Source organism: Campylobacter concisus, assembly GCF_002913765.1.
GTDB classification, from domain to species: Bacteria; Campylobacterota; Campylobacteria; order Campylobacterales; family Campylobacteraceae; genus Campylobacter_A; species Campylobacter_A concisus_BB.
Map to the genome: position 1 here is coordinate 57,672 of NZ_PPCH01000026.1, position 100,261 is coordinate 157,932.

The 100,261-nt window shown below is 39.6% G+C and carries 104 protein-coding genes, 1 other RNA gene and 2 pseudogenes (1 of these 107 running past the window's edge); 82 read left to right on the forward strand and 25 right to left on the reverse strand.

Going from position 1 to position 100,261, the window contains the following annotated elements; genetic code table 11:
• The 8 genes in view from CYO89_RS09555 to CYO89_RS09590 are tightly spaced (at most 20 nt apart) and all read left to right on the forward strand, a layout consistent with a single transcriptional unit that may run on beyond the window.
• Positions 1-310 carry the final stretch of a sodium-dependent transporter gene (locus CYO89_RS09555; RefSeq protein WP_103572329.1) on the forward strand. It extends 1,064 nt beyond the left edge of the window, so 310 of the gene's 1,374 nt are visible here — the last part of the coding sequence; its start codon lies off the left edge, out of view; its stop codon occupies positions 308-310.
• Positions 311-313: 3 nt separating this feature from the next.
• Positions 314-1,426, forward strand: a complete 1,113-nt coding sequence (locus tag CYO89_RS09560; RefSeq protein ID WP_103598108.1) for a hypothetical protein — start codon at positions 314-316, stop codon at positions 1,424-1,426.
• A gap of 8 nt (positions 1,427-1,434) precedes the next feature.
• Positions 1,435-2,637 carry a M48 family metallopeptidase gene (locus tag CYO89_RS09565; protein ID WP_103598109.1) on the forward strand — a complete coding sequence of 401 codons (1,203 nt, stop codon included), beginning with the start codon at positions 1,435-1,437 and terminating at the stop codon, positions 2,635-2,637.
• Positions 2,627-3,439, forward strand: a complete 813-nt coding sequence (prmC, locus tag CYO89_RS09570; protein ID WP_103598110.1) for a peptide chain release factor N(5)-glutamine methyltransferase — start codon at positions 2,627-2,629, stop codon at positions 3,437-3,439. The genes CYO89_RS09565 and prmC overlap by 11 nt, the downstream gene beginning before the upstream one ends.
• 10 nt (positions 3,440-3,449) lie before the next feature.
• Positions 3,450-3,929: a DUF4149 domain-containing protein gene (locus CYO89_RS09575; RefSeq protein WP_103598111.1), complete on the forward strand. Its 480-nt coding sequence runs from the start codon at positions 3,450-3,452 to the stop codon at positions 3,927-3,929.
• Positions 3,913-4,695: a threonine/serine exporter family protein gene (locus CYO89_RS09580; RefSeq protein WP_103598112.1), complete on the forward strand. Its 783-nt coding sequence runs from the start codon at positions 3,913-3,915 to the stop codon at positions 4,693-4,695. The genes CYO89_RS09575 and CYO89_RS09580 overlap by 17 nt, the downstream gene beginning before the upstream one ends.
• Positions 4,688-5,203 (forward strand): threonine/serine exporter family protein, encoded by a 516-nt coding sequence (locus tag CYO89_RS09585; RefSeq protein WP_009293668.1) that lies wholly within the window; start codon positions 4,688-4,690, stop codon positions 5,201-5,203. The genes CYO89_RS09580 and CYO89_RS09585 overlap by 8 nt, the downstream gene beginning before the upstream one ends.
• Positions 5,204-5,223: 20 nt before the next feature.
• The gene (locus CYO89_RS09590) at positions 5,224-5,613 is read left to right on the forward strand and encodes a YbgC/FadM family acyl-CoA thioesterase (RefSeq protein WP_103598113.1); all 390 of its coding nucleotides are present in this window, start codon (positions 5,224-5,226) and stop codon (positions 5,611-5,613) included.
• Positions 5,614-5,625: 12 nt separating this feature from the next.
• On the opposite strand, the gene CYO89_RS09595 is transcribed toward CYO89_RS09590, so the two are convergent.
• Together CYO89_RS09595 and CYO89_RS09600 are read right to left on the reverse strand one after the other, a co-directional pair.
• Positions 5,626-6,906, reverse strand: a complete 1,281-nt coding sequence (locus CYO89_RS09595; protein WP_103598114.1) for a hypothetical protein — start codon at positions 6,904-6,906, stop codon at positions 5,626-5,628.
• Entirely contained in the window at positions 6,903-7,394 is a 492-nt protein-coding gene (locus tag CYO89_RS09600) for a uracil-DNA glycosylase family protein (RefSeq protein ID WP_258032565.1), read from the reverse strand. The genes CYO89_RS09595 and CYO89_RS09600 overlap by 4 nt, the downstream gene beginning before the upstream one ends.
• Before the next feature lie 285 nt (positions 7,395-7,679).
• On the opposite strand from CYO89_RS09600, the gene rpmH reads away from it, so the two are divergent.
• The 19 genes from rpmH (at position 7,680) to CYO89_RS09695 (ending at position 24,758) form a co-directional block, all read left to right on the forward strand.
• Positions 7,680-7,814 carry a 50S ribosomal protein L34 gene (rpmH, locus tag CYO89_RS09605; RefSeq protein ID WP_002940373.1) on the forward strand — a complete coding sequence of 45 codons (135 nt, stop codon included), beginning with the start codon at positions 7,680-7,682 and terminating at the stop codon, positions 7,812-7,814.
• Positions 7,802-8,137 (forward strand): ribonuclease P protein component, encoded by a 336-nt coding sequence (gene rnpA / locus CYO89_RS09610; protein WP_035142427.1) that lies wholly within the window; start codon positions 7,802-7,804, stop codon positions 8,135-8,137. Before rpmH ends, rnpA begins: the two co-directional genes overlap by 13 nt.
• Complete coding sequence (yidD, locus tag CYO89_RS09615) at positions 8,134-8,475, forward strand: membrane protein insertion efficiency factor YidD (protein WP_103598116.1); 342 nt, start codon at positions 8,134-8,136, stop codon at positions 8,473-8,475. Before rnpA ends, yidD begins: the two co-directional genes overlap by 4 nt.
• Entirely contained in the window at positions 8,476-10,038 is a 1,563-nt protein-coding gene (gene yidC / locus CYO89_RS09620) for a membrane protein insertase YidC (protein ID WP_103598117.1), read from the forward strand.
• A complete protein-coding gene (locus CYO89_RS09625) occupies positions 10,035-11,132 on the forward strand; it encodes a Jag N-terminal domain-containing protein (RefSeq protein ID WP_103598118.1) in 1,098 nt (365 codons plus the stop codon). The genes yidC and CYO89_RS09625 overlap by 4 nt, the downstream gene beginning before the upstream one ends.
• The gene (gene mnmE, locus CYO89_RS09630) at positions 11,129-12,454 is read left to right on the forward strand and encodes a tRNA uridine-5-carboxymethylaminomethyl(34) synthesis GTPase MnmE (protein ID WP_103598119.1); all 1,326 of its coding nucleotides are present in this window, start codon (positions 11,129-11,131) and stop codon (positions 12,452-12,454) included. Before CYO89_RS09625 ends, mnmE begins: the two co-directional genes overlap by 4 nt.
• A gap of 42 nt (positions 12,455-12,496) precedes the next feature.
• The gene (locus CYO89_RS09635) at positions 12,497-13,078 is read left to right on the forward strand and encodes an NAD(P)H-dependent oxidoreductase (RefSeq protein WP_103598120.1); all 582 of its coding nucleotides are present in this window, start codon (positions 12,497-12,499) and stop codon (positions 13,076-13,078) included.
• Between the two features lie 74 nt (positions 13,079-13,152).
• Positions 13,153-13,872: a hypothetical protein gene (locus tag CYO89_RS09640; protein ID WP_103598121.1), complete on the forward strand. Its 720-nt coding sequence runs from the start codon at positions 13,153-13,155 to the stop codon at positions 13,870-13,872.
• A 56-nt stretch (positions 13,873-13,928) separates the two neighbouring features.
• Positions 13,929-16,118, forward strand: a complete 2,190-nt coding sequence (gene purL / locus CYO89_RS09645) for a phosphoribosylformylglycinamidine synthase subunit PurL (protein WP_103598122.1) — start codon at positions 13,929-13,931, stop codon at positions 16,116-16,118.
• A 3-nt stretch (positions 16,119-16,121) separates the two neighbouring features.
• Positions 16,122-17,171, forward strand: a complete 1,050-nt coding sequence (locus CYO89_RS09650; protein WP_103598123.1) for an SDH family Clp fold serine proteinase — start codon at positions 16,122-16,124, stop codon at positions 17,169-17,171.
• A 1-nt stretch (position 17,172) separates the two neighbouring features.
• The gene (locus CYO89_RS09655; RefSeq protein ID WP_103598124.1) at positions 17,173-17,907 is read left to right on the forward strand and encodes a TerB family tellurite resistance protein; all 735 of its coding nucleotides are present in this window, start codon (positions 17,173-17,175) and stop codon (positions 17,905-17,907) included.
• Complete coding sequence (locus CYO89_RS09660) at positions 17,908-18,471, forward strand: hypothetical protein (RefSeq protein ID WP_103598125.1); 564 nt, start codon at positions 17,908-17,910, stop codon at positions 18,469-18,471.
• 2 nt (positions 18,472-18,473) lie between these two features.
• Complete coding sequence (locus tag CYO89_RS09665) at positions 18,474-19,421, forward strand: hypothetical protein (RefSeq protein ID WP_103598126.1); 948 nt, start codon at positions 18,474-18,476, stop codon at positions 19,419-19,421.
• A gap of 20 nt (positions 19,422-19,441) precedes the next feature.
• On the forward strand, positions 19,442-20,974 hold the full coding sequence (gene purH, locus CYO89_RS09670) for a bifunctional phosphoribosylaminoimidazolecarboxamide formyltransferase/IMP cyclohydrolase (protein ID WP_103598127.1): 1,533 nt from the start codon (positions 19,442-19,444) through the stop codon (positions 20,972-20,974).
• A gap of 160 nt (positions 20,975-21,134) precedes the next feature.
• Positions 21,135-21,644 (forward strand): TIR domain-containing protein, encoded by a 510-nt coding sequence (locus CYO89_RS09675; RefSeq protein WP_103598128.1) that lies wholly within the window; start codon positions 21,135-21,137, stop codon positions 21,642-21,644.
• A gap of 168 nt (positions 21,645-21,812) precedes the next feature.
• The gene (gene msrB, locus CYO89_RS09680; RefSeq protein WP_103598129.1) at positions 21,813-22,853 is read left to right on the forward strand and encodes a peptide-methionine (R)-S-oxide reductase MsrB; all 1,041 of its coding nucleotides are present in this window, start codon (positions 21,813-21,815) and stop codon (positions 22,851-22,853) included.
• A gap of 74 nt (positions 22,854-22,927) precedes the next feature.
• Positions 22,928-23,266: a hypothetical protein gene (locus tag CYO89_RS09685; protein ID WP_103598130.1), complete on the forward strand. Its 339-nt coding sequence runs from the start codon at positions 22,928-22,930 to the stop codon at positions 23,264-23,266.
• Between the two features lies 1 nt (position 23,267).
• Positions 23,268-24,458, forward strand: coding sequence for a peptidase M50 (locus CYO89_RS09690; RefSeq protein WP_103598131.1), 1,191 nt, complete (start codon positions 23,268-23,270; stop codon positions 24,456-24,458).
• Between the two features lie 3 nt (positions 24,459-24,461).
• On the forward strand, positions 24,462-24,758 hold the full coding sequence (locus tag CYO89_RS09695; RefSeq protein WP_103598132.1) for a metal-sulfur cluster assembly factor: 297 nt from the start codon (positions 24,462-24,464) through the stop codon (positions 24,756-24,758).
• 281 nt (positions 24,759-25,039) lie between these two features.
• Here CYO89_RS09695 and ftsZ read toward each other — a convergent pair whose 3' ends face one another.
• The 4 genes from ftsZ to CYO89_RS09715 form a co-directional block, all read right to left on the reverse strand.
• A complete protein-coding gene (ftsZ, locus tag CYO89_RS09700) occupies positions 25,040-26,179 on the reverse strand; it encodes a cell division protein FtsZ (RefSeq protein WP_012001610.1) in 1,140 nt (379 codons plus the stop codon).
• 14 nt (positions 26,180-26,193) lie between these two features.
• The gene (ftsA, locus tag CYO89_RS09705) at positions 26,194-27,612 is read right to left on the reverse strand and encodes a cell division protein FtsA (protein WP_103598133.1); all 1,419 of its coding nucleotides are present in this window, start codon (positions 27,610-27,612) and stop codon (positions 26,194-26,196) included.
• Between the two features lie 5 nt (positions 27,613-27,617).
• Positions 27,618-29,075 (reverse strand): peptidylprolyl isomerase, encoded by a 1,458-nt coding sequence (locus tag CYO89_RS09710; RefSeq protein WP_103598134.1) that lies wholly within the window; start codon positions 29,073-29,075, stop codon positions 27,618-27,620.
• Between the two features lie 139 nt (positions 29,076-29,214).
• Positions 29,215-29,802 carry a class II aldolase and adducin N-terminal domain-containing protein gene (locus CYO89_RS09715; RefSeq protein ID WP_103598135.1) on the reverse strand — a complete coding sequence of 196 codons (588 nt, stop codon included), beginning with the start codon at positions 29,800-29,802 and terminating at the stop codon, positions 29,215-29,217.
• A gap of 126 nt (positions 29,803-29,928) precedes the next feature.
• On the opposite strand from CYO89_RS09715, the gene rsmH reads away from it, so the two are divergent.
• From rsmH to CYO89_RS09730, 3 genes are read left to right on the forward strand one after another with little or no spacing between them, the layout of a single operon-like run.
• On the forward strand, positions 29,929-30,852 hold the full coding sequence (rsmH, locus tag CYO89_RS09720; protein WP_103598136.1) for a 16S rRNA (cytosine(1402)-N(4))-methyltransferase RsmH: 924 nt from the start codon (positions 29,929-29,931) through the stop codon (positions 30,850-30,852).
• A 2-nt stretch (positions 30,853-30,854) separates the two neighbouring features.
• The gene (locus tag CYO89_RS09725; protein ID WP_002940285.1) at positions 30,855-31,148 is read left to right on the forward strand and encodes a hypothetical protein; all 294 of its coding nucleotides are present in this window, start codon (positions 30,855-30,857) and stop codon (positions 31,146-31,148) included.
• Positions 31,139-33,088 carry an FUSC family protein gene (locus CYO89_RS09730; protein ID WP_103598137.1) on the forward strand — a complete coding sequence of 650 codons (1,950 nt, stop codon included), beginning with the start codon at positions 31,139-31,141 and terminating at the stop codon, positions 33,086-33,088. Before CYO89_RS09725 ends, CYO89_RS09730 begins: the two co-directional genes overlap by 10 nt.
• Here the strand turns inward: CYO89_RS09730 and CYO89_RS09735 are convergent.
• Positions 33,067-33,573 carry a hypothetical protein gene (locus tag CYO89_RS09735; RefSeq protein ID WP_002940170.1) on the reverse strand — a complete coding sequence of 169 codons (507 nt, stop codon included), beginning with the start codon at positions 33,571-33,573 and terminating at the stop codon, positions 33,067-33,069. The genes CYO89_RS09730 and CYO89_RS09735 overlap by 22 nt on opposite strands.
• A gap of 103 nt (positions 33,574-33,676) precedes the next feature.
• Here CYO89_RS09735 and CYO89_RS09740 point away from each other — a divergent pair, with 103 nt between their 5' ends.
• From CYO89_RS09740 to CYO89_RS09765, 6 genes are read left to right on the forward strand one after another with little or no spacing between them, the layout of a single operon-like run.
• On the forward strand, positions 33,677-34,543 hold the full coding sequence (locus tag CYO89_RS09740) for a D-amino acid aminotransferase (RefSeq protein ID WP_103598138.1): 867 nt from the start codon (positions 33,677-33,679) through the stop codon (positions 34,541-34,543).
• Positions 34,540-34,983, forward strand: a complete 444-nt coding sequence (locus CYO89_RS09745; protein WP_103598139.1) for a DUF523 domain-containing protein — start codon at positions 34,540-34,542, stop codon at positions 34,981-34,983. Before CYO89_RS09740 ends, CYO89_RS09745 begins: the two co-directional genes overlap by 4 nt.
• Positions 34,976-35,470: a chemotaxis protein gene (locus CYO89_RS09750; protein WP_103598140.1), complete on the forward strand. Its 495-nt coding sequence runs from the start codon at positions 34,976-34,978 to the stop codon at positions 35,468-35,470. The genes CYO89_RS09745 and CYO89_RS09750 overlap by 8 nt, the downstream gene beginning before the upstream one ends.
• Positions 35,467-37,482 carry an SH3 domain-containing protein gene (locus tag CYO89_RS09755; protein ID WP_103598141.1) on the forward strand — a complete coding sequence of 672 codons (2,016 nt, stop codon included), beginning with the start codon at positions 35,467-35,469 and terminating at the stop codon, positions 37,480-37,482. Before CYO89_RS09750 ends, CYO89_RS09755 begins: the two co-directional genes overlap by 4 nt.
• The gene (locus CYO89_RS09760) at positions 37,483-38,802 is read left to right on the forward strand and encodes an ATP-dependent DNA helicase (protein WP_103598142.1); all 1,320 of its coding nucleotides are present in this window, start codon (positions 37,483-37,485) and stop codon (positions 38,800-38,802) included. It begins immediately after the preceding gene.
• Positions 38,799-39,338: a hypothetical protein gene (locus CYO89_RS09765; RefSeq protein WP_103598143.1), complete on the forward strand. Its 540-nt coding sequence runs from the start codon at positions 38,799-38,801 to the stop codon at positions 39,336-39,338. The genes CYO89_RS09760 and CYO89_RS09765 overlap by 4 nt, the downstream gene beginning before the upstream one ends.
• A 27-nt stretch (positions 39,339-39,365) precedes the next feature.
• Here the strand turns inward: CYO89_RS09765 and lolA are convergent, their stop codons facing one another.
• The gene (lolA, locus tag CYO89_RS09770) at positions 39,366-39,878 is read right to left on the reverse strand and encodes a LolA-like outer membrane lipoprotein chaperone (protein ID WP_103598144.1); all 513 of its coding nucleotides are present in this window, start codon (positions 39,876-39,878) and stop codon (positions 39,366-39,368) included.
• A gap of 97 nt (positions 39,879-39,975) precedes the next feature.
• Here lolA and secA point away from each other — a divergent pair.
• From secA to CYO89_RS09780, 3 genes and pseudogenes are all read left to right on the forward strand, one after another.
• Positions 39,976-42,372, forward strand: a pseudogene (gene secA, locus CYO89_RS09775) (preprotein translocase subunit SecA); the annotation flags it as partial.
• Positions 42,373-42,480: 108 nt separating this feature from the next.
• Positions 42,481-42,582: pseudogene (locus CYO89_RS10770) on the forward strand (SEC-C metal-binding domain-containing protein); the annotation flags it as partial.
• Positions 42,583-42,633: 51 nt separating this feature from the next.
• A complete protein-coding gene (locus tag CYO89_RS09780; protein ID WP_103598146.1) occupies positions 42,634-43,833 on the forward strand; it encodes an ABC transporter permease in 1,200 nt (399 codons plus the stop codon).
• A 276-nt stretch (positions 43,834-44,109) separates the two neighbouring features.
• Here CYO89_RS09780 and CYO89_RS09785 read toward each other — a convergent pair whose 3' ends face one another.
• Genes CYO89_RS09785 through CYO89_RS09795 form a run of 3 tightly spaced genes read right to left on the reverse strand, consistent with a single transcriptional unit; the run spans position 44,110 to position 47,013 of the window.
• Positions 44,110-45,735 (reverse strand): cation:proton antiporter, encoded by a 1,626-nt coding sequence (locus tag CYO89_RS09785; protein ID WP_103598147.1) that lies wholly within the window; start codon positions 45,733-45,735, stop codon positions 44,110-44,112.
• A 3-nt stretch (positions 45,736-45,738) separates the two neighbouring features.
• Entirely contained in the window at positions 45,739-46,113 is a 375-nt protein-coding gene (locus CYO89_RS09790) for a heat shock protein transcriptional repressor HspR (protein ID WP_103559065.1), read from the reverse strand.
• 3 nt (positions 46,114-46,116) lie between these two features.
• Positions 46,117-47,013 carry a DnaJ C-terminal domain-containing protein gene (locus CYO89_RS09795; RefSeq protein ID WP_103590658.1) on the reverse strand — a complete coding sequence of 299 codons (897 nt, stop codon included), beginning with the start codon at positions 47,011-47,013 and terminating at the stop codon, positions 46,117-46,119.
• Positions 47,014-47,168: 155 nt separating this feature from the next.
• On the opposite strand from CYO89_RS09795, the gene CYO89_RS09800 reads away from it, so the two are divergent.
• The 5 genes from CYO89_RS09800 (at position 47,169) to CYO89_RS09820 (ending at position 52,520) form a co-directional block, all read left to right on the forward strand.
• Complete coding sequence (locus CYO89_RS09800; RefSeq protein WP_103598148.1) at positions 47,169-48,572, forward strand: Do family serine endopeptidase; 1,404 nt, start codon at positions 47,169-47,171, stop codon at positions 48,570-48,572.
• 97 nt (positions 48,573-48,669) lie between these two features.
• Positions 48,670-49,347 (forward strand): response regulator transcription factor, encoded by a 678-nt coding sequence (locus CYO89_RS09805; protein ID WP_002940190.1) that lies wholly within the window; start codon positions 48,670-48,672, stop codon positions 49,345-49,347.
• The gene (locus tag CYO89_RS09810) at positions 49,347-50,588 is read left to right on the forward strand and encodes an ArsS family sensor histidine kinase (protein ID WP_103598182.1); all 1,242 of its coding nucleotides are present in this window, start codon (positions 49,347-49,349) and stop codon (positions 50,586-50,588) included. The genes CYO89_RS09805 and CYO89_RS09810 overlap by 1 nt, the downstream gene beginning before the upstream one ends.
• 30 nt (positions 50,589-50,618) lie before the next feature.
• Positions 50,619-51,056 (forward strand): pyridoxal-5'-phosphate-dependent protein, encoded by a 438-nt coding sequence (locus CYO89_RS09815; protein WP_002940300.1) that lies wholly within the window; start codon positions 50,619-50,621, stop codon positions 51,054-51,056.
• A 9-nt stretch (positions 51,057-51,065) separates the two neighbouring features.
• Positions 51,066-52,520 (forward strand): potassium/proton antiporter, encoded by a 1,455-nt coding sequence (locus CYO89_RS09820; protein WP_430516212.1) that lies wholly within the window; start codon positions 51,066-51,068, stop codon positions 52,518-52,520.
• A gap of 339 nt (positions 52,521-52,859) precedes the next feature.
• Here the strand turns inward: CYO89_RS09820 and CYO89_RS09825 are convergent, their stop codons facing one another.
• Positions 52,860-53,063, reverse strand: coding sequence for a hypothetical protein (locus CYO89_RS09825; RefSeq protein WP_103598149.1), 204 nt, complete (start codon positions 53,061-53,063; stop codon positions 52,860-52,862).
• A gap of 52 nt (positions 53,064-53,115) precedes the next feature.
• Between CYO89_RS09825 and CYO89_RS09830 the strand changes: the two genes are divergently transcribed.
• Entirely contained in the window at positions 53,116-53,295 is a 180-nt protein-coding gene (locus tag CYO89_RS09830) for a transformation system protein (protein WP_103598150.1), read from the forward strand.
• A 38-nt stretch (positions 53,296-53,333) separates the two neighbouring features.
• Here the strand turns inward: CYO89_RS09830 and CYO89_RS09835 are convergent, their stop codons facing one another.
• Positions 53,334-54,605 carry an O-acetylhomoserine aminocarboxypropyltransferase/cysteine synthase family protein gene (locus tag CYO89_RS09835; RefSeq protein ID WP_103598151.1) on the reverse strand — a complete coding sequence of 424 codons (1,272 nt, stop codon included), beginning with the start codon at positions 54,603-54,605 and terminating at the stop codon, positions 53,334-53,336.
• A 105-nt stretch (positions 54,606-54,710) separates the two neighbouring features.
• Between CYO89_RS09835 and CYO89_RS09840 the strand changes: the two genes are divergently transcribed.
• The 10 genes from CYO89_RS09840 to CYO89_RS09885 are packed head-to-tail and all read left to right on the forward strand — an operon-like array spanning position 54,711 to position 62,001.
• On the forward strand, positions 54,711-55,043 hold the full coding sequence (locus tag CYO89_RS09840) for a hypothetical protein (protein ID WP_087581825.1): 333 nt from the start codon (positions 54,711-54,713) through the stop codon (positions 55,041-55,043).
• Positions 55,040-55,663, forward strand: coding sequence for an HAD family hydrolase (locus tag CYO89_RS09845; RefSeq protein WP_103598152.1), 624 nt, complete (start codon positions 55,040-55,042; stop codon positions 55,661-55,663). The genes CYO89_RS09840 and CYO89_RS09845 overlap by 4 nt, the downstream gene beginning before the upstream one ends.
• 48 nt (positions 55,664-55,711) lie before the next feature.
• On the forward strand, positions 55,712-55,966 hold the full coding sequence (locus CYO89_RS09850; protein WP_103569463.1) for a DUF2018 family protein: 255 nt from the start codon (positions 55,712-55,714) through the stop codon (positions 55,964-55,966).
• Positions 55,959-56,390, forward strand: coding sequence for a hypothetical protein (locus tag CYO89_RS09855; protein ID WP_103598153.1), 432 nt, complete (start codon positions 55,959-55,961; stop codon positions 56,388-56,390). Before CYO89_RS09850 ends, CYO89_RS09855 begins: the two co-directional genes overlap by 8 nt.
• A 10-nt stretch (positions 56,391-56,400) precedes the next feature.
• On the forward strand, positions 56,401-57,294 hold the full coding sequence (locus CYO89_RS09860; protein WP_103598154.1) for a polyprenyl synthetase family protein: 894 nt from the start codon (positions 56,401-56,403) through the stop codon (positions 57,292-57,294).
• Positions 57,294-58,577, forward strand: a complete 1,284-nt coding sequence (gene hemA, locus CYO89_RS09865) for a glutamyl-tRNA reductase (protein ID WP_103572203.1) — start codon at positions 57,294-57,296, stop codon at positions 58,575-58,577. The genes CYO89_RS09860 and hemA overlap by 1 nt, the downstream gene beginning before the upstream one ends.
• Positions 58,567-60,267 (forward strand): proline--tRNA ligase, encoded by a 1,701-nt coding sequence (locus CYO89_RS09870; protein WP_103598155.1) that lies wholly within the window; start codon positions 58,567-58,569, stop codon positions 60,265-60,267. The genes hemA and CYO89_RS09870 overlap by 11 nt, the downstream gene beginning before the upstream one ends.
• Complete coding sequence (locus CYO89_RS09875; protein WP_002940399.1) at positions 60,264-60,695, forward strand: FxsA family protein; 432 nt, start codon at positions 60,264-60,266, stop codon at positions 60,693-60,695. The genes CYO89_RS09870 and CYO89_RS09875 overlap by 4 nt, the downstream gene beginning before the upstream one ends.
• Before the next feature lie 8 nt (positions 60,696-60,703).
• A complete protein-coding gene (gene hemC, locus CYO89_RS09880; protein WP_103598156.1) occupies positions 60,704-61,633 on the forward strand; it encodes a hydroxymethylbilane synthase in 930 nt (309 codons plus the stop codon).
• A gap of 2 nt (positions 61,634-61,635) precedes the next feature.
• Positions 61,636-62,001 (forward strand): Imm10 family immunity protein, encoded by a 366-nt coding sequence (locus CYO89_RS09885; protein ID WP_103569813.1) that lies wholly within the window; start codon positions 61,636-61,638, stop codon positions 61,999-62,001.
• Between the two features lie 180 nt (positions 62,002-62,181).
• On the opposite strand, the gene CYO89_RS09890 is transcribed toward CYO89_RS09885, so the two are convergent.
• Positions 62,182-62,904 (reverse strand): lecithin retinol acyltransferase family protein, encoded by a 723-nt coding sequence (locus CYO89_RS09890; protein ID WP_103569814.1) that lies wholly within the window; start codon positions 62,902-62,904, stop codon positions 62,182-62,184.
• Between the two features lie 116 nt (positions 62,905-63,020).
• Here CYO89_RS09890 and CYO89_RS09895 point away from each other — a divergent pair, with 116 nt between their 5' ends.
• Positions 63,021-64,829, forward strand: coding sequence for a menaquinone biosynthesis decarboxylase (locus tag CYO89_RS09895; protein ID WP_103598157.1), 1,809 nt, complete (start codon positions 63,021-63,023; stop codon positions 64,827-64,829).
• A gap of 843 nt (positions 64,830-65,672) precedes the next feature.
• On the opposite strand, the gene CYO89_RS09900 is transcribed toward CYO89_RS09895, so the two are convergent.
• Positions 65,673-66,692, reverse strand: a complete 1,020-nt coding sequence (locus CYO89_RS09900) for a hypothetical protein (protein ID WP_103598158.1) — start codon at positions 66,690-66,692, stop codon at positions 65,673-65,675.
• Between the two features lie 63 nt (positions 66,693-66,755).
• On the opposite strand from CYO89_RS09900, the gene CYO89_RS09905 reads away from it, so the two are divergent.
• Both CYO89_RS09905 and truD read left to right on the forward strand, forming a co-directional pair.
• Complete coding sequence (locus tag CYO89_RS09905) at positions 66,756-67,577, forward strand: thiamine-phosphate kinase (protein WP_103598159.1); 822 nt, start codon at positions 66,756-66,758, stop codon at positions 67,575-67,577.
• A complete protein-coding gene (gene truD / locus CYO89_RS09910; RefSeq protein ID WP_103598160.1) occupies positions 67,555-68,679 on the forward strand; it encodes a tRNA pseudouridine(13) synthase TruD in 1,125 nt (374 codons plus the stop codon). Before CYO89_RS09905 ends, truD begins: the two co-directional genes overlap by 23 nt.
• A 120-nt stretch (positions 68,680-68,799) precedes the next feature.
• On the opposite strand, the gene CYO89_RS09915 is transcribed toward truD, so the two are convergent.
• Entirely contained in the window at positions 68,800-70,770 is a 1,971-nt protein-coding gene (locus CYO89_RS09915; RefSeq protein WP_103598161.1) for a methyl-accepting chemotaxis protein, read from the reverse strand.
• 507 nt (positions 70,771-71,277) lie between these two features.
• On the opposite strand from CYO89_RS09915, the gene rnpB reads away from it, so the two are divergent.
• Positions 71,278-71,604: RNase P RNA component class A (rnpB, locus tag CYO89_RS09920), an RNA gene on the forward strand.
• Positions 71,605-71,707: 103 nt separating this feature from the next.
• On the opposite strand, the gene CYO89_RS09925 is transcribed toward rnpB, so the two are convergent.
• The 4 genes from CYO89_RS09925 to CYO89_RS09940 are packed head-to-tail and all read right to left on the reverse strand — an operon-like array spanning position 71,708 to position 74,467.
• Complete coding sequence (locus CYO89_RS09925; RefSeq protein ID WP_021085119.1) at positions 71,708-71,935, reverse strand: hypothetical protein; 228 nt, start codon at positions 71,933-71,935, stop codon at positions 71,708-71,710.
• Positions 71,928-72,299 (reverse strand): flagellar export chaperone FliS, encoded by a 372-nt coding sequence (gene fliS / locus CYO89_RS09930; RefSeq protein ID WP_009293744.1) that lies wholly within the window; start codon positions 72,297-72,299, stop codon positions 71,928-71,930. Before fliS ends, CYO89_RS09925 begins: the two co-directional genes overlap by 8 nt.
• Before the next feature lie 9 nt (positions 72,300-72,308).
• A complete protein-coding gene (gene fliD / locus CYO89_RS09935) occupies positions 72,309-74,069 on the reverse strand; it encodes a flagellar filament capping protein FliD (protein WP_103598162.1) in 1,761 nt (586 codons plus the stop codon).
• A gap of 2 nt (positions 74,070-74,071) precedes the next feature.
• Positions 74,072-74,467, reverse strand: a complete 396-nt coding sequence (locus tag CYO89_RS09940) for a FlaG family protein (protein ID WP_103598163.1) — start codon at positions 74,465-74,467, stop codon at positions 74,072-74,074.
• A gap of 119 nt (positions 74,468-74,586) precedes the next feature.
• Here CYO89_RS09940 and CYO89_RS09945 point away from each other — a divergent pair, with 119 nt between their 5' ends.
• The 11 genes from CYO89_RS09945 (at position 74,587) to CYO89_RS09995 (ending at position 82,508) form a co-directional block, all read left to right on the forward strand.
• Positions 74,587-74,931, forward strand: coding sequence for a hypothetical protein (locus tag CYO89_RS09945; RefSeq protein WP_012001654.1), 345 nt, complete (start codon positions 74,587-74,589; stop codon positions 74,929-74,931).
• The gene (gene rsmD, locus CYO89_RS09950) at positions 74,928-75,494 is read left to right on the forward strand and encodes a 16S rRNA (guanine(966)-N(2))-methyltransferase RsmD (RefSeq protein WP_103598164.1); all 567 of its coding nucleotides are present in this window, start codon (positions 74,928-74,930) and stop codon (positions 75,492-75,494) included. The genes CYO89_RS09945 and rsmD overlap by 4 nt, the downstream gene beginning before the upstream one ends.
• Before the next feature lie 57 nt (positions 75,495-75,551).
• Positions 75,552-76,604, forward strand: coding sequence for a flagellar basal body P-ring protein FlgI (locus tag CYO89_RS09955; protein WP_103598165.1), 1,053 nt, complete (start codon positions 75,552-75,554; stop codon positions 76,602-76,604).
• Entirely contained in the window at positions 76,604-76,903 is a 300-nt protein-coding gene (locus CYO89_RS09960) for a rod-binding protein (protein ID WP_002942304.1), read from the forward strand. Before CYO89_RS09955 ends, CYO89_RS09960 begins: the two co-directional genes overlap by 1 nt.
• Positions 76,904-76,961: 58 nt before the next feature.
• Complete coding sequence (locus CYO89_RS09965; RefSeq protein ID WP_035142326.1) at positions 76,962-77,165, forward strand: flagellar biosynthesis anti-sigma factor FlgM; 204 nt, start codon at positions 76,962-76,964, stop codon at positions 77,163-77,165.
• 16 nt (positions 77,166-77,181) lie between these two features.
• The gene (gene flgN / locus CYO89_RS09970; protein WP_103598166.1) at positions 77,182-77,613 is read left to right on the forward strand and encodes a flagellar export chaperone FlgN; all 432 of its coding nucleotides are present in this window, start codon (positions 77,182-77,184) and stop codon (positions 77,611-77,613) included.
• Between the two features lie 3 nt (positions 77,614-77,616).
• Positions 77,617-79,488, forward strand: a complete 1,872-nt coding sequence (flgK, locus tag CYO89_RS09975) for a flagellar hook-associated protein FlgK (RefSeq protein ID WP_012001658.1) — start codon at positions 77,617-77,619, stop codon at positions 79,486-79,488.
• Positions 79,485-80,252 carry a TIGR02757 family protein gene (locus CYO89_RS09980; RefSeq protein WP_103598167.1) on the forward strand — a complete coding sequence of 256 codons (768 nt, stop codon included), beginning with the start codon at positions 79,485-79,487 and terminating at the stop codon, positions 80,250-80,252. The genes flgK and CYO89_RS09980 overlap by 4 nt, the downstream gene beginning before the upstream one ends.
• 66 nt (positions 80,253-80,318) lie before the next feature.
• Positions 80,319-80,855, forward strand: coding sequence for a superoxide dismutase family protein (locus CYO89_RS09985; RefSeq protein WP_103598168.1), 537 nt, complete (start codon positions 80,319-80,321; stop codon positions 80,853-80,855).
• Between the two features lie 142 nt (positions 80,856-80,997).
• Entirely contained in the window at positions 80,998-81,759 is a 762-nt protein-coding gene (locus CYO89_RS09990) for a TSUP family transporter (protein WP_103598169.1), read from the forward strand.
• 65 nt (positions 81,760-81,824) lie between these two features.
• Entirely contained in the window at positions 81,825-82,508 is a 684-nt protein-coding gene (locus CYO89_RS09995; protein ID WP_002942300.1) for a F0F1 ATP synthase subunit A, read from the forward strand.
• A 144-nt stretch (positions 82,509-82,652) separates the two neighbouring features.
• On the opposite strand, the gene CYO89_RS10000 is transcribed toward CYO89_RS09995, so the two are convergent.
• Positions 82,653-83,426, reverse strand: coding sequence for a creatininase family protein (locus CYO89_RS10000; protein ID WP_021089789.1), 774 nt, complete (start codon positions 83,424-83,426; stop codon positions 82,653-82,655).
• On the reverse strand, positions 83,423-84,805 hold the full coding sequence (locus tag CYO89_RS10005) for a purine-cytosine permease family protein (RefSeq protein ID WP_103598170.1): 1,383 nt from the start codon (positions 84,803-84,805) through the stop codon (positions 83,423-83,425). Before CYO89_RS10005 ends, CYO89_RS10000 begins: the two co-directional genes overlap by 4 nt.
• Before the next feature lie 213 nt (positions 84,806-85,018).
• Between CYO89_RS10005 and gatB the strand changes: the two genes are divergently transcribed.
• From gatB to CYO89_RS10020, 3 genes are read left to right on the forward strand one after another with little or no spacing between them, the layout of a single operon-like run.
• Positions 85,019-86,440 (forward strand): Asp-tRNA(Asn)/Glu-tRNA(Gln) amidotransferase subunit GatB, encoded by a 1,422-nt coding sequence (gene gatB / locus CYO89_RS10010; RefSeq protein WP_035160674.1) that lies wholly within the window; start codon positions 85,019-85,021, stop codon positions 86,438-86,440.
• Between the two features lie 11 nt (positions 86,441-86,451).
• Complete coding sequence (locus CYO89_RS10015) at positions 86,452-87,342, forward strand: NAD(P)H-dependent glycerol-3-phosphate dehydrogenase (RefSeq protein ID WP_103598171.1); 891 nt, start codon at positions 86,452-86,454, stop codon at positions 87,340-87,342.
• Entirely contained in the window at positions 87,339-88,394 is a 1,056-nt protein-coding gene (locus tag CYO89_RS10020) for a glycoside hydrolase family 3 N-terminal domain-containing protein (RefSeq protein WP_103598172.1), read from the forward strand. The genes CYO89_RS10015 and CYO89_RS10020 overlap by 4 nt, the downstream gene beginning before the upstream one ends.
• 103 nt (positions 88,395-88,497) lie before the next feature.
• On the opposite strand, the gene CYO89_RS10025 is transcribed toward CYO89_RS10020, so the two are convergent.
• Genes CYO89_RS10025 through rarD (CYO89_RS10035) form a run of 3 tightly spaced genes read right to left on the reverse strand, consistent with a single transcriptional unit; the run spans position 88,498 to position 90,707 of the window.
• Complete coding sequence (locus CYO89_RS10025; protein WP_103598173.1) at positions 88,498-88,956, reverse strand: aryl-sulfate sulfotransferase; 459 nt, start codon at positions 88,954-88,956, stop codon at positions 88,498-88,500.
• On the reverse strand, positions 88,949-89,836 hold the full coding sequence (rarD, locus tag CYO89_RS10030; protein WP_103598174.1) for an EamA family transporter RarD: 888 nt from the start codon (positions 89,834-89,836) through the stop codon (positions 88,949-88,951). The genes CYO89_RS10025 and rarD (CYO89_RS10030) overlap by 8 nt, the downstream gene beginning before the upstream one ends.
• Positions 89,820-90,707, reverse strand: a complete 888-nt coding sequence (rarD, locus tag CYO89_RS10035; RefSeq protein WP_021092375.1) for an EamA family transporter RarD — start codon at positions 90,705-90,707, stop codon at positions 89,820-89,822. The genes rarD (CYO89_RS10030) and rarD (CYO89_RS10035) overlap by 17 nt, the downstream gene beginning before the upstream one ends.
• A gap of 143 nt (positions 90,708-90,850) precedes the next feature.
• On the opposite strand from rarD (CYO89_RS10035), the gene CYO89_RS10040 reads away from it, so the two are divergent.
• Genes CYO89_RS10040 through mnmH form a run of 9 tightly spaced genes read left to right on the forward strand, consistent with a single transcriptional unit; the run spans position 90,851 to position 99,995 of the window.
• A complete protein-coding gene (locus CYO89_RS10040; protein WP_103598175.1) occupies positions 90,851-92,191 on the forward strand; it encodes a class II 3-deoxy-7-phosphoheptulonate synthase in 1,341 nt (446 codons plus the stop codon).
• Between the two features lie 24 nt (positions 92,192-92,215).
• Positions 92,216-93,178, forward strand: coding sequence for an NAD(P)/FAD-dependent oxidoreductase (locus CYO89_RS10045; protein WP_002942343.1), 963 nt, complete (start codon positions 92,216-92,218; stop codon positions 93,176-93,178).
• Positions 93,175-95,427 carry a vesicular transport factor Uso1p gene (locus CYO89_RS10050; RefSeq protein WP_103598176.1) on the forward strand — a complete coding sequence of 751 codons (2,253 nt, stop codon included), beginning with the start codon at positions 93,175-93,177 and terminating at the stop codon, positions 95,425-95,427. The genes CYO89_RS10045 and CYO89_RS10050 overlap by 4 nt, the downstream gene beginning before the upstream one ends.
• Positions 95,424-96,131 carry a tRNA1(Val) (adenine(37)-N6)-methyltransferase gene (locus CYO89_RS10055; RefSeq protein WP_103598177.1) on the forward strand — a complete coding sequence of 236 codons (708 nt, stop codon included), beginning with the start codon at positions 95,424-95,426 and terminating at the stop codon, positions 96,129-96,131. The genes CYO89_RS10050 and CYO89_RS10055 overlap by 4 nt, the downstream gene beginning before the upstream one ends.
• On the forward strand, positions 96,128-96,493 hold the full coding sequence (locus CYO89_RS10060; protein WP_103570479.1) for a YkgJ family cysteine cluster protein: 366 nt from the start codon (positions 96,128-96,130) through the stop codon (positions 96,491-96,493). The genes CYO89_RS10055 and CYO89_RS10060 overlap by 4 nt, the downstream gene beginning before the upstream one ends.
• On the forward strand, positions 96,472-97,734 hold the full coding sequence (locus CYO89_RS10065; protein WP_087582166.1) for a tetratricopeptide repeat protein: 1,263 nt from the start codon (positions 96,472-96,474) through the stop codon (positions 97,732-97,734). The genes CYO89_RS10060 and CYO89_RS10065 overlap by 22 nt, the downstream gene beginning before the upstream one ends.
• Entirely contained in the window at positions 97,731-98,516 is a 786-nt protein-coding gene (trpC, locus tag CYO89_RS10070) for an indole-3-glycerol phosphate synthase TrpC (RefSeq protein WP_103598178.1), read from the forward strand. Before CYO89_RS10065 ends, trpC begins: the two co-directional genes overlap by 4 nt.
• Positions 98,516-99,001, forward strand: a complete 486-nt coding sequence (locus CYO89_RS10075; protein WP_103598184.1) for an HIT family protein — start codon at positions 98,516-98,518, stop codon at positions 98,999-99,001. Before trpC ends, CYO89_RS10075 begins: the two co-directional genes overlap by 1 nt.
• Positions 98,988-99,995 carry a tRNA 2-selenouridine(34) synthase MnmH gene (gene mnmH / locus CYO89_RS10080; protein WP_103598179.1) on the forward strand — a complete coding sequence of 336 codons (1,008 nt, stop codon included), beginning with the start codon at positions 98,988-98,990 and terminating at the stop codon, positions 99,993-99,995. Before CYO89_RS10075 ends, mnmH begins: the two co-directional genes overlap by 14 nt.
• Positions 99,996-100,261 lie beyond the last annotated feature (266 nt).

Below are 100,261 nucleotides of genomic sequence, written 5' to 3' on the forward strand. Positions count from 1 at the left end.
CATCTTCGTGCTTGGGAATTTGCCCTCACTTATGGCTACAAATTTACTAAGTCATGTGAGCATTTTTGGTAAAAATATCTTTGACGCATATGACGCGATAAGTGCGACCATATTTTTCGTGCTGACCTCGCTTGGATGTGCGATATTTGTGGGCTGGGTGCTAAAAGATGAAGCGAAAAAAGAGATCTTGCAAGGTAGCGAAAAGTACGCAAAGCTTATAAATATTTGGTTTTTCTATATCAAATTTATCGTGCCTTTTGTCATTTTGGTGCTATTTATCAGTAGTTTTTACGACAACTTTTTGAAGTAAAATATGCGTGAGCTTGTAAATTTTGATAGTGGTGAGCGCCTAAGACTTAGCGTAGAGTGTAATGCTTTAGTGAGCGTGAGCCAAAAAGGCGGCAAAACAAAGCAGAGCAAAAAAGAATTTGCAAGCGAGACGGAGGCTATAAAAGCCTGCGTCAAAAAAGAGTGGGAGAGCCTAAAAAAGGGCTTTATATTGCAAGATAGCGAGGCAAAAGCTGGTGAAGCGAGTCTGCATGTCTATATCGGTGGTGGATACACTGGAGCGCTTTCGTTTGCAGGCTTAAGAGATGAAATTTACGTTTATAAAAGTGGCGGTCCAAAAGATGGTGACAAGCCTAGTGATATTTTGGTGAGGCTTGATCGAAGTGGCGCTATAAAAGAGCAGATCGTCTTGCCAAAGCCGCTTGCATGGGACGCCGAGCGCGCAGGCGAAAATTTGCTTTTAGATCTTGATCATGAAATTTACATTTTTGAGCCAAAAGAGGCTAAATTTCGTGAAATTTTAGCCGAGCAAAATGTTAAAAAAGGTAGCGAGATAGCTAGCTTTATCTGTGCTTCAAATGATGTAGCCGTCTTTGGTATGTTTGGGCAGATTTTTACTTTTTATGAAGGTAAAATTTTAAAGATCGGCGAGTATAAATGTAGCGAAAAAAGCTACGCACCGATACTTTGTGCGGCGCTAAACGCTGATGCTAGCATGCTTGCACTTTGCACCAAAGAAAATGAGCTGCAAATTTTAAATGTAAAAAATGGCGAAATTTTAAGCGAGCTAAGAGCAGAATTTGGCGTGCTTGATAAAATTTGCTTTTTAGACGAAAACACGCTTTTGCTTAGGCAGTATCCTGAAAACAAGCTATTTTGCCTTGATATCAAGAGCGCAAAAGTGACAAAGCAGCATTGGATAAAGGATGAGTACCTAAGAGTGAGCGAGTTTTGCGTGGAGGCTGGCAAGCTTGTGGTGATAGATCAAAGCAGGGGCTACGCTATCAATCTAAAAAGTGGCAACGCGATGGCGGAATTTACGCTAGATCACGTCGTAAAAAACTGCGAGGCTAAATTTATAGATGGCAAGCTCGCAGTTAGAACGGACTATGGCTGCTTTAGTCTTTATGAAATTTAAGGGAGAATATGTTTTATACACTTTTATTTATCTATATTTTTTATGTGATTTTTAAGCTTTTTTTGGCGAATTTGCAGATCGGCTTTGTAAGAGCTGAGGCTAAAAAAGAGCCAGTGGTGCTTGAAGCGAGCGAATATAAAAACGCCGCAGTTGCCGCCGTGACAAACCTAAAATTTGAAATTTTTAGCCTCATCTATCACGCCATTATTTTCTTTGCGTGGATAAGCTTTGGGCTAAAGATGCTCTCAAGTGTTTGCCTAAAAGATGGCACTATGCTTGAAAATATCATATTTGTGATGAGCTTTTTGCTGATCTCGTCGCTTCTTGATCTACCGCTAAATATCTACGAGAGCTTTGTAAAGGACAAAAAACTAGGCTTTTCAAACATGAGCGCAAAGATATTTTTAGTTGATACTATAAAGTCGCTAGCGCTAATGCTCGTTTTTGGCTCGGCCTTCGTCTGGCTCGTGCTTTTATGTATAAATTTTCTTGGAGAGTTTTGGTGGTTTTGGGCATTTTTGCTAAGTTTTGGCATCGCTTTAATCATAAATTTAATATATCCAACGCTCATCGCGCCTATCTTTAATAAGATGTCACCGCTTGAAGATGGCGAGTTAAAGGGCAAGATAGAGGGCTTACTTGCAAAATGTGGCTTTAAAAGTAGTGGCGTTTATACGATAGATGCTAGTAAGCGCGACAACCGCTTAAATGCCTATTTTGGCGGGCTTGGAGCGACAAAGCGAGTGGTGCTTTTTGACACGCTGATAAAAAAGCTAAGCACCGCAGAGATCGTGGCGGTTTTGGGGCATGAACTTGGGCACTTTAAACATAAAGATATCCTAAAAATGATAGCACTAAGTGCGGTCATGCTATTTTGTCTATTTTTTATCTTTGGAAACGTTAGTGCTGGTGCATATGAGGCGATAGGACTAGGGCAAAATGGCGCTAGTATCATCATCTTTTTGGTGCTTTTCTCGCCTATTTTTAGCTTTCTTTTTTCACCGATCATCTCGCACTTTAGCCGTAAAAATGAATTTGGCGCAGATAGATTTTCAAAAGAAATTTCAAACAAAACCGACATGATAAACGCCCTAACCAAGCTTGGCAGCGAAAACAAAGCATTTCCAAAGTCGCACTGGCTTTACTCATTTGTCTATCACTCGCACCCAAGCCTTTTTGAGCGGATAAATGAGCTAGAAAATGAGAGTTGAAGAGGCTCTAAAAGAAGCAAATTTAAGGCTAAAGCCGCTTTGTGAAAACCCAAGCAGGGTGGCTAAAATTTTGCTCATGAGCTACCTTGATGTGAGCATCGAGTGGATATTTTTAAACCAAAAGAGCGAATTTGACGATGTCGGTTACTTTGCCCTTGTAAAGCGCTTTGAAAACTACGAGCCACTTGAGTACATCACTGGCAAGGCTGGCTTTTATGGGCTGGAGTTTGAGGTAGAAAGTGGCGTTTTGATACCGCGCCCTGAGACTGAAATTTTAGTTGATAAAGTGCTAGAGATAGCAAGTGGCTATAAAGCGCCAAAGATCGCTGAGATCGGCACTGGCAGCGGGATAATAAGCGTCATGCTTGCCCTTAAAACAAACGCTAAAATAGTAGCCACCGATATAAATGAAAAGGCTCTGAAACTAGCTAAAAAAAATGCGCTTAAATTTAATGTAAGTGATAAAATTGAGTTTGTAAAATGCTCATATATCGATGAAATTTCTGGTGGTATCGACATCTTGGTCTCAAACCCACCATATATCGCGCGAGGCTATAAGCTTGATAAATTTGTGATAAACGAGCCGCATGAGGCGCTATTTGGTGGTGAGGTCGGAGATGAAATTTTAAAAAACATCATCCTTATCGCTAGAAATCGCGGCATAAAAAATATTGCCTGCGAGATGGGCTATGATCAAATGGCTAGCATGGAGATGGCGCTAAAATTTAATGGCTTTAAAAGCGCTTTTTACAAGGACTTAGCGGGCTTTGACAGGGGCTTTTGCGCGAGATTAAAACTATAAAGGAGAGAGATTGAGAAGTATCTATTTTTTACTATTAGCTGCGGTGATTGGTACTGAGCTGACGCTTGGAATTTTGGTCGCGCCAGTCATATTTTTCCCACAAAGCATCATAGGCGAGGGGGTGCTCACACATTTTATGAGCGGACAGATGATGACAAAGATATTTTTAAAATTTAACTACGTTTTGCTATTTGTAAGCGCATTTGTGGCGGTTAGCGAGCTCTTTGATCTAAGAAAAAAGCTTGCATTTTCACTAAAATTTAGCACATTTATGCTCTCGTTTTTAAATTTAGCCCTAGCACTAAGCTTTATCTTTATCTTTACGCCTTTTATCGTGCAAGCTCAAAGCCTAGGTGCTGATGCGACGCAGACAGCAGAGTTTGCTAAGATGCATAGCGCAAGCGAATATGTGATGAAAGTGATGCTTGTTTTGCAGCTCATTTTGTTTTTTGTGAAATTTAAGATCAGTCAAGATGAACGCCAAGCCTGATATCCAAATCTTAACAAATTTCCTCGCCGAATACACGACAGCGATGGTGAGCGCTGGCACATACACAGCGCGTGTAGAAAAGTGCGTCGACCGCATAGCTAAGCACTACGGATACGACGTTAGCGTGACCATTTTTGTGAAGTATTTTACCATTAGCGTGATGGACTCGCAGGATAACTCCTTGCGCCGAACTTATGTGAGAAAGATCCCTCTAGGGCAGGTTAGCTTTAACAGAATTTCTGAGCTATCTTCACTTAGCTGGCAAATTTTAGATGAGGGTTTAAGCTTAGACGAAGCTAAAAGGGGCTTTGAGGGTGTGATGAGTGTCAGTGCAAATAAATTTGCTAGCTCGCTTATCTTGATAAGCCTTGCAAATGCGGCATTTTGCAGACTTTTTGGAGGCGATGCTGGCTCAGTTGTTTGCATATTTTTTGCAACGCTTGTTGGCTACACTCTTAAATTTGCCCTTGCGAAAATGGGTGTAAATTTAAAGGTTCAATACGTCCTAACGTCCTTTGTCGTCTCATTTATCGCCTATCTTGGCGTATCTTACGGGCTTACACATACAAGCGACGTGGCGATAGGCTCGTCTGTGCTCTTTATGATGCCTGGCGTTTTTCTCATAAATTCAGTCTTTGATATCCTAAATGACAACACCCTTGTTGGCATCAGTAGAGCCATAAGCACGGGCATCCTCATACTTTGCATGGCTGTTGGCGTCTATATCACGCTAACGCTTAGCAGTGCGGAGATACTAAATGTTTGAGCTTTTGAGTGAAACGCTTGTAGATGCTGGCTTTGCTGCGGTGGCTGGACTTGGCTTTGCCTATGCTAGCTCGCCTCCAAAAAGAACTCTCATCTTTTGTGCCTTGCTCGCTGCATTTGCACATGCTAGTCGCTTTTGGATCATGCAGATGGGATTTTTTAACATCAGTGTCGCAACGCTCATTGTCTCTTTTATGAGCGGAATTTTAGGCATGCTCTTTGCCAAACGGCTAAAGGTGCCAGCTGAGATCATCGCATTTCCAGCGCTTTTGCCGATGGTTCCAGGAGTTTTTGCATATAAAGGGATCTTAGCACTTTTTTCATTTTTAAATGAGACAAGTATCGCTAAGAAAAATGAGTATTTGATCATATTTTTTGATAATGCCATCACGACTACAACGGTCTCGCTAGCGCTTGGTGTGGGCGTTTCTGTGGTGCTTATCTTGTTTTATGATCAATCACTTACGATAACTAGAGGCGCTAAAGGCAAGCCTAGTAAGAGCAAATGAAAATTTAAAGGAGCTTTGCTGTGAAGATAAGAATTTATTATGAAGATACCGATGCAGGCGGCATCGTCTATCATACAAACTATATTAAATATTGCGAGCGAGCCAGAAGTGAAGCTTTTTTTGAGGCTGGGCTAAATTTTACAAAAGAGGGCGGATACTTTGTTGTTTCAGCTCTTGAGGCTAAATTTCTCGCTTCAGCCGTGCTTGGCGACGAGGTTTTTGTGAGAACAAAGCTCGTAGAGCTTAAAAAGGCAAGCCTTGTTTTAGAGCAAGAAATTTATAAATTTGGTGAAAAAGATGCCGAAAAACTGCTCTTTAAAGCGACTATCACGCTAGCTTTTATGAAAGATGGCAGGCTAGCAAAGATAGATGAGAGCATGAAAACTTTTATAAATGAGGTTAAATTTTAGCAAGCAAAACTGCTAAATCTCGCTTGTGCTGTTTTGCTCCTGCGAATTTACCTCATTAAAGTGATCGCTTTTTGTATCATAAATTTTTACATCATATAAAACTTGCGAGCCCTCAACCCTCTCAGCAAAAATTTTGCTGGCATTTTTGTTTATGAAATTTGTATAGATATACTCCACTCCCAAGGCACTTGAGTAGCCGATCTGTGAGTATCTAAAATCAACTCCAAAAAGATCCCCAAGCCCTAAAAAACTCTCATCAAGTAAATTTAGTGAATTTGCCACAAAGAGGTTTTGCCTATCTCTTTGTGTGATGGCGCTAAAGATATTTGGCAAGAAATTTATTTGCGTGCTTAAAAGTGCGTAAGGCTTTATCTCAAAGCCTCTCATCTGCGTTGCTACAAGAGAAGCTTTAACTATAGGGATATTTAAAAAGACGCTTGCATTATCAAATTTAGACTTTTTGCTTAAAGTGTTGTTTAAATTTATATCTTTGCCAGTGATCGAGCTCTCGTAGTAGTCATTGCTTTGCATGCGTACATACTCATTTAGTTTTTGTGCTAGCGCGCTGCCATCGTCAAAGGCGACTATTTTTTCGTTGGCAAAAGCGAGCAGGGCTGAAATTTGCGCTTTATAATCAACCCCACCAAAGATCAAATTTGGCTTTGGAGCTGCCACGAAAGAGCTATGAACACTTGGGATGTAGATGAGTTCGTTTGGCAAGATGAGAGAATTTACTATGTTTGCGCCATTTTGAGTAAGGGCCGCTATGAAGTAGATAAAGCCCTCGTTTCTAGCGTTTTGAAGCGCGTTTTGAAGGCTAGGCAAACTCTCGTCGCTGCTATTTATAAATTTCACTTCTACATTTGCATCTTGCTTTAAGATATAGCTTAGAATCGCGTTTGATACGACATTTGCGTATGATTTTATAACCTTTTGAGGGATGATGACTGCTATCTTATCACTTGTGGCAAGCTTTAAAACCATCTCTCCGCCAAGCGAAGCGTAAAGGTCCAAAAGTGCCTTATCATCTATCTTTGCTGGCTCAAATCTCGCCATAAAGCTAGCTAGCATATCGCTCTTAATAAGCTCATTTAAGCAAGAGCTATCACAAAATTCTGACTCTAAATTTATGTAAGTGATCTTTGCTGGCGGTATGCTTGAGAGGCTTTGATTTTTAGTGATGTTGCTTTCAAATTTTGCCTCATTGAGCTTGTCTTGCATCTCGCTTAAGGCTTCATTTTGCGCTGCAAAAAGGCTTACAAATATAACTAAAAAAAGAAAAATTCTTTTCATATCACTCCCTTGATTTTTTTCAAATCATCTATAAAATTTTCTTCAAAACTTGGATTTTTGCTTATCCACTCTGGTGAAAAAGTTGGCATTATAAACCTATCATAATCTTTTAAAATGCTCCCTCTTATACTTGAAAATCCGCCCTTTGAGAGCAAATTTGGATAAAGATGCATGAAAGCTTCCTCTCCTAAAGTGATGATAATTTTTGGCTTAATAAACCTTATCTCTTCTAAAAGATATGGCCTACAAAGCTCAAACGAGCTCTTTAACGCTGGATTTTTCGCATCACTATTTGAAATTTCACAGCGCAAAAGCAAGCTTATATAAACACTATCTTTTTCTAAATTTAAGCCATTGTTTATAGCATTTTCTAAAATTTTGCCACTTGCGCCTTCAAAATAATCATCTTTTTTGCAAAGTGATACAAACATTATCTTGCTATTTTTATCGCCAAAGCCAGTAAAAACGCACTTTGAGCTATTTCTCAAAAAGCAAAGAGAGCACTTTTTTATCTCACTATTTAGCTCGTCTATGCTGTTATAATCTTGATATTTACTTAAATTAAGAAAATTTTCATCTATAAAATTGTAACCGATCGCTTTTAAAAAAAGTAATTTTTCTAAGAGATCTTTATTCTTATGAAATTTCATTTTTGGATTATAACTTGATTTACTTAAAGTTTAAATTATAGTTTTGTCGGGCTGATTTATTCAAAGGAATTTAAGTATTGCTTTGATAAAATCCCACTTTTTATATTAACTTTAAGGCTAGAAATGAAAAGGACTTATCAACCTCATAAAACCCCTAAAAAACGTACTCATGGCTTTCGTTTAAGAATGAAAACTAAAAATGGCCGCAAGGTTATCAACGCTAGACGTGCTAAAGGTAGAAAAAGATTGGCTGCTTAGCTGGTTTTGAGTCACTAAGTGACTCGAGAGAATTTTCTCAGGTTTATAAAGAAGCCAGCAAATGGCACTGCGACGCTTGCGTAGTTTTTTATAAACCTACAATTGAAAAAAAATTAGCAGTTGTTGCTAGCAAAAAAGTGGGAAAAGCAGTAGTTAGAAATAGAGCAAAGAGGCTTTTAAGAGCTGCTTTTTTTTCTATTTCTAATGAGCTAAAAGATGGCACTTACATTATGGTCGCAAAAAATGGAATTACAGAAATTTCATTTGACAAAATTTGTAAAAATTTGAGCTGGTCTACAAAAAAAATGGGATGTCTAAAATGAAAAAATTTGCGATTAAATTTATCGCTTTTTATCAAAAATATATTTCCATACTTCTGCCAAAAAGCTGTCGCTACTATCCGACTTGCTCACAATACGCCATTTGGGAATTTCAAACAAACAGCTTCTTCTCTGCTTTTTTTGCAACATTCATGCGAATTTTAAGATGCAATCAACTTTTCAAAGGCGGTATCAACTACCCAATCATCCGCAAAAAATTTAACTCATGTTTTATATTTCAAAAAAGCGATACCAAAAATGTAAATTTCTGGTTTATCCCTTGCAAAAATAGTAAATTTTATGTCGTAAAAGTATTAGATAAATTAAAGGAAAAAAATTAAATGGAACAGATGTCTATGCAAAAAAGGTTGCTTCTTGCAGCACTTTTGTCTATCGTATTTTTCATAGTATATGACTTTTTTATGCCAAAAAGAGCTCCACTAGAGCAAAACCAGACAACGATCTCTCAAACAATGGATCAAAGCAAAGCTCCAGCCTCTACTAACGATACTCCAAAATCAAATGAAAATTTAGCTTCAAACGAGATAATCGCTACCATTAAAGGTCAAAGCTACGAAGCAAAGATAGATAAGCTAGGTAGAATTGCGAAATTTTATCTCACCGAAGATAAGTACAAAACAGAAGATGGCAATAAAATCGAGCTTGTTTCACAAAATCCACTGCCGCTTGAGCTTAGATTTAACGATAGCACTTTAAATACTGATGCTTTTAAGGTTGCATATACATATAGTAGTGACGCTAGTGAGGTAGATGCTAGCAGTGAGCCTAAAACTATAAAACTTACTCAAAATTTAGACGGCGTTACAGTCACAAAAAATATCAAATTTTATCCAAATGGTCATTATGAGGTTGAAGTAAATTTAAGTAAAAGTGTTGATTATTTTATCACTCCTGGCTTTAGACCAAATATCGCGATAGATAGCTACACAGTTCATGGTGTCATGCTTAGAAATACAGACGATAGCCTAAATATCATAGAAGATGGCGATGCAAAAGAGGTTAAAAACTATGCAAACACAACTATAGCAGCCGCATCTGATAGATACTACACAGCGCTATTTTACTCATTTGATAAGCCATTTGAAGCCGTTGTGGATAAAGATGCAAATAACAATCCTATCGTCTTTGTAAAGGCAAACGATAGTCTAAAACTAGGCGCTTACATCGGACCAAAAGAGCATAAAATTTTAAGCTCGATGGATGAGAGGCTAAATGACGTTATCGAGTATGGTTGGTTTACATTTATAGCAAAGCCGATGTTTGCATTCTTAAATTTCTTGCATAACTACATTGGCAACTGGGGTTGGGCGATAGTTGTGCTAACGCTTGTTATAAGGATAGTTTTGTTCCCGCTTACTTATAAGGGCATGCTATCGATGAATAAGCTAAAAGAGCTTGCTCCAAAGGTAAAAGAGATCCAAACAAAATATAAAGATGATAAGCAAAAGATGCAAGTCCATATGATGGAGCTATACAAAAAACATGGCGCAAACCCGATGGGTGGCTGCTTGCCGATCTTGCTTCAAATTCCGGTATTTTTTGCGATCTACCGCGTTTTACTAAATGCGATCGAGCTAAAAGGTGCTCCTTGGATACTTTGGATACACGATCTTTCAGTGATGGATCCATACTTTGTGCTACCTATTTTAATGGGTCTAACGATGTTTTTACAACAAAAACTTACACCAACGACATTTACCGATCCTATGCAAGAAAAGGTTATGAAATTCTTGCCTTTGATCTTCACGTTTTTCTTTGTGACATTCCCAGCAGGTCTTACGCTCTACTGGTTTGTAAATAACGTTTGTTCGGTCGTTCAACAAGTCTTTGTAAATAAACTTTTTGAAAAACATAAAAAAGCTGCGGAGGTAAAGGCTCAATGAAAATAGAAGCAAATACTCTCCAAGAGGCATTTCAAAAGGCAGCCGAGCAGCTTAATTGTTCAGTCACTGAGCTTGATATAAAGGTCTTGCAACACCCAAGTGGTGGAATTTTTGGATTTTTTAAAAAGACAGCGATCATTGAGGCAAATTTAGAAAATCAGCCAAAACCACAACATAAACCAAAAAATGATAGAAATTTTGCTAAAAAAGGCGATGAAAACGAGCCTGCAAAAGAAGAGAAAAAACAGAGTAAAAAACACGATCATAATGATCACGATCATAATGATAAAAAGCGAAATCCTAAAAAGCATAAAGATGAGAAAAACGAGGCTAAATCTGAGCAAAAAGAGCATAAAAATGAAAAGCCAAATTTAAGCGAGAAAAACTCAGCTCTTGCAAAAGATGCCTTTGCTGAAAAGGGCGAAAAAGAGGCAGATGAGCCAGGATATGTCATAAAAAGACTTGATGAGCCAAAAGAGCAAAAAGAGACTAAAGGGACAAAAGAGCCACAAGCTAGCAAAAGTGCTCCTAAAAACATCCTAGATACTTCAATCATCGAAAATTTCAACCAAACTGATGAAGAGAGCGCACCTCAAGCTTTACCAAAAGAGAAAAAAGAGAAAGTTGTAATCGACTTTGATAAAATTTTGCCTGAGATAAAAGAGGGCATGACGCGTCTTTTTAAAGCAAGTTGCTTTGAGATAGACAAGGTAGAAGTTAGTAAATTTAACGATGAGACCGTGCTTATCGAGCTAGACGGTGCTGACGCGGCGCTACTTATCGGCAAAGAGGGCTATAGATATAAAGCGATCTCTTATATGCTCTATAACTGGCTAAATTCAAAATACAACCTTGCTATCCGCCTTGAGATCGCACAATTTTTGCAAAATCAAGAAGCGATGATGGATCAATATCTAAATGGCGTGATCGAGCGCGTGCAAAATAGCGGTAGAGCCCAAACAAAGCCACTTGACGGAGTTTTGGTCAAGATCGCACTTGAGAAACTTCGCGAGAAATTCCCAGATAAATATGTCGGCATAAAAAGCGGCAATGACGGCAAATTTGTCGTCGTAAATGACTTTTTTAAAAAATGAGTGAAACTATCGCAGCCCTTGCCACAGCTTATGGCATCGGCTCAGTTTCTATCGTAAGGCTTAGCGGCAAGGACGCCCTGGCCATCTCTTTAAAACTTCTTAAACTTTCAAATTTAGAGCCAAGATACGCAAAACTAGCCAAAATTTACTCCATTGATGATGAAATTTTAGACGAGGGCATCGTTATATATTTTAAGGCTCCAGCAAGCTTTACTGGCGAGGATATCGTCGAGTTTCAAACTCATGGTGGCGTGATGGTGAGTGAGAGAATTTTAAATGAGCTAATAAGAGCTGGCGCAAGGCTTGCAATGCCTGGCGAGTTTAGTAAGCGGGCATTTTTAAATGGCAAGATGGATCTAGCCAAGGCCGAGGCGATGCAAGGGCTCATCACTTCAAAAAGCGAGATCGCTGCTAAAATTTTGACCCGTCAGATGCAAGGCGATCTTAGTAAATTTGTAGGCGAGATCAGGGGCGAAGTGGTCAAAACTCTTGCCTTTGTTGAGACGATGATTGACTATGCCGATGATGATCTGCCTGCAAATTTGCTAGAGCAGACTAAGCAGATGCTTTTAAAAAATAGCGAGAAGCTAGAGCGCATAGCCACTCTTAGCGAGCAAAGAAGGGGGCTAATAGATGGCTTTAAGATCGCCATCGTCGGTAAGCCAAATGTTGGTAAAAGCTCTATTTTAAACTCATTTTTGGCATATGAAAGAGCGATAGTTAGCGACGAAGCGGGCACAACTAGAGATAGGATAGAAGAAAATTTTAAGATTGGCTCGCATCTAGTTCGCATAATAGACACCGCAGGCATCAGAAAAGACGCCGGAAAGATCGAGCAAATCGGCATAAACTACTCAATCTCTGCCATAAACGAGGCCGACATCATCCTAGCTGTCTTTGACGGCTCATCTTTAAGCGACGAGCAAGATAAAGAGATAATAAAGCTCGTTTCAAACTCAAATAAAAAAGCCTTTTTTATCCTAAATAAAAGCGATCTTGCGTTTAAATTTGACATAAATTTGGACGGCGCTATCAAAATTTCTGCAAAAACTGATACGAGCGTAGTTTTAAAAGAGCTTGAGGGCTATCTCAAGACGCAAGACACCGACGAGATCATGCTAAGCTCAAACCGCCAAATTTTAAGCTGCAAAGAGGCGAGCGAGGCTTTAAAAAGAGCGTTTTTAAGGCTAAGTGAAGAGGAGCTAGAAATTTTTGCTTATGAGCTAAATACCGCGATAAAGGCGCTTGCAAGCATCACAAAGCCATTTGAGAGAAGCGAAATTTTAGATGAGATGTTTAGCCATTTTTGTTTAGGAAAATGATACTTTTTTTGGCTAAAATCTACGCTTTTTAAAGGAGAGAATATGAAAATTTTACTTTTAAATGGCGGCAAAAAATTTGGCCATTCAGATGGCAGGCTCAATCAAACACTTCACGATCTTGCATGCGAAAAACTAGCAAAAATGGGTCACGAGGTAAAGCAAACCGTGATAGATCAAGGCTATGATATCGAGGCTGAAGTTGAGAAATTTCTCTGGATGGACGCAGTGGTTTGGCAGATGCCAGCTTGGTGGATGGGCGAGCCTTGGATAGTGAAAAAATATATCGACGAGGTCTTTACCGCAGGTCATGGCAAGCTTTATACGAGTGATGGTAGGCATAGGGTTGATCCTGCGAAAAACTACGGTAAAGGTGGCTTGCTAAATGGCAAACAATTTATGCTAAGTCTTACTTGGAATGCTCCAGCTGAGGCATTTAGTGATCCAAATGAATTTTTTGAGGCGCGCGGCGTTGATGGGGTTTATTTTCATTTTAGAAAGGCAAATGAGTTTTTGGGCTTAAAGTCGCTTCCGCACTTTATCTGCTGCGATGTTATCAAGATGCCAGACGTGCCAAGATACCTAAAAGAGTATGAGGCGCATCTTGAAAAAGTTTTCAAAGCGTAAAAACAAATTTCTGCCGCTCTCTAGTCATTTGCGCTAGAGGGCATTTAAATTTATATCTATCTTGTGTGGGGAAAATGAGGATAAAATTTCTATTTTTAGCTGCTGTTATATTATTTGCAGGGTGTGCGGGCAGGCAAATTTTAGCGCCAAGCGAAAAGTCAAATTTACTCTACCTTGAAAATAACGAAACTTTGCATGAGATGAAATTTAATAAGTTTCAAAATAGCCTAGATGATTTTAATAAATTTGCAAACATTGTCGGCAAGGCTGAGATAAAAGCAGCTAGCGAAAATGGCAAATTTAGCGCTCTTGGCGAGCTAATGCAAAGTGGCGACGCAATCAAAACGATGATCGTTAAAAACCTAGACACCAGCAAGGACGCTGTGCTATCAAATTCTAACGATATAGATGAGCTAATAAATGCAAAAAATATCAAAATTTATGAAATTTCAAATGGCGCTATAAAAAGCGTGGTTTATAGCACAAAGAGCATGCCAGTTTGCGAAGCTTTTGTAAGCGGCAAAGAGGCGATAAAAGTAAAAAGCGTGACAAATCGCCCTTTGAAAAATGGCTTTTTTGCAGTGATCTTAAGCTCAGATATATCTAATGATCAAGGCTTTTTTCTAAGAGAGACGAGGTATTATTTCAACCTTTCAAGCGAAGATGAAGAGAAGATTAAGGCTGAGACGCTAACGCAAAATTTTTACAAAACATTTATCGAAAGTGACCTCGTGAGACAAGGTGAAATTCTCTCAAATGTACTTTGTTTTAGTAAATTTCAAAAGGCTTTTTAGTAACTTTTTATAAGCGAGGTTGTAAAATAGCTTAAAATTCTTAAAAGGTTACATCAATGGATAAAGCTACCATACAAGCACATAAAATCAGCGATGAAGAGTATGAGGAGATCTTAAAAATTTTAGGCCGTGAGCCAAATTTGCTAGAGCTTGGCATATTTTCAGCGATGTGGAGCGAGCACTGCAGCTACAAATCAAGCAAAAAATACCTAAACGGCTTTCCGACAAAAGCACCTTGGGTCATTCAAGGACCTGGCGAAAATGCCGGCGTCATCGACGTTGGCGATGGGGTCGCAGCTGTGTTTAAGATGGAGAGTCACAACCACCCAAGCTTTATCGAGCCGTTTCAGGGCGCTGCAACTGGCGTTGGTGGAATTTTAAGAGACGTCTTTACAATGGGTGCAAGAGTTGTTGCGAACATGAACTCACTTCGTTTTGGCGAGATAAGAGGCGAGGGCGAGCTAGCCAAAAAGCATAGATATCTGCTAAAAGGAAGTGTCGCAGGCATAGGACATTACGGCAACTGCATGGGCATCCCAACGATCGGTGGCGAAACTACCTTTGATCCTAGCTTTAATGGCAATATCCTAATCAACGCCTTCGCGCTTGGCCTTTGCAAAAGTGATGAAATCTTCTACGGCAAGGCTGAAGGTGTGGGCAACCCAGTCATTTACGTGGGCTCAAAGACTGGCAGGGACGGACTTGGCGGCGCTGTGATGGCGAGCGATAGCTTTAATGATGAAAATAAATCACTTCGCCCAACGGTGCAAGTAGGCGACCCATTTGCCGAGAAATTGCTCATGGAGGCGTGCTTAGAGCTCTTTAAAAAAGACTACATCATCGGCATCCAAGATATGGGCGCAGCAGGACTTACAAGCTCTAGCTTTGAGATGGCTGGCAGAAGTGGCAGCGGTATGAAGATGTATTTAGACCGCGTACCGATGCGCGAAGTTGGCATGACGCCTTATGAGCTGATGCTAAGCGAGTCTCAAGAGCGTATGCTAATATGCGCTAAAAAAGGCTATGAGCAAAAGGTGCTTGAAATTTTTAGAAAGTGGGACCTTGACGCTGAGATCATCGGTGAGGTCACAAGTAGCGGTGTGATGCAGCTTTACTGGCACGGCGAGCTTGCAGGTGAAATCCCTATTGGCCCACTTAGCGAGGCAGCTCCGGTGCTTGATCGTCCAGTCGCACGTCCAAAATACCTTGATGAGATAGCAAATTTAAAAATTCAAAACAATGTCGATAACAAAACTGCATTTTTCAAGCTTTTAAAAGAGCCTGAAGTGCTAAATAAAAGCTTCATCTACGATCAATATGACGCAAATATCCAGACAAATACGATAAAACAGCCAGGTCACTTAGGCGCTGCAAGTATCAGAGTAAAAGGCACTAAAAAGGCCGTCTCTATGGCTGCTCAGTGCGATCCTAGAGCAAATTTCGTTGATCCAAAAATCGGCGCTGCAAGAGCTGTCGCTGCAGCTGGTAGAAAGGTAGCGATGAGCGGCGCTGTGCCACTTGCGATAACTGACTGCCTAAACTACGGCAACCCGCAAAATCCAGAGGTTATGTGGCAGTTTAAAGAGGGATGTGAAGGCATAAAAGAGGCTTGCCGTGAGCTAAATACGCCAGTTGTTAGTGGCAATGTGAGCCTTTATAACGACACTGACGGCGTAAGCGTCTATCCAACTCCAGCCATCGTCACGGTTGGTGTAAATGAAGATGCAAATTTAAACCTAAAAAGCACATTTTTAAGCGAGGGCAGGGCGATTTACTTGCTTGGCGAGACAAGCGGTGAATTTGCAGCTTCGCTTTACGCAAAGGCTCTATTTAACGTGGTTGGCGGCAAGCTAAAAGAGGTTGATTATAAAGCTGAGCGAGCCCTTTGGGACCTAGTAATCGAGGCAAATAAAGAGCAAATTTTAGAGTTTGCAAATAGCGTAGGCGTGGGCGGTCTTGCTATCACGCTGGCAAAAATGGCTAGCATCTCAAACATCGGCGTAAAATGTGAAGTTAAATTTAAAGAGCCAAATTTCATCTTTGACGAGAGCTTTTCAAGAGCGGTTGTGGGCGTGAAAGACGAGGCTAAATTTGAAGCGCTTGCGGCTAAATTTGGTGTGAAATTTGAAAAGATCGGTGTTAGTGGCGGCAAGAGATTTAAGCTAAATGAGATAGATGAGAGCTTAGAGGACGTAAGAGAAATTTATCTAAATGAGTTTGCGAAAATCGTAAAAAAGGAGGACTAAGAGATGTTTTCTAAAAAGGAAAAAGCAAGCGGGGAAAAGGAAGTAGAGCAAAACGAGAAAAAGGGCGTGGCAAAGCCACCAGTGCTCTTTAGCCAGACTCAAGACTTGATAAGCGCGATCGAAAAGCGACTAAATGCCCCTTTGATAACCTACTATAACTCAAACGCTGGTAATGTCTGCGGCAACGATGCAAGCGCAATGTATGAAATTTTAAAGGGCAAAAAGATAGACACTGCCTATCTTTTCATAAAAAGTGATGGCGGAAGCGGAATAGCTGCGCTTAGGATCATTAGCACCCTTAGAAACTACTGCAAAAATTTAATAGCGCTGATCCCATCAAACTGCGCCTCAGCCGCTACTATGATGGCGCTTGGCGCAAACGAGATCGTCATGGGGCCACTTGCCTATCTAACTCCAGTTGATACCTCGCTCAAACACGAACTTAGCCCTACAAATAAGGGCAACGAGCTAGTTAGCGTATCGATGGACGAGCTTAGCCGTGTGGTGAAGCTTTGGAAAGAGCAGGACAAAGATAGACCAAACGACACAAACCCCTATAACTCGCTATATGAGTACATCCATCCGCTAGTTTTTGGTGCGGTTGATCGCGCTAGCTCGCTTTCGCTTAAAATTTGCTCTGAACTGCTTAGATATCACATTGAAGATGATAAAAAGATCGTTGAAATTTCTGAGCGTCTAAACGCAGACTACCCAGCGCACGAGTATCCGATACTCTTTCGTGAGGCGCAGGAGATCGGTCTGCATGTCAAAAAGATGGATGATGATCTAAACGAGATGCTTCAGGAGCTAACGCTACTTTACTCAGAGATGGGACAGCGAGCCTTTACCGACTACGATGAGAACAGCTATCACGATAACAACATCGCAAACATCATCGAGACAAACGGCAAGCAAATTTACTATCAGATCGATAAAGACTGGTTTTATCGCCCTGAGGAGCGCCGTTGGAACGTGATGAACGACGAGAGCTCATGGCGCAAAAATGAGCTGGTAAATGGCAAGATAAAAAATACGATCTATCACTTGTGGTAATATGTCTGGAGTCCTGTTTTTACTGATATTAGGCGGTGCGATATTTCTCTTTATGAATGTCCAAATAGGTAGTAACCGCAAGAAACAAGCAAATGTAGATGAGGCTAAATTTCTAGTCTCACTACTTGCAAAAGTCGCTAAAAGTGACGGCAGAGTTAGCGAGCTAGAGGCTAGGCTGATCACTCAAGTACTAGATGACCTAAGCCAGAAAGTTATCGGCGTTAGCGGCGTGCGTGAGTATCTAAAAGAGGTCTATAACAGCCAAAAAGAAAATGTAGATAACGCCTATGAAACCGCTAGAAACTACAAGCGCGCGTTTAATCTAAACTACGATACCTGCGTGGCTAGGCTCACTTTTTTTCTAAATTTAGCCTATATAGACGGAGAATTTAACAAAAGCGAGCAAGATGTTATAAGAAATATCGCTTATGGATTTGGCATCGACAAAGAGACGCTTGATGAGATAATCTTTAAATTTGATAGCTTCTATGGCTCGAGGTTTGGTGCAGATCACGATGAGATGAGCCAAGAAAACGATGCATTTGAGGTTTTAGGACTTAGTAAAAATGCAAGCCTTGATGAGGTAAAGGCTCGCTACAAAGAGCTTGTGAGGCAGTATCACCCTGACATTTTGATGGGCAGAGGCGAGAGCAAAGAGGTGATAGAGCGCTCTACTAAGAAGCTTCAGGAGATAAATGAGGCTTATGGGCGATTAAAAGAGAAATTTGGAGTTTAGATGAAGAAATTTGTGATTTTGCTTTTGGCTGTGGCTGGCTTTTGTAGGGAGCTAAACGTGAGCGATCTTAATGGAAATAAGATTAAATTTGAGCTAAAAGATAGTGCGCTTTATGAAAATGGCAAAAAGATCGGCGAATACAATAAGACAAGCGCTGCTAGCATCATCCTAGCTGGCAGTGATGGCGTAGAGGGTGATTTTAAGGCAGTTAGAGCTAAAAATTTAAATGAGTTTAAAGAGTATATATTTTCAGATGAAGGCGGCATAAAGGTGGTGAAATTTAGCGCTAAAAGTCCGATTTGTGAAGCATTTAGCAAAAAAGAGGCTGTAAATTTAAGCGTGCTAAGTTCAAGCTATTTTAGTGGCAAGCAAATTTCAAACTATGCCTTTAGTGTGGATATCGCAGGTGGCGAGTTTCAAAATTTAGTTAAAAAGAGCCACTTTGCAGTAAATGCTAGCGGCAAAAGTTTAGAAAAACTAGAAAATTTAACAGAAGAAAATATCAAAAAAGACACAGCCATGGGGTTACTTGTGCTTGAAAAAGCGATGTGTTTGTCGGAGTAAATTTGATAAAACAGGAGAATGAAGTATTGAGCGCTCATATAATTTCAGCCTATCAAATTTCTTTGATTGAAAAAATCAATGAAGATAAATTTGAATTTAAAGATATTGAACATAAATTTATATTTGAAAGCGTAAAAAAAGAGTGTAGTATTTGCAAAATAGAAGAGAAAAACTTTAAGATATTTAAAATATTTAGTTTGTTTTTTTTAGTTCTCGAAAGTTCATATTTTGAGTACGATGGTGAAAAGACATTTTGTAGTCAAGACGATGAAAAAAATTATTTTATAAAAAATCTATCTAAATATTTCTCTAATAAAAAAGAATTAGATGAAAATAATTTTGAGCTAGATAAAAATTTTATATACTATATTATTAAGGGTAAAAACAATGGTTTAAATGATGAACAGATATCAATATTGCTTAGAGGGAGTAAGACTTTGAAAATTTTATCAGAAAATAGATATACCTCTAATGATATTGATGTTGTTTTTGCTGAAAGTGGATTTTTAATGTTATCAAATTCTAAGTTTGGTATCGATGATAAAAAAGCTGAGCGATTTATACTTTTGTTTTTAATAGGATTGGCTTACAATATAAACACACAAAAATTTATAGAAAAGACTATAAATACAGTATCAGATCCAGATAAAGCTAAAAAAGTTAAAGAATTGGAAAAAATTAGAGATGATTTTTGTATTTATAGTATAAAAAGTTTTTTCTTAAATCCAGTCAAGCAAGAAAAACATCAATGTTATGAAATTTGGGAGTTTATTGAAAGAAATTATCATGTAAGAAAATTTTACAATGAAGCTAAAAAACAAGTTAGTGAATTAACTCTTTTAATAAGAGGAGATTTAGACAAAAAATTTGAACATAAGATGATAACACTTGGCATTTTTGTGACAGTTATTGTTGCCATATGTTCATTTTTTGCAGGAAAATATCTTTAAAATTTAATAAAGGAGAAAAAATGAGAGCGTTGCTTAGCGTTAGCGATAAAGAGGGCATTGTAGAGTTTGCAAAGGGGCTAGAAGAGCTTGGCTGGCAGATACTTTCAACTGGTGGCACCTACAAACTTTTAAAGGCTGAGGGGGTAAAAGCCACTGAGGTTAGCGAATTTACGGCGTCGCCTGAGATGTTTGAAGGCAGGGTAAAGACCCTTCATCCAAAGATACATGGTGGCATCTTGCACAAACGCGATGACGCTACGCACGTGGCTCAGGCAAAAGAGCATGGCATCGAGGGCATCGACCTAGTTTGCGTAAATTTATATCCTTTTAAAGAGACTACGATTAGGACTGATGACTTTGCCGAGATCATCGAAAATATCGACATCGGCGGCCCAGCTATGGTAAGAAGCGCTGCTAAAAACTTTAAAGACGTGCTTATAGTCACAAACGTGCTTGACTACGATGAAATTTTAAAGCGCCTAAGAGAAAAAAGCGATGATTACGAGTTTAGAAGATCGCTGATGATAAAGGCGTTCGAGCATACAGCAGCCTATGATAGCATGATCGCAAACTATATGAATGATAGATTTAATGGCGGTTTTGGTGATGCTAGATTTATCGTGGGAAGCAAGGTTTTTGACACTAGATACGGCGAAAATCCACACCAAAAAGGCGCGCTTTATGAGTTTGATTATTTCTTCACAAACAACTTTAGAGCCTTAAAAGGCGAGGCAAGTTTCAATAATATGACCGATATAAATGGCGCTTTAATGCTTGCAACTAGCTTTGATGATGCACCAGCAGTGGCTATCATCAAGCACGCTAACCCTTGCGGCTTTGCAGTAAAAGATACGCTGCTTGAGAGCTACGTCGCAGCGCTTAAGTGCGATCCGATCTCAGCATACGGCGGCGTAGTCGCGATAAATGGCACGCTTGATGAGGAGCTGGCTAAAAAGATAAATGAAATTTACGTTGAAGTAATCATCGCTGCAAATGTCGATGATGCCGCGCTTAAGGTATTTGAGAGCAAAAAGCGCATCAAAATTTTCACTCAGGATAATAAATTTTTAGTCCGCGCAAATGATAAATTTGACTTTAAGCATATCGATGGTGGATTTGTATTTCAAGAAAGAGACTTCGTAAAAGATGAAGAGCTTGAAAATATGAAACAAATGAGCAAGAAATTTGCAACTGGTAGCGAGCTAAAAGACGCTCAGATAGCGTGGAAAGTGGCTGCACTAACGAAGAGTAACTGCGTAGTTTATGTAAAAGATGGCGCTATGGTGGCTATTGGCATGGGTATGACTAGCCGTGTGGATGCTGCTCGTGCGGCCGTGGCAAAGGCAAAAGAGCTAAAGATCGATCTAAGTGGCTGCGTGCTTGCAAGCGAGGCATTCTTTCCGTTTAGAGATAGCATCGACATCGCTAGCAAAGTGGGCGTAAAATGCGTCATCGAGCCAGGCGGCAGCATCAGAGATGATGAGGTGATAGAGGCTGCCGATGAACATGGCATGTCGCTATACTTTACTGGCGTTAGACACTTCTTACACTAAAATTTAGGGGTGGTATATTTATGAAGTATGAAGAGATTGTAAAAAAATTCAAGAATTAGAAGATATAAAAATTCAAGAAGAGCGACAAATTCAATGTGGGAAACAGCTTATACTAGATAATGGGTGCATTATAAATTATTTTAACACTGGAAAATTTAATTTGCAGGGAAAAAATCAAGATATAGTAAAAGAAATTTTAGAGTGCTCATTTCAAAAGAAAGTAAAAAAAATTTTTGTTGTTTACGGACACAATGAACATGCAAAAATAGAACTAGAAGCTCTTTTAAGACGTTGGGATTTAGAACCAATAATTTTAGACCAAAAGGCATCTAATGGCAAGACAATTATAGAAAAGTTAGAGGAATATTCTAAGGATGTTGGATATGCTATTGTTTTAGCAACTCCAGATGATGATGGAAAAAGCAAAAACGAGGATGTATGCAAGTCAAGAGTAAGACAAAATGTTGTGTTAGAGCTTGGAATGTTTTTAGCAAGACTCGGTAGAGAAAAAGTTGCTATTTTATTAAAAGAGGTAGATAATTTTGAAAAACCATCAGATATTCAAGGTTTAATATACATACCGTTTAAAAATAAGATTGAAGATGTTACTACAAATTTAATTAGAGAATTAACACGACAGGGGTATGTTATTGATTCTAGTAAAATATAGTAACGAATGGTAATTGCGTTGGTGATAGAGGCTGCCGATGAGCACGGCATGTCGCTATACTTTACTGGCGTTAGACACTTCTTACACTAAAATTTAGGGGCGCTTTGCCCCTTACTTCACACTTTATAACTTTAAATTTTATATAATCCTTCAAAAAAAGGAGCTCGCATGAAAAAGATATTAAATTTTCTCTTGGTTTTGGCGGTACTTTTGGGTGTAAATTTAATGGCAAAAGATGAGTTTTTAAAGGAGCAGACGATGGCAGGGCAAAATTTGAAAGAAATTTATTTAGCAGGTGGCTGCTTTTGGGGCATGCAGGGATATTTTAAAAAGATATTTGGCGTGGTAGATACAAAAGTGGGCTACGCAAATGGTAAGAGCGAGAACACGAGCTACCGTGAGCTACATGAGAGCGATCACGCTGAGACACTTTATGTGAAATTTGACGAAAATAGGGTCGCTTTGGCTGAAATTTTGGCTCATTTTTTTAGAGTGATCGATCCGACCTCGCTAAATAAACAAGGCAATGATGTCGGCAGACAGTATAGAAGCGGGATTTACTATGTTAGCAAGGATGATCTACCAGTTATTGAGAGCTTTATAAAGATAGAGCAAAAGAAATTTAAAGATAAGATCGTGGTTGAGGTAGCACCTCTTAAAAATTTTATCATTGCTGAGGAGTATCATCAAGACTATCTTGACAAAAACCCTTTTGGATACTGCCATATCGATCTAAATTTGGCAAATAAGCCGCTTTATGATGAGGCTAAATTTAAACCACTTAGTAAAGAGGAGCTAAAGAAAAATTTAAGCAGCGAGCAGTATGCCGTGACGCAGGAGGCGGCGACTGAGAGGCCATTTAGCAGCGAGTATGATAAATTTGACAAAAAGGGCATCTATGTCGATATCACCAGTGGCAAACCGCTCTTTTCAAGCGCTGATAAATTTGATGCAGGGTGTGGCTGGCCAAGCTTTACAAAGCCTATCACGACAACGGCGCTTTCATATAGCGAGGACAACTCATTTATGATGAAAAGGGTAGAAGTTAGGTCTCAAAACAGCAACGCGCACCTTGGGCATGTATTTGAAGATGGGCCAAGTGATAGGGGTGGGCTAAGGTACTGCATAAATGGCGCTAGTCTTAAATTTATACCGCTTGAGGATATGGCTAGGCTTGGATACGAGGAGTTTATCCCCTACGTAAAGTAGCCTTTTGTTGAAGCAAATCAATGTTTTGAAAAGTTTAATCAGAGTATAATTCTCCAAAATCAAAAGGAGAAAAAATGAGTGAATTTTTCAAAAATGCAGAGCAGTTTAGCGTCGATGGTGCGACGGTGCCTTTTTATAAATTTAGTGAAAATGGTGTAAGCTTTGTGGGCTTTGACTCACGTCCTTGCGTGCCGCCAGAGCCTATGATAAACGCGCTTTTGGCTATAAAATTTGCTGATAAAAACATAAATATCGTGATGGTAAATCACAAATTTCCAGCTGGGCTCATCCCAAAGATAGAAAAGAGCTTTGACATTAAGCGAGAGGACCTAGAAGGCGGGGCTGTGAAGATGACTTTTAGCCTAAAAGAGGGTGCGAGCATAGAAAACATAGACACCAGCCTTTGCCACTAAGATGCTTTTAAATACCTATGCGCCGCCATTTAAACTAGTTGGCGGCTACTTTATCGCTGGCATTTTTTTCTTAGCACTTAGCATTGGAGCCTTTTTTTACGCTGATTTTGAGGCGATTAGCTCGATAAACACGGCTGGCTTTTTGCATATATTTTTCGTGGGCTTTGTGATGAGCATCATCATCGGAGCGCTCTATCAGCTAACCTCAGTCATCTTAGAAAAGCCATTTTTCACGGTCAAAGGGGCTATTTTAAATTTAGCCATCTTTTGTCTGTCGCTGCTTGCTATGAGCTATGCGATGATATTTGGCGAGGCTAGGATTTTACATATCAGCGGAGCTTTTCTCTTTGGTGCACTTCTCTTTTTTGGCTCGACCTATGCGCTAAGCTTTATGGATAATCAAAAAAGAAGCTTCGCTGCCTTTGCACTCTTTGTCTCGGCGATATTTTTGCTAGTTGGCATAACGCTTGGATTTTGCCTAGTGATGATACTTGGCGGCACGCTTATGCTTGATTTTACTATGACGTTAAAATTTCATGTATATTTCGTGCTTGGCTTTGTATTTTTCGTGATACTTGGGGCTGCAAGCGTGCTTTTACCGATGTTTGCGCTGGCGCATGATCTTAAATTTACACTCAGCAAAGCATCTCTTGCCGTTTATATTTTGGCTGGGGTTTTGCTGGCGGTTGATGAAAATTTAGCCATTTTTGCGGTGGCTGTGGCGGCTTTGCTCTTTATATCTCAGGCGTTTTATATCCTGAAAAAGCGCGTGAGAAAGGCGTATGATTACTGGAACGTGAATATTGCTCTTTCGCTGCTTGCTTTGTTTGTGGCTGCTATATTTATGATTTTTGAAAAGCTAAATTTGGCCGCATTTTTTATGATATATGGCTTTTTGTTTGCCTTTATCGTGGCTCATCTTTATAAGATCGCGCCATTTCTCATCTGGTATCACTATGTGGCTCCATTTGTTGGCAAGGCAAAAGTGCCACTGCTCGATGCGATGATACTAAAAAAGGCGGCTTATTACGCCATAGTTTTTAATGCCATTTCGCTTGTTTGCTACCCTTTGGCAGTTAGCTTTGAGATGAGAAATTTGGTCTATGCAAGTATGATTTTTATGGCTTTAAGCATCATTTTGCTTGCTGTAAATATGATAAATGTTTTTAAATTTACTGGTTTTAAAGGATAAAAAATGAAAGAAAAAATTTATGATGCTCTATCAAATATCGTCGATCCCGAGGTTGGCTTTAATATCGTTTCGCTTGGACTGATATACGACGTAAGCTGCGATGAAAACGGCAAAGCAAAGGTAACGATGACGCTTTCAACCAAGTCTTGTCCGCTTCATGAGATGATACTTGGCTGGGTTGAAACGGCTGTGCTTGGAGTGGAGGGTGTAAAAGAGTGTGAGATCGACCTAGTTTGGGAGCCAGAGTGGAATATCCAAATGGCAAGTGACTTTGTAAAAGCACAACTTGGAGTGAATTAATAAATTTGGCTAGAAATTTAGCTTAGCTAGCAAATTTCTAGCTTTTCTTCTTAAACTTCTACTTCAAATTTTAAAAATATCATAAAAGAGTAGTTAAATTTGCCTGGTCTGCTTAAGCTCTTTAATAAATTTACAAATAAATTTATACAAGTAAAAACTAAAAATGCGAGCTATAGAAGATAATTTTAGGCGTTTGCTAGATAATGGTTAAAATTTGAATATATAAAAAGGTAAATTGCAAGATAAACTTGCAATTTAACAGGAGAATTTTTAGTTAGGACTTAGTCCATTTGGTGGCGAAGATATGATGGGATATCTAGCTGAGAGATATACTCATCGCTGTTATATCCACCACTTACTCTTCTTTTTAAAACGATATTTTTATTTAGAAGATCGTTTTCAGGCTCTTGGGCTATTTTTTTTTCTTCGCTTTCTTTTTCTGCACCTTTAAAACCTGTTGCGATGATAGTAACTTCGACTTTATTGTCTTCTATGTTTTCATCAGTTGTTGTACCAAAGATCACATCAGCATCATCATCAGATGCCTCTTCGATCATTGACATCGCGCTATGAAGATCATCAAGTGAGCAGTTTGGATGCATTTTAAAATGAACTAAAACGCCAAGCGCTCCGTTTATGTTCATGTTGTCAAGTAGTGGTGATTGGATAGCATTTTTGATAGCCTCTTGAGCCGCACCCTCGCCATAAGCCTCGCCAACGCCCATCAAAGCATGACCTCTGTGACTCATAACTGTTTTTACGTCAGCAAAGTCGAGGTTGATATCGCTAACACCAGAGTCAAGCACAATAGAGCACATACCATTTACTGCTCTTGCAAGCACTTCATCAACCATCTTAAAGCTCTCTTTGATGCCTGATTTTTTATCTATCAAAGTTAAAAGTCTGTCGTTTGGTATGATAACGATAGAGTCGCTCTCTTTTCTAAGCTCGCTTAGACCGATATCAGCTAGCTTGCTGCGTTTTTTGCCCTCAAATGAAAAAGGCATAGTCACAACAGCAACTGTTAGCGCACCTATCTCTTTTGCAGCTTGTGCAACAACTGGAGCAGCGCCTGTGCCTGTACCACCGCCAAGGCCTGAAGCGATAAACACAACGTCAGAAGTCTCAAGAGCACTTTTTATCTCTTCGTAGCTCTCTTGTGCAGCTTCTTTGCCGACCTCTGGTCTCATACCAGCGCCAAGACCTTTTGTCTTTTTCTCACCAAGCTGTATCTTTGTGTGTGCAGGAGAATTGTCAAGTGCCTTAGCATCTGTATTTGCTATCATTAGATCAATGTCTAAATTTGGATTCTCTCTTATGATGTGGTTTATCATATTACCACCGCCACCACCTACGCCTACTACCTTTATCTTTGCGCTATATAGGCTCTTGTTCTCTTCGATTGTGAAACTGTTGCTCATTGTAAAAATTCTCCTCAAAATAGTTGTGTCATGCTGTGCCAAAATTTCTTTAAAGCACTTGGTTTTTTTTCTTGCTTACTTATATCAGCGATATTTGCAAGCTCGTTTTTGTTGTTTGTTTGCTCTAAATTTATATCCATATTTACAAGCTCAATGCCCTCTTCAAAATCATCTTTATCCTGTTTTTTTGTTTCAAATTTCTCTTTTTTCTCTTCTTCAAAAATATTGAAATTTGCTTTTGGCTTTGATCTTAACTCACCTTTATACCTCATCTTTTTTTCTGAGTCTATCTCATAAGGTGTAAATTCACCAGCGCCATACATGCAAAGTCCTATGGCACAAGAATTTGCTGGATCTCTTAAAATTTCATATAGGCCGTCCATCTCTTTTGGTCTAGCGATCCTAACTGGCATGTTGTCAAATATCGCAGAAGCTAGGTCTTTTAGCCCATCAAGCTTTGTCATGCCGCCAGTTAGTACTATGCCAGCGCCAACTAGATCTTTGTATCCACTATCTTCAAGCATATTTGCAAGCACCATCACAGTCTCTTCTGCTCTAGCTGAGATGACATTTGATATAACATCAAGTGAAACTTCGTGAGTCTTTTGCTCATCACCAAGTCTTGGAAGCTCGATAAGATCAACTGATTTATTTACCAGTTTGCCATATTCTAGTTTTATCTCTTCAGCTTTTGGCAAAGGAGTATGAAGCGCCATTGAAAGATCTATGGTTATATTTGCAGAGCCAACGTGTAGATATGAGTTATATCTTAGTGAATTTCCAGCATGCACTACCATATTACATGTCTCGCCGCCCATATCTATAAGCGCAACACCAAGTTCTTTTTCGTCTTTTGTTAGTGTTGCTATGGCTGAAGCGTAACCAGAAAGAACTACGTTATCAACCTGCACACCTGCTAAATTTACAGCCTTTCTTAGGTTGCTTAGTTGTGATTTTTGGATACTTATGATATGAGTTTGCACTTCAAGTCTAGTGCCATTCATGCCGATAGGGTCTTCTATAAATTCTTGTCCATCCACCTTAAAGTTGTAAGGCAAGACGTGAAGTTTTTCGTATTCTGGTGAAGTCTCGGCATTGTGATCTGCCATCTGCATAGCACGCTCTATCTCTTTTATGCCTATTTCATGATTTGGTATATTTACTACGCCACTGCTATTTACGCTTTTAGTATATTTTCCAGATATCGAAACTACTACTCTTTCATAGTGTGTTCCCGCAACTTTTTGCGCTTCTATGAGTGCATTTTTTATAGATTTTGCAGCTAATTCAATGTTATTTATAGCACCTTTTTTTATACCTTGTGCTTTTTCTGTGCCTATTCCTATTATTTTTATGCCATCATCATTTTGCTCTGCTATAACGGCGCAAATTTGAAATGATCCGACATCTATGCCTAAAATTCTAGTACTCAAAATTTTTACCTTTTGACATATTCTTTAACTTCATAATATTTTAGAAGCTTGTTTGTTAAATCTTTTATCAACTCGTTGTTTTTAAGCATTGCAACATTTTGTTGTGTTATTTGCTTATAGTTGTTATTTATATTGTTAGTAAGCAATCTTTGTTCCAAAATATCGTACACTACGGCTTTGTCATCTAATATAACATAACCTTTTGTGTTATTGGTGTCAAAAAGTTGAGATACAAAAGCTCTTGTATCGCTCTCATTTAAGCCCGCAATAGAGCCATTTACCTCTCTGCTAACAAAGCCAACATCTGTGCCTTTGAAGTTTTGTAGAGTCTCTTTTGCTTTTGCTGTTAAAATTTCTTTTTCTTTTTTGCTTTTGTAAATTTCAAGCACATTAGCTCTTGCTTGTTCAAAGCTCATAGGTTGTGGAGGAGTTATGCTTTTTACTCTAGCTATCAAATAGCCATCTTTATAGATAAATGGTTTTATCACTTCGCCAACTTTTGCGCCCTTTATCTCATCAAGTGAAAAAGTAGCGTTGTCCTCATTTACGCTTACAAAACCATTAGTTGCAAGTTCAGCTTTTTTAACAGCGACATACTTTTCTAAAGCGTTAGTTTTACTTTGCTCTATGTTATAGTCTTTATTAACCTCAGCTTTTACCTCGCTAAAAGGTTTTATCTTGTCATCAGAACCCTTATATTTATCTTGGTTTTCGTTATAGTAAGATTTTAAAACGCTTTCGTTTGCGTCGCTTTTTTCTGACTCGACAAAGTATGTATCTATACCATAAAGTGTCTTTGTCATATAGTTATTTTTATTTATCTCCCAAAGATCTTTTAGCTCTTTCTCATCTACTTTGATATCGTTTTGATCAGCATTTACTACTTGCACAGCTAATTTATCTTGCATGAAAAAGCTAGCTTCCATCATAGCGATATCTTCTTTGCTAGCAGGTAAATTTAAAATAGTTCTAAGTTTATCTAGCAAGATAGTTAGTTTTAGATTGTCTTCAAAATCAGTTGGGTTTATCCTGGCTCTTCTTAGCACATCGTAGTATAAATTTTTGTCAAAAACACCGTCTTTTTGAAATGTTGGATCGACGATTATATATTTTAAAACATCGTCTTTATTAACGCTAAGACCGATATCGTCTGCAAAATTTAATAATAAATTTTCTTGAATAGCAGCTTGAAGTGCAGCATTTTCTAAGTCTAACTCTTCAGCTTTCTCTTGAGTTAATTTGCCTTCAAATACATTGTTGTAGTACTGATATAACCTATCATATTTTTGTTGCAACTCTTGAACGCTTATATTTCTATGTCCTACTTTAGCTACTGAAGTAGCTCTGTTGCTGTTTAGATCGTATGCGCCCCAGCCGACAAAACCAGCACCGACAAAAGCTATCGTGCTTACCCAAATTGTCACGACTAGGTATTTTTTATGTTTTTGCATCCAAGATAACATTAAGTTCTTCCTTTAAAATACTAACAAAGCTTGTGCGATATTTTATAGAAATTTGGCTTAAATAAGCTTAAAATGGGGCTTTATAAAAACGTTTCTTGCTAAATTTTTACTAACATTTTTTATCTTTGTTAGTAAAAATTTAAATGCTAAAATCGCTGTAATCACCAGTAAAATGAAGCAGTTTGCAGCTATTTTCTAACAAAGCTATATCTTTTGCAAGTAGTTGAGGGCTCCTGCTATACGCATAAACGCCGTATCCTTTGATCACAACGACGTTAGTATTTTTCTCTATCATCGCTCTATAAATCTCTGTCTCAGCACGCTCATACCAGTCGTCAAACTGCTTTGGATCATAGACTAAAATTTCATTAAATCTTATGCATCCAAAATAGTCTTTTGGTGCGATCTTTTCATGTTTCATTGCATAAGCTGTCACGTATGGAGGCATGGCGTAGCAGACAAATTTTGCTTCATTTATGTTTTTGTAGATATTTAAGTGTATATCAGCATCTAAGCTTGCATCATTCCAGCGGTAGTCTTTTTTTGATGAAAGAAGCGTTAGATCACTATCTTGCAAGTCGTCAAAAATGGCACTTTGCTTGTTGATGATAAATTGATTTTTTTCTACCCTTGCTGAGATAGAACCATGAAAAACACCAAAAAAATTCTTTCTAAACATCGAAAGAGATATCTTTTTTATCTCATTTGTTGAGTGCAATAAGTCCATTTTTTCTCCTATGTTTTGGTGATTATATTTAAGCTATCTTAAAATTTGTGTAAAATTTTATGTAATGATAGCTTTTTAAGTAAAATTTCGATAAATTTTCACACTAATTTCATTAAAGAGGCAGTGTTGCAAAGTCCGCATATTAGCGTTTTACTTGACGAAGTTTTATCTTTTTTTAAAGGCCTGCGTGGAAATTTTATAGATTGCACGCTTGGATATGCTGGACATTCTAGTGCTATTTTGTCTCAAAATGAAAATCTAAATTTGATCGCCTGCGACAAAGACAGCGAAGCTATAAATTTCTCGCTCAAAAAACTTGAGCCATTTGGCAGCAGAGTGAAAATTTATAAGAGCAATTTCTCTGAGCTTATTAGCAAACTTAGCAGCGATGAAATTTCAAATGTTAGAGGGATTTTAGCTGACATTGGCGTTAGCTCTTTGCAGATAGATAAAGATGATAGAGGCTTTAGCCTTGGCTCAAGCGCGCTTGATATGCGCATGGATAAAGAGCGAGGATTTAGCGCCTATGACGTGGTAAATGGCTACTCGTTTGATGAGTTAGTTAGGATTTTTAGGGATTACGGCGAGCTAAAAAATGCCTCTGGGATCGCAAATAAGATAATAAATGCTAGAAATTTAGGCAAGATAACGAGCGCAAAAGAGCTTGCAAACATAATAGGCACAGCTCAGATAAAAGGGCGCGGTGTTAGCCCTGCTATCCTTGCCTTTCAGGCGATCAGGATAGAGGTAAATGGCGAGCTAGATGAGCTAACAAATTTGCTTGATAGCATAGAAAAGGGCGGTTTTAAAGATTGCTTAGTGGCGATCATAACATTTCACTCGCTTGAAGATAGGATCGTAAAAGAGCGCTTCAAAAAGTGGGCAAACAGCTGTATCTGCCCGCCTGGCATCTACCGATGTGAGTGCGGAAACAACCACGAACTGGGTGAAATTTTAACCAAAAAACCACTAACAGCAAGCCAAAGTGAGCTAGCGCAAAACTCACGAAGCAAGAGCGCAAAACTGCGTGTTTTTAAGATAAAGGGATAAAGATGCAAGAAAAAGAAGAGCTGCTAACACTTCACGACGAGGAGCAAAAACGTGAGGTAAATTTAAGCTTTAAGACGCTAGTGATGGTCTATCTGGCGGTTTTTATAGCGCTGGCTCTATTTTTGCCAAAAATTTATATAGCAAATCAAATTTATTATATAAGTAGAGATATCGCCGACATCAGTGGCAAACGAGATATGCTCCTTGAAGAAAACAGAGCTCTTAGCATAAAGCTTGAAAATTTGCGTTATAAAAATCAAATTTTAAACAATATGCAAGAGCGTCAATGGAAATAATTAAGAAATTTAAAAGCTTTATCCGCTACTACGACCCTGCAAATTTCCAGCTCATCTACTCGCTAAAAGCTGCCACAACCATCGCCTTTAACTGCTTTTTGTGCTTTTACTTCTTTCATCTAAGCGGTGCTATCATGGCTGTAAATATCACGATGGGTATCTTCTTTCTTGGCGAGCTTGAGTGCAAAGATAGGAGCAAATTTGCATTTTTGCTGCTTTACATCGCGCTTTCTTGCGCTTTTATGCCCTTTGTTGGTCCATTTATCAGCCTTGGCGTTTGGCTCTCGCTTATCGTATTTGTCTGGATATTTGTGGTGGGCATTAGCCAAATTTATAGCTCAAATTTAAACAAAATTTTACTCGCTGTAAATGCAACAGGGCTAGTTGCCTTTGTGACAAAGGCCGCAGTTGGGCTAAATGTGGTTGAAAGCATCGGCGGACTTATCTTGGCTGGCGTGCTAAGCATCATCATAAAATTTGAAAATTTTGGCAAATACGGAAAATTTACTAAAAAAAGCATCGGCTTTTTACTAGATAACGCCATCTTATCGAGCAAGGCGCTTGGCACGAGCCATTTTTACGCAAGTATCGCAGATTTGATGAGCTCGATTGATAAATCAAAAGAAATTTTCGCAAACAAAAGCCTAAAGATAAAAGATGTTAAGCTAGTTAGAAATCAAGCCAAAGCACTATTTTATTTTTATAAAGTTGAAGAGATCGCTCTTTTGCTTCGAACATTGGGCGCTTCGTTTGAAAGGATCGAGGACAGAGCGCTTTTAATCGAGGTAAAAAATGAGATCGCTTACAACCTTTTTGAGCTTAAAAAAATTTTCAAAAATCAAACTCCAAATCTAAAATTTGAGGCGCTAAATTTAGCTAAAAACTCAAATTTTAAAATTTTTGCAAGCTCACTAAGTGTGCTATATGATAAATTTTTGCTTATAAAAGAGGGCGGCGAGGACAAACTCTCGTTTAACAACACAAAAAAGATCACGCTAAAAGAGGCGTTTAAAAAGCTAAATTTAAAAAATGAAATATTAAAAGAGTCTTTAAGGCTTGCCATTTGCATGTCGATAGCCATTTTTATAGCGCAGGCGATGCATATAAATCATGGAATTTGGATCGCCATAGCAGTGATGAGCCTAAACAAAAGCGATGAAGATGCTTTAAAAAATGCTGGCAGAGATAGCCTTCTTGGCGGAGTTATCGGCTTTTTTATCGCACTTGTTTTTGTGAAATTTATGGGTGAATCATACGCATTTTACGTGGTTGTCTTTATCGGTATGTTTTTGGTTTATTATCTAAAATCTTACAAACAAATCGTCTTTGCAACGGCTTTTATGTTTGAATTTACAGCCATTTTTTCGCTTATAAAAAGAGATTTTTTAGCCCTTATGGTCGATAGACTACTTGACGTGGCAGCTGGCTTTTTGATAGTTTTTGCTACCTATCTGCTAACTAGGAAAAATGACTATACGGCGATAAAAAATAGCTTAAGCAGTGCCTTGATAGGTTTTAGAAATTTAGTGCAAATTTCTCTAAATGAGTCAAACAAAGATGCTTTTAGCACGGATGAAAAAAGGGTTTTAGGCTCGCTAAATGAGCTAAACTACGCTATAAAAGTTAGTAAAAATTTAGACGATGATAATATGAAAAATGCAAAATTTATAGCTAGCAAGCTTGATGATATAAATAGCGATCTGGTTAAGCTTAGAAATTATCTGAATTTAGACGAGTTAAAAGAGAAAAACGCCTTGCAAAATGATATAAAAATCATCTCAGATAGGTTTTTGATGTTAGATAAAAAGATCAAAAAACTTCCATATTATTTCATAAACGAGATAGAAGCGAAGCTGCTTTGCAAAGATGAAAACGTTAAAAAGCTAATTTTACGAGTTGCTTTAAAACAAAATGAAATTTACTCAGCGCTCTCTTTTTGAGAGATTAGCTTTTCATATATATATTGTTCTAAATCTTTTTTTGAAACGTCATTTTTAAGAGCGGTGTTGTAAATTTCTTCAACCTTGCTTGAATACTTTTCATATCCAAAATATGGAAAATGCACGCTCCAAGCCTTTTTTATAAGATCCAAGCTTATCTCTCTTCTTGCCCAAACCTTAAACATGTCAAAGCCGATAAAAACAGCTGAAGTGACGATGGTGGTTGCGATTATCGAGATGTGCGCGTCAGCCTTTGCTAAAAAGTGGTGCGTGATGATAAGAAGCGGAAACAAGACTACAAAGCAGATAAGTGCGTAAATTTGATAGAGCTTTACGTGGTTAAATCTAAAATTTAGCTTTGCGCCATCAACTAGCATACCTTCGTTAAAAAGGGCATTTGCTTCAAGTAGATCTCTAAATAAAACTGGCTGTTTTGAGACGAAAAAAATATTTTTAATGATAGTGTTTCTTAGATTTTCTTTCATTTTTTATAGACTTTTTACCTTAAAAATTTCAGCTCATTGTATCTAAAAATCTATAAATTCAAACAAAATTAGATACAATTTGCACAAACTTAAGGAGCTAAAAATGGCAGATAAAGCTTTAGAAACGGTCTTTTTAAATGGCGAGTTTTTGCCAAAAGATGAGGCAAAAGTTAGTGCGTTTGATAGAGGATTTATATTTGGCGATGGAATTTATGAAGTAGTGCCTGTGATAAATTCAAAAATGGTCGATAAAGAGGGCTTTTGGGCGAGATTTGAGAGAAGCTTAAACGAGATAGATATAAGCCTGCCTTACGAAAAAGATAAATTTGAAGCGATATTAAATGAGATGATCGCCAAAAACGCCTTAAAAGAGGGCGGAATTTACATGCAAGTAACAAGAGGCGTGGCGTTTAGAAATTTCTATTTTATGGAAAATTTAACCCCAAGTGTCTTTATCTTTTGCTACGAGAGTGAAATTTTAAACAACCCAGCTGCAAAAACTGGCATAAAAGTGGCAAGCGTCGAGGACATAAGGTGGAAAAGGCGCGACATCAAGTCGATCTCGCTTCTAGCTCAGTGCTACGCTAAAAACGAGGCTCACAAAAAGGGCGCGGACGAGGGCTTTATGGTAGAAAATGGCTTTGTCACGGAGGGGTGTAGCTCGAGCGCTTTTATCATCAAAGATAAAACTCTCATCACCAAGCCACTTTCAAATGAAATTTTACCAGGGATCCGCCGTATGAGGCTTTTAAGGATCGCTAAAGATATCGGACTAAAGATAGAGGAGCGTAAATTTAGCATGGACGAGGTTTACGCGGCTGATGAAGTCTTTATCTCGGCTGCTACGCTCATACTTTTGCCAGTCATATATGCTGACGGCAAGGCGATAAACGGCGCAAAAGTAGGCGAAATTTCAAGCAAACTTCGTGAAATTTATGCTAGTGAGCTTTTAAAAGAAGCTGGACTTTGAGAGAAAAGGTCCTAATAAGCGCTTGTCTGGCTGGCATAAACTGCAAATTTAACGGCGAAAATAACCTTTTGGATAGAGGCGTTTTAGATGAAATTTCAAAAAAATATCATCTGCTTTTTGTCTGTCCAGAGGTTTTTGGCGGACTTAGCACGCCAAGAGAGCCAGCTGAGATGAAAGGTGGCTTAGTCGTTACAAAAACAGCTAAAGATGTGAGCGAAAATTTTAAATTTGGGGCTGAGATTTGCCTAAAGATAGCTAAGCTAAATGGCTGCAAAAAGGCTATTTTAAAAGCTAGAAGTCCAAGCTGCGGCAGCGGGCAAATTTATGATGGAAGCTTTAGTAAAAAGCTAGTCTTTGGCGACGGCGTAGCGGCAAAGCTGCTAAAAGAAAATGAAATTTTAGTTTTTAGCGAAGATGAGATAGGGCGGCTTGATGTTTGAGAGGCTAAAAGATAACGTCATGCTCGAGGTGATCTTTAAATACATCATCTTGCTGCTACTTTTTGCCTGCGTGGTTGGACTTTTTGCAAGCGGCGTGCTATTTTTAAAGGGAGAGATGAGCGAAAATTCGCTAAATTTGCACATTTTCTTTGGCTTTAGCTTGGTTGTCCTCACCATAATCCACAGCTACGTCAAGAAGAAAAAGCTAAAAAAGCTAAGCCTTGAGTTTAAAAATATCTTAAAGCATAAGCCAGTACAGATGGACTGCAACACGACAAGGTTTTTAAACGCGCTAAATGATGTCAAAGTGGGCGAGCTTTCAAAGAAATTTGGCTCAGACATTGCAGAAATTTTAAGATCAAACAATATAAAGGTCAAGGATCAAAACGAGACGATGAAGCAAATTTGCAAAAACAACGATGAAAAGATGTTTTATATCTTTGTTTTGATCGTCGAAGCTATATTTAAGGATAAGGAAGAAATTTGAAAAAAGGTATATTTTTAGCACTTAGTGTTGCTTTGTTTTTGGGTTGTTCGCAGACAACAAAACCAGAGCCAAACAAGCAGCAAAATGCCCTGCCAGACGAAAATGTCTATAAGCCAAATGAGCGCATCAGCTTGCTTGAATTTGAAGTAAAACAAGACGCCTCGTCGCTACCTCAAAATATGCAAAGTGCAAGTTTTGCTCAAGATGAAATTTTAAAAAGAAGATTTAAAGTTTTTACTCTAAGAGGTGTGAAATTTAACCCAAACGACGCTTTTTGGGCGTTTAATGTATATAAACCAAGCGAGAAGAGAAAGTATTTTGGCTCAAATTTTAGGCAGATACCGCAAAGCTGGTTTGACGCACAAAAGGATAATGCAAATTTCGCTGGCTTTTTGCAAATTTCAGCTTACGCTCTAACTTCAGCAAACACAGCTGTGAGAAATTTCCCAACCGACGAGCCGATATTTTTAAACCCGCAAACCCCAGGTGAGGGCTATCCGTTTGATTATTTGCAAGAATCAACCCTAAGCATCGCTCATCCGCTCTTTGTATCGCACCTCTCAAAAGATAGGGCATGGGCGTTTGTGAGTGATGATGCGGTTTGGGGCTGGGTGAAGATTGAAGATATCAAATTTATAAGCGATGAAGAGGCACTTGCCTATCAAAAATCAAGCTTTGTAACGATAAAAACCGACAAGATGCCAGTTTATGACAAGGGCGGAAACTTTTTATTTTACTCACGTGTCGGCGCGATACTGCCAGTTTTAGCGCAAGATGACAAAAACTACTACGGCAAAATTTATGTAAGAAATATGCTTAGGGAGTTTGTCCTCCCAAAGTCTTTTAGCGCCCTTTTTCCACTTAAATTTAATGATTCAAATTTAAAAACTATTCTTAGCTCGCTTCTTACTCAGCCTTATGGCTGGGGCGGGGTGGATAAGCTAAGAGACTGCTCGCTTTTTACAAAAGACTTGCTAGCAAGCTTTGGCGTGTGGTTACCTAGGAACTCAAGGGCGCAGGCAAATATGGGAGAAAAGATCAATCTAAAAGGCCTTAGCAACGCTGCAAAGAGCAAAGAGATAAAAGAAAAGGGCGTGCCATATCTCACGCTCGTGCATCTACCAGGTCACATCATGCTCTATGCTGGATATAAGGGCGATGATATTTACGTCGTGCATGATGCTTGGGGGCTAAAGACTACAAATAATGGCCGTGCGCTAATCGGAGCGACCGCGATAACTACGCTAAATATCGGACAAAACAGAAGCGACATACAAAGTGCAAATTTGCTAATCTCAAAGGTTGATTCTATAAATGTGATGAGGCCTGAGCAAGGGATGCTGGATAAGGCTAGAAAGATCTCAGCTTTGCAACGAGCTTATGGCGTGAAGATCGAAGAAAATTTGGTTAAATTTAGTGATGGTACGAGCTTAATCTATGATGATTTTAAACAAAAAGATGAAGAGTGCAGCACTGGCGCTGACATAGAAGATATGAACGCGCTTGATTACGCTGCGTTTTCGCCACTTAGCGCGGCGCTTAGTGATGCTGGTAGATGCAGAAACTACGAGCTTTTAGGTAAAATTTATGGCTCAAGCGAGAGCGCAGTAAAAGCAAATTTGGTTGATGTTATCTGGCTAAAGGATTTTTTAAATTTACCTTTAAAATTTAACTCTAAAAATGGCGCCGCAGCTGCCTTACAGGATGTGAGCAACGAGCTAAACGAAATGGCAAAGAGCGATCCAAATTTACTTGAGTACCTAAAAGATCCAGGCGGGACATTTAAGTGGCGCATCATCGCTGGCACAAACCGCCTAAGCGCGCACAGCTACGGCATCGCGATCGATATAAATGTAAAAAAGAGCCACTACTGGCAGTGGAGTAAGGGCTATGAGAATTTGATCCCTGAAAAAATCGTGCGAGTATTTGAAAAGCATAAATTTATCTGGGGCGGACGCTGGAAGCACTTTGATACGATGCATTTTGAGTATCGCCCAGAGATGTTTGAGTAGATGAAAGATCAAATTTTAGAAATTTTATCTCGATCAAACGTCTTTTTAACAGGCGGCGGCGGTGTTGGCAAGAGCTATCTAACCGCCTCCATCATCAGACACTACAAAGAAAATTTCAAAAATGTCGTCATCCTTGGCTCAACTGGCATAAGCGCTGTTAGCCTTGGGGGAGTGAGCTTGCATAGCTTTTTTAAATTTGGCTACTGCAAGGACTACGAGGAGCTAAGACGGCTTGACTACCGCCAAAAAGATAAGCTAAGCAAACTACGAAATATGTTAGATGCTTGCGATCTACTTGTAATAGACGAAATTTCGATGGTTAGCTCAAATGTTATGGAGATGATAAGATACCGCTTGCTCACCTCTAAATTTAAGGGTAGGGTGCTTATAGTGGGCGACTTTTATCAGCTGCCACCCGTGCAAAAAAAGCAAAATGAGAGCAAACTTTTTAACTTTTTATACGCTTTTAACTCCAGTGCGTGGGAGGATATGAAATTTACAAATGTTGAGCTTTTGCTCTCAAAACGCACTAATGATCTTAAATTTTATGAAATTCTCTCTCGTCTTAGAGTTGGCGAGCTAGATGATGAGATGATGGCTTATATCGAGAGCTTGCGAGTGGATGCTATCGAGCCAGATAGTGAGACTAGCGTGCTTTTTGGCAGAAACGCAGAGGCTGAGATGCTAAATCAAAAGAGGCTTCTCGCGCTTAATGCACCGCTTGAAATTTCAAACTCGGACGTGCTTGTTATGGATGAAAATTTAGACAAAAAAGAGTTTGAAAAGTGGGCAAACACGCTAAATATCTCGCGAAATTTGGAGATGAAGATAGGCGCAAAAATCATCTTTACTTCAAATAAATGGGGCGAGTACTATAACGGCGAGCAGGGCAAGATCATGCAAATTTTAAAAGAAAATGGCGCCATTTCAAGCGTGATCGTGCAAAAAGATAGCGGCGAGATCTGCGAGATAGAAAAGTGCGCTTATAACTTTTGCGCGCTAAATTTAAACGAAGACGAGATCGAGGAGAACGTGCAGGCTTCGCTTTATCAGTTTCCATTTAAGCTTGCCTATGCGCTAACTATCCACAAGTCTCAAGGCATGAGCATAAATTCGCTCATTTGCAACATCAACCACATCTTTGCCAAAGGACAGCTCTACGTCGCACTTTCTCGTGCAGTAAATCCTAAAAATTTAAAACTTTTTTATGATAAGAAAAGTGATTTTAGGCAGCATTTAAGAAAAGTGGTTAAAATTGACGACGAAGTTAAGAAATTTTACCAAGAAAACGTATTTTTGCATATTAAGGAGAGTTTATGAAAAAGCTACTTTTAAGCCTTGTTTTTGGCGTTTTTGCATTTGCAGACGTGCTAAAAGTGAGTGACTTTCAAACAGATATCTACTCAAAAGCTGGACAAAATTTAACAAAAAAGATAAGTATGAACCTTGAAGTCGTCGGACGTGATATGGAGGAGAACGAAGCATACGTGCTTGATGCGCTAAACGTCGTTGTTGGCAGCTTTTACGTGGAGGACATCCTAACCTCAATGGGAAAAGAGAAATTTAAAGAGCTCTTTATGAAATACGCAGCCAAAAAACACTCTCTTGACATCGACGACGTGCTTATTTTAAATATCAAAGTGATAAATAATTTGGAGCTAAGTGAGATCATAAAAGCGATAAAAAGCCAAAATTTATGCTCTGATCCAAGCGTAAATGAAGATGTGATGACAAAGCCAGAAAAGAAGAAAAAAGGCAATGAGATCATCATCTCGCCTGATCCAAACGACATGGTGCAAAAGCCGATCGATCTAAATAACGTGCAGGAATTTGGAAAAGACTTTGGGCAGAGGTGAGTAAATTTGGCTAAAAGCTAGCCAAATTTATTGATTTACGATGTCGTAACCTTGTGGGATAACTGGAGTTAGCGTCTCTTGCGGGATGAGCGCGTCTTTTACAGGGTTGCTTAAGGTTATCTTTATCTTATTTGAAAGCTTGTCTTTATAGTCAATCGTCGTTGGAAGCGTGTTTTTTATCGTTATAAAGTACTCAACTCCGTCATATATCGCCTTATAAAGTGTCGGCTGGATTTGCTCTGCGTGAGCTAAGACCTGCGTCAAATTTGGCGTATCATCTAGCCTTGAAATGATGGCTTGCTCAAGCTCATCTTCGATCACGACCACTTTGTCTTTGTCAAAGTAAATCCTCTTTGGTGTTGGACTTTCATATATCCAAAGCGCGGTGTTGTCGCTTTTAGCGTAAAATCTACCTTTGTAATTTACACTTTTTCCCTCGCTAAAGACAGTTTGCGTAAAGTCACTTTGCAGGCTTTTAAAATTTAAGCCAGCGCCAAATGAGCAAACTGCGACAAGAGATGCAACTAAAAATTTTCTCATTTTTTATCCTTTTTTGGCGTATTCTAGCCCAGTTTAATTAAATAAATAGTTAAACTATGCTAAGATCCAAAGTTTAAAAATTTAGGAAGGTAAAGTAATGATTTCATCGGTATTTAGAAAGATTTTTGGCACGAAAAACGATAGAGAAGTCAAAAAATATATAAAACGTGTGGCGCAGATAAACGCGCTAGAGCCTACATATGAGAAGATGAGCGACGATGAGCTTAAGATCAAATTTAACGAGCTAAAAGCCCAAGTCGTCGAAGAGAAAGTCACTTTAGATCAAATTTTAAATGATGTCTTTGCGTTAGTTAGAGAGGCTAGCAAAAGGGTGCTTAAGATGCGCCATTTTGACGTGCAACTAATAGGCGGCATGGTACTAAACGAGGGCAGGATCGCTGAGATGAAGACAGGCGAGGGTAAGACCTTGGTTGCGACTTTGCCAGTTATCTTAAACGCGATGAGCGGCAAGGGCGTGCATGTAGTAACTGTAAATGACTACCTTGCAAAGCGTGACGCGACGCAAATGGGCGAGCTTTATAACTTTTTAGGCTTAAGCGTCGATGTGATACTAAGCGGTGGATATGACGATGAGGTAAGACAAGCTGCCTATAACGCCGACATAACATACGGCACAAACTCAGAATTTGGTTTTGACTACCTTCGTGACAATATGAAATTTGAAGCTGGTCAAAAGGTGCAAAGAGGCCATAACTTCGTTATCGTCGATGAGGTCGATAGTATCTTGATAGATGAGGCTAGAACACCACTTATAATCTCTGGTCCAACAAACCGCACGCTTGATGGCTACATAAGAGCCGATCAAGTCGCAAAACAGCTTACCAGAGGCACTCCAGCTGATCCAAACGTACCTGGCTCAAAGCCAACTGGCGACTTCATAGTAGATGAAAAAAATAGAACGATAATGATCACAGAAGCTGGCATAAGTAAGGCTGAAAAGCTATTTGGGGTTGAAAATTTATACAACCTTGAAAACGCCGTGCTAAGCCACCACCTAGATCAAGCTCTAAAAGCACACAATCTCTTTGAAAAAGACGTTCATTACGTCGTAAAAGATGGCGAAGTCGTCATAGTTGATGAATTTACAGGACGTCTAAGTGAGGGCAGACGCTTTAGTGAGGGGCTTCACCAAGCGCTTGAAGCAAAAGAGGGCGTGAAAATTCAAGAAGAGAGCCAAACGCTAGCCGATACAACATATCAAAACTATTTTAGGATGTATAAAAAGCTTGCCGGTATGACTGGTACGGCTCAGACAGAGGCTACCGAGTTTTCTCAAATTTATAATCTTGAAGTTATCTCGATACCTACAAACGTGCCAGTTAAGAGGATCGATCAAAACGACCTTATCTACAAAACTCAAAATGAGAAATTTAAAGCGGTCATCGACGAGATCAAAAAAGCTCACGAAAAGGGTCAGCCAGTACTTGTGGGAACTGCAAGTATCGAGCGTAGTGAGGTGCTTCACGAGATGCTTAAAAAAGCTGGCATCCCACACTCTGTGCTAAATGCTAAAAACCATGAAAAAGAGGCTGAGATCATCGCGCAAGCTGGCGTAAAAGGCGCTGTGACTATCGCTACAAACATGGCTGGACGTGGTGTTGATATCAGGATAAACGACGAGGTGAGAGACCTTGGCGGTTTATATATCATCGGCACCGAAAGGCACGAAAGTAGAAGGATAGATAATCAGCTCCGTGGCCGTGCTGGACGTCAGGGCGACCCTGGTATGAGTAGATTTTATCTAAGCTTAGAGGATAATCTTTTAAGAATTTTTGGTAGCGACCGCATAAAAGCGATCATGGATAGACTTGGTATCGACGAGGGCGAAAGCATCGAGAGCCGCATGGTGACAAGAGCTGTTGAAAATGCTCAAAAGAAAGTCGAGAGCTTGCACTTTGAGGCTAGAAAGCACTTGCTTGAGTATGACGACGTGGCAAATGAGCAAAGAAAGACCATCTATAAATACCGCGACGAACTACTTGATAAAAACTATGATATGAGCGAGAAGATAGCTCAAAATAGGGTTGAATACGCTACAAATTTACTTGATACGGCTGAAATTTTCCATGGCGGTTTGAAAGATGACTATGACATTAAAAATTTATGCTCTATCATCCTTGCAGACTGCGGCGAAGAGATCGACGAGAACGAGCTAAAAGGGCTAGAGTATAATGAACTAGTAGAAAAAATAGCGCAAATTTTAGAGGTTAGATATAACGAAAAGATGAGCGTGTTAAATGAGGAGCAAAGAAAAGATATAGAGAAAATTTTATATCTTCAAGTGCTTGATAATGCGTGGAGAGAGCACCTTTATCAGATGGATATCCTAAAAACTGGCATCGGTCTTAGAGGGTATAATCAAAAAGATCCGCTAGTTGAATATAAAAAAGAGAGCTACAACCTCTTTATGGAGCTAGTTGGTAGGCTAAAAACTGAGAGCGTTAAGACGCTTCAAATCGTTAGATTTAAGAGCCGAGAGGAGCAAGAAGAGCAAGCTAGGATGATGCTTGAAGCTAGTCAAAATGCTGAAAATGAGCCTCTAAACTACAATAACCAAGGCGAAGATGAAAATTTCACGCCAGAAAAAAAGATACCAAGAAACGCTCCATGCCCTTGCGGAAGCGGTAAAAAATATAAAGATTGCCACGGCAAAAGTGGCCCTAAAAAAGGCATATTTGCTTAAAATTTCTACTTTTAAGGCGCCAAAGCGCCTTAATCTTTTAAAGGCTATTTGATGACAAGCTTACCAAAGTATCTACTTTTTAAATATTTAAGATTTGATAAAACTCAGCCATTTATCGCTCTAAGCGCCTTGCTTGCCTTTCTTGGTGTTAGCATTGGTCTTATGGTTTTGATCGTTGCGATGGCTATTATGAACGGATTTGATAAAGAATTTGAGCGCAAGCTTTTTACGATGAACTATCCAATAACTGTTCAAAGCGCCTTTAAAGGATCGATCGATGATGGCTTTGTAGATGAACTAAAGGCTAAATTTAGCGACCTTAAATTTAGTCCATATATCAGCACGCAGGTCATCTACCGCTCGGCAAATGCACTTGAAGGTGGGCTAATTTATGGCGTAAATTTTAAAGATGAAAAGCAAATAAACTCGGTCGTAAATGAAGCTTTAAAAGACAAAGAGCTAGAGGGCTTTGAGATACTTGTGGGAAGTGGCATAACGAGTGAGTTTAGGCTAAGAAACGATGAAAAACTAACGCTTATCTTTACAAAGGCCGATCCAGCTGGCTTTTCACTAACGCCAAAGATGAAGCGCTTTGACATCGGCGGCTCATTTACATCTGGGCTCATCGCCTACGATAAGGCGTTTTCATATACTTCAGTTGATGCATTAAGAAAAATTTTGGACTATCCAAAGGGCGTTTATGATGGAATTCACATCTTTTCAAACAAGCCATTTGATGATATAAAAAGGGTGCGCGAAGGCCTTCCAGCAGGCACGGTTGCCATTGGCTGGTGGGAGCAAAATGGCAACTTTTTCTCAGCGCTCGCACTTGAAAAAAGAGCACTTTTCATCGTTTTGATGCTTATTATCCTTGTGGCGTCGCTAAATATAATAAGCTCACTACTAATGACCGTGATGAACCGCAGGCAAGAAATCGCCTTGCTTTTAGCACTTGGAGCTAGCAAAGGCGAGATAAAAAGAAGTTTCTTTTATCAAGGGCTAGTTATCGGCGGTGGTGGCATTATATTTGGCTTAGTGCTTGGCTTTTTGGGGTTATTTTTACTTGGAAATTTCAACATCATAGACCTGCCAGCTGATGTCTATGGCTCAAGCAAACTACCACTTGAACTCTCAACTCTTGATCTTGTGCTTATCGTAGTTGGGGCTGTATTTATCGTGGCTATCTCGTCTTACTATCCAGCCAAAAAAGCCACAGAGGTAAATGTCCTTCAAACTTTAAGAAATGAGTAAAAGCATGGCAAAGCTAGGCTTTAAATTTAGTTTTTAAAAGCATATTATTGCCAAATATGCTTTTATTTTAATTTGCAATAAATTCTATTTTTTATCTTTTAATAGCCATCAATTTTTACTTCTTTCTCATTAAGACTAGCATTGATGCTGCGGCTAGACAAATTTTTTAGCTTCTTATTGTCTCTATTGTTTCTTATGCAATCAAAAAAGTTACTAATAGTTTTATCAATTTATTTAAACAAACTTAAAAAAACGTGTTTTAAGAAGCTAAATTTACTACGCTCTTACGTCGTGGTCAATCTTGCACTGAAGGGCTTCATGAACAAGTGTTTTTGCCATGACGCGCTCTTCGCTTATAAGGTGGAAATTTGCATCTAGCTCGCCAAAGATATCTTTGTTGCCCTCGCCATTTGCTTTGATGATAGTCTGGATATTTGCGCCGTAGTCTTTGATCTTTTGCGCGATTAGCTCAACTCTTTGCTCGTTGCTAACTGTTATGATAACGGCTGCTGCGTCGTTTAGGCAGGCATTTTCAAGAGTGTCGCTTTGCAGCACGTTTCCTAAAAATACATTTTCCCCGCGGCTTCTGCCAAGCTCAACTAGGCTGATATCATTATCAAGTACGATGTATAAAAGCTTTGTCTCTTTTAGCCTCAAAACCACCTCTTGGCCAAGTCTGTCGTAGCCAAAGACGACGATGTGATTTTTTAGTTTTTGTGGCTTTAGGGCGTCATTTGACTCGATCACTATTTCGCGCTCGACGAGATCAGCTATGACGTCAAGCTTTTTAAGTATAAAAGGCGTCGCAAACATAGATATAACAGAGGCTGCGATGAAAATTTGAGCAGTTTGGACATCTAGTAAATTTCTAGTAGTCATTAGCCCAAAGACAGCCAGTGCAAATTCGCCGATCTGACAGACGCTAAGTGCGGTTTTAGCAGCGACCCTGCGTTTTAAGTAGATATTTAAAACAGCAAAAACGACGATGGCTTTTACGACCATTATGCTAAAGACTAGACCTAGAACTAGCCAGATATTTGAGAGCACGACTACAAAATTTATCTGCATGCCAACGGTTATGAAAAACAGTCCAAGAAGTAGATCTCTAAAAGGTATGAGATCGACCTCGATCTGGTGCTTATACTGCGTCTCTGCCATCATCATGCCAGCTAAAAATGCACCAAGAGAGTATGAAAAGCCAAAGAAGTGAGCTAGTGTGCTGGCGCCAACGACTAAAAAGAGGATCGTTGCGATAAAGACCTCTTGAGAGTTTGTCTGAACGACTTTGTAAAATATCCAGTTGATGACGTATTTGCCGAGCAAAAATAGCACAACGATAAGGATAACCGCACTCGTAAAAGTCTTTAGTAAAAGCTCATTTATCGAGGCATCTTGCGAGCTAAACATATCTATCATAAGCAAAATAGGGATGACGGCGATATCTTGAAATAGCAAAATTCCAAGCGCCTTTCTACCATAAATTTTACTTACATCGCCATTGTCATTTAGCGTTTTTAGCACGATCGCAGTTGATGATAGAGCAAAGGCAAGACCTGCGATAAGCGCTGTCTCGTCCTTTAGATGAAGCGCGTAGTAAAGCATCACGCCCATCACAAAGCCGCTTAAGCAAACTTGCAGACCGCCATTTAGAAAGACCTCTTTTTTCATGCTCATCAGGTGCTTAAAGCTAAACTCAAGTCCGATCGTAAACATCAAAAATGCGATACCAAATTCAGCTATATGAGAAATTTCATCGTTGCTTTTTAGGTTGAAAAATTCTGATATAAGCGTGCCAGTTACGATGTAGCCGATGATGGTTGGTATCTGAAATTTCTTAAAAATGACATTTAACGCGACTGAGATCGCAGCGACAAGCAAGAAGCCTTCTAAAATTTGTTCCATAAATTATTTTTTGCCTTCGTAAAATACAAGATCAAAGCTACTTTTTCTCTTCACAAGCGATCTTTTGGTGCTAGTTTGACTGGTAGCTTCGTGTAATTTTTTATTTAACTCATCAATAGTCGATTCTAAATCGTCAATTTTCTCTTTTAGCTGAAGTATCACATCAACACCTGCTAAATTTACGCCAAGTTCGCGGGTCAAATTTAGTATCGTTTTGACGCGATCAACGTCTTTTTGTGAGTAGAGCCTCATCTTGCCATCTGTTCTTGAGGGTTCAACTAGTCCCTCTCTTTCGTATTGTCTTAAAGTTTGTGGATGTATGCTTAAAACCTTTGCTACAACGCTTATTAAAAAAAGTGGTTCTTCGTAATTTTGCATTTTTTACTCCGGTAATTTTTCTTTTAACTCTTTTACTAAGCCCTCGTCAAGCTCACTGATATTTGGAAGTTTTACCCTGGCTTTTAAGTAAAGATCGCCATAAATTCCACTCTTTCTGTTTTGTACGCCGTATCCTTTCAAGCGGATCTTCGTGCCTGTTTTTGAGTTCTCAGCGATTTTGATGGTTACATCTTTTTTATATGTATGCACATTTATCTTGCCGCCAAAGAGCATAGTTTTTAGTGGAATTTCTACATCTTTATATAGATCATCGCCAACTCTTTCATACTCGTCGCTTGGTTCAACGCTAATGGCAAGTATAAGATCGCCAGTTTGACCGCCAGCACTCTTGCCTTTGCCTTTTATGCGAAGTTTTTCGCCGCCTTCTATACCGCTTGGGATCTTTATCTTGATGCTCTCGCCATTAAAATTTATCTTATGTTCGCCGCCAGTTACAGCCACGTCAAATGGTATAGAAATTTTGGCATTTACATCTAGATCAGCTCCGCCAAAGCCAAATCCGCCTCCGCCAAAGCCTTCAAATCCTTCAAAACCTCCGCCAAAGCTACTGCTAAATTTAGCGCCACCTCCGCCAAAGCCGCCTGAGAAGATATTTTTCAAGATATCGTTTAGATCGCCCATATCGGCTGAACCTCTGGCAAAGTCATGGAAATTTTGACCGCCAAACATATTATCGCCGTATTGATCATATTGGGCACGTTTTTTCTCGTCACTTAAAATTTCATAAGCAGCGTTTATCTCTTTAAATTTATCCTCTGCTCCAGGGTCTTTGTTGATGTCTGGGTGGTACTTTCTAGCAAGTTTTCTATAAGCTTTTTTTATCTCGTCGCTTGATGCGCCTTTTGAAACTCCTAAAGTTTCATATAAGCTTTCGCTCATATATTCTCCTTATGTTTTTTGACACGGATTATATCACAAAACTTTAGTCTATGCAAGTCAAGTTTATTTTTATTTACAAAGGAGAAAAAAGCGTTAAGATTTTATTTTTAAGCTCTATTTATAATTTCAAGACATTTTCAATTTAAAGGAAAAAAATGAAAAAATTTATGCTAATTTCATTAGCGGCAGCTTCTTTGCTAATGGGAGCTGATATTAAATTTAACGAAGCAAACCAAGATGTAACTAGAGTTTCGCCGTTAAGTGATAAAAATAGTGTGCTCTCATACTATGACTCTATCGCTCAGGCAAAACTTTCAGTTGTAAATATCTCAACTACAAAAACAGTAAGCAACGCTGGCATCGAGCAGATGTTTAATGACCCGTTTTTTAATGAATTTTTTGGATTTAACTTTGCAAAACCAAAAGAGAAAGAAAAGACAACTTCTCTTGGCTCTGGCGTCATCATCTCAAATGACGGCTACATCGTTACAAACAACCACGTCATCGAAGATAGCGACCAGATCGTTGTGACCTTGGCAAAGGGTGGCAAGGAGTATAAAGCCAAGCTAATAGGCAGCGATCCAAAAACCGATCTAGCCGTTATAAAGATAGAGGCAAATGGGCTAAATGCGATCACATTTGCTGACTCGTCAAAGCTACTTGATGCAGATGTCGTCTTTGCTATAGGCAATCCTTTTGGCGTAGGCGAGAGCATCACTCAAGGTATCGTCTCAGGGCTAAATAAAGATGATATCGGACTTAATCAATATGAAAATTTCATCCAAACAGACGCCTCTATAAACCCTGGTAACTCAGGTGGTGCTTTGGTTGATAGTAGGGGCTATTTGGTCGGTATAAACTCAGCCATACTTTCAAAAAGTGGAGGCAACAACGGCATTGGTTTTGCGATCCCATCAAATATGGTAAAAGATATCGCCAAAAAGCTGATAACAGACGGCAAGATCGAGCGTGGATTTATCGGCGTAACTATCGCAAATTTAACTGATGAGCAAAAAGAGCTTTATACAAATAAAGAAGGCGCTTTAATAAGCGGCGTAGAGCAGGGCATGCCAGCAGATGAAGCAGGGCTAAAAAGAGGCGACTTGGTCATCTCAGCAAACGGCAAAGCTATCAAAAACGCAAATGATCTTAAAAATTTCATCGGCTCACTAACTCCAAATAGCAGTGTTGATATAACTTACGAGCGATCAAATAAAATCATGAATACAAAAATCAAGCTTGTAAATATGGACCACAACGCAAAAGATGCGACAAAAAGCGTCATCATTGATGGTCTTAGCGTTAGTAATCTAAGCGATGAGATAAGATTTAAATATAAGATCAGCCCAGACACTCAAGGTGTGCTTGTAACTGACGTAAAAAGCGGCTCAAAAGCTGAAGATTTTGGCTTTGAAAAAGGCGATGTGATCGTTCAAGTTGGCGAAGAGAGCATAAAAGATATTCAAACATTTGCAAGCACAGTTAAAAACGCAAAAGGCAAAAAGACGCTAGTGTGGATAAACCGCGGTGGCATCATGCAAGGCCTTGTTATAAAATAACTACTTAAGAGCTGAAATTTCAGCTCTTAACTCTTTTAAATTTTTAAAACCTTTATCTGCTATAATCTTTAAAAATAAATTTACATCAGGAAAGATCATGACTAGAATTTTAATGATAGAAGATGATATGGAGCTTGCTGAAATTTTAACTGAATACCTAGAAAACTACGACATAAAAGTAACGACGGCCGAGGAGCCATATATCGGACTATCTACTTTAAATACAAGCGAATTTGACCTAGTTATCCTTGATCTTACGCTCCCTGGCATGGACGGACTAGAGGTGTGCAAAGAGATAAGAAAAAAGCACAACATCCCTATAATCATCTCAAGCGCAAGGCACGATATAACAGACAAAGTAAATGCCCTAGATAACGGCGCGGATGATTATTTGCCAAAGCCTTATGACCCACAAGAGCTTCTTGCTCGTATAAAAAGCCATCTAAGAAGGCAGAGCATAGCCCCTGCAAATGAGGCAAGAAATTTAAACAAAGACTTAGTTTTGAAAGAATTTGAACGGGAAATTTTATTTAAAGGAAGCGTGCTAAATTTAACTGCAGCGGAGTATGACATCTTAAAATATCTGCTTCAAAAAGAGGGCGGGGCGGTCACTAGAGAGGAGCTCATCTATAACTGCGAGAGCATAAATGAAGATAGCTCAAACAAAAGTATCGATGTCATCATCGGCAGAATTCGCCAAAAACTAAATGAAAATCCAAAAGAGCCAAAATACATCCACGCGATCCGTGGTATCGGCTATAAGTTGGTCCTTTGATGCCAAGATCTTCTATATTTATCACGATAACATTTATCTTTGGGCTTGCGCTAGTTTCGATATTTTTGGCGTTTTTGTGGCTCATGGGTTTTGATAAACAAAACTACACAAGAGAGCTAAATAACAAATACTCAAACGTCGCTAGGACAAATTTACTATATATGGGCGGCATCATAAATAAAGCTCAGTACGACCGCCAGCTCTCAAACATCGATATGCCAGAGATCACAGCTAAAAAGGAAAAAGAAGAAATTTTAAAAAATGCAGCCGTTTTAGAAGAAATTTCAAGTGATCTAGGATCAAGTGCTATCTTGCTTTATGATAAGCATCACTACCTAAAGATCGAGCATTTAGACGAGCTAAAGCTTTTGATGGATAAAGAATTTCAACCTTATAGATACGAGGTGATAAAGGCTGTGTTTGCCGTAGTTGCAGTCATCTTGCTAGCTGCTTATATCTTTGTAATTTACAAGATAAAGCCACTTAGAAAGCTAAAGCGTCAGATCGTGAAATTTGCAAATGGCGAGCTTGACGGCGTGCAAAATGTCGGCAACGGTAAGGATGAAATTTCTGAAGTTTCAGAGGCATTTTATGAAGCTGTTTGTCAGATCAAAGCACTAAATGATTCAAGGCATCTTTTCTTAAGAAATATCATGCACGAGCTAAAAACACCTATCACAAAGGGGCTGATCGCTGCTCAAATGATAGAAAAAAGTAAAAATCAAGAGAGGCTAATCTCTGTCTTTCACAAGCTTGAAAATTTGATAAACGAGCTTGCAGCGATCGAGCAGATCACTTCAAAGATAGGACTTACCAATAAAACGCCTTGCCTTATGAGAGATCTCATCGACGAGGCTATCGATATAGCGATGGTTGAAAAGGAGCATGTTGGCATTAGCGAGCTTGATGAGGTTAGGGTGATGGTTGATTTTAAGCTATTTTCAGTAGCTATTAAAAATATGATAGATAATGGCATAAAGTATTCAACCGATAAGCACGTAAATATCATGGTTAGCAAGGATCATATGAAATTTATAACCCAAGGCGAGAAGCTAAAAAACGACCTTGACTTTTACATCCAGCCATTTATCAAAGGCGAGGATGCGCAAAAGAGCTTTGGCTTAGGTTTATATATAGTTAGCAACATCCTTGAGGCTCATGGACTAAAATTTGGCTATGAATACAAAAATGGAATGAATGTCTTTATTTTTGAAAATTTACAAGATATAATAGCGGCGTAAAATCAAAACCGCAAAAAAAGGAGTGTAAAAATGGCGGCAAAAATCTTCTCAGCAGTTGATATTTTATCAATAATCGATCTTGAGATAGCTTTTATAAAGCGATACAAAAACGTAAAGGACTATGCGAAAAATTTATCTCTGATATATTTTTCTTTGCCAAATAGTAAAGAATATGGCGAAATTTTTGAAAAAATCCTAAGACAAACAGACGTTGTCATAAGAGAAAATGAACACTACGTAGTCGTGCTTCACGGCACAAACGAAAGAGGCGCTAGCGAGCTACTAACTGGCATACAAGAGTTTTTAAACGCTGAGCCGATCGATCTAGTAGTTACCTATCCAAAAGATGGAAAAGACGCAAAAGAGCTTGCTATAAAACTTCAAGATGAGATAAAAGATAACTACGGTGTCTTGCTTGAGATGCTTGTAAATCAAGATAAATTTGAAGTTTTTGAAAGTATAATTTAATATAATTTTGTGGAGTTTATTTGGAGAATTTACTACTATTTTTTTGCAGTTTTGCTTATAACTAGCATTCTTTTAAGTAAGATCTCTGATAAATTTGGAATTCCATCTTTAATAATATTTTTAGGCGTTGGCATGCTAGCTGGCTCAGATGGCTTGCTGGGCGTAAATTTTGATGATCAAATGATCGCTCAAAATGTCGGCATGCTAGCACTTATTTTTATACTTTATGCTGGTGGGCTAGATACTGATTTTGCAGCGATTAAACCTATCTTTGGTAGAGGTTTAGCGCTTGCTACACTTGGTGTTTTCTTAACTGCGCTAGCCATCGCTCCAGTTGCAAAATATCTGCTTGATTTTACCTGGGCGGAGGCCTTTTTGCTAGGCTCCATTATCTCTTCAACAGACGCAGCAGCGGTATTTGCCATACTAAGAGCCAAGAAAATTTCACTTAGAAATAGCATTGCGCCATTGCTTGAACTTGAATCTGGCTCAAACGATCCAATGGCGATATTTCTAACTATGACGATCGTTCAAATGATCTCACTAAATAGCACTCCAAGTGCGTCAGAGTGGGCGATCACACTTATTAAGCAGTTTGGCATAGGTATCGCTATGGGCTATTTATTTGGCGTTGCTTTGCCAGCCATCTTTAATAGACTTCATCTAAAAAGCTGGGGCCTTTATCCGGTTTTTTCTATCGCTTGGATATTGCTTTTATATACGCTTTGCTTTAAAATCGGTGGCAATGGCTATTTGGCTGTTTATATTGCTGGAATTTTTATAAATAAAAAAGAGTTTTCTCACAAGAAAAATTTAGTCGGTTTTCACGATGGTATCGCTTGGACGATGCAGATAGTGGTCTTTTTAACACTTGGCCTTTTGGTAAATCCATCACAACTTCCTGCAACTGCGCTGTTAGCACTTGTTTTGGCCTTGTGGCTTATGTTTTTTGCAAGACCACTTGGTGTTTTTGCATCGCTTGCATTTTCAAAATTTAAGATAAATGAGCAAATTTTTATCTCCTGGGTTGGGCTAAGAGGCGTCGTGCCAGTTGTACTAGCTACCTATGTTTATGTCGATGGCGTACGTGATGCGGATATGATTTTTAACATTATATTTTTTATGGTTTTGATTTCTATTTTGATACAGGGCATGTCGCTTGGCTTTGCAGCTGATAAATTTAAGGTCAAAGAGAGTGAGCAAGAGGATGTTAAGGCAGTAGAAAACTCGCCGATCTTAAGCTATACGCTTCACCAGCATACCATCCACTATGGCTCAAAACTAATTGGCAAAGATTTGGCTCAGCTTGAGCTTCCAACTGAGTTTTTAATAATCCTAATAAAGCGTAAAAACGAGTATCAAAAGCCAACTGGCTCAACAATCTTTGAAGAAAATGACCTATTACTGATACAATGCGAAAATCAAGTGCTTTATCAAGATACGATTAAGTATTTGACTTATTAAAATTTTGATAAAACTTGCCACATTTCATTTCTCTTTGTAAATTTTAAAACTTTACTCGCTTGCCTTAGCAGGCTACTAAATTTAGGCTACACTTCGTTTAGCACTAAATTTAGAGCCGTGATATGCTCGCTCATAAATTTTAAAATTTACTAGAATTTCAATAAAACGCATGCAGTGCGAAGCACTGAGGCATGCACCTCTAACGTCGTCGGGGTTAGGGGATTGTTAAGGGGGAGCTTCTTTGCTTCGCAAGCTCGCAACTGCAAGCAGACCGTAACCCGAGTCCCCTTGACTCCCTTTTGATAAATTTATATCTCAAAGCAAATTTTAAAATTCCACTCACTCGCAAAAATTGACTACTAAAATTTGGCTTCGCTCATCGCTTAGCTCATCGCTTAGCTCAAATTTTAGAGCCGAAATTACTCGCTCATGAAATTTTAAAATTTGCCAGAGCTTCATATATACAAAATTACCTACTAAAATTTGACCTCGCTTATCGCTTAGCTCAAATTTTATAGCCAAAACAAATCTGTTCAGTATCATTTTATTTTGCTTTTTATAAAATCACCAAAGCACTAGCAAAATGGGAGGCAAAATGCTTGATAGTATCATCCTTGCAGTCTTGGTATATTTCGCAACATTTTTATTTATGTTTTTTATACTCGCCTTTTTTGCCTTTTGGTATATAAGCGTGCCGCTACTTGCCATATATATCGTTATAAAATTTCTAAGGCATGCAAAAGAGTGCGAGAGGACATGCGGCAAGCTTGAGTAAATTTTAAATTTCTAGCCCAAAAAGAGCTAGAAATTTGTTTATTCTAAGGCTTGAGCCAGATCGGCTATCAGATCCTCGGCGTTTTCAAGGCCTATGCTAACTCTTATGAGCTCTTTTGTGATGCCAGCTTTTACAAGCTCTTCGCTACTTAGCTGCTGGTGAGTTGTCGATGCTGGGTGCGTGATGAGCGACTTTGTATCGCCGATATTTACCACGATCTTAAAGAGTTTTACGCGCTCTAGCATCTTTTTTGCGCGCTCGAAGCTATCAGTTTCAAAGCAAAATAGCCCATTGGCCATGCCGTCTTTAAAGTATTTTTGCGCCTTTGCGTGATCTACGTTATCAGCAAGCCCAGGATAAGCCACACTTTTTATATGCTTGTGAGAGTTTAGAAATTTAGCCACTTTTAGCGCGTTTTGCGAGTGTCTTTCAACCCTAACAGCGAGCGTTTCAAGCCCTTGTATAAGCTGCCAAGAGTTAAACGGAGAGATCACAGCGCCGATGTCGCGCACGATAGCTAGCCTCATTCTTAGCGTGTAGATGTCGAAGTTGTCGGTCATATCAGCATAGACGATGTCGTGGTAGCTCGCATCTGGCACGTTAAAGTGCTCATATCTCTTGTTGCCTTTTAGCTTTTCATTTAGGTGATTTGCGCTGACGACCACGCCTGCTAGGCTAAGACCCTGACCGCTCATATATTTGCTAGCGCTATGCACGCAAACATCGACGCCGTGGCGAAGTGGCTGAAAGATGATAGGCGTTGGCACGGTGTTATCAGTGATGCTGATGATGCCATATTTGTTTGCGATTTCTACGATTTTTTCGATATTTGGGATAGAAATTTGCGGATTTGAAAGCGTTTCAAAAAATATAGCCCTAGTTTTATCGTCTATCAAACTCTCCAGATCATCGGCCGTGTCGCTGTCAAAGACTCTGGCCTCTATGCCAAATCTTTTTAGTGTGTGCGTAAAAAGCACCGTTGTGCCGCCATAAATTTTCTTAGCGATGATGATATTATCACCTGCTTGGGCTAAATTTATTATGCTGTAAAACAAAGCTGACTGACCGCTTGCAGTCGCTATCGCAGCGGCTCCGCCCTCAAGTGCGGCGACCCTTTTTTCAAAGATATCTGTCGTTGGGTTGCTAAGTCTTGTGTAGATGTAGCCACTATCTTTTAGATCAAACCTAGCAGCTGCTGTCTCGGCACTTCCAAAGTCATAAGCTGTGCTTTGAAAAATAGGCACAGCCATCGTGCCAAAGCCCTCGTTTGTGTCGTAGCCTACGTGGATCGCAGCGGTTTCTTGCCTCATTTTTGCTCCTTGTTTGGTAATTTTGGCGTAAATTATACATTAGCAAAGCCAAAATTTAGGGGATAAAATCAAATTTTGATATAATTTGCCAAAAAAAGGAAAAATTTGAACCAAGTCACGGACAAATTTAAGCGTGTAAAATATCTTCGCGCGCTAGAAAAATTTGCAAAATCAGCGATAAACGGGCTAAAAAGAGATGACTTTGACGAGACTGAATTTCGCCAAAGAGTGGAGAAAAACGCGAAAGTCATCGAAAAAGTAGAGGCTGTTTATCTTGATCAGCCATACTCAAAGGCGCTAGAAAATTTTATAAATTTGCTTATCAAAAATGCCTCAAAAGAAGAGCTTTTAAAGGCGGCAAATCTACTCGATAAGCTAAAAAATCAAAAGACATATAAGAAAGAAAAACATAAAAATAAATTTAAGGATGAGGATTGAAAGTAGTTATTTTTGATATGGATGGCACGGTGATCGATAGCGGCGAGGCGATATATAAAACGGTAAATGAAGTGAGAGATGAGCTAAATTTGCCGCCACTTGAAAAGGAATTTATCATAAAAGCGATCAATGAGCCAGGTAGAAATTTAGCCCTTGAGTTTTACGGCATCGACACGCCAAGCAGGAGCTTAAAAGAGGGCTTTGAAGAGAAATTTAAGAAATTTTACGATGAGTGTGCGACTACCTATGAGGGCGTAAAAGAGCTTTTGCAAAAGTGCAAAGATGCTCACTACAAGGTCGTTTTGGCAAGCAACGCACCGCACGATACGCTAGAGAAAATTTTAAAGAAAAATGAAATTTATGAGCTATTTGACGAGGTCATCGGCGCTAGTAAGGAGATACCGCAAAAGCCTGATCCTGCGATGCTTTACTTAGCTGTTAGTAAAACAGGGGCTAATAAAGCGATCTTTATAGGAGATAGCCTAAAAGACGAGCTAGCCGCCAAAAATGCAAATATGCCTTATGTGCAAGTTTGCTGGGGATTTGGCGAGGAGAGCAAAACAGCCACGTATAACGCCAAAAATGTTGGCGAGGCTTGGGAGATAATATTAAATTTTTAACTTAGTTTTAATTGGCTATAATCTTAAGAAATTTTCAAAGAAACAGCGATGATAGATATATTTGAGGGCAGTGCGAGAGATAAATTTTATGACATTTTGTTTAACGCAAATGCCGTTTTAGTTAAAAACGAGATAGATAAAATTTTTGAGAAATTTGTGGCTATGAGCGAGCTTTGCGAAAAGCATGGCATTGGCGAAGATGAGATCAGAAATTTTACAGCCTCAGAGCAAGATAAAATTTATAACGGAGTAAATGACCTATATATCGAGCTTAGCGGAGAAATTTTAAGCCAAAATGAGTAAGATTTTTGCGCTCATTGCTTTGCTAGCCGCTCTTGTCTTTGCAAAAGAGCCAAATTTTGACCCAAATTCGGTGCATGCATTTGAGCTTAAAAAAGATGAGTGGGCGAGGGTCTTTATAACCGAGAAAAAAACTCAAAGAGTTGAGACGTTTGACTTTCGCTGGACGCTGTTTGATAGCACAAATATCACTGTGCAGAGCTTTTTTAGGCGCTATCCAAGGCAGATGGTCTTTTCACTAAGACAAGGACAAAACACCTACATGCAGCGAGTTTTGCCTGATTTTATGATGCCGCCAAACGAGAGCGTGAGCCTTTATATATCATTTATTGATTTTAAGGATAAAAAGGCGCATTTTAGGGTGGCGCTACTAGATGAGAGCAAGCGTGTGGATGTGGGTTTTAGAGATCCGCACGAGGATAAATAGAAGGATAAAAATGGATAAAATCGATGAAATAATGAGCAAATTTATAAGCGAGCTTGGCTATAAAGAGGCGTTTGAGATGTTTTTAAAGATAAGCTCAGGCAAAAAGCTTCGCTCAAAACTTCTTTTAAAGATCGCAGGCGAGAGTGAAATTTCACTTAAGCTTTGCGCTATCATCGAGCTCATCCACCTTGCAAGCTTATTGCACGACGACGTCATAGACGAGGCAAATATAAGGCGCGGCAAACCAAGCATAAACGCACTTTTTGGTAGTAAAAACTCAGTCATGCTAGGCGACATCCTCTACTCAAAGGCTTATTTTGAGCTTACAAAATTTGATCCAAGCATCGCAGCTGTCATCTCAGATGCGGTCAGCAAACTAAGCATTGGCGAGATGATGGATGTGAAAATGGCTGAAAATTTTAATGAAAACGAGCAAGAATACTTAAAAATGATCTACTATAAAACAGCTGTTTTGATAGAAGCTACGGCTATTTGTGGGGCAAAGCTAGCTGGCAAAGATAGCGAGAAATTTGGCATTTATGGCAAAAATTTAGGTCTTGCATTTCAGATCGTTGATGATATATTAGACATCACTCAAGATGAAAAAACGCTTGGCAAACCAGCGCTTAACGACTTTGTCGAGGGCAAAACAACGCTTCCTTACATTTATCTTTATAAGAGCCTAGATGAGGCTAATCAAGCAAAGCTTAGATCGCTTTGGGCAAAGAAACTAAACGCGGACGAAATTTCATGGCTAAAAGAAAAATTTGATAAAACTAGCTCACTTAGCAAGGCTATAAGCGAGGCTAAAAGGCTTGGAGCTGAGGCGATAGAAGCGATAAAAGAGTATAAAAACGCCGAGCTTGAAGGGATCATAAAAAGCATGATAGATAGGGAATTTTGATGCACTATTTAGACATAAGTTTTACATATAAAAATACTGATATTTCGGTCAGAGAGAAGCTTGCCTTTGATAGTGACGATAAAAAAGAGCAAATTTTAAAACTGATAAACTCAAACAAAAACATAAAAGAGAGCATGGTGCTAAACACCTGCAACCGCGTCGAGATCATAGCAAGTGTAGAGGATGTAAAGGCTGCTACTGCCCACATAATCAGGTGTATGTCGATATTTTCAGGCGTTTTTGAAGATGAGCTTTATGAGAGAGCTGACATCTACGAAAACAGCGGTGCTGCACACCACCTATTTGCCGTGGCAAGCTCGCTTGATAGCCTAGTCGTTGGAGAAACGCAGATCGTTGGCCAGCTAAAAAATGCCTTTAAATTTGCCTATGATAATAACTCATGTGGCGAAGACATCAGCAAGATCATCCACTACGCATGTAAGTGCGCTGCCAAGGTTAGAAACGAAACTCAAATTTCTAAAAACCCGATCTCAGTCTCAAGCGTCGCCGTGGCAAAGGCAAAAGAAATTTTTGGCACGCTTGAAGGTAAAACGGCTATCGTCGTGGGCGCTGGCGAGATGGGTGAGCTAGCAGCAAAGCACCTCATATCAAGCGGCGCAGAGGTCATCATCATAAACAGAAGCTCTGAGCGCGTCGAACAGCTAGTTGATAGCCTAGGAGATAACGCGAGCTGGGATAGCATTTTGAAGTTAAAAGAGTATGTAAATAACTACGATCTCATCTTTTCAAGCACTGCAGCCCCGCACGCCATCATCACAGGCGAGATCATCGAGCCAAGAGAATTTCACAGATACTTTTTTGATATCGCCGTGCCAAGAGATATCGATCTTTTAAACACAGAGCTTATCAGCGTCTATACGGTCGATAGTTTAGAAGAGATCGTGCGTAAAAATTTAGCCCTAAGAGAGGAGCAGGCGCAAAAGGCCTACTCGATCGTCGGTCAAGATACGAGTGAGTTTTTAAAGACTTTAAAAGAAGATATGAGCGTGCCTCTTATAAAATCAATCCGCAAACAGGCTGAAATTTGCGCGAAAAACGAGCTAGAAAAGGCGATAAAAAAGGGCTATTTAAAACATAGTGATTACGATGAGGCGCAAAAGCTCATCCATCAGGTCTTTAAAGCCTTTTTACACCAACCAACGATGAAGCTAAAAGGGCTTGCAGACGAGGAGAGAGCTAGCGAGCTTTCAAACGGAGTTAAATTTTTATTTGACATAAAAGATGAACAAAATTTTCAAGCAGGAGATATAGATGAAATTTAGTAAATTTTACGCCCCAACGACCAAAGAAGCGCCAAAAGATGCATCTTTACCAAGCCATCAGTTTTTGATAAGAGGTGGCTTTGTTGAGCAGATCGGCTCTGGGCTTTACAACTATCTGCCGCTTGGAAAGATAATGCACGATAAAATTTCACGCGTGGTAAAAGAGGAGATGAACGAGGCTGGCGCGCTAGAGGTGAGCTTTAGCGTGGTTACTTCAGGCGAGCTTTGGAAGCAAAGTGGCCGATACAACGTCTTTGGCAAGGAGCTTTTGCGCTTTAAAGATAGAAAAGATAATGACTTTGTCATAAGTCCTACAAATGAAGAGGCAGCTGTTGCTTTGGTACGTGGCAAGGTGACTAGCTACAAGCAGCTACCGCTAAATTTATACCAGATAAACACCAAATTTCGTGACGAGGCAAGACCACGCTTTGGCTTGCTAAGAGGACGCGAATTTACGATGAAAGATGGTTATAGCTTTCACTCGAGCAAAGAGGATCTTAAGCGTGAGTTTGACCTTATGGAGGCAACTTATAGTAAGATTTTTACCCGTTTGGGGCTAAATTTTAGAGCTGTTGAGGCTGATAGTGGAGCCATTGGTGGTAGCGGCAGTAAAGAATTTATGGTACTTGCAAGTAACGGCGAGGATGACATACTTTGCTGTGAGGCTTGCAGATACGCTGCAAACGTCGAGGCTGCAAGGCGCAAGCCAAGAGTTAGCGAGGCTGAAGCGCCAGAGGCAGACGCGGCTAAATTTCTAACGCCAAATGCAAAAACTATAAAAGATGTGGCGGAGTTTTTCAAAGTTAGCGAGTTTTACTGCATAAAAGCCGTTATGAAAAAGGCGATTTATGAGGATAAAGAAGAGGTTGTGGTCTTTTTTGTAAGGGGCGATGACGAGCTTCAAGAGACAAAGGCGCAAAATGCTTGCAAGGCGCTAGAGCTTGTCGATGCTAGCGAGGCTGATGTGGCTAAAGCTGGGCTTGTGGCTGGATTTTGCGGGCCAGTTGGGCTAAAGGATGTGAAATTTTTTATAGATAACGAGCTAAAGGGCGCAAACAACATGATATGTGGCGCTAACGAAAAAGACTATCACTTTGTTGGCGTTAGTGTTAGCGGATTTAACGAAGAGAGATTTAAAGACCTTGTAAAGGTAAAAGAGGGCGATAAATGCCCAGTTTGTGGCGGAAATTTAAAACTTAGCAAAGGCATAGAAGTCGGTCATATATTTCAGCTAGGTGATAAATATTCAGCTGCGATGAATGCGACATATCTTGACGAAAACGGCAAGGCAAAGCCATTTTTGATGGGCTGCTACGGCATCGGAATAAGCAGGCTGATCGCTGTGATGATAGAGGCTAGCCACGATGAGAAGGGCTGCATCTGGAAAAAAGAGTGCGCGCCGTTTGACGTGGAGATCATCATCTCAAATTTAAAAGATGAAGCGGGCGTGAAATTTGCATTTGAGCTTTATGAGAGCCTTAAAAAAGCTGGCGTTAGCGTCATAATCGACGATAGAAACGAGAGATTTGGCGTTAAGATGAATGATTTTGAGCTTATGGGTTTCCCTTACGCGCTGCTTGTGGGTAAAGAATTTGCAAATGGCAAGGTCGAGTTTATCACGAGAGATGGGCTAAGCAAAGAGGCGATAGAGGCAGACGAGGCCTTTAGAAAGATAAAAGAAAGCTTATGAGATTTTTTGCATTTTTGTTTTTTTTGATAGAAGCGGTATTTATCTATCTTTTTGTTGATAAATTTGGCTTTTTAAACTACTTTCTTGAGGTGTTGGTCTCTGGATTTGTTGGCATCGCACTTCTTTTTAATGCTGGATTTTCTAGTTTAAATTCGCCTCAAGTGGCGTTTAAGAGCTTTATTGGTGGAAATTTATTTAGCCAGCTAGGGCTTAGCTTTGGCGGAGCACTGCTCTTTTTACCAGGGATTTTGACAGATATTTTTGGTATCGCCGTGGTCGTTTTTTCTTTAGTCTTTAAGAAAAATGCAGCGAAAAATGAGAGCTATCAGGAGTTTAAATTTCAAAACTTTAGCGAGCAGGGCAGTAGAAAAGATGATGGCGAGATCATCGACGTTGAGGTCATCGAAGAGCCAAAAAGAGTAAATTAGGAGTGATGATGAAAGAGATAAAAATAGCAACTAGAAAGAGCATCTTAGCGCTTTGGCAAAGCGAGCATATCAAGGCTAGGATCGAGGCGCAGCACAAGGGCGTGAAGGTCGTGCTTGAGGGCATGAAGACAAAGGGCGACGTGATCCTTGACACGCCACTAGCCAAGATCGGCGGCAAGGGGCTTTTTACAAAAGAGCTTGAAGATAGCATGCTAAAAGGCGAGACTGACATCGCCGTGCATAGCCTAAAAGACGTGCCAGTAGTCTTTCCAGAAGGACTTAAGCTAGCGGCCATTTGCTCACGTGAGGACACAAGAGATGCGATGATAAGTGAGAAATTTGCTAAATTTAGCGACCTACCGCACGGCGCAAAAGTCGGCACAACGAGCCTGCGCCGCAAGATGCAGCTGCTTATCATGAGGCCTGATCTTGAGATCATCTCGCTTCGAGGTAATGTGCAAACTAGACTTAGAAAGCTAAAAGAGGGCGAATTTGACGCGATCATTTTGGCGATGGCTGGCATAAACCGCCTAAATTTAAAGGCTGAAGTGGCGCACATCTACACATTTGGCTTTGACGAGATGATACCTGCGATGGGTCAGGGTGCTCTTGGTGTCGAGGCTAGAGATGAGAAGCAAATTTTAGAGCAGATTGACTTTCTAAACGACGAAAATGCAGTCATAGAAACGACCATAGAGCGTGACTTCGTAAGCGTTTTGGAGGGTGGCTGCCAAGTGCCAATAGGCATAAGCGCAAGGCTAAAAGGTGATGAAATTTCTATCGATGCGATCGTTGGCCTGCCTGATGGAAGCGAGTTTATAAAAGATAGCTTAAAGAGTAGCAAAGATAAATTTCAAAGCGTCGGCAAGGAGCTAGCGTATAAATTTATAGAAAAAGGGGCGAAAGAGCTTTTGAAACGCGCTGAAGAGATGGCGTAAGCGTGTTTGAGTTAAAATTTAAGGCAAAAGCCCTAAGTGCTACCAAAAATAGCAAAGACAACTACTATATGATCGGTCTTGCAGACGACAAATATGACTACAAAAACTACATAATCTTTCAAAGGCCGATCAAACTAAAAAAGGGCGATGACGAAAACGCCGAGATAAACGGCCTATATGCCGAGTGTAATGGCGACATTTGCTACAACGCTTGCAAACGAGTAAAGATCACTGATAAGAGCATCATTTTTGAGGTGCAAGATAGTCTCATTTGCGTAGATACCGAGGGCGTAAAGCTTAATGAGCGCTTTATGAAATATAGCAAAGAGATATTTGGCGAGCTGCTAGAGTGTAGCGTACCAAAATAATTTGTTTAAATTTAGAGATAAAAAGACGAAATTTTCTAAAATTTGCCGCCGTTTCAGGAGACGTGACGCTACCTAGCGTGCTAAATGCTGCAAGCCAAAACGCGGATAAGATATCGAGAAATAAAGCCGCGATTTAAAAGCGCCTTTTAAATTTGACCAAGCGTCAAAACCGTAGTCGGACTAAATTTTTATATTAAAATCCTTTGCGATCTTTGTTTTTAAGTCCGCACCGATCTTTTTAAACATAGCGTTCATTTTGGCATTTTTGTCCATAAATTTCTCTATTTGCAAATTTGCCTTGTCGCTGTTTTCTTTTATCATCTCGCGAGCTTTTTTCTCCGCGCTATCTTTCGTAAATTGTGCAAGCGCGGCGAACGATTTTACGAAAGTTTCTTTGATCTCATCTTTGGTCTGTGCACTAAAAAGCTCACCTATGATCTGCCCCAAATATGGCTCTATCTCGCTAAAAATGGCGGAATTTTGCTTCGCATTTTGCACCTGTTCGCTCACATGCTCGCCAAATATGCACTCGCTGCAAAAATGCTCGCAGTTGTTGATGAGTAGGTTGTATTTTTGCTCGCCTATGCGTGTTTTAGCTCGAAGAGCCACCTCCTGACCGCTAAATGGCGCATTTGCATACTCTTTTATCTGCCAAGTATCGCCGCTAGCAAACTCCTCGAGGCTAGTCATCTCTACCTTTGCGATGTTGCGTTTATCTAGCGGCACGACGTTGCTTAAGATCTCCTCAAAACAGCTTTTTTCAAGCACGATCCCACGCGCCAAGCCGTTATAATGCACGACCTTATCATCTCCGACGTAGATGCCGTGATGCTCGTAAAGCTTTACGCCAAGCACACTTCTGTCTACGAAGATGTGATCGCCTATTTTTGGTAAATTTTGCATATCTATCTCTATAAAATTTATTAAAAATCGTAATAAAACGACAAATTTAGCCCAAATTTGCTAAATTTAACTTTATTAAAATTTGGATAACTAAGTATAAATTTATAAGGAAAAATATGGACTACATCAAGCTTTTAAAAGATAATGGCCTACTTAGGGTGATCAATGAGCCAGTAGATATCGACCTAGAGATCGCGCACGCTAGCTATATCGAGGTCAAACGCGCGGGCTCACAAGCACTACTTTTTACAAATCCTATCTGCAAAAAAACTGGGCGTAAATTTGCCCCAGTGCTTACAAATATCTACGGCTCAAAAAGGGCGCTTGAGCTGATATTTGGCGTGCAGCCTGATGAGATATCGGCTGAGATAGAAAAGCTTTTAAAGCCCAAAAAACCTGAGAATTTCAAAGAGAAGCTTGACTTTTTAGCCTATCTTTTTAGCATGAGAAAAATTTTTACCAAAAGGCTAAAGGGCGAGGGCGAGTGCCAGCAGGTCAAATTTATGGGCGAGCAGGCCGATCTTTTGAGCCTGCCTGCGCTAAAGACATGGCCGCATGACGGAGGTGCTTTTATCACGATGGGGCAGGTCTATACGCAAAGTCTTGATGGCGCGCTGCAAAATTTAGGCATGTACAGACTGCAAATTTATGATAAAAATCGCCTTGGCATGCACTGGCAGATCCACAAAGACGGCGCAAATTTCTTTCATGAGTACAAGCGTGCAGGCCGTAAGATGCCAGTCTCTGTGGCGATCGGCGGCGATCCGCTTTATATCTGGTGCGGTCAGGCGCCACTGCCAAAGGGCGTCTTTGAGCTGCTACTTTACGGCTTCATTCGCAAAGAGCCAGCCAAGCTTGTAAAGTCGCTCACTAATGAAATTTACGTCCCGCACGACGCCGACTACGTGATAGAGGGCTTTGTAGATACTGCTAAGAGCGAGTTTGAGGGGCCATTTGGCGATCACACTGGCTTTTACACGCCGGTTGAGCCGTTTCCAGTGATGGAGGTTACGGCGATAACGAGCAAGCAAGACCCTGTATTTCACGCGACCGTGGTTGGCAAGCCGCCGCTTGAGGATAAGTATATGGGCTGGGCGACTGAGCGCATTTTCTTGCCGCTTTTGCGAACGAGCGTGCCAGAGCTACTAGACTACAACATGCCTGAAAATGGCGTCTTTCACAACCTTATCCTAGCCAAGATCAACGCCCTTTATCCAGCTCACGCAAAGCAGGCTATGCACGCGTTTTGGGGAGTTGGGCAGATGAGCTTTGTAAAGCATGCGATCTTTGTGGGTAACGATGCACCAGAGCTAGCTGAATACGACAAATTTACTGGCTTTGTGCTTGATAGATTTGGCAGTGAGAGTGTGCTGATAAGCCAAGGTGTGTGCGATCAGCTCGATCACGCCAGTCCAAACTCGTGCTTTGGCGGTAAGCTAGGCATCGATGCGACACAGGACTTTTGTAAATTTAGCCCTGCGGTCTTAAGAGATGACGAGCTTTTGGCTAAATTTCAAAGCGTTGCGCCAAATGTTAAGGAACTTAGGCAGTTTAAAAAGCAGAGTAAAACGCCTATTTGCGTGGTGAAATTTGAAAAAGATCGCCCTGTAAAAGAGCTATTTTTTAAGCTTTTGGAATTTAGGGAGTTTTTCAAGCTTTTAGTCGTCGTGGATATGCAAAACTACCTAGAAAACCCATATATGCTGCTTTGGCGCGTGACAAATAACATAGATGCCTTGCGTGATATCTATATAGATGGCGAAAATTTCTGCGTGGATGCGACGAGCAAGAGTGAGCTAGAGGGCTACACGCGTGGCTGGCCTATGCAAACTGACTGCGAGCGCGAAGTGGTGGCTGATCTTGTAAAGCGCGGCGTGGTAAAAGATGAGCCAGAGCTATTTCATAAATTTGAGATATTTGGGTAGGGTCGTAGCCTAGTGGCTTTGGCACGCTCGTGCGCAAAAGCGGCAAGAAAATGCGCTCCGTAGCCCAGCCCATGTACTTATACTCAGGTGGCGACTTGTCGGTCGTAGTCGTGTGAAATGCTGCCCTCTGTTTGCTAGGCTGTCTTCATCACTGAAAATGGCTCGATCGGCGCATAAAGCCAGCGTGATCGCTCAAGTTCTATAGGCAAAGCTCTTGATCATTAAGCTTTAAATTTGATTTAGCATTTTGGCTTGATAAAATTGCTTTTAAATTCAAAATAGATCGGTTTTTACACTTAAAATGGTTTAGCTTAAGGTTGTTTTTACATACTAGATAAAATTTCTTGCCATATTTATGAAAATTTCTAGTTAAATTTATCTGTTTATCTTGGTTGGCTTGGTTGGCTTGGTTGGCTTGAAAACTACATCAGTAACTACAGATTTTCAAATTTAGCACTTCAAATTTCTTAAAAGACTAAAAATAATATGTAAAAATATACGTAAAATAATATGATTTTGCCTTGTGAGAGATAAAATTTGGAGTAAGAGACAAGTGAAAATTAAATTTGATCTGTTATGTGAGCATAAAAACATCTAAATTCAAAAGATCAGAAGTGTAAAAACTTTTAAATTTAAATAACTAGAAGCGTCAAAACTTTTCAATTTAATAAAGTTAGCAGATTATAGGTGCGTTTTTAAAAAAAGATATGCTATGCCAGCTTTTGGTAAATCAAGCGTTTAAAATAGCTTATTTTTGTTTTTAGAAAAATTATAAACCCTAAATACAAGATTTAAAATCGCACGAGTGTCATAATGCTTTAAATTTGACTTAGTAAATTTAGCTTATAAATTTACCAAACCAACCTTTAAAACATGCTCTTTTAGGCTGCTTGGTATCTCGCCATTTTCAAGTGCCATTAGCTCGCTCACTTTTAGGACATAAAAGTCTTGCAAGTTTCTGTTGGCAGACTTCTCAAGCTTTTTTGCTAGCGTGTCAAAGATATAAAATTCCGCCTCGTTGCTTGCTAGTAAAAAGTCAGCCCCACTATCAAATGCAGCAAAAATTATCTTGCTAGCAAGCTTGCAGGCTAGCTCTTCATCAGCCTTTAAAAGATCATATCCACAAGGCGTTTTGGCGTTTAGCTCTATAAAATTTGCCTTATATGCGCTTAAATTTGCTGGCAGTCTGTCTTTTATGGCTATCTTAAACTCTTTAAATTTACTAAGTTTTTCTATCTTTTCAAGCTCATTTTCATATTTTGGTGCAGCTTTTATGCCTAAAATTTCTTTGAAAAATCTAATCGCCTCGCTATAAATTTCGCTACCTTCAAAGAGCAAATCATCAAGCTCGCAGGCTATCAAAACGCCGTTTTTACCGCTAACTAGCTTTAAAATTTCATCATTTTTCTCATTTTTGTAAAGATGATGAGCTAGCATTATCGCGGCAGCTCCTATAAAATTTGGCTCGTAGTCTTTTACAAAATCAGCGTAAAAATAGGGCTTAAAGCTAGCGTATAGCTCTTTGTCGGCTCTTTTGCAAAAACTAGCAAATGGCTCAAATTTCGCCCAAAAGTCATCATCATTTATGGCAAGGTCTAAAACAGCTCTTTTTTCATCAAGCGGGGCGATGCAAAGCTCGCTACCAAATTTTTGAGCTAAATTTGCAAGTGGCTGGCTGGTGCTAACTACGACGTCATTTACCTTGACAAAGCCTTCAAATAGGCTAAAGTAGGGGTCTATGCTCTTTACGTGGGCAAAAAGCTCGTTTAAGTTTGCAAAGTCTGAAATCTCTAAAAAATAGGGCTTAAAATATGCCAAAACATCTCTTTTCGCGTCAAATCTAAAAATCTCAACTCTTTGCATCTCTATCCTTTTTTTGGGCTTATTTTATCCTAAATTTAAAAGGAGTTTCATTATAATAGCTCAATGGATAAAGAAAATTTCACGATTGAACGCTTTAGTAACGCATATATCGGCGATGATGCGGCGGTTGCTGGCAAAATGGTCTTTAGCAAGGACATTTTTGCGCAAAATTCGCACTTTAAGCTTGGCTGGCTAAGCCTTGAAGAGACCGGCTACAAGGCGATGATCGTAAATTTTTCAGATACGATCGTGATGAATGCTAAGCCAAAGTTTGCCCTTCTTGGGCTTAGTCTGCCAAAGAGCTTCACACCGCGCCAGATCAGCGAGCTAAGTAGGGGCATAAATAAGGCGTGCGAGGAGTTTGGCGTAAAGATAATCGGCGGTGACACGATAAGTAGCCCCATTTTAAACATAAGCGTCAGCGTGATCGGCGAGTTAAAGGGCAGGGCAGTGCTTAGAAAAAATGCTAAATTTGGCGATCTTGTTGCATTTACTGGCAAGCTTGGAGGCAGCCAAAAGGGGCTAAACTCGCTTCTAAGACTGGCTCAAATTTCTAAAAACTCACGCTTTAAAAAGCCTGTTTTAAGAGATAAATTTTTTTACAAAGCAGCTCATCTTATAAACTCCGCCATGGATATCTCAGATGGGCTAAATACCGACCTTGGCAAGCTTTTAAAAGCTAGCAAAAAGGGCGCTAAATTTACAAAAAAGCTAAGCAAATTTGAGCTTAGTAGCGGCGAGGAGTATGAGGTTTTATTTACCTTTAGCCCTAAAAATTTAAGCGCTATAAAAAGGATCGCCGATAAAACTAGGACAAAGATCACGATTTTTGCCAAAATTTCACACAAAAGGTTAAGACAAAATGCAAGAAGCCACCACTTTTAAGCCGCTCTATGCGCTAACTCATGCGCCCATCGAGGCATATTTTTCTAAAAATTCAGATGATTTTGTCGTGCGCGAGATACCGCTTTATGAATTTAGCGGTGACGGCGAGCACTTGATAGTTGAAATTTCTAAAAAAGATATGACGACAAGCGACGCTTTGCACGCCTTAAGCGAGGTTACAGGGGCTAAGATGCGCGACTTTGGCTATGCTGGGCTAAAGGACAAGCAGGGTATGACGACGCAGTTTATCTCTATGCCTCGTAAATTTGAGAGCGCGCTTGCAAACTTTAGCCACGAAAAGATGAAAATTTTAAACCTAAACGTGCATAAGAACAAGCTTCGCATCGGACATCTAAAGGGCAATAGCTTTTTCATCCGCCTAAAAAAGGTGCTGCCAAGTAGCGCTAAAAAGCTAGAGCAAGCATTTACTAATATCGATAAAATGGGCTATGCAAACTACTTTGGCTATCAGCGCTTTGGTAAATTTGGCGACAATGCTGAAACTGGGCTGGAGCTACTTAAAAATGGCACGATAAATGGCAAAAAGAGCAAAAATGTAAAGCTAAATGACTTTTTGATCTCAGCCTATCAAAGCGATCTTTTTAACCGCTATCTTAGCAAAAGGGTTGAAATTTCAAGGTTTGTGAGTGACTTTAGCCTAAGTGAGCTGGGTGAAATTTATAAAAACTTTAGCAAAAACGATCTAAAGGCGATGAAGGCGCAGGAGAGCTTTTTTAAGCTTTTGCCAGGAGAGGTTTTAGGGCACTATCCATTTGGCAAGCTCTTTTTGTGTGAAAATTTAGATCAAGAGGCGCAAAGATTTGCTAAGCGCGATATCACAAGCCTTGGACTTATAGTCGGTGCAAAGGCCTATGAGGCAAACGGCTTGGCAAAAGAGCTTGAGGATGAAATTTTCGCTGAGGCATTTTTGCTTACTTCAAAGATCGCTGGCTCAAGGCGCTTTAACTGGGCGTATCTTGAAAATACAAGCTACAAATACAACGAAGAAAACGCTCATTTTAGCTTAAATTTCACACTTCAAAAGGGCTCATACGCCACGGTTGTGCTAGAAGAAATTTTGCATAAAAATATATTTGAGTAGTGTAAATTTAAAGATAGTTTTAAAAGTGTGGCTAGCTAAATTTAGCTGGTTTAAATTTAAAAAGGTCTAGCCAAAGCTAGACCTAAAAACATTAAATTTTAAATTTTAAGAGGTAAAAACTTAAGTTCTAAAGACACTTAGTTTAGTATTTAGCGCATCTGTCATCTTATTTAGATGCTCAGCCGCAGAAGCTATCTCTTCGACGCTTCTAGCATTTTCAGATGAAATTTGATTGATCTCTGAGATGCCATCCATGATCTCATTTACATTTTTGCCAGTTGCGATGTAGTCTTGCATAGTCTTATCAGACATCGCTATGGCGTTATTCATCGTTGCGCTCATATCATTTATAGTCTTTTCAACGTCACTTGCCACATGGGTTAGCTCTTGAATTTGTTTAGAGTTGATGCCCATTTGCTCGCTGCTATCATTGATCGCTTGAACGATAACGTTGATGGTTGCATTTATCTCTGTTAGAGACTTTTGAGTTCTCTCAGCTAGCTGTCTAACTTCATCAGCAACAACTGCAAAGCCACGTCCATGCTCGCCAGCTCTTGCTGCTTCTATTGCTGCATTAAGTGCAAGTAAATTTGTCTGATCAGCGATGTCGTTGATAACAACAAGGACTGATTTAACCTGCTCAGCATCACGGCTAAGCTGCTCGATCTTGCCAGCCATTTGATTTTCTACATTAGCAGAGTCTATGATCTGAGATGATAGGGCTCTGATAGCCTCAGTAGCTGTTTTTATATGAGTGCTTGCCTTTTGAAGGTCATCTTTGCCAGCTTGAGCAATTGAAAGTGACTCTTTCATAGCTTCTTGCATAGACTTACATCTTTGATTTGTCTCTTCAACGATCTGGGTTGATTCTTCTACGCGTTTGCCTGTTTGAAGTGAGGTAGAGCTTAGCTCGTTAGCAACTGAACTGTTTTCACTTGAGAGGTTTTTAGTGTCGCTTATAAGCACTCTTATGCGCTCTATGAAGTTATTTATATCATTACTTATTTTAGCTATCTCGTCTTTGCCGTAGATCGGGATTTTAAGAGTAAAGTCAGATGTTATAGCATTTAAATTTGCTCCTAGTCTATCGATAGGATTTGCAACTAGCTTTTTAAGCAAGAAGATAGATACTATGATAAGAAGCAAGGTAACTATAATGCTTGCGATGATGAAGTTTTTGCTAACCACTTTTTGAGGTGTTAAAAAGTCATCAGTAACAGCTGAGCCAAGCACGATCCAGTTAAGCTTATCAAATGGCTCGTAGGCAACTACTCTCTCAACTCCATCAACATTTATGAGTTTGACACCTTCTTTAGTTTTTACTATGTCATCAACTATATCTTTTAGCTGACCTTCTGGTGCTTTGCCAGCTAGTTTTGGGTGGATGTCATAGACATTTGTCTTTGTATTAAAGATTGAGAAGTAGCCACGCTCGCCTAGCTTCATTTGTGCCATTGTCTTTTGAAGATCTTCTAGGCCTTCAGTAAAGTCGTAACCTATAAATAAAACTGCTACAACTTCGCCGTTTTGAACGACTGGCTCATAAACACACATGTAGTTTCTACCAAAAATATTTAAAGCACCCACATATGTCTCTTTGTTCATCATCTTTGGATAGATCGTTTTATTTAGCATACCAAGCGCTCTACTGCCATCATCTAGTAAAAGTGAGGTAGATACAGCAGCAAATTCATTGCCTGATTTTGCAAAGATGGTTGGGATACCGCCGTTTGTTAGCTTTTTGATCTTATCAGATATCTCATGGTTGTTATTTAGCACGCCCATTTTATCTGAGATAAGCTCTACAGCATCGTCGTTTTCTGTTTTTATGGTTTGGCTAGTGGCTCTTATATTACCTAAAGCCTCTTTTAAGACATGCATATATAGTTTTGCATTATCTTCGTTATCTTCATCAAATAGCTCAACTGTGTCCATCGCAAGCGCAACGTTTTGCTGAATAGTTGTTTCTACTCCCTCCTTGATCTCACGCTCTAAGACATGTGATATAAAAAATACAAAGCAAGCCATACAAATGGCAAGAACTAAAGCGATGATCGCTGAGACCTTGACTAAGATGCTACGCAAATTCATCTATATCCTCCTTGGTTTAGATTTTAAGGGTTTATTATACAAATTTTTTCTCGTAAAACATATAGAATTTTATGGAAAAATAACGAATTTTAAATTTTTGTTTGCTTTGTATTTATAATTATAACTTTTATGAAACTGGAGTAAAAATTTATAAAAAATTGCTATTTAAATTTAGCTTTTTAAGCAAAATTTATAGTTTGGCAAAAGCAAGAATTTTGCGCTTTTGAGGGATTAAAATTTAAATTTGTATCATTTTGCTGATTTGTCGTCTATTTTATTAGATTGGTTTAAGCTTCAAAGAGAAATAACAAAAAAGTGAAATTTGGAGCGTTTTACTCTTGTTTTTGTAGAGAAATTTTAAAAAGATTAAATAAAAAAATTAATTTCATACCAAGTTGTGACAAAATTTAGGCTCAAAAATCAAAAAATTTCTTAGATAAATTTATAAAATTTGATGAAAAAATTGGTCGCAGGGTAAATTTATATATTTTTAAATATAATCACGCTCTGGCACGGTAAGCGGTCGCTTTTGCATCTTGCAAAAGAGGAAAGTCCGAGCTGCGATAAGACAAAGTTCCATCTAACGGATGGCTAGGGAAACCTAAGGGATAGTGTAACAGAAAGCAAACTTCCGCCTTGGCGGTAAAGGTGAAACGGCGGGGTAAGAGCCCACCGGCACGCTTGGTAACTTGCGTGGCCATATAAACCCAACTTGCAGTAAGAAGGGATGGTTTTGGTCTTATATTAAAACCCTTCGCTAGAGCTTGTTTGTAAAAGCAAGAGTAGATAAATGATCGCTCAAGACAGAACTCGGCTTAACGCCGTGCCCCCCCCCTTAAATTTAGAGTAAATTTCAAGTAGCAAGCAGTTGGTAAATTTGAAAGATTTTCAAGACAAAACCGGCAAATATGCCGTGCCTTGAAAGTTTGAGATTAGATTAGTTTTTTACGTATTTTTGAGCTTTTTGTAGTTTTGTAAGCTCGTTTTGGATGTGTGAAGATTTAGTTTTAAAAAGCTCTATCGCACCGCCTATTAGCGCTTGTGCTTCTTGAGCTGAAGCTAAGCTTTTAAACATATCTTCGCTAAAGCTTTGTGATAGTGCAGCTAGCTTTCTTGTATCTTCGTTTATTAACGCTAGCTTAAATTCATTGATCCAGCTATTCACCTGATGTTACCTCCCTCCATGCTTCTGATAACTGCTTTACGACATTTGTTACTTCATTTAGCGCGTTAATATCATTTTGGATATTTGCCATAGCAAGAAGCTGCATCTGTCTTGTATAAAGGCCGCTAAGATAGTGAGCCACGTCACCTTGAGAATAATCAAGCGAGTTTAAAAGCTCGACAAAGATAGCGTTTGCTCTGTTTATATAATAGACTTTTTTCTCTATATCTCCAGCTTCTATCGCTTTTTTGGTGCGAAATATAAATTTCAAAATTCCGTCATAAAGCATTTCTATTAATTTAGTCGGAGACTCGATGCCCCCGAAACTCGACTGTGCGTATGCACTATATGCACTTTGATTCATTTTTCTCTCTTAGTTCTTATTGTTTAGCTCAGCATCTATCATTGATTTTAGTGTAGCAAACTGATTTTCTAAACTTGCGATGATAGCGTTATACTTGATGAAGCGCTCTTGCATCGTTGTATATTTCTCATCTAAAAGCTTTTGAGTGCTCTCTTTATTTTTGGTGATAGACTCACTCTCATCTTTTAGCTGATTTTGCATAGCGATCATCGTACCTTCTTTGCCAACAGCACCATCAAGCATCTTAGCTAGCTTTGTAAAAAGACCATCAGTTTTTTTAGTCACTGGATTTACAGTGGCTTCGCTCATACCTAGAGTTGCTAGTGCAGAAGCCTTGCCTTTTACCTCGATATTTTCGCCATCGCTTCTTTTTAATATGATCCTCTTGCCGCTTTGATCAAGGCTAGCTGTGACACCGTCGATACCAGCGTCATTGATAGCTTGTTGAAGTTTTAGAGCGTTATCCTCGGCTGTTGTGCCAGCTGCGGTTGAAAATATAACTGACTTGCCATTTATCGTTAGATCGCCAGCTTGGATATTTAACGCACCTGCACTAACGGTTGAGTTACCCATGTAGCTTATCGGCTCAGTCTTGCTTGAACCCATGAAAAATTTCTGAATTTCTTCTGGATCTTTGCTAAGAGCTGCGTTAAATTTATTTAGATCAAGCTGAAGCTGACCATCTTTGTCAGGCACTATGCCAAATTTACTTAGCGCTTTGCCTTCGCTATCTTGACCATTGACTAGACGTCCGATATTTGATCTAAGGCTTGAAATTTCACTCACACCTTGAAAAGTACCAGCACCTTTTTCTTCATCATACTTCGTAGCGATCTCAAGGTTCATTGTCATTAGGTTGTAGTCTTTTATAAACTCTTCAACCGCTTTTACTACCTCTTCGGTGTTTTGAGAGATGCTTACGTTTGTTTTGCCAGTCTCATTTAGCGTGATATTTACGCCAGGTCTTAGATCATCAAAGCTGTTTTTACTTCTTTTGATATTTACGCCGTTATATGTAAATTCTGCATCTTGCGCTTTTAGAATTCTATTTTTCTCCAAATTTGATGTCATCTTTGGCGTGCCATCAGGATTTGTTAGCGCTGTGCCGTGCTCATCTGTATCTTGAAACTGTGTATCATCCCAGCCAAGCTTGTCTAAAATGCCAGCAGTGTCGTTTGAAAATTTAATAGTCTGTGTAGCGCCAGTGCTGCCTGATTGAAGCATTATTTGATTTGGTTTATCGCCACCAACATTTAAAATTCTAGCTTGCAATTTACCGCCACTTACGTCATTTATCTTATCAACGATATCTTGATATGTTGTCGATCTTGTCACACCGATAGAGAATTTTTGTCCATCGATCTCAACGTCAAACGAACCAGTATTTGTCGCACCCACCATGCTTGAAGAATTTTTAAAATTCTTGCTTTGAAATGTATCTTTTTGAGCAAGTTTTTGCACATCGATACTAAAGCTTTGCACGCTAACGCCGTTTGCAGCAGAAGCAGTGACGCTTTTGCCAGCGTTATTTGTATTTCTTTTTAGATAAAGTGCCTCGCCGCCAAGTGTTTTACCACTAACATTTACGTTGCTAACAAGAGTTTTTAGAGCCGCAAGGTCCTTTTGCTTAAGCTCATTTTTCTCTAGTCTTGTTGTAAGTGGTTTGATCTGTCCAGCTTCATCAGCCTCTTTTAGTTTCTTGATAAGCTCATCGTTTAGGCCGCTATTTTTTGTACCGATGCCTAAATTTGTTACGTTACCTACTGCCATTTTTAACTCTCCTTGTCAAAAAGTATTCCGATACTTTCTTTGAAATACTCGCTGATTTTTATAGCTTCTTTGCTCGGAAGCTGTGTTATCTCTTCGCCTGTTTTGGCGTCTTTTACTTGCACTACCATTAAATTTAACTTCTCGTTGTAAGCAAATCTTACATTAGTATCGAGCTGCTGCATCTGATAGTTTAGCCTATCAGTGACCTCTCTTGTCTTTCTAGCAAGATCCTCGTTGCTAAGTCCGTCAAGCTCGTTAACATCCTTTGATTTGCCGTTTTTATCGGCATTTACTTTGACATCAGAGTGCTCGATAGGTCTGCTGTCTATCTGACGCTGAGCCGACGTGCTCATGTTTGCATCAAGTGTTTGATTTGCCGCTGCTTTGAAAATTTCCATAGTTTTACTCCTTAAAACTTACGCTAGCTCCTACATCGGTAAAATTTTAAATTCCTTTAGTATTTATATAAATTTTTGATTATTTAGGTTAAAATCGAGCAAAATTTATAGGACGGGATATGAAAATTTCATTTGAATGCGACTGCATTTTGCTGCAAAAGACCTTGCTACTTTTTTGTGGAAATTTAGCCGCTCATCATAAGGATTGTGATTTTGTAGTAAGTGACCGCGAGATCGTCACAAAAAAACCGCTATTTATAATAGGTAAGAACGCTCATCTTTCTCATCCTTTTACGAGAGCCACTCTTCTTGATACGCTTGAGGAGTTTTACTCAGCCACGCAAATTTCAAAGGCAAAAGAGCCAGATCAGATAGTAAATGAAAAGAGTTTGGAGCAAAAAGTATCACTCTTAATAGATAAATTTAAAGCTGATCTGCTTGAAATTTTAAGGGCAAATCAGTGAAACTCTACACCAAAATTTCAAGTGGTAAATTTAAAGGTAAAAGGCTTGAGCTGCCAAGTCTAAGCACGACAAGAAGCACAAAAAGCATCGTAAAAGAGTCCTTTTTTAACGTCATTAGAGATGAAATTTACTCGCTTACATTTATAGAGGGCTTTGGCGGAAGCGGCGTGATGGCAAGCGAGGCTGTTAGCAACGGAGCACGCGAGGCTATCGCTATCGAAAAAGATAGAGCTGCTTTTAAGATCACACAAAGCAATCTTGCAAGCTTGCAAAGTCCAAATTTAAAAGCTATAAATGGCGACAGCTTTGCACTTTTGCCTGATCTTATAAATTCGCAAAGTGGCAAGGTTTTGCTCTATCTTGATCCGCCATTTGACATAAGGGCTGGCTTTGATGATATCTATGAAAAGCTTGTAAATTTGATCTCACAGCTAAAAAAAGAGAAAATTTATATGATAGTTTTTGAGCATAACAGCGACTTTAAATTTGGCGATGAAATTTCTGCATATAAGCTTGTTAAATTTAAAAAATTTGGAGCCACTTCGCTCTCTTATTTTCAGTAAAAATTTGGAACATCTTTTGCTTTAAAAACCTAAAATAGCTAAATTTTAGGAAAAAATATGAAAAAAATTTTATCTTTTGTAGCAGCTTCAGTGATAGCTACTTCAGCCTTTGCTACGCAGATAAAAGAGCTTGCAAACATCGTTGGCGTAAGGGACAACCAGCTAATAGGCTATGGTTTAGTCGTTGGACTAAACGGCACAGGAGATGGCTCAACGTCAAAATTTACGATCCAGTCGCTATCAAACATGCTCCAAGGCGTAAATGTCAAGATAAATCCAGATGATATCAAGTCTAAAAACGCAGCTGCTGTTATGGTGACAGCCAAGTTGCCTGCATTTGCAAGGCATGGCGATAAGCTTGATATAGAGATCTCATCTATCGGCGACGCAAAAAGCTTGCAAGGTGGCACACTTCTTATGACCCCACTAAAAGGCGTTGATGGCGATATCTACGCTTTGGCTCAAGGTCCTCTAAGCATCGGTGGTAAGAGCGCAGGCAGAAGTGGTGGCAATCACCCAACCGTTGGCACTATCCTTAATGGTGCCCTTGTGGAGCGCGAGGTCACTTACGATATCTACAATCAAGACAGCATAAAGCTAAGCCTAAAAGATACAAATTTCAAAACCGCTCTTGATATCCAAAACTCTATAAATGCAAACATCTCAGACGACACTGCAAAGGCGATCGATCCAAGAACGGTTATCGTTAAAAAGCCAGATGATGTTAGTATCATTGAGCTTGCAAGCGCCGTGCTTGATCTTGATGTCGAGTATAAGCCAGATGAAAAGATCGTAGTTGATGAGAGAACTGGCACGATAGTTAGCGGTATAAACGCAGTAGTTAGTCCAGTCGTGATAACTCATGGTGCTATAACTATAAAGATAGAGCCAAACAGCTACGAAGAGGCGGCGCAAAATGATGTAAATATAGGTAGCGACACCTCGGTGGCTCCTAGTCAAAATTTACTTAAAATTTCAGGCGAAAAAACAACCGTTGCAAACGTAACAAGAGCGCTAAACAAGCTTGGAGCAACACCAAGTGACATCATCTCGATACTTGAAAATTTAAAACGAGTTGGCGCGATACAAGTCGATCTGGAGATAATATAATGCAAATAGATAACACCTTAGCACTAAATTCATATAATGACATCTCAGCAAACAAGATAAAAAATGCAAATGCCAAACAAGATGCACTTTTAAAAGAGCAAACTGATGCTTTTGAAGCATTTATGGTAAAAGCTGTTCTTGATATCGCTTTAAAAGAAGATGACAAGAACTCACTCTATCCAAAAGCCGCTGGCAGCGACATTTACAGGTCTATGTATAACGACGCTATGAGTAAAGCTTTGAGTGGAAATTTAGGTTTTTCAGAACTTTTATACGATTTTTTGAAGAGAGACTCTTAAGTAAATTTATATTTTGCCGATGTAGTGATATAAACATTTTATTTTAAGAGGTATGGATATGATAACTCCTTTGAACCAAAGACCAAACTACCAGGCAAATACGCTAAATAAAAATAGCGATGCTAGAGTTGAAAATGAAAACAAAGAAGTAAAAACAAACGAAAACGCAAGAGTAAAAGAGATAGCTGATGCAATAGCAAATGGCACCTATCAGGTAGATATCTCTAAAACAGCAAAAGCTGTGGCTGATGCGTTGCTCTAAATTTAAAGGAATTTAAATGATAAAGAAGCTTTTGGACGAGGCCATGGGCGAGCTAGACGAGCTTATAAATTTAACGATGCAAGATATCGCCAATATAAAAGAGGCGAAACACTCAAGCGTTGATGAGAGCGTGAAGAAGAAAAATGCTCTCGTTCGCGCTTTTGAAGATACTAAAAGAGCTTTGGATAAAGAGCTTTTAAGGGTTTCAAAAGAGAGTGGCACTACGACACTTGCAAGCGTTTTAGATGATGAAGTGAAGTCAAAGCTAGTGCTTATGCGTTCAAAGCTTGAAATTTTACATAAAGTAAATAAAGAATATGCAAGACACGTCGTTGTTGTTAAGGAGTTTTTCGACTCACTTAGCAAAAAAGTCTTTGGTACTCAGACTAATGAATACGGACAAGACGGCAGCGGCACAGATAATAATTTTTACAAATCAAGGGTTTAACAAATGGCTAATATCTTTATGTCATTAGGCACAGGCGTTTCAGGGCTAAATGCAGCCCAAGTGCAAATAAGCACAACTGGAAACAACATCACAAACGCCGATAGTAACTACTACACAAGGCAGCGTGTAGTCCAGTCAGCATCTCCAGCGATGAACACTGTCCCTGGTGGAGTTGGCACAGGTACGCAAGTAGATACCGTGACAAGGCTTCACGATGAGTTTGCCTATTCAAGACTAAAATATTCATCATCAAATTTAGAAAATACAGGCTACAAACAGAGAATTTTACAAGAGGCGACAAAATACTTCCCAGATCTAAAAGATAATGGCATGGTAAAAGATATACAGGAGTATTTTGCTGCGTGGAACAACTTCGCTTCAAACCCAGATGAGGGCGCTCAAAAGGTAAATCTGATAAACAAAGCTAGCGTTTTAACAGCTAGCATCAACCGCTCATCTAAGATGCTTTATGATATGCACACGCAGATAGATGAGACTATAAAGATAAATATAAACGAGATAAACTCACTTGGCAAGCAAATAGCAAACATCAATAAACAAATTCAAAGAGTTGAATCTGGCGCAGACGCTGGCATCAAGATAAATGCAAACGACCTTCGTGACAAGCGCGATGAGCTAGAGCTTGCTATGTCAAAGCTGGTAAATACAGCCGTTTATAAAAGCGATCTAAAAAGCGAGTCAAGGATAGATACAGGCATAAGCGATCAAGGAAGATACTACAACCTAAATATCGGCGGTGTGAGCATAGTTGATGGTGTAAATTTTCATGAAATTTCTATGAGCTCAACCGAGAGTGGGCAATACACTAAAATTTATTATGAAAGAGAAGATGGCAGACGTATCCCTATGGAGGAGAAGATCACGAATGGCAAAATAGGCGCTGCACTTGATCTTAGAGGCCGCAACTACGAGCCAGATAATGATAAATTTAGCGATGGTATCATCCAAAAATATATCGATAACCTAAATACATTTTCAAAAACTTTAATAACTAGCACAAATAATGTCTATGCCGAGTCTGCAGTTGAAATTTCAAACTCAGATCCGATCAGCTATCTAGAAAACGACAAGACGCTGATGAACCACGATAACAGCATAAGAAACGGTAGCTTTGAAGCTATAGTTTATGACAACAAGGGCAACGTCGTAGCCAAAAAGACTATCGAGATAAACGGCACTACGACGATGAATGATACAAAATACGGCAACTCTGTTGTGCAGGATTTTAACTCAAATTCAGACGATAACAACGATAACAACATGCTAAATGACGTCGATGACTTTTTTGAAGCGTCTTATTTTTATGATAAAAACACGCACCAAGGCACATTTGCGCTCATACCAAAGCAAGCCCAAGGGCTTTATAGCATCTCAATAGTCGATCACGGCACAAATTTCCCAGGCGTTGTTGGTATCAATAGATTTTTTTCTGGCACAAACTCAAATACAATAGGTATCAATCAAAATTTCACCCAAGATCATACAAAACTTCGTGCCTACTCAAAGCCAGTCGTGGGTAATAACGAAGTTGCAAACAAAATGATCCAGCTTCAGTATCAAAAGCAGACATTTTACTCAAGTGGCACTGCGCTTGATAGAGATGAGACGATCGAGGGATATTACCGATATTTTACAACCGATATGGCGAGCGATACCGAGGCAAACAACACTATTCACGACACAAACACATCTTTGCAAAGGACTGCTGAAGAGGAATTTCAATCAACAAGTGGCGTAGATACCAACGAAGAGCTTACAAACTTGATCCGCTTTCAAGCGAGCTACGGTGCAGCTGCAAAGATCATCACGACCGTTGATCAGATGCTTGACACCCTTCTTTCACTAAAACAATGAGCGAACTAAAGAGCCTTTTAGACGCACACGTACTTAGTAAAAATACAAATTCGGGGCTATTTGACGCCCCGGACCCACTTCAAGTAGCTACTAAATTTAAAGAGCCAAACATAGCACTCATTTGCGCGTTATTTGCCTATGGCAACGCAAAAATGATAGTGAAATTTCTAAATTCGCTTGAATTTAGCCTGCTTGATGAGAGCGAGCAAAATATCAAGAAAAATCTGTCAAATTTCAAATACCGCTTTCAAAATGAAAATGATGTGAGAGAAATTTTCATCACACTTTCACGCCTGAAAAAAGAGGCTGACATAGAAGAAATTTTGCGCCAAGGTCTTGCAAAAAACGGCGAGATGATAGAAGCAGTAAATGAGCTTATTAAATTTATTTATGGGCTAAATTCTTACCGCTCAGATGGCTATGAGTTTTTCTTTGGTAAGAGTTTTGAGAGGGAGCCACAAAGCCCATATAAACGCTACAACATGTATCTTCGCTGGATGGTGCGAGATAGCGACATTGACCTTGGACTATTTAAAAATCTGCCAAAAGATAGACTTTTGATGCCACTTGACGTGCATACGCATAGGGTTTCATTAAATTTAGGGCTTATAAATAGAAAGAGCTACGACTTCAAAGCGGTGATGGAGCTTACAAAAAAACTTAGAGAATTTGACGAGCTTGACCCGATAAAATACGACTTTGCGCTTTACAGGATAGGGCAGAGCAAAGAGCTAGAAACTATCGTAAAAAATCTCAAAAAATAAAAATTATTGCTAAATTTTTAAATTTAGGATAGACTTGCCATACAATTTTATCCATAAGGAGCTTGTATGAAAAAAATCGTTTTACTAAGTGCTGTTCTAGGAACACTACTTTTTGCTCACGAGGGTCATCACTTTGATCCAAAGGCTGGCGAGCATCTTGTGATCCCAGTTAGCGAACTAAGCGAAAAAGGCGATAAGAGCGTTGGCGAAGTAGTAGCTGTTAAGACAAACTACGGCGTTGCGTTTTTTCCAAATTTAAAAGGTCTTCCTGCAGGACTTCATGGCTTCCACGTTCATCAAAATGCTGACTGTGGCGCGACTGAAAAAGGTCTTGGTATGAAAGCAGGTGGTCACTGGGATCCAGCTGAAACAAAAATGCACTCATTTGCATGGGACGACAATGGCCACAAAGGCGATCTACCTGCGCTTTACGTAGACGCTGAGGGCAATGCAAACTACCCAGTGCTAGCTCCAAAGATAAAAAACCTTGACGAGCTAAAAGGTCACTCACTAATGGTTCACGTTGGTGGCGATAACCACAGCGACCAGCCAAAAGCACTTGGCGGTGGCGGCGCTAGAATGCTTTGCGGCGTTATTAAGTAATAAAGCCTCACAAAAAGCCTTTAAATTTAATGTTTAAAGGCTTTTTAAATTTCGCGCTCAAATTTAACCCCCGTTTCTAAGATGAAATTTCAAAATTTTAAACTACAATCCGCTTTTTAACTTAAATTTACAAAGAACAAAAATGGAATTTGACCTACTTAGCTACACTGTCTTTTTTGTCGCCGCGTTTTTGGGTGGTTTTATCGACGCGATCGCAGGAGGCGGCGGACTGATCACTTTGCCAGCCATCATGGCTATGGGCGTGCCACCTCATCTTGCCCTTGGCACAAACAAGCTTCAAGGCGTATTTGGCAGCTTCACGGCAACGCTAAATTTCACCAAAAAAGGGCTGATTAATTACAAAGAGTGCTTTGTTGGCATAGTTTTTACATTCATAGGAGCTGTCATCGGAGCGACGCTCATCTTATTTTTAAATGCAAATTTCTTAAAAATAATCATCCCATTTTTGCTAATCGCCATTTTTATCTACACACTTTTTATGCCAAAGATAGGCGAGAGCGACAGGGCTGCAAAGATGAATGAGGGACTATTTTACGTCGTTTTTGGACTAATACTTGGCTTTTATGACGGCTTTTTTGGTCCAGGGGCAGGCTCGTTTTGGATGTTTGCGATGGTGGCTTTAATTGGGCTAAATTTAAAAAAGGCGGTCGCTCACACAAAGGCTTTAAATTTCACCAGCAACATCGTAGCACTTGGCGTTTTTATAGCAGGCGGGCAGATACTTTGGCTGGTTGGCTTTTTGATGGCTGTGGGGCAAATTTTAGGAGCTTATTTTGGCTCAAATTTAGTCATCAAAAAAGAGGTCAAATTTATTAGAACGATGTTTTTGATAGTTGTCGCAGCGACCATTTGCAAACTACTTTTTGACTATTTCAAAGCTTAAAATTAAAAATGTTTTAACAATAATTTTGTTACAATCACGCAAAATTCTAAATCTAAGGTAAATCAATGAAAGATTTGTTTCTATTCTCAAATTTGCTAAACCATTCACATGCCTTTGTCTATGCGTTTCACTTTTGCCTTGTAGCTTTGATCATCCTCATCGTTGCTTATATCGCAAGGAGTAAAATGCAACTTGTACCAAGAGGCCTTCAAAACATAGTTGAGGCTTATTTAGAGGGCGTTATCTCTATGGGCAAGGATACTTTAGGTAGCGAAAAGCTAGCTAGAAAATACCTTCCGCTTGTTGCAACTATCGGTTTTATTGTATTTTTCTCAAACGTCATCGGCATCATCCCTGGCTTTGAGTCACCAAGCTCAAGCTTAAATTTAACTCTAGTTTTGGCTTTGGTTGTATTTATTTACTACAACTTTGAGGGAATTAGAGAAAATGGCTTTTTCAAATACTTTGGACACTTCATGGGACCAAACAAATTTCTAGCTCCGATAATGTTTCCAGTCGAAGTCATCTCACATCTTTCACGTGTAGTTTCGCTATCTTTCCGTCTTTTTGGTAACATCAAGGGCGATGACTTGTTCTTACTTGCGATGCTTACACTTGCACCTTGGTTTGCTCCACTTCCAGCCTTTGCACTTCTAACGCTTATGGCTGTTTTGCAAACATTTATCTTCATGATGCTAACTTACGTTTATCTAGCTGGCGCAGTCGCTATTAGCGAGCACGAGCATTAAAATTTAAAGCCATATTTTTATATGGCTTTTCTCTTTTTAAATTTCTACTATCTATCAACTTTAGCTTGTATCTCAAATTTTGTTTTATAAATTTAGTGAAGAATTTAGCAGTAAAAATGTGTGCTATCTCTAGCACACATAAATTTATTTTCTGTGATCGTATTTCCAGCCCATTTTTTCAAGCTTTTCAACGATCTCGACAACGTAGTCAGTCACGCAATCAAGCATCTTTTGACCTTTTTCTAGGCTAGCTTTTGTGCTATCTCCAGTAGCACCTGTCTCTGTTACCTCTTTGATATCCCAGATGATGGTGCTAAACTCGCCAAAACCAATCACGTCATGAGGCACTTGTGACTTTGCGTACTCTAAATTTACAAGCTCAGGCTTAACCGCCATAGTTATAGAAGTCTCGCCCTCTCCGCCGTGACCAAGTCCGTCCCAAACATCAAACGTACCTTTTAGTCTAGCTCCTGTGATATTCCACCAAGCAGGTATAAAGACCAAAACAGCGTCTTTGTGTCTATCTTTTACCTTTCTAGCAGCGATCTCAAGGGCAGGGATGTTGCCGTCGTGGCCATTTAGGATGATGATATGTTTTATGCCGTTATTTATAAGGCTCTCAAAAATGTCTTCAGCGATCGCTATCGTGGTTTCAAATCTAAGAGTGACTGACATAGGAAATTGGTTGTAGTGGATAGATGTACCAAAAGGCACGCCTGGAACAACGATAGTCTTTCCAAGTCTTAGAGCTGCTCTTTTTGCGATCTCTTCAGGCACAAAAAGATCAGGCCCAAGTGGCAGGTGCCAGCCGTGGCTCTCGCAGCTACCAAAGGTTGTGATAGCGCTATCTATCTCGTGCGCCTCAAATTTTTGCTTTAGCTCTCTTGCGCTAAATTCGTTCAAAACTACCTTTTTCATCTCATCTCCTTGTTAAAAAATTTATAAAATATCGGATAGATAATAATCGTAATAACTAACGCTACAAGACCTGATGGTAGGTCAAATGGAAGCGGCAAATAGTACTGGAAGATAAATCCAAGCAAAGCACCTATAACAAATGAAATAACGCCAGCCATGTGATAGTCTGGTTCGCTGTTAAATTTAGCGATGTCGTATTTTCCTTTTTTGATGATGTAATAATCAGCTATTAACGGACCAGCAAGAGGCGGAGCAAATGTGCCAAGTATCGTGATAAATGACGCAAAAAACATTTGATAAAAGGCAAATGAACCAAGCACAGTGCCTACTACGCCAGCGATTAACACTAGTTTTTTTCTATTTATGTTTAAATTTATGCTTGAAAGTACCGGACCGGTATATAGCGAGTTGCAGTATAGCTCGGCATTATTTGTAGTCCAAAGCGATGCTGTCCAAGCGATGACACCGATGATAGCTAAAAGGGCTGACTTTGTTAGCATCCACTCTACGTAGTTAAACTGACCAACGCTTACTGCGCCGATGTAGCCAACTATGTTTAAAAGAGGGTTTGTTAGTATAAAACAAGCCACGACACCTGCAATGACAGCTTTTACTGATTTGTTAAATCTAAATAGATCAACGCCCATAACAGCTCCTGCTATCCAGCTACCAACGACAGCAGTGATGGCATTTCCAAGTCCAAGACCTTGTATATTTTTGGTCTTTTCTAAAAAGGCCTCAGCTCCGCCACCTTCTGCCAACATCTCGTAGCCAACATAGACTGCGATGATCAAGATAACAGGGCTTATAGGGATCGCGATAGCCTCGATAGCTTTGATACCTACGTATGCTGTGATGGTAAAGATGATGCCAAAGATAAAGCAAGCAAGAAAGACCTCAAGCGTGATTGGAGCGATATCTTTGTAACCAAAATTTGCTGGGTCAAAGACGATGACGCCACTTGGATTGCCTATAAATGAACCCCAAATTTGACCGACCATGCCAGTGATGCTGGCAAACCAGCCAAGTGTTAGCAGTGCCATGATGATCATTGGCAAATTTGCACCTTTCATGCCGTAAGAGTACCTAGAGACTAGAGCTAGGCTCATACCAGTTTTTTGGGCCATTATGCCAAGTAACGCAGTGATGATACTTAGCGAGCCCATACCTAAAATGATCGCCCAAATGGCGGTTTGAGGTGAGACGCCAGGCTTTCCGCCAAAACCGGCCAGAACGCCACCTATGAAAAGTCCAGTAACGACGTAGCCAAAACCTACCCAGACCATTATCTGGTTAAATGTCGGGCGTCGCTCGGACATCGGAACCGGAGATAGCATACGTTCGCCATCTTCTAAAACAACATTCTCTTTGTCGCTCATACAAGCTCCTTTCATAAAATTTTGTCTTTTTTTATTATAGCTATATTATTTTTTTCTTACGAAAAATATTTAATTTGTAATTTAAATTTTTATCATTAATGTTACGAATTGTTAGTGTTTTTAAATTTCCTTAAAAGCTCCTCTTTAGATATTTTAAAAGAAAGTATCGCTAAAATACGCACTAAAAATTTGCATAAATTTAAAGGTAAAAATATGTTTGAAGTCGTTATCGGTTTAGAAGTTCACACTCAGCTTAATACAAAAACTAAAATTTTCTGCTCTTGCTCGACTAGCTTTGGCGACGAGGCAAATACCCACGTTTGTCCGACCTGCCTAGCTCTGCCTGGGGCGCTACCTGTGCTAAACAAAGAGGCGGTCAAAAAGGCGATCAGCTTTGGCACAGCGATAAACGCTAAGATAAATAAAAAATCAGTCTTTAATAGAAAAAACTACTTCTACCCAGACCTTCCAAAGGCATATCAAATTTCACAGTTTGAGATACCTATCGTAGAAGGCGGTGAGCTCATCATAGACGTAAACGGCACTAAAAAACGCATCGGCGTAACTAGAGCGCACCTTGAAGAGGACGCTGGCAAGAACATCCACGAAGAAAACGAGAGTTTGGTTGATCTAAACAGAGCCGGTACGCCACTTCTTGAGATAGTTAGCGAGCCAGACCTTAGAAGTAGCGACGAGGCGGTGGCTTATCTTAAAAAACTGCACTCGATCCTTCGCTTTTTAAACATAAGCGACGCAAATATGCAAGAAGGTAGCTTCCGCTGCGACGCAAACGTCTCTATCCGTCCAAAAGGCGACACCAAGCTTTATACAAGGGTTGAGATAAAAAACCTAAACTCATTTAAATTTATCCAAAAAGCGATCGACTACGAAGTAGAGCGCCAAAGTGCAGCTTGGGAAGATGGCAAATATGACGAAGAGGTCTATCAAGAGACAAGGCTGTTTGACACGACAAATTTAGTGACAAGATCGATGCGTGGCAAAGAGGATAGCGCGGAGTATAGGTACTTTCCTGACCCTGACTTGCTCCCTGTTGAAGTGCCAGAAGAGATGTATAATGAAGCTATAAAAATTCCAGAGCTTGCCGAGCAAAAGGTCGCAAGATACGTTAGTGAGCTAGGCGTAAAAGAGAGCGATGCGCTAAATTTAACTCAAAGCGTTGAGATGGCTAGATATTTTGAGGAGCTGATCGCTGCTGGAATTCAGCCAAAGCTTGCTACTACGTGGCTCATAGTTGAGCTTCTTGGCCGCTTAAATAACGGCGTAACGATCGAGACAAGCCCAGTTAGCAGCGCTAAGATGATAAATTTACTAAAACGCATAGAAGATGGCACGATAAGCGGCAAGGCTGCAAAAGAGGTGCTAGACTATCTAATGGAAAATGACGCAGACGTTGATAGCGTCATTGAAAAGCTTGGTTTGAAACAAGTGAGTGACGACTCAGCGATCATCGCGATCATAGATCAAATTTTAGCTGCAAACGCCGACAAAGTCGAAGAGTATAAAAATGGCAAAGATAAGATGTTTGGCTTCTTTGTGGGTCAGGTGATGAAAGAGGGCAAGGGTGCCTTTAATCCAGGCAAGGTCAATGAGCTTTTAAAGGCCAAAATAGGCTAAAAAGGGCTAAAATGAGCATAGCAGTCATCGGAGCTGGCAAGTGGGGCAGTGCGCTATTTCACGCATTTAGTGAAAATAACGAGTGTGTCATCAGCTCAAGAACGCCAAGAGAGATGCCAAATTTTGTAAGCTTGGATGAAGCTTTGGAGTGCGAATATCTAGTCTGCACGATCCCAACGCAAGCTACAAATTTATGGTTAAAGCAAAACTACAAAAACAAAGGTCAAAAGATCCTAGTCGCCAGCAAGGGCATAGACACGGCAAATCTTAAATTTCTAAATGAAGTTTATGAAGACTTTGTTGATAGAGAAAATTTGGCCTTTCTTTCAGGGCCGACCTTTGCAAAAGAGATCATGCAAAAGCTACCTTGCGCCTTGGTGGTAAATTCTAAAAACCAAAATTTAGCTTCAAAATTTGCCTCATTTTTCCCAAGCTATATGAAAGCATACACTTCTGATGATGTGATCGGCGCTGAGGTGTGCGGGGCGTATAAAAACGTGATCGCCATAGCTGGCGGTATCTGCGACGGACTTGGTCTTGGCAACAACGCAAGGGCGAGCCTCATTTCGCGTGGGCTTGTCGAGATGGCTAGATTTGGCAAATTTTTTGGTGCAAAAGATGAGACATTTATGGGGCTAAGCGGCGCAGGAGACTTGTTTTTAACCGCTTCGTCGATACTTTCGCGCAACTACCGCGTAGGTCTAGGCATCGCAAGGCATGAGAGGTTAGAGAAAATTTTAAATGAGCTTGGCGAGGTAGCAGAGGGCGTGGATACTGCAAGGGCTATTAGCAAGATCGCTAAAGAAAAGGGCATATATGTGCCTATTGCTAGCGAGGTTGAAAATATGCTAAATGGCAAAGATGTTTTTGAGAGCGTAAAATCGCTTTTAGGAAGAAGATGAGAGCTTTTAAATTTATACTTTTTGTGGCCATTTTTGCTTTGGGGTTAAACGGCGCTGAGGTGAGCCTAAGAGCCAAGGTCTCGCAGATGATAATGGTTGGCTTTAACGGAGCTAGCACAAAAGATGCTGCGTTTCGCGCGATGTTAAGCGACGCTGGATACGAGAGATTTGGCGGTGTGATGCTGCTTGGTAGAAATGTCACCAGCAAAGCCCAGCTAAAAGCTAGCATAAAGGCGATCAAAGAGAAAAGTCCTAAAATTTTTATCGCTATCGACGAAGAGGGCGGCAACGTGAGCCGCATGAAGGATAAGAGCTTTGATGGCCCATATCCTAGTGCATACGAGGTCGCAAGCACGCTTGATATCAAAAGCGCATACGATCTCTACTCAAAAATGGCTATAAATTTAAAAGAGTGCGGCATAAATTTAAATTTCGCCCCAGTGGTCGATCTGCACGATGAAAACTCACCGATCATCGCCGCCAAGCAAAGGGCGTTTAGCGAGTATGCAAGCAAGGTGGTGATCTACGCTGATGCTTTTATGGATGCATTTAAAGAGCAGGGCATCCTAACGACACTTAAACACTTCCCGGGACATGGCAGCTCAAAAGAGGACTCACATAAAAATAAGAGCGAAGTCACGCTAAGTAAAGACGCGCTACTGCCATACAAAGACGCTATAAGCACAGGTAGAGCGCAGATCATCATGGTCGGACACCTTTTTGTAAAGGGCATCGACGAGGACAATCCAGCCACACTTTCTAAAAAAATAATAACCGATCTCTTGCGAAATGAGCTTAAATTTAATGGTGTAGTCATCAGTGATGATATGCTGATGAAAGGCGTTGGCGACGAGATATTGGCTCAAAAAGTGGTGAAATTTATAAACGCTGGTGGCGATATCTTGCTCTTTAGCGAGTTTAAGATAAACAACCAAAGAACGGCCGATCTAGTAACTCAGATCATAATCGATGCTGTAAATGAGAAAAAGATCAGCAAAGAGCGAATAGACGCTTCATACAAGAGGATAATGGCTCTAAAAGCGAAGCTTTAAATTTACGCTAATGAGTTTAAATTTACTCAATTAATAAATGTAAATTTGAGTAAAAATTTAATAGTTTAGACGTAAATTTTAGGGCTTGCCTAAAATGCCTGAGTCACTCTCGCAACCCATCAAATTCTTTTTTTAGTTCGTCCCTTAACTCTTCGGCTCTATCTTCGCCGTTTTTGAAATTTGCCTTTACAAAGCCATCGATCTCGTCTAAAATTTCAACAAGTTTGCTCTCCCAGTTTGCATTTTCTTGTTTTAAAAGCGCCTCTAGCTTATCTCTTGTCTGCTCGAGCTGATCTAGTGCTTTGTCCTTGTCACTAGCCTCGTTTAGTGCATCTTCAAAGAGTATGTCTTGCCTTAGAGCATTTATCTTTTTTAAGATGACATTGCAAAATTTAGGGTATTTCTCAGCGTTGCTTAAATTTTCTAAAACCTCTTGCGCAGCCTTTTGATAGGCAGGCACTGCCCCCTCATCGTCAAGCTTTTTAGTTAGTTTTTGTATCTGAAAATATAAAATAAGCGCTGCAAAAAACGCAAGCAGCAAATAGATCGTTACGCTATTCATTTTTACTCCTTTTTCTAAATTTATCCACGCTAATTATCGCTAAAGCCAGCCAGATCATACAAAATGAGACGACTTTGTAGCCGTCTAAAATTTCGCCGTAAATAAAGACCGCACAAAGGATCGCGATAGTTGGCGAGATGTATTGCAAGTAGCCAATCGTCGTTAAATTTATCCTTGTAGCGGCTGCGTTAAAAGCGACAAGCGGCACGATGGTGACGATGCTTGAAGCGATCATTAAAAGTGAGTCCTTGTTCAGTCCAAAGTGGCTTTGCGAGTGAAAAACCAGCCATAAAACGTAGCCAAGCGCAAATGGAAACATAAAAAATGTTTCGATAAAAAGCCCGTTAAATGCGCTAATCTTTGCCATCTTTCTAACCATCGCGTAAAATCCAAATGAAAGTGGCAAGATGATAGAGACAAGTGGCAGACCGCCTTTGGCATAAATTTGCACGCAAACAGCTGCCATGACGATGCAAACGGCTATGGCGCCAGCTTTGCTTAGGCGCTCTTTAAAGATGATGACGCCAAGAAGCATGCTTATCAAAGGATTTATAAAATAGCCCAAACTAGTGTCTAAAATTTTGCCACTACCCACCGCATAGACATAAACGCCCCAGTTTATGGTGATAAAAATACCGCTTAAAAATAGAGCTTTTAGCGAGCGGATATCCTTAAGAAGCGCAAAAATTTCGCCCATTTTGCCGCTAATGCAAAGCACTGCCGCCATCAAGAAAAATGACCAGATGATCCTGTGGGCTAAAATTTCATAAGCATCGACATCTTTGCTAAATAGGTTAAAATAAACCGCTAAAAATCCCCACATAAAAAAGGCGCTAAGCGCGAGAATAACGCCTTTTTGGCTCTCATTTAGTCTTGGTATTTTTGTCGCCTTTTATAGAATTTATACTATCTATCATCAAAAGCGTGACAGAGATGGCTAGGCAGATCATCAAAAAGTATGAGCTTTTCTCCAGTCTCTCGCCGATGGCAAATGAGACAAAAAGCATCATTATAGGCTCAAAATATGTAAGCAAACCTAGTACATTTATCGGCACGAGCGTGCTTGAGAGGATCTGGGCGATGAGGGCTATGCCGCTGATAGCACCAAGCAAGATGAGCAGATAGTAGATGTTTGGATTTTGGCTCATTACGTAGTCCATATCGGCTGTGAGCGCAAAATAAAATGAAAATAAAAACATAAAAATTATCTCGATAACAAAGCTTGAGAAATTTGCAAGGTTGTAGTACTTTCTAATGGTAAAATAGACTGGATAAAGGCAAAAAACTACAGCGCTCTCCCACGAGATTCCGCCGCTTATGACTGCTGTGCTAAAGACGCCAAGAGCTGCAAAAAATATCGATGCTAGCTTTGTTTTTGAGAGGTGCTCTTTGAAAAATATCCGTCCAAAAAGGACCATGACTATTGGCATGATGAGGTAGCCTATCGAGACTTTTAGCGCTGCGCCGTTACTTGGAGCCCAGAGATAGAGCCACATCTGAAATGAGACGATGAGCGAGGTAGCAAGCAAAACTAGTAAAATTTTAGGTTTTAGCTTTATTTTTAGAAGTAAAAATTTGAAATTTCGCTGCTGTTTTAACAAAAAAATGGCGGCGATGACAAAAGGCATGGCAAAGATCATGCGGTATCCAATAAGAGCTTGCGTGCTGATGGGGTTCATGAGCACTGACATGTAGTAGATGCAGTTAAATAAAACTGATGCCAAAAGCGAATAAAAAATGCCTTTTATCATGAAAAAAATCTTCTCTTTTTCTGGTTAAATTTAAAGTAGCGATTGTATGTAAAATATCTTTAATAACCCATTAATGGCTTTTATTTTTTAAGTTTTGCGTGATATAATCTGCGCTAAATCAAGGTAAAAGATAGGAAAAATTTATGACTTGGAACAGAGATAGCTGGAGAGAATTTAATATCTTACAACAACCAACTTATCCAAATTTAAAAGAGCTTAAAGAGGCTGAAGAAAAACTAAAAGCACTTCCACCTTTGGTATTTGCTGGCGAGGCTAGAAGTCTTAAAAATGAGCTTGCAAAAGTTTGCAATGGCGAGGCCTTTTTGCTTCAAGGTGGCGACTGCGCTGAGAGCTTTACAAATTTTAACGCAAACAACATCAGAGATATGTTTAAGGTCTTACTTCAAATGGCGATAGTTTTAACCTTTGGTGGTGGCTGTCCGGTGGTCAAAGTAGGCCGAGTGGCAGGGCAGTTTGCAAAGCCTAGAAGTAGCGATTATGAAGAGGTAAATGGCGTTAAGTTGCCAAGCTATAGAGGTGACATCATAAATGGCTTTGAATTTGACGAAAAAGCTAGAGTTGCCGACCCAAAACGCATGATAGAGGCCTACTATCAAAGCGCATCGACGATGAACCTACTTAGAGCCTTTTCAAGAGGAGGTTTGGCAGATCTTCATCAGGTGCATAAGTGGAATTTAGGCTTTGTTAAAAAGCCAGAGATCGGCGAGAAATACGCAAAACTAGCTGATGATCTAACAAAAACTCTATCTTTCATGGCAGCTTGTGGCATCACTTCGGCAAACACCCCAGCGATAAATCAAACCGCAGTCTATACATCTCACGAGGCACTGCTTTTGCCTTATGAAGAGGCGCTAACTAGGGTTGATAGCCTTAGTGGCGAGTGGTATGACTGCTCGGCTCACATGCTTTGGATAGGCGAGAGAACACGCGGCATAAACGACGCTCATGTGCATTTTTTAAGTGGCGTGAAAAATCCTATCGGCGTTAAGATCGGACCAAGTGCGAAAGCAGAAGACGTCATTGCTCTTGCAAATAAGCTAAACCCAGAGAATGAAGCTGGCAGACTAAATGTGATAATCAGAATGGGCGCTGATAAGATCGGTGAAAATTTACCAAAAATTTTAAGAGAGCTAAAACGCGAGGGGTTAAATATCGTTTATAGCATCGATCCGATGCATGGTAACACCGTTAAGACCTCAAATAACTACAAAACTCGTGAATTTAGTAAAATTTTAAGCGAGGTTAGAAGCTTTTTTGAAATTCATAAAGCTGAGGGCACAAGAGCAGGCGGCGTGCATCTTGAGATGACTGGCAAAGATGTGACTGAGTGCACTGGTGGCGCGCTAAACATCACTGAAAGCTCGCTAAAAGAGAGATATGAGACGCAGTGCGATCCAAGACTAAATGCTGATCAGGCTTTAGAGCTTGCATTTTTGATGGCTGATCTAGTTAAAAAAGCTTAAAATTTATAAAATTTGGAGAAAAATATGGCAAATATTTATGATCTAATAGTAGTTGGCGGCGGACCTTGTGGCATAGCTAGCGTAGTAGAGGCTAAAAGAAATGGCTTAAGTAATGTTTTGCTCCTTGAAAAAGGTGACAACCACAGCCAAACGATCAGAAAATTTTATAAAGACAATAAACGCGTAGATAAAGAGTATAAAGGGCAAGATAGCACGATACATGGGCTAGTTTCGTTTGAAGATGGCACAAAAGAGAGCACGCTTGATTATTTTGACAAGCTACTTGACTCTGAGAATATCGAGGCTTTTTTTAATTCTGAGGTCGAAAGCGTAAAAAAAGAGGGTGAAATCTTTAAAGTAACTACCTCAAAAGCTGTCTATGAAGCCAAAAACGTGATGGTCTCGATCGGCAAAATGGGACGACCAAACAAACCTGACTATAAGATCCCGCCATCACTAAATTCAGTTGTAAATTTTAATCTTGATAACTGCACAAACGGCGAAAAAGTGCTAGTTGTGGGCGGTGGCAACTCCGCAGTTGAGTATGCTATCGAGCTTTGTCAGTATAACAAAACGACGATCGCTTACAGAAAAGATAAATTTAGCCGTGTAAATGAGACAAATTTAAGCGCACTTTGGGAGCTTGAGAAGCATAATAAGATAAAAGTAAGGCTAAATCACGATATAACCGAGATCGATAATGAATCAGGCAAGGTAAGAGTGCATTATGAAAATGGCAAAATTCGTGTCTATGACAGGGTTGTTTATGCGATCGGTGGCTCAAGTCCGGTTGATTTTTTACAAAAATGCCAGATAAAAACTGATGAAAAAGGCACTCCGATAGTTGATAGCAATTACCAAAGCAGCGTGCCAGGACTATATGTGGGAGGCGACATTGTGCTAAAAAATGGTGGCTCGATCGTAGTCGGACTAAATCACGCTCATAGCGTCATCAAAGATATCTTAAAAGGCAAGGCACAAGCTTGATAAATAAAATCGCACTAGCTATTGTTTGTCTGATAGCTGGCTTTTGCCTCTCGTTTTTGAAATTTCAAAAAGATGACGAGACGCCAAAAGATACTAATCAAACGATTTACTCTATAAATTTTGATGATCTCCCCGAAGAAGAGAAGCAAAGATATGTAAGCAAAGACGATCTTTACGAGTATGGCGGCTACATCACGCCAAAGAGCTACATGCAAAATTTTGTTGATGACAAGGATCTAAATTTATCAGACAATGTAAAAGAGCTTCAAGAGCAAGTGCGCGAGCTAAGCAAAAAAAATGAAATTTTAGCCGCTGATAATGTCGATATGAGCGAGAAAAATTTAGACTTCATAAGCAAAATTTCAGAGATGAAAAGAAATATCGAAAATGAAAAAAACGAGATAGTAGAAAAAAATCAAAAGGCTCTTGGTGAGCTTGAGGCACAACACTTTGAAAATATCCAAGCTTTGACAAAGCGCCTAAATGAAGCGCAAGCTGATATGATAGAGAGCTCAAAGGCTTACGAAAAAAAGATAATCGACCTTGAAAATGCGATAAATGATGCTAGAAATGGCGATGAGAGCAAACTTAAAGATGCCAAGGCCAGCTTTAATAAATTTAAAGAGAGCTTTGAGGCAAACTACACTGCTTTAAAAGAGCAAAATAACGAGCTAAACGCGACACTTGCGCAAAAAGAAGCTCTTATAAAAGAGTATGAAAAAGCTCAAAGTGAAAAAGATAGAGGCGAGAAAAAAGAAATTTTGCTTTTAAAAGAGGAGATCGAGCGAGTTAAAAATGACGCCGACACTCAAAAATTTAGTTATGAAAAAGAGATAAATGCGCTAAATGATGGCTTTGAGACGCAAAAGAGCGTTATGGAGGATGAGCTTTCTAAAAAGGCAAATAAGATAATTGATCTGCAAGATGCTCTTGAGTCAAACAAGACTGCGCTAAAAGATAGAATTTACGAGCTTGAAGAGATCAAGAAAAACCTAAACTCAAAAGATCTAATGGCACAAAGCTATAATGGCAAAAATTTAGAGCTAAATGCCTCACTTGTGGCACTTCATAAGAGCTTTGATGATCTAAAACAAAAGAGCCTAAAAAGCGAGCAAGAGAACAAGCTTGCAAATGAAAATATAAGCTCGCTTAAAAAAGAGCTTGAGAGGGCAAATTCTCTAAATAAAAAGCTTGAAAAGCAAAATTTAGACGCAAACTCAACTCTAAATGAGCTAAGCAAAAAGCTAAGTTTGAGCGAAGAGAGCTTTAAAAAGAGCCAAGAAGAGCTAAAAGCGCTTGATACAAAGACAACTAAATTTATAAAAACGCTATTTGATCAAAACCAAACCATCTCTTTGCAGTCACAAAAACTTGGCTCAAACGAGGGCGAGCTAAAGAATTTGAGCTCAAAACTTGATCTAAAAGAAGCAAAGATAAAAGAGCTTGAAGAAAATGTCACAAAGACAAGCCAGATGCTCCTCTCTAAGCAAAACGAGCTAGAAACGCAAAAAAGAACGCTAAAGATCGATATGCAAAACTATGAAATTTTGCGCCAGCAGATAAATATGCTACAAAAAAAGATAGTTGATACCTCAACCTTTTTAACGGATAATAACAAAAGTGGCGGCAAAAATTTACTAAGCTTGCAAAATGAACTAGAAAATGCAAAGCAAAAGCTAAACGAGAGCAACAAGACGATCGAGCGGCTAAATTCAAAGATAAGTGAGCTAAGCTCGAGCGGTCATAAAGGCGGAGCCGTAAATGCTCAGATCATCGAGCTTCAAAAAGATATTGAGCAAAATTTAAACAGACAAGACGAGCTTGAAAATGAAAATGTAAATTTAAAAAATATCTTGCAAGCTACGACAAAGCCTGAGACCCCAACAAAGCTCGTCCTCATCTCTAGCATCGAGTGCGACGATATGGACTCAAAGGACAAGGTGAGCATAATGTGCAAAAACAGAGTGAGCGAGTTTTTGCAGAGATTTAACTCAAACTATATGTATGAGATCATCCCGATCGTGGATAAGAAAAATTTTGTCATCCCATCAAATGTCGCTCAAAATATCAAAAAAGATGACCTTGGCAAGCTAAATAACTACGTAAATTACGGCGTTGGTAAGGAGCGTGCAAAGGCAGCTGCTGAGCTTATAAAAGAGGAATTTGGCGACTTTGCAAGGATCAGCTTTAGCTCTGAAGTGATCGTAAAAGATGTGACGCGCGGCTTTATCATCAAGGTTTATAGATGATCTTAGCCCAGCTTGAAAATGGCTATCGCTACAACAGCGATACGCTCGTTCTTTATGATTTTATTTGCTCGGTCGTAGGCGAAATTTCTGGTAGGGTTTTGGACGTTGGAGCAGGGTGTGGGATACTTGGACTTTTGCTTAAGCGTGACTTTAAAAAGATAGATCTAAGCATGCTTGATCTTTTGGAGCTAAATAGCGAAATTTCTAGCTTTAACGCAAAGAGCAACTGCTTAGAGGCTAGAGCCATAACGGCTGATTTTGCAAATTTTAAAGATAGTGAGAAATTTGATCTAATCATCTCAAATCCGCCTTTTTATCATGACGGTGTTACAAAAAGCCAAAATGAGCACATAAAAGTTAGCAGATATGCAAGCTCGCTAAATTTAAAGGATTTTATAAGAGGCATAAGCGTAAATTTAAAGCCACATAAAAGGGCGTTTTTTTGCTATGCGCCAGATGATCTTAGCGAGATAGCGGCATGCTTAAAAGAGCATAAGCTAAATTTGGTGAGCTTAAAATTTGTCCATACTAAAAAGGATAAGCCAGCAAATTTGGCTTTATTTGAAGTGCGAAACAACTCAAACTCAAAGCTAAAAGTCCTGCCGCCTCTAGTGATGAGCGTGGATGGCGCGCACACGAAAGAGGCAAGCGAGATCTTTAAAAAAGCAGATACAAACAGCGTCTCTTACAAGGAGATAGCGTGAGGGCTGATGGTTTTAGCTATGAGTTTGATCCTAGCTTTTGCGAGAGTTGCGGAGGCAAATGCTGCACTGGCGAGAGCGGCTACATCTGGATAGATGAGGGTGAAATTTTAAAATTTTGCGCCGCTTTTGATATTTCAAAAGATGAGTTTGAGAACAAATTTTTAATACGTGTCGGGCTTAGGCGAAGTATAAAAGAAAAGCCTTATGATGACGGTTTTGCTTGTATATTTTTTGATGAGAAAAATAAAAACTGCTCGGTTTATGAGCTAAGACCTAAACAGTGCAGGACATTTCCGTTTTGGGATTATTTTAAAAAAAACTTAAAGGAGCTAAGAGCAGAATGCATTGGCGTAAAATTTTAATAATTTTTATAAGCGTATTTTTTAGCACGCATCTGCTTGCAGATGATAACAAAAGTGTAAATTTACGCCTAATGCAAGCTCTCATCTCGCAAGATAGTGGCGATGTAAATGCTAGCATCCAAACCTATCTAGGGCTTTTTAAAGAGACAAATCAAAAGACCTATCTAAAAGAGGCAATCAAGCTAGCCTTTGCCACAAAAAATGAAAATTTAGATAGCCTCATGGCTGAGGGCGAGAAGAGTTTAAAAGATGATAGCGATTTTATCAGGATCAAGGTTGCAAATTTAGTCAATCTCTCTAAGCTAAACGAGGCAAAAGAGCTTATGCAAGAGCTTGCCACAAAAGAGCCAAACGCTCAAAATTTGCTCATGCTTGGCACCATTTGCATGATGCAAAATGATACGGTAACGGCGCTAAAATACTTTGAAGAGGCATACTCGCTAAAGCCTGAAGAGGAGAATTTGCTCCGCATCGTTGATATACTTTTAAACCGCATGGATAATGTAAATGATGCGACAAAATACCTCGAGAAATTCCGCGAGGAGCAGGGCTGCACTCAAAAGACATGCGAGCTTTTAGCTGAAATTTACTCTCAGCAAAGAAATTTCCCAAAGGTGATCGAGCTTTTTGAAGAGATATACGACATCACTCACGACACCTCTTATCTTGACAAGATCGTGCAGTATTTTGTCTATGCTAAAAATTATAAAGCGGCTATTGAAATTTTGAAAAAATATGGCTACAACGACGCTACACTGATGGACCTTTATGCTGCGACTGGAAATTTTGGCGATGCATACGTTTTGGCGGTTAAAATTTATAACGATAGCAGGGATCTAAATTTCTTAGCAAAGGCTGCCATCTACGAGTATGAGATGAACAAAGATAGCCTAGACGAGAAAAAGATCACTGATATCTTAGATAAATTTGAAGCTAGCGTGCCAAAGCTTAATAACGATATGTTTTTTAACTACTACGGCTACTTGCTCATTGATCACGAGATAGACCCTAGAAAGGGCGTGGAGATGGTGCAAAAGGCGCTTGAGATCTCGCCAGATTCGCCTTACTACGAGGACTCGCTAGCGTGGGGGTACTTCAAGCTTGGAGAGTGCAAAAAGGCAAAGGGCATAATGAGTCACGCGATGAAAGATGTTGATTTTAGGACTTCAAAAGAGGCAAAAGAGCACCTGCATCTAATCGAGCGCTGCATAATAAATTTAAACAAAAGGCTTAAAAAATGATACTTGATGAGATCATAAAAAAGACAAAAGAGGATCTAAAAAAGCGAAAAGCTGACTATCCGCAGGAGTGGCTAGGTCGCTCGCTCGCATACAACCCATACGTGCCAAGAGACGTTTTGGGCGCACTTAGATCAAGTAAAGATGAGCCTATAAAGATCATAGCCGAGATAAAAAAAGCAAGTCCAAGCAAAGGCGTGATAAGAGAGGACTTTGAGCCGATCAAGATCGCTCAGGAGTACGAGCAGTACGCAAATGCTTTTAGTATCCTAACAGAGCCTCACTGGTTTAAGGGCGACATCGAGTACATCACGCAAGTTCGTCGCTACGCCTCAAGGCCGATCCTTAGAAAAGACTTTATCGTTGATAAGTATCAAATTTTAGAAGCGCTTGTTTATGGAGCGGACTTTATCCTGCTCATCGCAAAAGCGCTAACTCAAGGCGAGCTAAAAGAGCTACTTGAGTACGCGCACCACTTGGGACTTGAGGTCTTAGTGGAGACCCATGACGCGAGCGATGTGAAAAAGGCGGTCTTTGCAGGAGCAAATATAATAGGGATAAATCATAGAAATTTGGATGATTTTACGATGGATATGAGCCTTTGTGAGAAGCTCGTGCCGCTTTTGCCAAACGGCAAGATAATAGTCGCTGAAAGCGGTCTTTACGAGCATGAGCAGCTTCGCGAGCTAAGCAAGATCGGAGTTGATGCCTTCTTGATAGGAGAGCATTTCATGAGGCAAGATGATATAAAAAATGCCGTTAAAAAGATAAAGGAGGGCGAGTGATGCAGCACCTTTGTGCCCCTTGGAGAAGCGAGTATTTCAGCGCAAAAAAAGATAGTTGTGTCTTTTGCGAGGTCATAAATTCAAAAGAGAACGACGAGAAAAATGGCGTGCTTTTTCGTGCTAAGCACTGCTTTGGGATCATGAATTTATACCCATATTCGCCAGGTCACTTTATGATCATACCAAATCATCACACCGACAAGATCGAGGAGCTTGACGAGCATACGTGGTTTGAGATGAGTAAATTTGTAAGGCTTGGGGTCGAAATTTTAAAGCGCGAGCTTCATGCTCAGGGCGTAAATATCGGTATGAATTTAGGCAAGGCAGCAGGCGCTGGCATAGCTGAGCACGTGCATTATCACCTTGTGCCAAGGTGGAGCGGGGATACAAATTTCATCACAACGATCGCCGATGTCAGGGTAAATGGCACTCCGTTTCATCCGCTTTATCAAAAGCTAAAAAAGGCTTTTAGTGGCGTTATTTGAGCTTGATATCGAGCAGTGGCTTGAAAAAAGAGGCGAGTTTGAAGTCCTGATAGACGCTAGATCGCCGCACGAGTATGCCTACTCGCATATAAAAGATGCTCTAAATTTATACGCGCTTGATGACGCTGAGCACAAAGAGGTAGGCACGATCTACAAAAGTGACAGGGCCCTAGCAAAGAGCCTTGGCGCAAAATATATCTGCAAAAATTTACAAAATATCATCGATGAGGTCTATAAAAGGGCTAAGGTTGGCTCAGCAGTTGGGATATACTGCGCAAAGGGCGGACTGAGATCAAGCTCGGTTGCCTATGTGCTAAGCATGATCGGATATAGAATTTATAGACTAAATGGCGGCTATAAGGCTTATAGAAATCACGTTTTAGAATTTCTAGAGCGTCCTTTAAGCACGAAATTCATCACTCTTTTTGGCAACACTGGCTGCTATAAAAGTAAGCTAATAAGGGCACTCTCGCCGTCAATCGACCTTGAAGCGATGGCAAATCACTTAGGCTCAGTCTTTGGCGCGATAAACGGCGCGCAGCCTAGTCAAAAAAGCTTTGAAGACGCGCTTTTTGAAAAGCTCATCACACTAAAAGATCAAATTTGCTTTATCGAGGGCGAGAGCAGAAGGATCGGCTCGCTAACACTTCCAAAAAGCCTTTATGAGGCGATGCGCAGCGGTATCTGTGTTGAGGTAAGCGCGAGCTTGGAAAATAGAATTTCTTGCATCACAAGCGACTATAAAAGTGTGGATAAAGCCTTTTTTGATGAGTGTATAAAAAAAATTTCGCCCTTTATAGACAAAGAGGCCAGAGATGAGGCGGTGGCTAAATTTAACGAAAACGACATTGCCAAAGTGGCTGAAATTTTACTCACAAAATACTACGACAAGGTCTATAAGAAAAATGAAAACATTGATGTTTTTGTAAGCTCTGACGACTTTGAAGAGGCTGTAAAAAAATTAAATTTGATAAGAGCCGAGGCTAAATTTTAAATCCTTTTGGCGCTTTTTTGGGGTAAATTTCATCTCTAAATTTAGCATTTTGTGCTTGTCAAATTTGTTTTTTATGCTTAAAAAGATCACCTTTTGCGCTTAAAAATGGCTTAGTTTAAGGCCATTTTTATATCGTAGCATAAAATTTCTTGCCATTTTTTTGAAAATTTCTAGTTAAATTTATCTGTTTTTCTTGGCTGGCTGGATTGGCTGGATTGGCTGGATTGGCTGGATTGGCTGGATTGGCTGGATTGGCTGGATTGGCT

Bases quoted from the DNA above. Each gene is read 5' to 3' on its own strand.
- hemC (WP_103598156.1), top strand. From the start codon at position 60,704: ATGAAAGAGATAAAAATAGCAACTAGAAAGAGCATCTTAGCGCTTTGG.
- CYO89_RS09855 (WP_103598153.1), top strand. From the start codon at position 55,959: ATGAGTAAGATTTTTGCGCTCATTGCTTTGCTAGCCGCTCTTGTCTTT.
- CYO89_RS10025 (WP_103598173.1), bottom strand. From the start codon at position 88,956: ATGAATAGCGTAACGATCTATTTGCTGCTTGCGTTTTTTGCAGCGCTT.
- CYO89_RS09640 (WP_103598121.1), top strand. From the start codon at position 13,153: ATGAGGATAAAATTTCTATTTTTAGCTGCTGTTATATTATTTGCAGGG.
- CYO89_RS09960 (WP_002942304.1), top strand. From the start codon at position 76,604: ATGCAAATAGATAACACCTTAGCACTAAATTCATATAATGACATCTCA.
- CYO89_RS09795 (WP_103590658.1), bottom strand. From the start codon at position 47,013: ATGAGCGAAAGCTTATATGAAACTTTAGGAGTTTCAAAAGGCGCATCA.
- yidC (WP_103598117.1), top strand. From the start codon at position 8,476: ATGGAACAGATGTCTATGCAAAAAAGGTTGCTTCTTGCAGCACTTTTG.
- CYO89_RS09800 (WP_103598148.1), top strand. From the start codon at position 47,169: ATGAAAAAATTTATGCTAATTTCATTAGCGGCAGCTTCTTTGCTAATG.
- trpC (WP_103598178.1), top strand. From the start codon at position 97,731: ATGATACTTGATGAGATCATAAAAAAGACAAAAGAGGATCTAAAAAAG.
- yidD (WP_103598116.1), top strand. From the start codon at position 8,134: ATGAAAAAATTTGCGATTAAATTTATCGCTTTTTATCAAAAATATATT.
- CYO89_RS09765 (WP_103598143.1), top strand. From the start codon at position 38,799: ATGAAAAAGCTACTTTTAAGCCTTGTTTTTGGCGTTTTTGCATTTGCA.
- CYO89_RS09945 (WP_012001654.1), top strand. From the start codon at position 74,587: ATGAAAATTTCATTTGAATGCGACTGCATTTTGCTGCAAAAGACCTTG.
- CYO89_RS09735 (WP_002940170.1), bottom strand. From the start codon at position 33,573: ATGAAAGAAAATCTAAGAAACACTATCATTAAAAATATTTTTTTCGTC.
- mnmE (WP_103598119.1), top strand. From the start codon at position 11,129: ATGAGTGAAACTATCGCAGCCCTTGCCACAGCTTATGGCATCGGCTCA.
- ftsZ (WP_012001610.1), bottom strand. From the start codon at position 26,179: ATGAGCAACAGTTTCACAATCGAAGAGAACAAGAGCCTATATAGCGCA.
- CYO89_RS09725 (WP_002940285.1), top strand. From the start codon at position 30,855: ATGCAAGAAAAAGAAGAGCTGCTAACACTTCACGACGAGGAGCAAAAA.
- gatB (WP_035160674.1), top strand. From the start codon at position 85,019: ATGTTTGAAGTCGTTATCGGTTTAGAAGTTCACACTCAGCTTAATACA.
- CYO89_RS09730 (WP_103598137.1), top strand. From the start codon at position 31,139: ATGGAAATAATTAAGAAATTTAAAAGCTTTATCCGCTACTACGACCCT.
- CYO89_RS09565 (WP_103598109.1), top strand. From the start codon at position 1,435: ATGTTTTATACACTTTTATTTATCTATATTTTTTATGTGATTTTTAAG.
- CYO89_RS09815 (WP_002940300.1), top strand. From the start codon at position 50,619: ATGGCGGCAAAAATCTTCTCAGCAGTTGATATTTTATCAATAATCGAT.
- CYO89_RS09870 (WP_103598155.1), top strand. From the start codon at position 58,567: ATGAAATTTAGTAAATTTTACGCCCCAACGACCAAAGAAGCGCCAAAA.
- CYO89_RS09560 (WP_103598108.1), top strand. From the start codon at position 314: ATGCGTGAGCTTGTAAATTTTGATAGTGGTGAGCGCCTAAGACTTAGC.
- CYO89_RS09780 (WP_103598146.1), top strand. From the start codon at position 42,634: ATGACAAGCTTACCAAAGTATCTACTTTTTAAATATTTAAGATTTGAT.
- CYO89_RS09695 (WP_103598132.1), top strand. From the start codon at position 24,462: ATGAAAGAAAAAATTTATGATGCTCTATCAAATATCGTCGATCCCGAG.
- CYO89_RS09940 (WP_103598163.1), bottom strand. From the start codon at position 74,467: ATGGAAATTTTCAAAGCAGCGGCAAATCAAACACTTGATGCAAACATG.
- CYO89_RS09830 (WP_103598150.1), top strand. From the start codon at position 53,116: ATGCTTGATAGTATCATCCTTGCAGTCTTGGTATATTTCGCAACATTT.
- msrB (WP_103598129.1), top strand. From the start codon at position 21,813: ATGAAAAAGATATTAAATTTTCTCTTGGTTTTGGCGGTACTTTTGGGT.
- CYO89_RS09715 (WP_103598135.1), bottom strand. From the start codon at position 29,802: ATGGACTTATTGCACTCAACAAATGAGATAAAAAAGATATCTCTTTCG.
- CYO89_RS10075 (WP_103598184.1), top strand. From the start codon at position 98,516: ATGCAGCACCTTTGTGCCCCTTGGAGAAGCGAGTATTTCAGCGCAAAA.
- CYO89_RS09660 (WP_103598125.1), top strand. From the start codon at position 17,908: ATGAAGAAATTTGTGATTTTGCTTTTGGCTGTGGCTGGCTTTTGTAGG.
- flgK (WP_012001658.1), top strand. From the start codon at position 77,617: ATGGCTAATATCTTTATGTCATTAGGCACAGGCGTTTCAGGGCTAAAT.
- purH (WP_103598127.1), top strand. From the start codon at position 19,442: ATGAGAGCGTTGCTTAGCGTTAGCGATAAAGAGGGCATTGTAGAGTTT.
- CYO89_RS09900 (WP_103598158.1), bottom strand. From the start codon at position 66,692: ATGCAAAGAGTTGAGATTTTTAGATTTGACGCGAAAAGAGATGTTTTG.
- CYO89_RS09585 (WP_009293668.1), top strand. From the start codon at position 4,688: ATGTTTGAGCTTTTGAGTGAAACGCTTGTAGATGCTGGCTTTGCTGCG.
- truD (WP_103598160.1), top strand. From the start codon at position 67,555: ATGCAAGAAGCCACCACTTTTAAGCCGCTCTATGCGCTAACTCATGCG.
- CYO89_RS09905 (WP_103598159.1), top strand. From the start codon at position 66,756: ATGGATAAAGAAAATTTCACGATTGAACGCTTTAGTAACGCATATATC.
- CYO89_RS09965 (WP_035142326.1), top strand. From the start codon at position 76,962: ATGATAACTCCTTTGAACCAAAGACCAAACTACCAGGCAAATACGCTA.
- CYO89_RS09890 (WP_103569814.1), bottom strand. From the start codon at position 62,904: ATGCAAAATTTACCAAAAATAGGCGATCACATCTTCGTAGACAGAAGT.
- CYO89_RS09685 (WP_103598130.1), top strand. From the start codon at position 22,928: ATGAGTGAATTTTTCAAAAATGCAGAGCAGTTTAGCGTCGATGGTGCG.
- CYO89_RS10040 (WP_103598175.1), top strand. From the start codon at position 90,851: ATGACTTGGAACAGAGATAGCTGGAGAGAATTTAATATCTTACAACAA.
- CYO89_RS10065 (WP_087582166.1), top strand. From the start codon at position 96,472: ATGCATTGGCGTAAAATTTTAATAATTTTTATAAGCGTATTTTTTAGC.
- CYO89_RS10015 (WP_103598171.1), top strand. From the start codon at position 86,452: ATGAGCATAGCAGTCATCGGAGCTGGCAAGTGGGGCAGTGCGCTATTT.
- CYO89_RS09810 (WP_103598182.1), top strand. From the start codon at position 49,347: ATGCCAAGATCTTCTATATTTATCACGATAACATTTATCTTTGGGCTT.
- CYO89_RS09980 (WP_103598167.1), top strand. From the start codon at position 79,485: ATGAGCGAACTAAAGAGCCTTTTAGACGCACACGTACTTAGTAAAAAT.
- CYO89_RS09625 (WP_103598118.1), top strand. From the start codon at position 10,035: ATGAAAATAGAAGCAAATACTCTCCAAGAGGCATTTCAAAAGGCAGCC.
- CYO89_RS09875 (WP_002940399.1), top strand. From the start codon at position 60,264: ATGAGATTTTTTGCATTTTTGTTTTTTTTGATAGAAGCGGTATTTATC.
- CYO89_RS09580 (WP_103598112.1), top strand. From the start codon at position 3,913: ATGAACGCCAAGCCTGATATCCAAATCTTAACAAATTTCCTCGCCGAA.
- lolA (WP_103598144.1), bottom strand. From the start codon at position 39,878: ATGAGAAAATTTTTAGTTGCATCTCTTGTCGCAGTTTGCTCATTTGGC.
- CYO89_RS09655 (WP_103598124.1), top strand. From the start codon at position 17,173: ATGTCTGGAGTCCTGTTTTTACTGATATTAGGCGGTGCGATATTTCTC.
- CYO89_RS09690 (WP_103598131.1), top strand. From the start codon at position 23,268: ATGCTTTTAAATACCTATGCGCCGCCATTTAAACTAGTTGGCGGCTAC.
- prmC (WP_103598110.1), top strand. From the start codon at position 2,627: ATGAGAGTTGAAGAGGCTCTAAAAGAAGCAAATTTAAGGCTAAAGCCG.
- CYO89_RS09995 (WP_002942300.1), top strand. From the start codon at position 81,825: ATGAAAGATTTGTTTCTATTCTCAAATTTGCTAAACCATTCACATGCC.
- fliD (WP_103598162.1), bottom strand. From the start codon at position 74,069: ATGGCAGTAGGTAACGTAACAAATTTAGGCATCGGTACAAAAAATAGC.
- CYO89_RS09835 (WP_103598151.1), bottom strand. From the start codon at position 54,605: ATGAGGCAAGAAACCGCTGCGATCCACGTAGGCTACGACACAAACGAG.
- CYO89_RS10005 (WP_103598170.1), bottom strand. From the start codon at position 84,805: ATGAGCGACAAAGAGAATGTTGTTTTAGAAGATGGCGAACGTATGCTA.
- CYO89_RS10055 (WP_103598177.1), top strand. From the start codon at position 95,424: ATGATCTTAGCCCAGCTTGAAAATGGCTATCGCTACAACAGCGATACG.
- rpmH (WP_002940373.1), top strand. From the start codon at position 7,680: ATGAAAAGGACTTATCAACCTCATAAAACCCCTAAAAAACGTACTCAT.
- CYO89_RS09850 (WP_103569463.1), top strand. From the start codon at position 55,712: ATGATAGATATATTTGAGGGCAGTGCGAGAGATAAATTTTATGACATT.
- CYO89_RS09915 (WP_103598161.1), bottom strand. From the start codon at position 70,770: ATGAATTTGCGTAGCATCTTAGTCAAGGTCTCAGCGATCATCGCTTTA.
- CYO89_RS09740 (WP_103598138.1), top strand. From the start codon at position 33,677: ATGGCAGATAAAGCTTTAGAAACGGTCTTTTTAAATGGCGAGTTTTTG.
- fliS (WP_009293744.1), bottom strand. From the start codon at position 72,299: ATGAATCAAAGTGCATATAGTGCATACGCACAGTCGAGTTTCGGGGGC.
- CYO89_RS09985 (WP_103598168.1), top strand. From the start codon at position 80,319: ATGAAAAAAATCGTTTTACTAAGTGCTGTTCTAGGAACACTACTTTTT.
- CYO89_RS09860 (WP_103598154.1), top strand. From the start codon at position 56,401: ATGGATAAAATCGATGAAATAATGAGCAAATTTATAAGCGAGCTTGGC.
- CYO89_RS09825 (WP_103598149.1), bottom strand. From the start codon at position 53,063: ATGATACTGAACAGATTTGTTTTGGCTATAAAATTTGAGCTAAGCGAT.
- hemA (WP_103572203.1), top strand. From the start codon at position 57,294: ATGCACTATTTAGACATAAGTTTTACATATAAAAATACTGATATTTCG.
- CYO89_RS09710 (WP_103598134.1), bottom strand. From the start codon at position 29,075: ATGTTATCTTGGATGCAAAAACATAAAAAATACCTAGTCGTGACAATT.
- purL (WP_103598122.1), top strand. From the start codon at position 13,929: ATGGATAAAGCTACCATACAAGCACATAAAATCAGCGATGAAGAGTAT.
- rarD (WP_021092375.1), bottom strand. From the start codon at position 90,707: ATGATAAAAGGCATTTTTTATTCGCTTTTGGCATCAGTTTTATTTAAC.
- CYO89_RS09760 (WP_103598142.1), top strand. From the start codon at position 37,483: ATGAAAGATCAAATTTTAGAAATTTTATCTCGATCAAACGTCTTTTTA.
- flgN (WP_103598166.1), top strand. From the start codon at position 77,182: ATGATAAAGAAGCTTTTGGACGAGGCCATGGGCGAGCTAGACGAGCTT.
- CYO89_RS10045 (WP_002942343.1), top strand. From the start codon at position 92,216: ATGGCAAATATTTATGATCTAATAGTAGTTGGCGGCGGACCTTGTGGC.
- CYO89_RS09650 (WP_103598123.1), top strand. From the start codon at position 16,122: ATGTTTTCTAAAAAGGAAAAAGCAAGCGGGGAAAAGGAAGTAGAGCAA.
- CYO89_RS10000 (WP_021089789.1), bottom strand. From the start codon at position 83,426: ATGAAAAAGGTAGTTTTGAACGAATTTAGCGCAAGAGAGCTAAAGCAA.
- CYO89_RS09955 (WP_103598165.1), top strand. From the start codon at position 75,552: ATGAAAAAAATTTTATCTTTTGTAGCAGCTTCAGTGATAGCTACTTCA.
- CYO89_RS09595 (WP_103598114.1), bottom strand. From the start codon at position 6,906: ATGAAAAGAATTTTTCTTTTTTTAGTTATATTTGTAAGCCTTTTTGCA.
- CYO89_RS09805 (WP_002940190.1), top strand. From the start codon at position 48,670: ATGACTAGAATTTTAATGATAGAAGATGATATGGAGCTTGCTGAAATT.
- CYO89_RS10020 (WP_103598172.1), top strand. From the start codon at position 87,339: ATGAGAGCTTTTAAATTTATACTTTTTGTGGCCATTTTTGCTTTGGGG.
- CYO89_RS09990 (WP_103598169.1), top strand. From the start codon at position 80,998: ATGGAATTTGACCTACTTAGCTACACTGTCTTTTTTGTCGCCGCGTTT.
- CYO89_RS09790 (WP_103559065.1), bottom strand. From the start codon at position 46,113: ATGCAAAATTACGAAGAACCACTTTTTTTAATAAGCGTTGTAGCAAAG.
- CYO89_RS09750 (WP_103598140.1), top strand. From the start codon at position 34,976: ATGTTTGAGAGGCTAAAAGATAACGTCATGCTCGAGGTGATCTTTAAA.
- CYO89_RS09635 (WP_103598120.1), top strand. From the start codon at position 12,497: ATGAAAATTTTACTTTTAAATGGCGGCAAAAAATTTGGCCATTCAGAT.
- CYO89_RS09785 (WP_103598147.1), bottom strand. From the start codon at position 45,735: ATGGAACAAATTTTAGAAGGCTTCTTGCTTGTCGCTGCGATCTCAGTC.
- CYO89_RS09895 (WP_103598157.1), top strand. From the start codon at position 63,021: ATGGACTACATCAAGCTTTTAAAAGATAATGGCCTACTTAGGGTGATC.